A 110,698-nucleotide genomic window follows, 5' to 3' on the forward strand; every position below is an offset into this window, starting at 1 on the left:
ATGAACAGCGCCATCACGCCACCGATGACGAAGAACGCGAACGACGTCACCAGGTACAGCGTGCCGATCGTCTTGTGGTCCGTGGTCGTCAGCCATTTCAGGTGCCTCATGCCCCGCCTGTGTCCCGACCCCGCCCGGGCGTCACACTTCAGGGGCGCGACGAGCGTCACGCGAACCGGGTGTGACGATCGGGAAGGTGCCGGACACGAACGGGACATGAGCAACGACGAGATCTTCGCCGCTGCCTACCGCGAGCACTACTGGGCGGTCAGCCGCTATGTCGCACGGCGACTGGACGGGCGGGCCGGTGAGGTGGAGGAAGTGGTGGCGGAGGTGTTCACGGTCGCCTGGCGCCGCCGGGCCGACCTGCCGGACACCCCCCTGCCCTGGCTGTACGGCGTGGCGCGCAACTGCCTGGCGAATGCGGTACGCGGGCACGGGCGCCGCCGCCGGCTCGTCGACCGGCTCGGCAACGACGACACCGCGCACGGCCGGCACATCGCGGCGGGCCCCGAGGCCGACACCCCCGGCGGCTGGGTGCACGAGGCCCTCGCCCGGCTCTCCCCGGCCGACCAGGAGGTGCTGCGCCTCGCGGCCTGGGAGGAACTCGGCGTGGACGAGATCGCCGTCGCCCTCGGCTGCGGCAGCCGGGCCGCGTCCATGCGGCTGCACCGGGCGCGGCGCCGCCTGAGAGCGGAGATCGACCGTATGCGCCCCGTACCCGCCCTCACCGAGCATCCCCGCGTGACCGTCCCGAAGGAACACGGCCATGGCTGACGAACTCGACCTGCTGCGCAGCGCCGACCCGGTACCCGCCCACGGCCCCCGCTTCCCCGACGGCCCCCTGAACCCACACGCCGAGCACCGACTGGAACGGCTCCTGACCGGAGCCGACGAACGGGCCGCCGGGCGTGAAGGGGAGGAGCGTAAGCGGTGGTCCGGCCGTCCGGTGGTCCCGTCGCTGCTGGGCCCGGGGCGGCTGCGCCTTGCCTGGGGGCTGCTTGCCACAGCCCTCGTCGCCGCACTGACGCTCGGACTGCTGCTGAGCGGCCCGAGTGCTCCGCCCGCGGTCGCCGCGCCCCGCCCCCTGGTGATCGAGACCGGCTCCGCACCCGTGCCCCTGGACCGGCTGGCCGAGCGCGCGGCGGCCCTGGCCGGGGCCCACGGCGCACCCCGGCTGCGCAAGGGCACCCATGTGCGGTCCTGGAGCCTCGGCATGTCGGACGACGCGCCGCCGGTCACCCTGCCCGAGGAGCGCCTGGTGCGCTGGCGGCCCGACGGCAGCCGCACCGAACTCGTCGTGGCGACCGACCCGCGGTACCCCGGCCGCCCGGTCCTCTCCGACGCAGACGGCGTGCCCCGGCTCGTCGGCGACGGCCACGTCCTGCACGACCGCACCTACCCGCCGAGCTGGAGCGGCGCCCCGCCCCAGTCACCCCCGCCCCGCACACCGGACCGGCTGCGCGCCTACCTGACCCAGGCTCAGTACACCGGCACCCCGTTGACCACGCCCCAGCTGCTGGACGCCGTGGCCACGCTGCTGGACCACTGGACGCTCGGCGCCCGGGAGAGCGCGGCGCTCGCCCGGCTCCTGGCCGGCACCGAGGGGCTGCGACCGGCAGGCCGGGTCACCGACCGGCTGGGCCGGCGCGGCCAGGCCTACGTGACCGACGACGCGTACGGTGTCCGCCGCATGCTGATCATGGACCCGGCCACCGGCGCCGTCCTCGGCCTGGAGAGCACCCTCACCGCGCCCGACCCCCGGTACGGCGTCGACAAGGGGGCCGTGATGGCGTACAGCGCCTGGATGCGCTGATCGCGCCCCGGGCGCACCGAGCCGCCGGGGCGCCCTCTACTCGTCCCAGGCCTGCACCAGGGTCTGCTCGGCGATCTTGCCGTCCCGCAGCGACAGCATGGACTCCGACAGCACGCGCACGCCGTCGGAGTACTGACAGCTCTCGCTGTAGGCCGCCTCGTCGCCCTGGATCACACAGCGCTCCAGCTTGTGCGACATGTCGCGGCTGTAGACGTCCTCCAGCATCCGGCCGATCTCGTCCCGGCCGTGCAGCACCTTGGGGTGGCTGGGCTGGGTCGTGTGGTCCACGATCCGCATCTCGGCGTCGTCGGCGTAGAGGGAGAGCAGGATCTCGGGGTTCTCTCCCTCCAGGCCACGGCGGAGTGTCTCTTTGTCGAAGGCGGGGTCTGCGGCGGTTCCCATGGTGACCTCCTTCGCAGGGTCTCTCCTCCTGAGCCTCCTCCCGCCCGGCGGCCCCGGCAAGCGCTGGGGACGCTGGGCCTGACGGGTGAGCGGCGCGGCCCGCCCGTGTCCGCCGGGGGCCCGGGCGCGTTGCCCCATACATGATCTCAACACGACGTATCGTCGCCGCCGTTGGTCTCGCCGCTGGGGTCACCGGCCTCGCCGCGCCGATGGCGCAGGCGGCCGACGCCGAGGCGAAGAGCCCGCTCAGCCCGATGGCCACGCTCGACTCGCTGACCGTGAGCGACATCCCCGCCGAGCACAAGGACGAGATCCCGCGGCCCTCCTCGCAGCTGGCCGGGCTCAACCGCCTCAACGACCTCGACCAGCTGAACCAGGTCGTCGGCCTGGTCTCCCCGGTCTTCGGTTTCCTCCCGAACGTCCGCTGACGGCCGCGTCCGTATGAGGGCCGCCCCGCGCCGGGCGGCCCTCACCCGTGCCCGGGCTCAGTCCGAGGCGGCCAGGAACTGCGTCGCCGCCAGCTCCGCGTAGAGCGGGTCGGCCGTCACCAGCTCGCGGTGCGTGCCCACGGCCCGGACCCGGCCCGCGTCCATCACCACGATCCGGTCGGCCATCGTCACCGTGGACAGCCGGTGCGCCACGACCAGGACCGTCGTCGTCCGGGCCACGTCCGCGACGGTGTCGCGCAGCGCCGCCTCGTTCACCGCGTCCAGCTGCGAGGTCGCCTCGTCGAGCAGCAGCAGCCGGGGCCGCCGCAGCAGGGCCCGGGCGATGGCGACACGCTGCCGCTCACCGCCCGACAGCTTGGTGCCGCGGTGCCCGACGAGTGTGTCGAGGCCGTCCGGCAGCCGGGCGACCAGCCCGTCGAGACGGGTCGTCTTCAGCACCCGGGCGAGGGCGTCCTCGTCCGCGTCCGGCTGCCCCAGCAGCAGGTTGTCCCGCAGGGAACCCGACAGGACCGGCGCGTCCTGCTCCACGTAGCCGATCGCGGCACGCAGCCGGGGCAGCTCCCAGTCGGCGAGGTCCCGGCCGTCGAGCGTGATCATCCCCGAGTCGGGCTCGTAGAACCGCTCGATCAGCGAGAACACGGTGGTCTTGCCCGCGCCGGACGGACCCACGAACGCGGTCATGCCCTGCGCGGGGACGGCGAACGTCACGCCGTGGTGGACGTGGGGCAGGTCGTCGGCGTAGCGGAAGTACACGTCGTCGAAGGCGACGGCCGCGGGCTCGGTGCCGGGGGAGGGCAGCGGCGCCGGCGCGGCGGCGGGCTCGGCCGGCAGGCTCAGCGCCTCCTGGATCCGGGTGAGGGCCGCGGCGCCCGTCTGGTACTGCGTGACGGCCCCTACGACCTGCTGTATCGGCGACATCAGATAGAACACGTACAGCAGGAACGCCACCAGGGTGCCCACGTCGACGGCGCCGGTCGCGACGCGCGCGCCGCCCACCGCGAGCACGGTGATGAAGGCGATCTGCATGGCCAGTCCGGCCGTGTTGCCCGCGGCCGCCGACCACTTGGCGGCGCGCACGCTCTGCCGCCACGACTCCTGCGCCGCCTCGTGCAGCGTGATCTCCTCGCGGTGCTCCGCGCCGGAGGCCTTCACCGTGCGCAGCGCGCCGAGGATCCGCTCCAGCGAGGCACCCATGACGCCCACCGCGTCCTGTGCCTGCCGGCTCGCCTTGTTGATGCGCGGCACGATCACGCCGAGGACCACACCCGCGCACAGGATCACCGCCAGCGTCACGCCCAGCAGCACGGCGTCCACCAGGCCCATCATCACCACCGTCGCGGCGAGGGTCAGCCCGCCCGTGCCCAGGCCGACGAGGGAGTCGGTGGTGACCGCGCGCAGCAGGGTCGTGTCGGAGGTGATGCGGGCCATCAGGTCCCCGGGCTCGCTGCGGTCCACGGCCGGTATCCGCAGCCGCAGCAGATACGACGACAGGGCGCGCCGCGCGCCCAGCACCACCGACTCGGCGGTCCGCTGCAGTACATACGAACCCAGCGCGCCCACCGCCGCGTTGGCCACCACCAGGCCGGACATCGCCAGCAGGGCACCGGTGATGGCCCGGTCGTGCGCCAGGTCGTCGATCAGGCCCCGCGCCACGAGCGGCAGCAGCAGCCCGGTCGCCCCGGTGACGAGGGAGAGCACGGCGCCGACGACCAGCGCCCGGCGGTGCGGCCGTACATAGCCGAGGAGCAGCCGCCACGGGGGTGGGGCGGGGTGGGTCTCTGCGATGCTCACGTCGCTCCTTCGGCGTCCGGCGGAGCGTTCAGGCTACGTCCGTGCCGACCCGTGCGGCCTGCCCTTTTCCCAGGGAGACAGGTGACCGATCCGCGCCCGTTACCGATCGGTCGCGCGTAGGGTCGGAGGGAACGGACCCCGGCCGACGAAGGAGTCAGCGCATGGCGCAGGAAGTACGCGGTGTGATCGCACCCGGCAAGGACGAGCCGGTGCGGATCGAGACCATCGTGGTGCCCGACCCCGGCCCGGGCGAGGCGGTCGTGCGCGTCCAGGCCTGCGGCGTGTGCCACACCGACCTGCACTACAAGCAGGGCGGCATCAACGACGAGTTCCCGTTCCTGCTCGGCCACGAGGCCGCGGGTGTGGTGGAGGCCGTGGGCGACGGCGTGAGCGACGTCGAGCCCGGCGACTTCGTCGTCCTGAACTGGCGCGCGGTGTGCGGCAGGTGCCGGGCCTGTCTGCGCGGGCGGCCCTGGTACTGCTTCGACACGCACAACGCGCGGCAGAAGATGACCCTGACCGACGGTACGGAGCTGTCCCCGGCCCTCGGCATCGGTGCCTTCGCCGAGAAGACGCTGGTCGCCGCCGGGCAGTGCACCAAGGTCGACCCGGCCGTGGCCCCGCAGGTGGCCGGGCTGCTCGGCTGCGGCGTGATGGCCGGCATCGGCGCCGCCCTCAACACCGGCAACGTCGGCCGGGGCGACTCGGTCGCCGTCATCGGCTGCGGTGGTGTCGGCGACGCGGCCATCGCCGGCTCGCACCTGGCCGGAGCGGGCACGATCATCGCCGTCGACATCGACGACCGCAAACTGGAGACCGCCCGCTCCATGGGCGCCACCCACACGGTCAACTCGCGCGAGACCGACCCCGTCGAGGCCATCCGCGAACTGACCGGCGGTTTCGGCGCCGACGTCGTCATCGAGGCGGTCGGCCGCCCGGAGACCTACAAGCAGGCCTTCTACGCCCGTGACCTCGCGGGCACGGTCGTCCTCGTCGGCGTGCCCACCCCCGAGATGAAGCTCGAACTGCCCCTGCTGGACGTCTTCGGCCGCGGCGGGGCCCTGAAGTCCTCCTGGTACGGCGACTGCCTGCCCTCCCGGGACTTCCCCATGCTGATCGACCTGCATCTGCAAGGACGCCTGGACCTCGGCGCGTTCGTCACCGAGACCATCGGGCTGGACGAGGTGGAGAAGGCGTTCGAGCGGATGCACCAGGGCGACGTGCTGCGCTCGGTGGTGGTGCTGTGATGGCCGTCCGCGTCGAACACCTCGTCACCTCCGGCCAGTTCAGCCTCGACGGCGGCACCTGGGACGTCGACAACAACGTGTGGATCGTCGGCGACGACCACGAGGCGGTCGTCATCGACGCCGCCCACGACGCCGACGCCATCGCCGAGGCCGTCGGCGACCGCCGCCTGACGGCGATCGTGTGTACGCACGCCCACAACGACCACATCGACGCCGCCCCCGCGCTCGCCGAGCGCACCGGCGCCACCATCTGGCTGCACCACGACGACCTGCCGCTGTGGAAGCAGACCCACCCCGACCGCGAGCCCGACGCCTGGCTGGTCGACGGCCAGGTCATCGAGGCCGGCGGCGCCGACCTCAGGGTGATCCACACCCCGGGGCACGCGCCGGGCGCGGTGTGCCTGTACGACCCGGGCCTGGGCACCGTCTTCACGGGCGACACCCTCTTCCAGGGCGGCCCCGGCGCCACCGGCCGGTCCTTCTCGCACTTCCCGACGATCATCGACTCGATCCGCGACCGGCTGCTCACCCTGCCGCCCGAGACGATCGTCCGCACCGGCCACGGCGACTCCACGACCATCGGCGCGGAGGCCCCGCACCTCCAGGAGTGGATCGACCGGGGCCACTGATCGCGTGTCGCCGTGAAAAGGCGACAGAAGATGTCCGGCTTACCCGGCACCCTGAGACCGGCACACAGTCGAGGGCACGGGAGGCCGGACATGTCAGCTCCGCTCAAGGGCAAGGTCGCACTGGTCGCTGGGGCGACCCGGGGCGCAGGGCGGGGAATCGCCGTCGAACTCGGCGCGGCCGGCGCCACCGTCTACGTGACCGGCCGCACCACCCGCGAACGCCGCTCGGAGTACGACCGGCCGGAGACCATCGAGGACACCGCCGACCTGGTCACCGAGGCCGGCGGCCGGGGCATCGCGGTCCCCACCGACCATCTCGACCCGGCACAGGTGCGCGCCCTGGTCGACCGCATCGCGGACGAGCAGGGCCGCCTCGACGTCCTCGTCAACGACATCTGGGGCGGCGAGAAGCTCTTCGAGTGGGACTCCGCGCTGTGGGAGCACGACCTGGACAAGGGCCTGCGCCTGCTCCGCCTCGCCGTCGAGACACACGCGATCACCAGCCATCACGCGCTGCCCCTGCTGCTGCGCAACCCCGGCGGCCTGGTCGTCGAGGTCACCGACGGCACCGCCGACTACAACGGCGACCACTACCGCGTGAACTTCTTCTACGACCTCGCCAAGAGCGCCGTCCTGCGCATGGCCTTCGCCCTCGGGCACGAGCTCGGCCCGCGCGGCGCCACCGCCGTCGCCCTCACCCCCGGCTGGCTGCGCTCGGAGCTGATGCTCGACACCTTCGGGGTACGGGAGGACAACTGGCGCGACGCCCTGGAACGCGTCCCGCACTTCGCCATCTCGGAGACCCCGCGCTATGTGGGCCGGGCGGTGACCGCGCTGGCCGCCGACCCGGACGTGGCCCGCTTCAACGGCACCTCCCTCTCCAGCGGCGGCCTGGCCCGGGAGTACGGCTTCACGGACCTCGACGGCAGCCGCCCGGACGCCTGGCGCTACCTGGTCGAGGTCCAGGACGCCGGCAAGCCCGCCGACACCACCGGGTACCGCTGACGGCGGGGCGCGCCGCCGGCCGCCGTCACCGCCGCAGGGCGATGAAGTGGTCGAGCAGGGCGTCCAGTCCGGCGGCCAGGCCCTCCGGCCCGCCCCGCTCGGCCAGGGCCGGGGCGGTCGCCCGGAGCCGGGGCACCTCCCGGAACGACATGCGGTACAGCCCGAGCCGGAACGCCGGGTCGGGCTCGTCGGGGTTGTCCACCATGGCCCGCAGTTCCACCGACACGTATCCGAGGACCCAGGCGGTGAAGGCGCGCAGGACCGGGACGGACCGGGCGTCGTCGAAGCCCGCGTCCGCCAGGGCGTCGAGCACCCGCTCCTGATCCCTGAGCACCGCCGGCGCTCCACGGGCCAGCGGCACCTCGGTCATGCGCGTGATGATCAGTGGCAGGCCCTGGGGGTGGTCGAGACAGACCTGGTAGGTGACGAGGGCGACGCGATGCAGTTCGGCCCGCCACGCGGGCGTCCCGGCCCGGGCGGCCGCTTCAGGGGTGGGGGCGCGGGCGAGACGGTCCTCCAGTTGCAGGAAGAGGGCCTCCACCACTCCGTCGAGCAGGGCGGTCTTGCCGGGCGCGTAGCGGTACAGCGACATGGCCTCCACGCCGAGTTCGGCGCCCACACGACGCATGGTCAGGGCGGACAGGCCCTCGCGGTCGACCAGTTCGAGGGCGGTGGCCAGCACCCGCTCACGGCTGAGCCTGCCGGGGCGGCCGTCGTCGTCGGCGCCCGGCCCCTCGTCGCGCGCCATCACCTGCCCGTCCTCTCCAGCTCTCCCCAGACGACGAACCGGTGGACGTACGAGCCGTCCCAGCCGCGGTCCGTGCAGGTGATCAGCGTGATCCGGGCCTTGTCGGGGCGGGCCCCGGGCCTGCCGGGGACGGGCAGCAGGACACCCACGTCGGAGGGCTCCACGACCTTGCTGTGGGTGACCCGGTAGGTGTAGGTCGTCCGCTTCCACTCGACGTCGATCCTGTCGCCCTTCGTCAGTTCCGGGAGCCGGTGGAAGGGCTCTCCCCACCCCGTCCGGTGCCCCGCCACCGCGAAGTTGCCCATCTCGCCCGGCTGGGCCGTCCCGGGGAAGTGCCCCGGGCCCTTCTCGAGTGCCTTCCGGGACACGCCCTCGACGATCACGGGCGCGTAGTGCGGCCCGAAGCGCGGAACGCGCAGCACGGCGAGGGCCTCTCCCTCGCGAAGCGCTGGGGGCTTCTCCTCCTCGACCGGGACGTCCCGTGGGGCGGCCGACTGCCGCAGTTGGCCGCGCAGGGCCTGCTGGCTGTGGTCGTAGGCGTCCTCGGACTGCCGGTCCTGGAAGACCTTGAAGCCGCCCAGGGCCAGGCCGGCGAGGATCAGGCCGAAGCTCAGGAGGCGGATCACCCTTCTCATGACCGACCTCCCGAGGAGCGGTGGGGCCACTGCCGTGGCCCCGCCTGGGCGACCTTTGTCAGGCGTCGTCCCTGACCTTGCGCGGGATCAGCCGCAGGGCGGCGCAGCCCGCCGCGACCAGAACGAAGACGACGATCCAGAACCAGACACTGCCGGGGCCGCCGGTGACCGGCAGCAGTCCCGCGCCGCCGGCGCCGCCGGCCGTGGTGCCCGCGCCTCCATAGTTCGCCATGACCTTGTCCTTTCCTTGTGCTGACTTCCTGTGCGGATCTCTCTGTGCGGTCTTTCTTCCGTGCGACGTTCGTGTTCACCAGCTGCGGTCCCTTCGCAGGGCCGTGTCCGCCAGGGCGCGCATGTGCACGCCCTGGAGAAACAGGTCGTAGCACCACTCGGGAAGGACCAGCATCGAGGCGACCGATACGCGCCAGCCCCGCGCTTTGACCGTGATCGCGCGCTCGACGGCGTAGAAGGCGGTGAAGGCGATCCAGAACGGAGCGATTCTCATGCCGGAGCCGACGGCGAGGAACCAGATCACGGAACCCACGTAGGCGGCGGAGACGGATGCCCCGAGGAAGGCCAGGATCTGCCGGGCCCAGCCCTCCGCGGTGTAGCGGGTGAGGCCGTAGTCGATCAGATTCTCCAGCGCGCCGCGTTTCCAGCGCAGCCGCTGCTTGGCGAGGGCCCGCCAGGTCTCCATGACCTCGGTGGTCATGGTCGCCCGCGCGGGGGCGACGATGCGGTAGTGGAGGTGCCTGAGGGCCAGGGTGAGTTCGTTGTCCTCCGTGAGCGCTTTCGTGTCGTAGACGCCTTGAGCCGGAGGGAGGCGGCCCGACGCGCGCGCCGCGAGGACGTCCTTCAGGGCGCCGGCCCGGAAGAGGCAGGCCGTACCCGTCAGGCACAGCACCTTGCCCCGTTTGCGGGCCGTGTCCCGTGCGTACCGGGCGTACTCGTTGCGCTGGAACGCGCCGCAGAGCCTGCCGCCGGGCCGGCCGCGGAAGTTGCCGCCGACGGCGCCGTAGCCATGCTCCATCTTCCTGAGGGTGACCTCGATGAAGTGGGGGTCCAGACAGGTGTCGGCGTCCTGGACGAGGATCGCGTCCTGATCGGAGGCCTCCGGCAGCAGCCTGTCCAGGGCGCCGTTGAGGTTGCCGGCCTTCTTGTACCGGTTGCCGGACGAATGCCAGACCTCGGCCCCCGCCTCGTGGGCGATCCGCTGGAGCTCCGCGGTCCGCCCGCTGTCCCGGTGCGGATCGAGCGTCACGACGACGCGGTCCGCCGGACGCGTCTGCCGGTGCAGCGCCGCCAGCACCTGGGGGAGCGAGTCCACCTCCCGGTAGGCCGGCACGAGCACGGTCACCCGAGGCGGTGCTGGGGGTGGAGGCGTCTCGATCATCACTTGCTCCGACGCGCCGGGGGGATTACTGCGTGATGTACGTAAGTTTACCTTGTAAGCCTATGAGTGCAACTTACGCACTATGTGTAGGCCTGTGTACCTTTCTTCTCTTTCGTTCAGGCCCCTGTCGCATGGCGAATGTCACTGTTCCGTCCCGGCGGGGCGGAGGGCACAACCGGAGGCCCCTCACGGCCGTCTAGCTGGCAGACATCGCAGACCACTTCCGTGAAGGGGCATGACCAGCCATGGGGGACGTACGCAGACGGGGTGCCGTCGCACTCGGGCTCACCGCACTGGTGGCACCGCTCACGCTCGCGCTCGGCGCCACGCCGGCCGCCGCGGCGAGCTGCACCACGCAGACCGGCCCGTACCAGAAGCAGGTGGAGAAGTTCCTGGGCCGTCCGGTCGACGGCAAGCAGTCCGCCGCCGACTGCAAGGCCATCAAGGCCTTCCAGACCAAGCACGGCATCTCCCCGAACATCGGCTACGCCGGATCCGTCACCTGGGGCGTGATGGACCTGATGCAGAAGCAGAAGGCCGTCGGCAAGAACCCCAACAAGGACGGCAAGTGCCCGGTGAACAAGGGCCGGATCGCCTGTGTGAACCTGACGCTCCAGCTGAGCTGGATCCAGGACGGCAAGAAGCTCGTCTACGGCCCCGTCCCGGTCCGCACCGGCCGTGACGGCGACGAGACCCGTACCGGCCTGAAGAAGATCTACTGGCGCAACATCGACCACGTCTCGTCCATCTACGACGTGCCGATGCCCTACGCCCAGTTCTTCGACGGCGGCCAGGCCTTCCACCAGGCGAACGTCAGCATGTGGAACCCGCCGGGCTCGCGCGGCTGCGTCAACATGACCAAGACCGACGCAAAGAAGTACTGGTCCATGCTGAAGAAGGGCGACGACGTCTTCGTCTACGGCCGCAAGCCGGGCACCTGATACCGGGCACCCGGCTCGCTCCGGGCCCGCCCTACTGCGGCGCGTCCCCGAAGTCCGGGATCTCCAGCCGGACCCCGCCCTGCCGCGCCGACTCGTGCGCGATGATGCCCGGCAAGGTGTAGCGGGCGGCCACCCACGCGTTCACCGACGGCAGGGTGCGCTCGTTGACGGCGGTCACGAAGTCGTCCACCAGGAAGTGGTGGCTGCCCTCGTGACCGTTGTGGAGGTGGTCGAACTCCCTCGGCAGGCGCGCGCGGTCGTGCACGGGTGCCGACCCGGACGTGAAGGCGGCCCGCAGCTCCGGCGCGATGTGCTGCAGCGAGGGGTCGTCCGGGGCCATCGTGGGCTTGGGCTCCAGCAGTTCGCTGATGTCCTTCACCCCCAGCTTGTCCTGCCACAGGGCGACCGTGGCGAGCTGCTCCATGCTCGCCTCGGTGCCGAAGAACCGGAAACGCGACTCCCGTATGTGCGAGGGGTAGCCGACCCGCCGGAACTCGTTGGTGCGGAACGAGCCGCCGCCCGCCACCTCGAACAGCGCGGTGGCGTTGGAGAAGTCGTTGCCGAACTGGCTGATCTCCTTGTCGAAGACGCCGTCGCCCCGGTCGTCGACGACCCCGATCGCCGAGACGCTGACCGCGTGCGTCCGCCAGGCGCCCAGCACCCCGCCGACCGCGTGCGTCGGGTAGAGCAGCGGGGGATAGCTGGCGGTGGCCTTCCAGTTCTCGCCGCCGCTGTACTGGTAGGCCTCGTAGAACCCGAGATCCATGTCGTGGACGTAGTCGCCCTCGGCGTAGAAGAGCCGGCCGAAGGCGCCCTCGGCGATCTGGTTGCGGGCGTGCACGGTGGCCGGGTTGTACTCGCTCGTCTCGCCCATCATGTAGGTCAGCCCGGTGGCCTTGACCGCGTCGATGATCGCCGCGATCTCCTCCGTGCTGATGGCCATGGGAACCGCCGAGTACACGTGCTTGCCCGCGTTGAGCCCCTGGAGGACCAGCGGCCCGTGCGTCCACCGCTGTGTGAAGATCGCGACCGCGTCGACGTCCTCCGACTCCAGCATGGCCTGGTACGACGGGAAGGTGCCGGCCAGCGACTGCGCGGCGGCGAGCCGTTCGGCCCGCTCGGGCAGCAGGTCGGTGACGTAGACCGCGTTGACGCCGGGATGGGCCTGGAACAGGGTGGCGAACTGGCCCGAGAACTGTCCGGCGCCGACGATGCCGAGGGAGAACGTCATGGAACGCGTGCCCTTCACTGGGAGAGGATGAGGTTGATCTGGTCGTTGGTCTCGTCGAGGCTGCTCACGGGCTTCCCGTTGCCGTAGATGTCCTCCATGGCAGGGGTCATGAGAGCCGTCATGTCCGCCGAGTAGCTGGCGATCGGGTAGGAGAAGGTCCGGAAGTTCTTCTTGTCGGCGACCGGCTCGGTGAACGACGAGACGTCGATCCCCTTCTTCCGGTACGCGGCGACGGCCGCCTCGGTCCCGGCCCTGGTGGCGGGGAAGACGACGCCGTGCCGGCCGACGACCTTCTGGCACTTGTCCGAGGCCAGGTACGCCACCCACTTCTTGGCGCCCGCCTTGTTCTTGGACGCCCTGGTGACGGAGTCGGCGAGGCCGTTCATCATGGTGGCCCGCTTTCCGGTGGGGCCGGCCGGTGTCACGGCCGTCCTGATGTCCCTGCCCTTGAAACCGGCGTACGTGGAGATCATCCAGGCCCCGTCGAAGGCGGTGGCCGCCTTGCCCGCCGCGACCTGCGTGTTGGCCTGGTTGGACTGGACGTTGTAGTCGGACAGCTCAGGCATGTAGCCCTTCTTCGCCAGACCGAAGTACCAGCGGATGACCGACTGGAAGGTCTTGCTGTCGTACTGGTACTTCGTGCCCCAGCGCGGCTTGTCCAGGTAGGACCAGCCGGCGGAGGCGGCGAAGGTGCTCCACTGGGTCTGGCCGTCGCCGAAGCCGCCGCCGTTGGTGGCCAGTCCGTACACCTTGACGTTGTTCCGGTCGAAGCCCGGCTCGTCGCCCCGTCTGCCGTCGCGGTCGATCGTCAGGCGGGCGATGGCCTTCTCGAAGGTGCCGCCGTCCTTCGGGTTCCACGACAGGCTGTTCAGCTGCTCGGCGGTGAGACCGGCGTCCTTCGCCATCTTCGCGTCGTAGAACAGCGCGACGGTGTCCCAGTCCTTGGGGGCGCCGTAGCGGTGCCCGTCCTTGCCGACCCAGTTGGCGGCGAGGCCCGGCTGGTAGTCGGAGTCCTCGATCCCGAGGTCGTCCAACGGTTCGAGGACCCGCAGATCGGCGTACTGGCCGAAGTTCTGGATGTGGTCGGTGAACACGTCCGGCTGGGTGCCCGCGATGAACCCGGCCGTCAGCTTGGTCCAGTAGTCGGACCAGCCCAACTGCGTGATCCTCACCTTCAGTCCGGGGTTCTCCCGCTCGAACCCCTTCGCGCAGGCCTGGTAGGCGGGCAGCTGGTTGGCGTCCCAGAGCCAGTAGGTAACGGTGCCCGGGGAGGATCCGGCGGCGCCCCCTTGCGCGCATCCGCTGACGAGGGAAAGCGCCAGCGCTCCGGTCGCCGCGACGAGCGTACGCAGACGAATTCGCATCACAGTCCCCTTACTTGATCCCGGTGAAGCCGATGGAGCTGACGATGCGCCGGGCGAAGCAGGCGAACAGCACCAGCATCGGCAGCGCGGCGATGAGCGTCGCGGCCATGAGCCCGGACCAGTCGACGCCGGTCGCCGGCGTCTGCGCCCGGAAGATCGCCAGTGCGACGGTCAGCACGCGGGAGCTGTCGCTGTAGGAGACCATCAGCGGCCAGAAGTAGTCGTTCCAGGAGGTGATGTACGTCAGCACGCCCAGCGTCACGAGCGGTGTGGAGGCCATCGGCAGCACCACCCGGAAGAAGATCCTGACCTTCCCGGCGCCGTCGAGCAGCGCGGCCTCCTCCACCTCCCGGGGAATGTTCAGGAAGAACTGGCGCAGGAAGAACACCGCGAACGGGGTCATGAACATCGTCGGCAGGGCGATGCCCAGGAGCGTGTCCACCAGGTGCAGTTGCTTGACGAGGACGAAGTTCGGCAGCAGCGTGAAGATGGCCGGCACCATCATCCCGGCCAGGAACAGCCCGAACACCGCGTCCCGTCCGCGCCAGCGCAGCCGCGCGAAGGCATAGGCGGCCATCGCCGAGAAGAAGATCTGGCAGCCGGTGATCAGGGTCGAGACGAGCACGGAGTTGAGCAGATAGCGCCAGAAGTCCAGCCCGCCGCCCGCGCCGCCCTGCGCGATCGCCTCCTCGGCGGACTGCAGGCCCAGGGCCCGCTCGAACCCGCCGAGGGTGAGACCCACCGGCAGCGGGTCGGTCGGGTCGGCGCCGAGGCCCGCGTTGCTGGAGAGCGCCGTGCGCAGGATCCAGTAGAACGGCAGCAGGGTGACGAGGACGATCAGTCCCATCACGGTCCAGGCGACGGCCCGCCCGAAGGGGAAGGCGCGCCGGGCCGGTCGCACCCGCGCCGGCGTCGTTGTCGTCACGGCGGTCATGGCCGGTGTCTCCCTTCCGTCAGCCGAGGTCGGTCCGGCCGGCCCGGGTGAGCCGGTACTGCAGGACGGTGATCGCGCTCAGCACGGCCAGCAGGGCGACGGACATGGCCGAGGCGTAGCCGAACTGGAAGCGGCCGAACGCCGAGCCGTAGATGTAGTACTGCAGGACGTTGGTGGCGTTCGCCGGACCGCCCGCGGTGGTCACGGCCACGGTGTCGAACACCTGGAACGAGCCGATCACCGTCATGATGAGCACGACCGCGAGGACCGGCCGCAGCAGCGGCATGGTGATCCGCCAGAACATCCGCCACTCGCTCGCGCCGTCCACCCGGGCCGCCTCGTACATGTCGTCCGGGATGGCCTGCAGACCGGCGAAGAGCAGCAGCGCGGTGTACCCGACGTGCCGCCACACGTTGATCAGCGCGATCGTCGGGATCGCCCAGGTCTCGTCGGCGAGGAACGGGACGCGGTCGAGTCCGGCCGCGCCGATGATCTCGTTGCCGATGCCGAGCTGGGTGTCCAGGAGCCACAGCCAGACCAGACCGGCCACGACGTTGGACATCAGATACGGCGTGAGCACGATGCCGCGCAGCACCGCCGACCGCGTCAGCCGCTGGAGCAGCACGGCGATGGCGAGCGCCGCGGCCGTCTGGACGCCGATGTTGATGACGACGTACTCGACGGTGACCCACAGGGAGTTCCAGAAGATCGGGTCGTTGACCATGCGGACGTAGTTGTCCAGGCCCACCCACTGCGCCGGTGTCAGCAGGTTGTAGCGGGTGAAGCTCAGATAGACGCCCCGCAGGGTCGGCCAGAGCAGGAAGACCAGGAAGCCGAGGAGCGCCGGCGCGATGAACAGCGCGGCCAGCCGCCCGTCCCCGCGGTCCTCCCCGGCCCCGCCTGGTGGTGGTCCGGTCCTGCTGCGGACCTCGGCCGCGGCGCCCGTGGGCAGACGCGACGGAGGGCTGCTGGAGGCGATGGTCATCGGGAGACTCCCTCGCTGCGGCGGCTCGTCCTCTGGCGGACTTACTTTTGGTGCGGAACAATTGCTGCGTCAAGAGGGGTGCAAACATCTTTTCGCAGGAACCGACATCGCCTTAGAGTGCTCATGTTAATTTTGGTGCGAAAAAAAGTGAGGGGAGCCGACGTTCATGACCACAGGCGCCGCCAGCTGGCTGCCGCTGAGCCAGGGGGAACGCTCGGTGGCGATCGAGGTGCTCGTGAACGGCCCGTTGTCGCGCAGTGAACTCGCCCGGCGGCTGGGCCTGTCGGCCGGCAGCCTCACCCGCCTGACCAAGCCGCTGATCGAGTCGGGCCTGCTGGTCGAGGTGCCCGAGGCGGGGGCGGCGGAGGTGCGCCAGGGCCGCCCCTCCCAGCCGCTGGACGTCGTCGCCGACTCCGGGTTCTTCCTCGGCTTCAAGATCACCGAGGACATGGTCTACGGCGTGGTCACCACCCTGCGCAGCCATATCGTGGCCCGCCACGACCGCCCGCTGACCACCCACGATCCGGCCGGGGTCGCCGACCTGCTCGCCGCGATGACGGCCGAGCTGGCCGCGGCGCACCCGGGGCCGGCCGGCATCGGCATCGGGGTCGGCGGCTTCGTGCAGGACCGGGCCGTGGTGGGGGAGTCGCCCTTCCTGCTCTGGCGGGACGTGCCGCTCGCCGAACTCGTCGGACAGCGCACGGGACTGCCCGTCGTCGTCGAGAACGACGTCGCGGCGCTGGTCGAGGCCGAGACCTGGTTCGGTGCCGGGCGCGGCCTGGACCGCTTCGTCGTCCTCACCATCGGCGCCGGCCTCGGCTACGGGCTCGTGCTGGGCGGCAAGCGCGTGCCCTTCGCCGAGGAGGACCGCGGCTTCGGCCGCCACTGGATCGTCGACCCCAACGGCCCGCTCACCCCGGACGGCCGGCGGGGCAGCGCCGTCTCGCTGCTGACCATCCCCAACATCCGCTACCAGATCCGGGCCGCCACCGGCCGCGACCGCAGCTACGAGGAGATCCTCGAGCTCGCCGCCGCCGGGGAGCCGATGCCCGCCCGGGTCGTCGAGGAGGCGGCACGCGCCCTGGGCACGCTCGTCGCGCAGATCTCCAACTTCGTGATGCCGCAGAGGATCCTGCTCGCGGGGGAGGGGGTCGGGCTGATGGACGTGGCGGGCAAGACGGTCGAGGAGACCATCCGTGACCACCGTCACCCGCTGGCCGCTCCGGTCGACCTGGAGACGAAGGTGTCCGACTTCCACGACTGGGCGCGCGGCGCCGCCGTGTTGGCCATCCAGGTGCTGGTGCTGGGATCGGCCGAAGCGTGAACAGGCTCACGTTTACCGGGACATGGACGTGATCAGCAACACTGTCCGTAATGCCCCTTTGGCTCGTGATTACTCACATCGTCTTCACCTTCGGAGACGTATGCTTCACAGCATGTCCACCACTGTTGAACCCTCTTCCGAGCGATCGGCTGACGAGGTCAACGAGGAGATCCGGGCCCTGTGGCGCCGATCGGGCGGGACACTGAGCGTCGAGCAGCGCGAGGAGTACCAGCGCCTCGTCCTGGAGTGGGCCGCCGCGGCCCCGCAGTCGGCGCCGGCGGCCTGACCGCCCGGTCCCGCTGACGCTCCGGACCCTCGTCCCGGGGCACCTCTGATCCAATGGGTGCCCTTCTCGCACCGTCCTCGGCCGTCGTCTGCGACAGCGCCGCCGCCATGCGGTTCCTCAGCCGTGGCCTGAGCCGTGGTGCTGGGGGAGAGCGTCGTCGTGCCCGTGAGTGCCGTCACGGGCGTCGCGGTGCAGTACCTCACGCTCGGCCAGGCCGGTGCCGGCAGCGGCCTGTGGCCCGTCGCCGCCGGCGGCCGGGTCGCCGCCGTCCTCGTGCTGCTGCCCGCGCCGTCTCGTGCTGCTGCCCGGCGCCGTGCGGCACGCCCGTACGCTGCGGCTGCCGGCGGTCCGCTGCCTTCAGGCCGTCCCCGTCGGAGCCGGGGCGGCCCTCGGCCTCGTGCTCTGTCTCCTCGCCGCGCAGCGGCAGTTGCCGGCCGTGGCGGTCGTCCTCACCTCGCTCTACCCGGCGCTGCCCGTCGTCCTCGGCCTCGCTCTGCCGGGCGAGCGGGTCACCCCCGCCAGGTGACGGGGCTGCTCGGCGCCGCCGTGGCGACGGTGCTGCTCACCCTGGGATGAGAGGCGACGGGCCCGGCCCGGTCTCATCCCCAAGTCGCCGAGTAGTACTGCCGATACGCCTTGCGGTCCTGCTCCGCCCGGATCCAGCGGGTCGCCACCAGGGCCACCAGGCTGCCCGCGATGACCAGCATGCCCGGGCCCACGTTGCGCGGGTCGGTGAGCCGGCTCAGCAGCGACGACACGTCCGCGCCCGACACCGGCGCCGACGAGCCGGGCGAGGCCGCGGCGGCGCCCTGCGAGGCCGACGGCGCGGGCGCCGCACCCGTACCGCCCCCGGCCTGCTTGGCCACGATCAGCTTGACGCCCAGCTCGGTCAGCGCCTTCGTCACCGGCTGGAAGAACGTCGTGCCGCCCGCCACGCAGTCACCGCTGCCGCCCGACGTCACGCCGAGCGCGACCCCGTCGGCGAACATCGGGCCGCCGCTGTCCCCGGGTTCGGCGCACACATTGGTCTCGATGAGCCCGGTGACCGTGCCCTCGGGGTAGTTGACCGTCGCGTTGAGGGCGGTCACCTCGCCCTGGCGCAGCCCGCTGGTGCTGCCGCTGCGGAAGATCCTCTGCCCGACCTCGGGATCGGCCAGGCCCGTGATCCGCACCCCCTTGCCGCCGCCGACCGACACCACGTCCGCGCCCTGTCCCGCGCGCCCGCCGTCGTACTTCACCAGGGAGTAGTCGTCACCCGGGAAGCTCCCCCGCAGCGAGGTGCCGACCTGCTCGCGGCCCCGGTCGTCGGCGAACCAGAGGGAGCCGTCGGGCCCGCAGTGCCCGGCCGTGAGGATGTAGTCGCTCTTGCCGTCGGTGACGTTGAACCCCGCCGAGCAGCGCCCCGCGGTCGACAGGATCGGCTCCGCCCCGTTGAGCCGCGTCGTGAACGTGCCCTCGGTGCGCTCCATCCGCACGAAGCCGCCGATGCCCTCCGCGACGTCGGTGAGCCGGGACCAGTCGGAGGCCGAGACCGTGCTGTCGCCCCGCACCACGACCTGGTTGCTCTTGTAGTCCAGGGCCCAGGCGGTGCCGGCCACCCGGGGGGCCGAACGCAGCGTCGCCGCGGCCGACTTGAGGTCCTTCATGCTGTGGTCGACCATCTTCGCCCGGGCTCCGGCCCGTTCGACCTCCGCGGCGGCCTTCTCGTCGGTGACCGCGACGACCGGACGCCCGGCCGCGTCCACCCAGCTGCCGGCCGTGCGGGAGGCGCCGAGCCGGGACACCAGGTCGGTGCCCGTGCCGCCGGCCGGCTTCGCCGTGTAGGGGACGCCGATGGACGGGTCGGGAGGCTCGCTCGCCACGGCGCGTGTGACCATCGCTCCTCCGAGGAGGAGTCCGCCGACGGCCGCCAGCCGTGTCACTCGCCGGACGACCCGTCGTCGTGCGTGCCTCATGCATGGCTCCCGAACCCGAACAGCGCGGTGCGAACACCGCGGGGCCCTCCGTCAGTTGAGCACCCTTCCTCCCATACGCGGCCGGGCCGCGCGGCGTTCACCGCGTGCGTGATCAATTCGCCCGGCCGGCCACCGGGGCGGCCAGCAGGGCCCCGCTGCGCGCGTCACCCCACACCGAGCCGGGGTCGACGTAGGGCCGCAGCAGGGCGGTGAGTTCCGGGTCCCCGCGTCCGTTCAGCTCGTCGGAGGCGATCTTGCGGGCGATGCCGGCGAGGAAGTCCGCCACCTGCACCCGGGCGTCGTCCCGTGCCACGACCAGTCGCAGCCCGGCCAGGGCCACCCCGGCCTGGCGGGCCGCCTCCTCGATCCACGCGATGCGGTCCGGGGTGAGCATGTTCTGCCGGTCGTGCACCAGCCGGACCGGCCGCCCGTCCGCGCTCCATAGTTCGGCCGTCCGCACGATCGCCGGGAGCAGCGGATTGAGCACCGGGATCAGCGGCGGACCGTCCAGGAACCCCGCCCGATAGGCCTCCGCGCGGGCCCGGGTCGCGGCGAGCCGGGCGAGGAACCGGGCCGCCTCCGTGCCCGGGTGCGCGCGGCGCAGGGCGTCGACGGTGCCGTAGAAGGCGTCCACCGGGTCGCCGTGGTCGCGGACCCGCAGCAGCCGGTTGGCGGCCTCCAGGAAGGCCCGCCAGCCCTCGCCCCCGAAGGTGGCGCGTCCCGCGCGGAACAAGGCCGGAGCCCCGGCCGCGTCGTCGAGCAGCACGCCGACGGCCCGCTCCACCACGAAGTACGACTTCTCCATGAGGTGCACCCGCGCCCGGTCGTGGACCGGCCCCTGTGGCGCGAGCAGCCACTCCAGCACCGCCCGGTGCTTCTCCCGCAGCAGATGGTTCGCCTTGTACTCCTCCGCGGGGGAGCGGATCCGGTCCCTGATCTCCTCCACGGCCGCCGCGGCCGACGCGACGGACAACGCCACACTGCCGTGCGCGAACACGTCCGTGTTCCCGCCCGTGAGGTTCTCGCCGTCCGACCCGGACTCGTCGCAGGCGATCTCCAGGACGGCGCCCTGCGTCCCGTCCTGCTCCCCGTCCTCACGATTCCCGCTCACCGCGCAGCCCCCTATCGTGTGCCCATGACCAGGATCCCGCACGAGACGTCCGGTGAACGGAATCCGCTGCAGGTCCTCACCCTGGAACAGCTCCGGCGCCGCACGAGCGTCAAGTGGCGCGCCCACTCCGAGGACGTGCTGCCGCTGTGGGTGGCCGAGATGGACGTGCCGCTCGCCGAGCCCGTCGTCCGTGCCGTCACCGGCGCACTGGAGCTCGGCGACACCGGCTATCCCGCCGGCACCGCCTACGCGGAAGCCCTGGCCGGCTTCGCCGCCGAGCGGTGGAACTGGGACGGGATCGCCGTGGAGCGCACCGCGATCGTGCCCGACGTCATGCTGGGCGTGGTCGAGATGCTCAAGCTGGTCACCGGGTACGGGGACGCGGTGGTCGTGAACCCGCCGGTGTACCCGCCGTTCCACGACTTCGTCGCGCACCTGGACCGGCGGGTGGTGGAGGCGCCGCTCGGGGCGGACGGGCGCCTCGACCTCGACGTGCTGGAGGAGACGTTCCGGCGGGCCGTCTCGGACGGGGGGCGGGTCGCCTTCCTGCTGTGCAGCCCGCACAACCCGACCGGCACCGTGCACACGGCCGGGGAGCTGTCCGCCGTCGCCGCACTCGCCGAGCGGTACGGCGTGCGGGTCGTCGTCGACGAGATCCACGCCCCGCTCGTCCTCGGCGGCACGGGCTTCGTCCCCTATCTGAGCGTGCCGGGCGCCGAGCGGGGCCTGTCGCTGATGTCGGCCTCCAAGGCCTGGAACCTGGCCGGGCTGAAGGCAGCCCTCGCGATCGCCGGGCCCGGCGCCGCCGCCGACCTGGCCCGCATGCCGGGGGAGGTCGGGCACGGCCCCAGCCATCTCGGCATCATCGCCCACACGGCCGCCCTGCGCGACGGCGGCACCTGGCTGGACGCGCTGCTGACCGGCCTCGACGCCAACCGGCGGCTGCTCGCGCGGCTGCTGGCCGAGCACCTGCCCGAGATCCGCTACCGGCCGGGCGACGCCACCTTCCTGGCCTGGCTCGACTGCCGCGGGCTCGGCCTCGGCGACGACCCCGCGGACGTCTTCCTGCGCCGTGGCCGCGTCGCCCTCACCTCCGGCCCGCCCTTCGGCACCGGCGGGGCCGGGCACGCCCGGCTCAATCTGGCGGCCTCGCCCGAGGTGCTCACCGAGGCGGTACGCAGAATGGCGCTCGCGCGGGTCCTGAGGCCCGGGCGGCACCCGTAGACTGCCCGCCATGGACGACAGGGCGTTGGACGGACTGGGCGCGGGCAAGTACCTGCTGGTCACCAGCTACCGCAAGAACGGCACGCCGGTCGCCACCCCCGTCTGGGTGGTGCGCGACGGGGACGCGCTCGGCGTCTGGACGGTGGCCGACTCCTGGAAGGTCAAGCGGATCCGCAACCGCGCCGACGTCCTGGTCGGCCCCTGCGACCTGCGCGGCAACCCCACCGGTGCGCAGGTGCCCGCCACGGCGGAGATCTGCGACCCGGACACCACCGCGCGGTACCGGAAGCTCATCGCCCGCAAGTACGGCCTGATGGGCCGCCTCACGCTGCTCGGCAGCCGGCTGCGCCGGGGCGCGGACGGCACGGTCGGCCTGCGGATCGTGCTCGCACCCTGACCCTCACCGCCGAGGACGACCTGTTCCCGAGCCGCGCGCGGCGTGAGGGGACGTCAGCTCCAGGCCCGGTACGGCTCGTCCAGCAGCTGGAAGACCGGCTCGCCGCGGACCGGGTCCTTGGCCGTGGACAGCCGCACACGGTCCCCGCTGTGGATCCCGATGGGCGGGCCCATGACCCGGCCACGCACGACGAACCCCTCGGACATCTCGACCAGGGACACGTTGCGCGCGGCGGGCGTGTTGCGGTGCACCACGGTGGAGTGGCGCACCGTGCCCGTGCCCTCGCTGCGCTCCGTGCGCAGGTCGGAGCCCCGGCAGACCGGACACAGCAGCCGGTGGTACATGGCGGTGCCGCACCAGGTGCAGCGTTGGAAGAGGATGGCGTCGGCGTCCGCGCTCCTGGTTTCGAGCAGACCCGTCGCGGAGCCGGCGGCCTGCTGAGTGACGCTTCCTGAGTGGTGGTACACGCTGGTCAACTCCCTGCACTCGGCCGGAATTGCGCGGGCGCGGTCACCCGCGCACACGCGTGCGCGGTTCGCCGTGCCACCGTGCACGCAGCACAGAGTATGGCACTCAGTGCCACTCGTAAAGGCACTCCGTACCCTCAATGTCGGCCCTCAGGGCCGCCCCATCACCGATTCGATCTCCTGCACCACCCGCCACAGCGGCGCGTCGCGCCGCGAGACGACGACCACCACGTCCTCGGGCTGCTCCACGGCCGGGGGCACCGGTGTGCCGCCGAAGGCGGACTGCACGTACGCCAGCGCGTGGTCCATCGCGGCGTTCGCCTCGCCGCGCCCGTCCGAACGCAGCCAGGAGCGCAGCGCGTTGTTGTGCGCGGCGACCACCGCCGCCGCGATCACGTCGGCCCGCAGGGTGCCGTCCCGCCGCGCCGCGAACCGCCGGCGCAGGTACGCCGCGAGGGCCCGCTCGTAGCGCCACACCACCGACAGTTCGTAGGCGCGCAGCCCCGGAACCTCCTTGGTGAGGCGGTAGCGCTGCACGGAGAACGTCGGGTTCTCGGCGTACATCCGCAGCACGAGCCGGGCCGCGTCGCAGACCCGGCGTACGGGTTCGTCGTCGTCCGCGCTCGCCGCCAGGAAGGCCGTCATGTCGGCCAGGCACCGCTCGTGGTCGGGGAAGACCACGTCCTCCTTGGAGGGGAAGTAGCGGAAGAAGGAGCGCCGTCCGACGCCGGCGAGCGCCACGATGTCGTCGACGGTGGTCTGCTCGTACCCCCGCTCCAGGAACAACCGGAAGGCCGCCGCCACCAGGGCGTCCCGCATGGTCGGCTTTCCGTGGCCCGGACCGGCTTTGTCGGCGCTCATGCCCCGGAACGTAGCACCCGCGAGGTCCGGTATGGCACTCGGTGCACCCTCAGGGAGGTACTGAGTGCTCTCCGGCCCCGGCCGGCCGGCCGTTTGAGCTTCCGGCGGCGCGGCCGCGTATCCAGGGGCAGGACGAACCCCGACGACGGGCACCCCCGAGCCCGGACCGAAGGAGAACAGCGTGTCGACACCGTCCGAGCCCGGGCCGCCGCACGGCGAACCGCCCCTCGAACCCATCCGCGTGCTCCGGCCGCGGCGCACCGACGCGCTCGCGGAACTCATGCGCGAGTACCACGAGGAGACCGGCCGCACGGCGGGCGGCCCCGCGCCCGGCGGCTACGAGTCCATCACCCTGCCCCGCTCACCGGCCGGCCCGGGAGCCCCGTCGCCTGCTCCGGCCCCTTCGGAAGCCCTGACCCAGGAACTCCCGCCCCTGGCCCCGGTCCACGGCGGTGGCCGTGGCGCACCCCCCGGCGCCGGGCTGCGCCGCGCCGCCGTCGCGGTGGCCGTCGCCGCGTCGGCGGTGCTCGGCTTCGGCGGCGCCCTCCTGCTCGTGAAGGGCGGCGGCACCGCGGACGAAGCGGCCCCCGCGCCTCGGCCCACGCGGTCCGCCGCCGCCCCCGCACCCGTGCCCACCCCCACCCCGCCCGCCGCCGCCCCCGCACCCGTGCCCACCCCCACCCCGCCCGCCGCCGACCCCGACGGCCCCGGCACGCTCCGCGAGGGAGCCACCGGCCCCGAGGTGACCGAACTCCAGACACGGCTGCTGAACATCCCGGACGTCTACCGGGACGGCTCCACCAGCGGCCACTACGACCCCACCCTGACTGCGGCGGTCGCCCGCTTCCAGCTCTGGTACGGCATCAGCGGCGACGAGACCGGCGTCTACGGCAACGACACCCGCGCGGCGCTGGAGTCCCGCACCGCACCCGTCACCGGCTGATCCCGGGGACGCCTTCGTCCGACGACACCCCGGGAGGCGTCGGCCGCGCGGCGCGGGCGATGATGCGAACATGGCGGGTATGGACGCCTTCATCGACCGGCTGAACCCCGACATGTACGTGGTCACGGCCGTCGCGGGCGGTGAACGGGCGGGCTGCCTGGTCGGATTCGCCTCGCAGTGCTCGATGAAGCCCGTGCGGTTCGTGGTGTGGCTGTCGGAGCTCAACCACACCTTCCGGGTGGCCCGCGACGCCGACGTCCTCGCTGTGCACCTGCTCACCCGCGAACAGCACGACCTCGCCGAGCTGTTCGGCGGCCGCACCGGCGACGAGACGGACAAGTTCGAAGGCCTGCGGCTGCGCGAGGCGTACGGCGGGGCGCTCGTGCTGGAGGACGCCCCGGCCTGGTTCGTCGGGCGGATCGTGACGCGCGCCGGCGGCGGCGACCACATCGGCTTCGTGCTGGACCCGGTCGAGTGGGGCGGACGGGAGCCCTCCGAGGAGGAGCCCGTGCTGCGTCTCTCCGACGCCCTCACGATCGATCCCGGTCACCCGGTCGACTGACCCGGGCGCCCGCGGTTCGAACGCCGGGCAACGTCTCGGGAAAGCGGCGCGGCGGCGCGGGCCCGCGTGCCCCACCCTGGCCGGGGGCGGCAGGCGAGCCGCCCGGACCGCCGCGAACCGAAGGCCACGCCCATGAACGGCTCCCGCATCCCCGGCCTGGTGCTGCCCACCGTCTTCCTGCTGGCCCTGGTCGTGGGCCTGTGGTGGTACTGGAGGCACCGCGGCGACTCGTGAGCGGGGCCGCGGACCCGGCTCACCCCCAGAGGTGCCCTACCGCCCCTGATCCACCGGAGAGGCCGGAGCGACCGGAGAGACCGGAACCCGGACGTCGACGACGCACACGTCGTCCCGCCGCTCGTCCGGCAGCATCCGCGCCAGCAGCGGTCCGAGCGACGCCGGCCCCTCGGTCCGTGCCGTGGCGACGGCGTCGGCCAGGCGTTCCATGCCCCGGTCGATGCTCGCCGGCGGGTGCTCCACCAGACCGTCGGTGAACAGGATGAGCCGGTCGCCCGGTTCGAGACGGCACTCCGCCTCCTCGAAGACCGGAGTGGCGGTGGCCCCGATCAGCATGCCGCGCGGGCGGTGCAGATACCGCGCCTCGCCGTTGCGCAGCAGCAGCGGTGGCGGATGCCCGGCCTGGGCCCAGACCAGTCGGCGGTCGCGGGGGTTGTAGCGGGCCAGCACCATCGTCGCCGTGGCGTAGGTGTCACGCGAGTGCAGCAGCAGCGTGTTCAGCCGGGCCAGCGCGCCGGTCAGCGACGAGCCCGTGATGACCATGCCCTTGGCGGTGAAGCGGAGTTGGGCCATCGTGGCGACGGCGTCGACGCCGTGCCCGGCGACGTCGCCGACCACCAGCAGCGCGTCGCCCTCGGGCAGTTCGATGGCGCTGAACCAGTCGCCGCCGACGTGCACCCCCGACTGGGCGGGCAGATAGGCGACTTCCACGCGCAGCCCCGCCAGGTGCACCGGCCGGTTGGCCAGCGGCAGCAGCGCGTGCTGGAGCCGGGACGCGAGCGTCCGCTCGGCCTGGAGCACGTCGTGCTGGGTGAGGATCGCCCGCTCGCTCTCGACCAGGGCGAGTTCCGCCCGCCGCCGGGCGGTCATGTCCTGCACGAAGCCGTGCACCTCGACGGGCCGGCCGTGTATGTCGGTCACCGCCTCGGCGGCGAGCCGCAGATGCCGGATGCCGCCGCTGGTCCTGACCCGGAACGGCACGTCGAACGCCCGCCCCTCCGCGACGAGTTCGCCGACGGCACGGGTCAGCACGGGCGTGTCCTCGGGCAGGGCGAGCTCGGGCATCTCGGTCAGGCCGACCGGGCCGCGCGCCGGGTCCCGGCCGAGCAGGGTGAACACCTGGGTCGACCAGGAGGCGTCCCGGCCGGTCAGGTTCCAGCTCGCCCAGCCGAGGTTGCCCAGCCGCTGCAGATCCGCGAGCCGCTGTTCCTGCCGGTCGGAGGAGCCGTGCCGGATCCAGGAGACCACCAGGGTGTCGCCCAGCGGCGCCACCCGCACGGTGTACGTGAACAGCTCGGGGACGCCCGCCACGACCTCCTCGTGCGCGAAGGGCTCGCCCTCGTACTGCTCCCCGGTGGCCAGGACGTGCAGGCAGCCCCGCCACAGGGGCTGGGCCGCCAGCGCCGACCGGAACTCCAGCAGCCGCCGCCCGGCCGCTTTCTCTCCGGGGCGGCCCAGCAGGTCACCCACCTGGTTGGTCGCGGCCTCCACCCGGAAGTCCTCGGTCTCGCCCGTCGCGCCGCGCAGCGGGGTGAGCAGCATGGCCGCGACCGGCAGCGCCTCGAACAGCGCCTGCACCGCGTCCGTGTCGGCGTCGGGCCGCCGCTCCGCAGGGGGGTCGAAGGCCCGCAGCCGTCCGGCGCACAGGCCGGTGAGCCCCCGCAGGTGCGCGCGGTCGCGGGAGGTGAAGGCCCCGGCCCGGCCGCGCAGGACACCGATGCAGACGTCGGCGGAGCCCACGGTCACGACCGGCAGCCAGGCCCGTGAGCGCCACCGCTCGGGAGGGTCGCCGATCAGCAGGTACCGGCGCGCGTCCGAGGCGAGGTCCTCCAGCCAGCGCGGCTCGCGCGCCCGCAGCGCGTCCAGCGCCGCGATTCCGGCCAGCGGCGGCACCCGGCACCACTGGGCGGCCAGGTCGTCGTCGACGCCCGCGTGCCCGATGAGTTCGAGTCCGCCGTCGGGCCTGCGGGCGTAGATCAGGATCGCGTCCGCCCCCATGTCCGGGGCGAGGTGCTCCAGCAGGCAGCGGGCGAGGTCCTGCGGTGTCGTCACCCGAACGAGGGCCTGTCCGAGGCGGCCCAGGGCGGCGGCGACGTCGTCCGGCGCGGACACCTCCGCCAGGGCGGGCTGCTCGATGTCCGGGGTGTCCGGCGCGGCGCTTCCGGCCGCCCTGCCCGGGCCGGGGGGAGTGGGCGCGAGGTTTCCGAGGGTGATCCAGCACTCCTCCAGCAGGGTGTGACGGCCCGCCTTGGCTCGCTGGAGCAGCCGTTCGCCCGCCGCGTCGGCGGAGCAGCCGGTCAGGGCCATCACCGCGCCTTTGGCCCGTTCCACGATGGCCGAGGTCGCCGTCTGGTCGCGCAGCCGGTCCATCTCGGCGCGCTGCCGGGCGACGATCCTGGCCAGTTCGACCAGATCGGGTGCGCCACCGGGGCCAGTCGGCGTCACGGGCTCGCTCACGCGTTGAGCATTGCACATCCGGCCCGATCTGAGAGCGCCTCGTGAGCAGGGAGTGCTCTGGCATCACGCGCCCCGCCCGTCACACGCCTCCCGGCGTCAGCGGCCGTCGCGCGGATACAGCCACAGCCGCAGCAGCCGGCTGAGCCGCGGCATCACCAGGTAGGTCAGCACCGGCAGCAGCACCAGCGGGAACACGGCGGCCCGCAGCGGCAGCGGCCAGCCGGTGGTGTGCGGCGTCACCAGCCACTGGACGAGCAGCGTGAACGGGTAGGCGCCGAGGAAGGTCGTCAGGACCATCTTCCAGCGCGGCGGGGCCTGCACGGTGGTGCCGGGCAGGCTGAACCAGCTCTCCATGCCGGACGTCGACTGGCGTTCGCTGCCGACCTCCGTGGCGATGTCCTCGATCCGCCGGTGCCAGCGCGCACGCTCCTCGGACTCCAGCCAGGCGGCGAGCCGGTGCCGGTCGGACCAGCGCAGCACCGCGTGGTAGCGGTGGCCGTCCTCCACCGTCAGCCAGGAGACGCCCTCGTTGCCGGGGAACCGGCGGGCGCAGCGGCTGATGCCGTGCGTCCACTCCTCGAACTCCCGCTCACGGCCGGGACGCACCCGCCAGGTCAGGACCGTTGTCACCGGCTCGCCGCGCCGGACTTCGGTGGTGCTCATCCCGTTACGCGTGCCACGCGCGGCGCGGGTCATGCCTGTGCGGTCACGCGCGGCGTGGGTCAGGCCTGTGTGGTCACGCGTGGCGGTTGGCCTCCACCAGGGCCTGGGTCACGGCCCGGACGCTGCGCGCGATGTGCTGCAGCTGCATGACCTCGGCCGCGTACAGCTTGATGGTGTGCTCGATGACGCCCTCGTGCAGGCCGAGCCCGGGCAGGTCGGCGCGGGCGGTCTGCAGGGCGGTGCGGGCGATCCGGATCTCGTTCTGGACCTGGATCTGGGCGTGCCGGGCGAGGAGCACCGGTTGGCGGACGAACACGGGGTAGCCGGCGTAGCGCGCGGGGACCAGCTCGCGCAGCCACTTGGCCGCCGAGCGCTCCCAGTCGTAGCTTCCGGGGGTCTTGACCTGGCAGGGCCAGTCCGGGCTGATGCGCGTGGACGTCAGGGGCATGATCATCGCTTCCGGGTGTGCGGCGTCGTGAGGGTGGACGACGGGTCGGGGCGGCCCCGGCCTAGGGGATGACCGGGGCCGCCACGGACACCCGGGACGCCGGAGCGGGTAGGACCCGGCTCCACGGGTGCGGAACGGATCCGGAGCAGCCGGGTCGCGATCCGTGAGCAGTATTTATATATGCCAACCGGTTTGCAAGAAGCATGAAAACATTCATGCGCGCTTTGTTGCGGCTGATGCCCTTCTGCACCGGGCCGCGCCCCTCAGTCGCGCAGGAAGAACTGGTGCTGGTCGGCGACCTGCTCGTACTCCTCCAGCCGGGCCTGCGTCCGCTCCGGGTCCGCGTCCGTCATGGCCTGCAGCAGCGCCGAGCACATCACGCCCGGGGCGGCGTAGGAGTCGAAGACCAGACGTGAGCCGGTGCCGGTGGCGAAGACGACGTCGGCCTCGTCGGCGAGCGGCCCGAGGGCCAGGTCGGTGATGAGGGCGACCTTGAGCCCGGCGCCCCGCGCGACCCGGAGGGCCGTCAGGGTCTCCTGGGCGTGCCGCGGCATGGAGAAGGCCAGCACCCAGGTGCCCCCCGCCTCACGGGACTGCAGCAGGGCGTCGTAGGCGACGCTGCCGCCGCGCGTCACGACCCGGACGTCCGGGTGGACCCGGCGCGCGGCATAGGCGAAGTACTCGGCGAGGGAGACCGAGATGCGCAGGCCGAGGACCGTCAGGGGGGCCGACGACGACAGCTTGCGGCCGATGTCGATGACCAGGTCGGGGTCGGCGAAGTCGCGGCGCAAATTCTCCAGGTTCTCGATCTCGGCGTCGACCGCCGCCTGCAGTTCGTTGCCCCGGTTCTCCTCGGGAGCGCCGCCGGCGAGGGTGCCGAGCGCGATCGACTGGAGCTTCTCCCGCAGCGCCGGGTAACCGCTGAAGCCGACCGCCGAGGCGAACCGCGTCACCGAGGGCTGGCTCACCCCCACCCGGTCCGCGAGGTCCGTGATCGACAGGAAGGCCGCCTCGGTGATGTGCTCGATCAGGTACTGGGCGATGCGCCGCTGCCCCGGGGACAGGCGCGGCCGGTCGAAGAGCGACCTGAGCTGGGCGGACGGGGAGACCTCCGCTTCCGGGGCCGCCTTCCCCGAGGTGATCGCGGATGCCTGTGCGCGTGCCTGCTGCGGCGATGGCACCGGTGCGCCTCCTTCGTCTCCCAGAGACGTTCAACATAGCTCACGCACCGTGGTGACCAGGGCTTCTCGGCTACAGCACATGAGCTGCCCCGGTCGGGGATGTCCGGACGCCGGGCGGGAACCCGCCGACTGCAGCAGATCTTGAGAGGAGTCACCGCCATGACCACCCCCGAGGAGAACCGTCCCAAGACGGACACCACCGACGAGGTCCTGGAGCAGCACGACGATCACGGCTCCCGCCCGCCCGGCGCGACCGGCCGCACGATGCGCGAGGCCCTGGAGGAGGCCGAGGTGCGCCCCGACGACTACGACGAGCGGTAGCCCACGCCGGCCATCGCGACCCGACCGACGACGTTTCCGGCAGGTGAGACCGCATGGGCGCGCTGAGTGCGCTGGAAGAGACTCTGGAGAACCGATGGGAGGCGCTGTGGGCGCGAGTCCTCGACAAGGAACCGGTCGAGGTCGTCGACGCCCTGCGACGCGAGTGCGACGACAACGCGGTGGTGTGCAGTGAGGGCCGGGTCATGGTCCCGAACGCCTACGACGTCGAACTGCCCGACGACGTCCACGAACACCTGACCCGCACCGGCACCGACGTGGGCCAGGCCCTCACCGACAGCCTGTCCCGCCACGCGGACCGCCGCGGCTACGAATGGGCGGGACCCCTGGCGGTCCATGTGGCGAGGTGCCCCGAGGTGCCCAACGGCCGCTACCGGGTGGCCAGCAGGGTGATGCCCCACGTGAGCGCCGACGGGTTCTTCCACGCGGCCCATTGAGACGCGTTCCGTGACCCGCCCCCTGCCTCGTGAGGTGCGGAGCCAGGGGGACGCTCAACGGCGATAGATCGTGATCGAGTGCCCGACACGGTCGACGGGGCGGCTGCCGCCGATCAACTCGGCCAGCCGCCCCGTCGCCTTCGCGGCGGCGGAGTCCGACACCACCACCAGTCCGCGCACGGCGGCCGGCGGCTCCCGGCGCGGATCGGCGCTCTCGATGCCGTAGAACTCCGGCACTCCGCTGCCCTTGTAGACGAGCCACACGCGCTCGCCCGCGTACCGCTCCCGCAGCCGGTCCGCGAGCCGGCCCAGGTCCTGCCCCCAGTCCACGTTCGAGTCGTGCAGCCACTCCCGTGTCCTGCCCGGCCCCCCGAACGCCTCGTTGGAGTACGGCAGATAGAAGGGGTACGCCCGCGCCGAGCTCACCGCCACGGACGCCACGAGCACCGCCACCCCCACCGTGACCCACCGCCGCCGGACCGCGGTCACGCACCCCGCCGCCACGGCGAGGAACAGCGGCACGAAGACGACGTACCGGACTCCCAGGTCGCGCGCCCCCGGCACGGCCGCGGCGAACAGCACGGCCGGAGCGGCCAGCACATAAGGGGCGGCGGGCCGCAGCCGCCGGGACGCGAGCACGGCCACGACACCCCCGGCCCACAGGGCGAGCGCCCCGAGCGGCGTCTTCACCAGCAGCGCGGCCGGCAGGTAGTACCAGAGCGAACCGTCGTACACGCGGCCGAACAGAAAGCCCTGCCACGGCCGGTTCTCCAGCCCGAACTGCAGGCGCACACCGTCCCGGTAGGCCTCGGGGAAGGGAAGGAGCCGGACCAGCAGACCCCGCAGCCCGTGCACCACGGGCACCGGCTGCTCCGGAGCCCAGCGCAGCCGCGGATCGACGGCCAGATACGCCGCCCACACCACGGCGATGGCCGCCAGGGCCACCAGGCCCGTACCGGCCACCGCCCGCACCGCGCGGCGGCCTCCCGCCACCACCGACAGCGCCGCCAGGGCCATCACCACCGGCACGGCGGGCAGCGCGCTCATCCGGGTGGCCAGCGCCGCGCCCAGCGCCACCCCCGCGAGCGGCACGTACCACCCGGGCCGCCGGCGGGCCCGCCAGGCCAGCCACGCCGACGTCAGCACGAACCCGGCGGCCGGCACGTCGAGGGTGGCGAGCGAGCCGTGCGCGACGACGTCGGGCGAGAAGCAGTAGAGCGCCAGCGCGGCCAACCCGGCGGCCCGTCCCGCCAGTTCGCGGGCGAAGGAGAAGACGACCAGCCCGAACAGCAGGGTCAGCGCGATCACCGGGAGGCGGGCCCACAGCATCAGCCGCCAGGGGTCGTTGCCCGACTCGTACAGCAGATGCCGGCCCAGCCGGCCCTGGTCCCCGGCGAAGTCCCGGTCCAGGTGCGGCTCCGCGAGGGCCACCCCGGCGCCGATCAGCAGTTTGCCGAGCGGTGGATGCTCGGGGTTGTGCCGCAGCCGGTGCTCGTACACGTACTCGGCGGCGGCGCCGACGTACACCGGTTCGTCGATCGTCGGTGTCTGCCGGACCGCCGTCGTGACCATCGCACCGGCCATCTGCGCGAGCAGTAGCACCACCAGGAGCCGCACCGGCCACCGTCCGCCGAACCACCGCGCGGCGCGCGGCCGGGGCGCGGCCGGCGCCGGCCGGACGGCGGCGGGGGCGAGCAGGTCCCTCATGGACCCACTGTGCATCAGCCCCCGCCGCGCACCGCGTCACCGCCGCACGAGTCGCACCGACACTCCGTCAGCCGTGTGCACGGGCACGGCCCGCAGCGTGTCCGAGTCCAGCTCGATCCGGTCGAACCGGCCGCGCAGCCCCGGGGCCGACAGCACCGGAACGGTCGTGCCCGCCACCGGTGGCCGCCCGGCGTCGAGCCGCAGCGCCAGCACACCGCCGTCGAGCAGGACCCGCCGGCTCACCGTGAGGGCCGGGCCGTGGTCCCCGCGCAGCGTCAACTCCAGCCGCGACGCGCGCTCCTGCACGTACGAGCCGCGCACCCGCAGGACCCGGTCCGCGCGGAGCGTGCCGCCCGTGACCCGGACGTCCCCCAGGCCCAGTGCCTCGGGGGAGGCGGCCACGAGTGTGCCGGCCTCGACGACCGTCCCGCCCCGGTAGCGGTTGCGGCCGGTCAGGGTGAGCGTGCCCGTGCCGCGCTTGGCCAGACCGCCGTCGCCCTCGATGTCGTTGCGCCAGCCGTCGGCCGCGTGGAAGCCCCCGGCCGCCGCGTCCAGCGTGACGGTCACGTCCCGGTCGAAGGCGCCGTAACCGTCCGCCGCGGTGAACAGATCGAGGCGGCCCCACTGCTCGAAGCCGTCCAGCAGGACGTACCCGGAGGGCAGCCCGGTCGTGCGCAGCACCTCGCGCCGCTGCTCCGCGCTCAGATACGGCAGCCGCGTCTCCAGCAGCACCTCCGCGCCCTTGGGCACGGTCAGCGGGTCCTTGCGGCCGCGGCGGGGCAGCACGTACGTCATCCGGGGCCCGACCGCGCGGGCGTTGGCCCCGCGGTCGGCGTACGGGTCGGCGGCGTCGGAGTGCGCGTAGGCGTACAGCGTGTACGCGGTCGTACCGGTCCGCCGCGTGAGGTAGGAGAGGGCCTGGGCGCGGGCCGCCGTCTTCAGCTCGGCGTTCGCCGGATCAGCCAGGGCTGCCGCGGCCAGGGCGGTGGCCATGATCCGGCCGCCGATGACGTCGACCGTGGAGTGCATGCCCGCCGTGATCCGGGTGTGGCTCAGCTCGAACGCGCGCGTCACGAGCTCCTGGAAGCGCTCCGGCACCGCGTAGGCGAAGGCGAGAGCGGCGAGGTGGAAGGCGTTGGTGTGCCCACTGGGGAAGCCTCCGTCCTCCTGCGCGTTCTCCGAGCGCTGGCGCAGCAGTTGCGGGGCGACGACCACCTCCGAGTCGTACACCGGGTAGCCGAGCGCGTCCCTCCTGCCGGTGTCGACGACCTCGCTGTCCTCGTTCATGCGCCAGGGGCGCGGGTACTGGAAGGCGAACTTGGCCGGGTTGCCCGAGGCGAACGGGCCGCGCACGGTGTCGACCAGCTCGGCGACCCGGCCCAGGTCCGAGTCGTGGGAGCCGGCGCCGAGCGCCGATCCGGCCGGGGCGTCGGCGGGCAGGGTGTCGCTGATCTTCCCGGGGGGCGTGCCGTCCGGGGCGCCGGTGACCGACGTGACCGCCTTGGCGCCCTCCCGGTACGGCCCCGCGAGCGGGCCGAGACCGCCGATCATGGCGTAGCTCTGGTGCTGACGGTCGTAGAGGAAGGCCTCCTTCGCCTGCGCCTCGGTGCGGGACTGCGTGAGACGGGCGCAGTATCGCATGTTGGCGCGCAGCACCTCGCGGTCCAGGACGCTTCCGGTGTCCCAGGCGTCCCCGGTCTTCCACACCTCGGCCATCCCGCCCAGGATCCGGACGACCGCGTTGGTCTCGGGGGTCTGGTTGGCCACGACGTTCGACCGGTAGTCGTCGACGAACGCGGCGGGGCCGGTGGCCGCCTTCGCGTCCGCGGCGCCCAGCCACGTGACGAACGCCGGTGCGGCGACGAGCCCGGCCGAGGCGCCCAGGGAGGTCCTGAGGAATCCGCGCCGGTCGACGGCGGTGGCGGTGGTGTGCCCGGCTGATGACGGCATGGTGCGCCTCTCTCGAGTGCTGCGACGGGAGCTCCGGCCGTGCGGCCGGAGGGGCGGTGCGGTGTGCGGCCACGGGTGCCTTCGGCGACTTCAGCGGCACCCGGTGCGGATGGGTGGCTTCGGTGGCACCCGGCTGCGGACGGGCGGCTCGGTGTCACTCGGCTGCGGATGGGTGACTTCGGTGCCGCCCGGGGCGGCACCGAGCGAAGATCTACGGTCGGGCCGTGACCCCGCGCGGAGGGGCGGGTCACCGGCCGGGGGCGGGACGGTGAACGGCGGCCGCCCGGCTCACAGCAGCGAACGGGCCAGTGCGAGCGCGCCCTGCACCGGCGGCACCCGCAGACGCCGTGCACGGGCGGAGGGCAGGGACTCGGCGAGGGCGGAGGTGAACGCCTCGAACAGCTCCGGCTGGGCGAGCACCGTGCCGCCCGCCACCACGACGTCGTCCACGGCGACGCCGCGCGCGGCGAGCCGGACGACCAGGGCGGCCAGCGCCCGGCCGCCGTCGGCGATCACGGCCCGGGCGAGCGGCGAGCCGGCCTCGGCGGCCGCGAACACGACGGGGCAGTGGCGTCCCCACTCGGCGGAGACGTCCGTGGCGGACTCCAGGGCCGCGCCGAGCGCGGGCACCTCGGCCACGCCGAACGCCGCGACCAGACCGGCCGCCAGCGCGTCGGGCTCCTCGCCGCGGTCGTGCGCGGCCCAGACGGCCCGCGCGGCCTCCCGGACGAGTCCGGCCGCGCCGCCCTCGTCGCCGAGGACCGCGCCCCAGCCGCCGACCTGCACCGGATCGCCGTCGGGGGAACGCCCCACCGCGACCGAACCGGTACCGGCGACCAGGCCGACGCCCCGGTCCAGACCGGCGGCCGGGACGAGCAGCTCGGCGTCGCCCACGACCAGCGCGGGCACCGGCAGCCGCTCCTGGAGCGCGTCCCGGATGCCCGCGCACTGGCGGGGCGTCTCGCAGGCGTGACCGCCCACGGCGACCGCGGCCGGGCGGGCGTGCGCGGGCAGGGCGTCACGGACCAGCGCGGCCAGCCAGTCCGCCGCGGCCGGGGCGTCATGAGGGCGCCAGCCGGCACTGCTGCCGACCCGGTCCACGACGGTCCCGTCGCCCGCGAGGGCGCGCAGCTGTGTCTTGGTGCCGCCCACGTCGATACCGACCGCGTACGGCGTGGAGTCCTGCACGGAGCCTCTCCCGTCATCGCGCGGTCACGGCGGGCGGCAGGCGAACCACCCGTCGGACCACGGCAGTTGAGGAGGTAGGGAAGCCCCGGGACGGGCTTCTGCGGGGCACGGCAGGCGAGTACCGTGAAGTTCGTTAGGAAGTTAACTAACGAAGTAGGGTGCGTCAAGAGGCACGGAATTCCCGCTGCCGCGCCACCCTTGCGGCTGTCCTGCCCGGCCGCAGCACGACCTGGGGAGACCATGCACCTGAGTGAGAGTGCCCGTGTGGTGTTCGACGTACTGGCCGGGACGGGCACGGCCACCCGCCCCCAGCTGGCGACCGGTGCGGGCCTTTCCAAACCGACCGTCTCCGCCGCGGTGGCCGAGCTGGAGGCCCTCGGGCTCGCCGCCCACTCCGGGCGGGCCTCCGGCTCCACCGGCCGCAGCGCCGCCGTCTACCGGCTCGGCCCGGCCGCCGGCGCCGTGCTCGCGGTCGACCTGGGGCCCGCCGAGACCCGGGTGCGGGCCTGCGCCCTGGACGGCACGCTGCTCGCCGAGGGCACCGGGTCCCGCCGGGAGGCGGCCGGCACGGTCCGCGAGGTCCTCGACGCGCTGCCCGCCGGGGGCCCGCTGCGGGCCGTCGTCGTCGCGGTCGGCGACGTCCCCACCCGCGACGGGGAGGGCGCGGGGGAGCGCCCCGCGACCGCCAAGGCCGGTCCCGTCTTCGACGCCATGGCCGTCGCGCTGCCCGAGGGCGTCCCGGTCCACCTGGAGAACAACGTCAACTGCGCCGCCCTCGCCGAACTGCACGAGGGTGCCGCCGTCGGCCGCGACACCTTCGGCTACCTGCGCATCGGCGTCGGCATCGGCCTCGCCGTCGTCATCGGCGGCCGGGTCCTGCGCGGCGCGAACGGCGCCGCCGGTGAGGTGGCCCGGCTGCCCTACCCGTGGGACGACGACCGTGCCCCGCGCCACGAGGGACTGGAACAGCGCATGGGCTCGCGCACCCTGCTGCGCCGGGCCGCGGAGGCCTGGCGGGACGGGGACGGGCCCCGGCCGCGCACCGCGGAGCGGCTGCTCGCCCTCGCCGCGCGGGGGCACGCCACCGCCCGGGCCGTGGTCGACGCGCACGCCGCCGACGTCGGCCGGCTCGCCGCGGCCGTCGCCGCCGTGCTGGACCCGGGGCTGATCGTGCTGGGCGGCGGCACCGGCGCGGACCCGCAGCTCCTGCCCGGTGTGCGGGCCGAGCTGGCCCGGCTGAGCTGGCCCACCGAGGTCGTCAGCAGCGTCGTGGGGGACACCGGCACCGTGGCGGGCGCGAGCAGGCTGGCCGTGGCCCATGGAATTCAAACCGTGACCGGAGCCGTGCGGACGAGGCATTGACGGCTGCGCCATCGGTCTGCCAATGTCCGGACAAGCGCTTTCTAAGTCGGCCGGGACGCCGACTCCGGGTAAGCCTCCCGCTCGTACGCGAAGTACGGCAGCCGCACCAGGGCGTGCTTGTGCGGCGCCGGCCGACATGGCCGGGGACCCCACCCGTGAAGGCGACGCGGCCGGGCGAGGCCGCGCCCCGGGAAGCGACATTCGACATCTCCTGCACAATGCACCCGTGCCGCCTCGGCTGGCGCCGTGCTTCCTCCGCTACGAGAAAAGGGATCGAAGATGATCAGTGTGGGTGTGCGGCGCTCCCGCCGGCTCGGCCGCGGCGGCATACGCCGCCTCGTTCCGCTCGCCGCCGTGGCCACGGCGGGTGCCCTGGTGCTCTCCGCCTGCGGGTCGGGGTCCGGCTCGGGCGGCAGCGAGAAGTCGCTGACGTTCTGGATCTCCACGGTCCCGGGGCAGGACGCGGGCTGGAAGAAGATGGTGGCGCAGTACAAGAAGGAAGCCGGCGTCTCCGTCAAGCTCGTCAACATCCCCTACGACGGATACCCGGCGAAGCTGCACAACGCCGCGCAGGCGAACTCGCTGCCCGACGTGGCGGCCGTGCCGGCCCTGGATCCGATCTGGGCGAACAAGCTGATCGACCTCAGCTCCATCGCCGACAACAAGAGCTACAACATCAACAAGAACTTCATCGCCAAGGACTCGTCCGGGAAGGTGCTGTCCATCCCCTCGGACATCACCGCGTCCGGCCTGTACATCAACAAGTCGCTGTTCGAGAAGGCCGGCGTCGACTACCCGACCTCGCCCGAGAAGACCTGGACCTGGACCGACTTCATCAAGGCCGCCGACAAGGTCCGGGACAAGACCGGCGCCAAGTACTCCCTCACCTTCGACCAGTCGCCCTCCCGGCTGCGCGCCATGGTGTACGAGCTCGGCGGCAGGTACGTCCACGCCGACTCCTCGGGCAAGTTCTCGGTGGACGCCGCGACCCGGAAGGCCGTGAAGCGCTTCGTCGGGCTGAACGACGACAAGACCATGCCGAAGTCGGTGTGGACCAGCGGCGCCGACCCGTCCGCCATGTTCCAGAGCGGTGACGTGGTCGCCTACTGGTCCGGCGTGTGGCAGGTGCCCGCCTTCGCCGAGAGCATCAAGAAGTTCGAGTGGGCGAGCGTCCCGACCCCCGCCGAGCCGGTGCAGGCCAGTGACGTCAACAGCGGCGGCATGATGGTCGGCTTCGACAACAACGAGGCCGCGGCCGGCGCCGCGAAGAAGTTCATGTCCTGGCTGTACGAGCCGGACCACTACCGCGCGCTGTGCGAGGCCTCCGGGTTCCTGCCCGTCGAGAGCGGCCTGAACCCGAAGTACCCCTTCACCTCCGAGGCGGCCCAGGCGGCGTTCAAGCTCTACAACGAGTCGATCCCGCTGTACGAGCCGATCTCGGGCTACTTCAACACCGCGCAGACGAACTGGGTGCTGAAGGGCAAGAGCCTCACCGAGGACCCGACCAAGACGGAGCTCGGCAAGGCGATCAACGGCCAGCAGTCGGTCGACAAGGCCCTGGACAACATCGTGGCCGGTTACAACCAGCAGGTCGGCGGCGGATCCTGAGCCGGGGGCCGGGCGGCGGGCCGAGCCCCGGCCGCCCGGCCCCGAGCGCCACCGCCGCCCGGCTCACGGCGTGAGCCACCGCAACCCTTCCACCAGCACGGAGTCAGGAAGATGACCAAACGCGCCCCGGACGTGTCCGTGAGCCCGCCCAGGAGACGCAGTCGCCACACCCTCGCGCCGCTCGTCCTCATCGCGGCCAACGTCGTGCTCTTCGCGCTGTTCTTCGTCTGGCCCGCGGTGATCGGGCTCGTCTACAGCTTCACGAACTACACGGGCGTGGGGGCGTTCCAGTTCGTCGGACTGGACAACTACGGCAACCTGTTCGGGGACTCCACCTTCTACGACGCGGTGACCCGGACGCTGCTGTACACCGTGCTGTTCGTCCCGCTGAACTTCGTGTTCTCGCTGCTCATCGCCAACCTGCTGGTGAGCAGGAACGCCAAGGGCGTGTCGGTGGCGCGGGTCTTCTTCTTCATCCCGTGGCTGCTGTCGCCGATCGTCGTCGGTGTGCTGTGGCGATGGCTGTTCGGTGAGAACTTCGGACTGGTCAACTACCTCATCGAGAAGGTGGGCGGCAGTGCCGTTCCCTGGCAGTCGAACGCGGACCTGTCGCTGCTGGTGGTGGTCGTGGCGGCGTCCTGGGCCTGGACCGGCTTCTCCATGCTGCTGTTCATCGCGGCGATCAAGAACGTGCCGGTGTCGTACTACGAGGCGGCCGCGCTCGACGGCGCCGGTCCGTGGCGCCAGTTCGTGAGCATCACCCTGCCGAGCATCGCGCCCACGTCCTTCATCGTCATCCTGCTCAACACGATCCACGCGATGAAGGAGTATCCGCTGTTCGCCTCCCTCAACAACGGCGGACCCGGAACGTCGAACAACCTGCTGGTGCAGTACATCTACCAGACCGGCTTCAAGTCGGGGCAGATCGGCTACGCGAGCGCCGCGTCGTTCGTGCTCATGCTCATCCTGATGGCCGTCGCGGTCGTGCAGCTGATCGTCAACCGGCGGGTGGAGAACCGATGACAACCACAGAGATGCCGCGCAAGGCCGACTCCACGCCCGGACGGGCTGTGCCCAGGAAGCGGTCCGGCGGCGCGGCCAGTGGCGGGCTCCGGCGCGCGATCCCCGCGACGACCCTGCTGTGGGTCCTGGCGGCCCTCTACGGCGTGCCGGTGCTGTGGTTCGTGCTCAGCTCCTTCAAGCCGGCGGGAGACCTGTTCTCCCTCCCGCTGACGCTGTTCCCGCACGACCCCACCGTGTCGGGCTACCAGGCGGCGTGGGACAGCGCCAACTTCTCCCAGTACTTCATCAACACGACCGTCGTGTGCGTGATCGCGACGATCCTCACGGTGGGGGTCAGCTGCTGCACGGGCTACGCGCTGGCCAAGTACGACAACAAGTGGCTGAAGGTCTTCTTCATCTGCATCCTGGCCACCACGATGCTGCCGTCCGAGGTCATGCTCGCCCCGCAGTTCCTGGTGGTCCGCGACCTCGGCCTGTACAACTCGCTCGCCGGCATCATCCTCCCGGCCGTGCTCACCGCGACCGGGTGCTTCATGTTCCGCCAGTTCTTCCTGACGGTCCCCGACGAGCTCGTCGAGGCCGCCCGCATCGACGGCGCGCGTGAACTGTCGATCTTCCTGAGGATCATGGTGCCGATCTCCCGGCCCATCATGCTGACGCTCGCCATCCTGTCGTTCCAGTGGCGGTGGAACGACTACATCTGGCCGCTGCTGATGCTCAACGACCCCGAGAAGTTCACCGTGCAGATCGGCATCCAGAGCCTCGTCGGGGCGCAGAACATCAACTGGTCGGTGCTGCTCGGCGGATCGGTGATCTCCATGGTCCCGCTGATCGTCGTCTTCCTGGTGTTCCAGCGTTACGTGATGAACGCCGACATCAACGCCGGACTGAAGGACTGACCGTGCCCGACGAGCTCGACCACGCCTTCGTCCGCGCGGCGGCCCGCGCCGCCGACCGGCTCGCCGTCCCCCTGGCGTCCCGCCCCGACGAGGAACCCGCCGGGGTGACCCACCGCGCCCTTGCGCTGCGGGTGAAGACCCTGATCGCGGCGTACCGTTCCCCGCACTCGGCCCTGCACGGCAGCGGTCAGGCCGTCGCCGCCGCGACGACCCACCTCGGCGCCCTGCGGGCCGCGCAGACCACCACCGGCCTCTTCGCCGGCGGCGACAACGTGCAGTCCCCGCCGGACTCCGCGTTCACCGTCAACGACGTGTGCGACGCGCACGTCCTGGCCGCGGACGCCGGGCCGGACCTGCGCGAGGTGACCGCCGCGCTCGCCGGGATCGCCGGCGCCACCCAGGAGGCACTGCTGACCGGCGGGGTGCACACCCCGAACCACCGCTGGGAGCTGTGCGCGGCACTCGCCCGCCTGCACCGGTCGTTCCCCGACGAGCGGCTGCTCGACCGGGTCCGTGAGTGGCTCGCCGAGGGTGTCGACATCGACGCGGAGGGCCTGTACTCGGAACGCAGCGCCAACTACGCGGCCCATGTCTCCAACCCCTCGCTGCTCCTGCTGGCCGACGTGCTCGGCCGCGCCGACCTGCTGGACGCCGTCGTCCGCAACCTCACCACCACCCTGGACCTCATCGGGCCGGACGGCACGGTGGAGACCGTCCACTCGCGGCGGCAGGACCAGCACGCCCCGTTCCCGCTCGCGCCCTACCTGCCGCACTACCGGCTGCTCGCGATCCGCACCGGCCGGGGCGACTTCAGCCGGGCGGCGCTCCAGGCCGCCGCAGGCGGCGTCGACGACCCCGGCCTGCTCGCCGAGACGCTCCTCACCCCGGACCTGTGCCGCGTCCTGCCGGCACCGGCCGAGCGGGAACTGCCACGCGCGCGGTACCTCACCACGGCGCGCCTGGCCGCCCACACCTCGGCCACCGCGCGCACGGTGGTGTACGGCGGCTCCGACGTGCCCGCGCACCGGCGCATCCGCTCGGGCCTGGCCTGCAACCCCACCTTCCTGCGCCTGTTCGCCGGTGACGCGGTCCTGGACGCGGTCCGCCTCTCACGGGGCTTCTTCGACCTTGGCCCGTTCCGCGCCGCGGACATGCGACGCCTCGCCGAACACCGCCATCTGCTCACCGAGACCCTCTCGGCCGCCTACTACCAGCCGCTCGCGCCGGGCCTGCGCCGCGGCGACGGCGCCTACCGGATGGCGGACGAAGGGCGCTTCTCGGCCGCGATGGCCTTCGCGGACCGGCCCCGGGACGAGGTCTCCCTCACCACCCGCGTCGAGGTGGACCTGCGCGAGGACGGCGCCGACCTGCGCGTCGACATCGCCGGACCGCGGGTGCCCTGGGCTCTCGAACTGACCTTCCGCCCGGGCGGCGAGGTCGAGGACGCCGTGCCGATCGGCGACGGCCGCTGGTGCCTGACGAGCGGCCCGATGACCTACCGGGCCGGTGACGGCGAGATCCGGGTCGAGGCCGCCGTCGAGGCGGGGGAGCCCCTGGCCGGGCCGGACCGCGGTGACGTCCTGCGGTACGACCCGGGGCAGGACTACACCGTGGTGGGCGGCACCGACGCCACGAGCGGGAACCGGGTCTACCTCGGTGGGCAGGGCCCGCACACCCTGACCCTCGCCCTGCGCGCCCGCCGGGCCGCACCCGCACGGCACTGACCCGGGCCGGTCCGGCTCACGCGCCGGGAGCCGGGCCGGACACCTCGGGTGCCCGGGCGGCGAGGGCCTCCAGGGACTCGCCGCTGAGCCGGCACACCTTCCACTCGTCGAGGAACTCCACGCCGAGCGACCGGTAGAAGTCGACCGCGGGCGTGTTCCAGGCCAGGACCACCCACTCGAAGCGGTCGTAGCCGTTGCGCCGGCAGAGCGCGGCCAGCGCGGCGAGGAGGGCCTTGCCCTGGCCCGAGCCGCGTGCCTGCGGCCGGACGTAGAGGTCCTCCAGGTACATGCCCCGGGTGCCCGTCCAGGTCGAGAAGCGCGGGAACCACAGCGCGAAGCCCAGGACCTCCCCGGTGTCGTCGTCCTGGGCGATCAGGGCGTGGGCGGCCGGGTGCGCGCCGAACAGCGCCTCGCGCAACTGCTCGTCGGTGGCCCGGGCCTGCTCCTCGGCCCGTTCGTAGGCGGCGAGTTCACGGATCATCGCGCGGATCTCGGGAATGTCGTGCGGCGTCGCGGACCTGATCATGGGCACATCATGCCCGATCGGCACGGACCACCGGGCCGGTCACGCCCGGTCCGTCCGCACCACCTCATCGGCCCGCCCCACCACGTCCGTCCGCACCACCACATCGGCCCGCCCCCGGGTCGCCGCGACCAGCTCGGCGTTGGGCTGGTCCGAGCGGGCCACCCAGGCCCGCGCCTCCTCGGGGGTCTTGCCGAACCGCTCGTGCCGGGCGACCAGGCGGCGCACCCGCTCCGGCTCGGGCAGTTCGCAGAACCACACCTCGTCCAGCAGGGGCCGGACCCGGGCCCAGGCGCCGGTGTCCAGGAGGAGGTAGTTGCCCTCGGTGACGACCAGCCGGGCCGTCGGCGGGACCGGGATCGCGCCGGCGAGCGGTTGTTCCAGGACGCGTTCGAAGCCGGGGGCGTAGACGACGTCGCCGGCGTGTTCCTCCTCGCGCAGACGCGCCAGCAGGGCCGCGTAGCCGGCCGCGTCGAACGTGGCGGGAGCGCCCTTCCTGTCGCGCAGGCCCAGGCGCTCCAGTTCGGCGTCGGCGAGGTGGAAGCCGTCCATCGGCACATAGGCGACCCACGGTTCGCCGGGTCCGTTCAGTGCGCGGACCAGGCGCTCGGCGAGCGTCGACTTGCCCGCGCCGGGGCTGCCGGCGATGCCCAGGACCGCGCGCCGCCCGCCCTGCGGGAGGGCACGGGCGCGCCGGACGAGATCGTCGAAGGTGTGCGGCACAGGCACGAGTGTGTCACCCGGGTCCGGGCGTCCGTGCGGGCAGGCCCGTGCCCCGCGCGTGTGGCGTGCGCCACTCACTTGGAACATCGCCGGGAGGGGAACCGATCCTGTATGACGCAGCTCGGTCTACCCGACGACATCCACGCCTGCCTCTTCGACCTCGACGGGGTCGTCACCAGGACGGCCGTCGTGCACGCGGCCGCCTGGAAGGAGATGTTCGACGCCTTCCTGCGCGCACGCGACGGCGAGGACTTCCGGCCGTTCGAGGCGGCCGACTACGACGAGTACGTCGACGGCCGGCCACGCGCCGACGGCGTGCGCACCTTCCTGGCCTCCCGCGGCATCGACCTGCCCGACGGCGATCCGGACGACCCACCCGGCGCCGAGACGGTGCACGGCCTCGGCAACCGCAAGAACGACCTGGTCCTGGAGAAGATCCGCACCGAAGGCGTCGAGGCGTACGAGGGCACGCTGCGTTACCTGGAGGCCGTCCGCGCCCACGGCCTGAGCACCGCCATCGTCTCCTCCAGCGCCAACTGCCAGGACGTGCTGCGCTCGATCGACGCCGAGCACTTCTTCGACGTGCGCATCGACGGCGTCGTCGCCGCCGAGCGCAAGCTGCCCGGCAAGCCGCACCCCGACACCTTCCTCGCGGCCGCCGAGGACCTCGGGGTCCGCCCGGCCGAGGCCGCCGTCTTCGAGGACGCGCTGGCCGGCATGGACGCGGGCCGCGCCGGCCGGTTCGGGTACGTCGTCGGCGTCGACCGCGTCGGACAGACCGACGCGCTGTACGCGCACGGTGCCGACATCGTGGTACGCGACCTCGCCGAACTGGGAGGCGCCGAGTGATAACCCAGCGGGCCTACGGCGTCGAACCCTGGGCGGTGCGCGAGACGGAGCTCAACCTGGACCTGCTGGCGCAGAGCGAGTCCGTCTTCGCGCTGTCCAACGGGCACGTCGGCTGGCGCGGCAACCTCGACGAGGGCGAACCCCACGGCCTGCCCGGCTCGTACCTCAACGGCGTCCACGAACTGCACCCGCTGCCGTACGCGGAGGCCGGCTACGGCTACCCCGAGTCGGGACAGACGGCCATCAACGTCACCAACGGCAAGGTGCTGCGCCTGCTCGTCGACGACGAGCCGTTCGACCTGCGCTACGGGCGGCTCGTCGCCCACGAGCGCACCCTCGACCTGCGCCGGGGCGTGCTGGAGCGGGTCTGCGAGTGGACCTCCCCGGCCGGCTCGACCGTGCGGGTGCGCTCCACCCGGCTGGTCTCCCTCACCCAGCGGGCGATCGCCGCCGTGGCGTACGAGGTGGAGCCCGTCGACAGCCGCACCCGCGTGGTCGTCCAGTCGGAACTCGTCGCCAACGAGAGCCTGCCCGAGCCGGACGGCGACCCGCGCGCGGCCCGTGCGCTGAAGTCGCCCCTGGAGCCGGAGGAGGACCTCGCCCAGGGCGGCAGGCTGCGCCTGGTCCACCGCACCCGCCGCAGCGGCCTGCGGGTCGCGGTCGCCGCCGACCACACCGTGACGGGCCCCGAGCGGACCACCACGAGCAGTGAGAGCAACGTCGACGTGGCCCGGCTGACCGTCACCTCCGTCCTGGAGCCGGGGGAGCGGCTGCGGGTGGAGAAGCTGGTCGCGCACGGCTGGTCCGGCGCCCGCTCCCGGCCCGCGATGAGCGACCAGGTCGAGGCGGCCCTGGCGGCGGCCGGACACAGCGGCTGGGAAGGGCTGCTGGCGGAACAGCGGGCGTATCTGGACGACTTCTGGGCGCGTGCCGACGTCGAGGTCGACGGTGACGAGGAGATCCAGCAGGCCGTCCGCTTCGCCCTCTTCCACGTGCTGCAGGCCGGTGCCCGCGCCGAACAGCGTGCCATCCCCGCCAAGGGGCTCACCGGTTCCGGCTACGACGGCCACGCCTTCTGGGACACCGAGGCGTTCGTCCTGCCGCTGCTGACGTACACCGCGCCGCAGGCCGCCGCCGAGGCCCTGCGCTGGCGGCTGGACACCCTGCCCGCCGCCCGCGAGCGCGCGGCCCAACTCGGGCTGCGCGGCGCCGCGTTCCCCTGGCGCACCATCGAGGGCTCGGAGGGCTCCGCCTACTGGCCGGCCGGCACGGCCGCCTTCCACGTCGGCGCCGACATCGCGGACGCCGTGGTGCGTTACGTGGCCGCCACCGGCGACGAGACCTTCGAGCGCGAGGTGGGCGTGGAACTGCTGGTGGAGACGGCCCGGTTGTGGCGCTCCCTCGGCCACCACGACGACCGGGGCGTGTTCCACATCGACGGCGTCACCGGGCCGGACGAGTACAGCGCGATCGCCGACGACAACACGTACACCAACCTCATGGCCCGGGCGAACCTGCTGGCCGCCGCCGACGCCTGCAAGCGCCACCCCGACGAGGCCGCACGGCTCGGCGCCGACGAGGAGGAGATGGCCGCCTGGCGCGACGCCGCCGAGGCGATGCACGTCCCCTACAACGAGGAACTCGGCGTGCACGAACAGCACGCCGGCTTCACCCGCTACCAGCGCTGGGACTTCGCGCGCACCCGGCCCGACCAGTACCCGCTGATGCTCCACTTCCCCTACTTCGACCTCTACCGCAAGCAGGTGATCAAGCAGGCGGACCTGGTGCTGGCGATGTACACCTGCGGCGGCTTCTTCGAGGAGTACTTCGATGAGGAGCAGATCGCCCGCAACTTCGCCTACTACGAGCCGCTGACCGTGCGGGACTCGTCCCTGTCCGCCTGCGTCCAGGCGGTCATGGCCGCCCGGACCGGTCATCTCGACCTCGCCTGCGCCTACACGGCCGAGGCCGCGCTGATGGACCTGGGGGACCTGGAGCACAACACCCGCGACGGGCTGCACATCGCCTCGCTGGCCGGGACCTGGATGGCGCTCGTCGCCGGCTTCGGCGGCATGCGCTGTGCCGACGGCGGCCTGCGGTTCGCCCCGCGCCTGCCCGACCGGTACAGCCGGCTGGCCTTCACCATCCGGTTCCTCGGCCGGTCCCTGCGCGTGGAGCTGACCCCCGGCCGGGCCACCTACACCCTGCGCTCCGGGCCGCCCCTGACCATCCGCCACCACGGCACCGAGCTGACGGTGAGCGAGGACACCCCCGTGACCCGTCCCGTCCCGCCGCCGCCCCGGCGCCCCGCCCCCGGGCAGCCCGCGCACCGGGCCCCGCACACCCGCTGACCGTCCCGGCGCGTCAGGCGCTTGGCCGTATTCCGCCCCGCACCCCCTCGACCGGCGAGTTAGTTTGTCCGTGTTTGCGGACTTCACGGGGTAAGGGGCGGAACATGGCCGACGGCGCGAACGCCATCCTGGTCCGCGGGCGGCGGGAACAGCCGCCCGCGGGCACGGCCGGCAGGAAGCGCGGCGACCGGGCGCTCGCCGCGCTCGCCGCCGTCTTCACCCTCGCGCAGCTCGCCCTCGTCCGGCCCGTGCTGGGCCTCGGCTGGGACGAGATCGTCTACGTCAGCCAGGTCACCACCCACACCCCGGCGGCCTTCTTCAGCGCACCCCGCTCCCGGGGCGTCTCCCTGCTGGTCGCGCCCGTCGCCTCCTGGTCGTCGTCCGTCCCGCTCCTGCGCGTCTACCTCGCCGTGCTCTCCGGACTCGCCCTCTTCCTGGCCCTGCGCGCCTGGCGCGGCCTGTTCCCGACCCGGGTCCTGGTCGTCGGCGGCGCCCTGTTCGCCTCCCTGTGGCCGACCCTCTTCTACGGGCCGCAGGCCATGCCCAACTACTGGGTCGCCATCGGCGCCCTGATCAGCGTGGGCTGCTTCCTGCGCGCCCGGGAGGAACGTTCCGCCCGGGCGGCGCTGTGGGGCGTGGCCGCGGGCGGCGTCCTCATGGCGCTGATGCGTCCCGGTGACGCCCTCTGGGTCGCCCTGCCCCTGCCGGCCCTCGCCCTGGCCCGGCGCCACTGGCGCCTGCTGTTCGCCCTGGCGGCGGGGCTCGCGGCGGGTGCCCTGCCGTGGGTGATCGAGGCGTGGCTCGCTCACGGCGGCCTGGCGCAGCGGCTGTCGGACGCCTCCCGGATCCAGGGCGGGCTCGGCTGGCAGTTCGCCGTGGACGACCAGCTGCGCAGCCTGGGCGGACGGGCCCTGTGCCGGCCGTGCACCGGCTCGGTGCCCCACCCCGTGGTCACCGTCTGGTGGTTCGCCCTGCCCGTACTGGCCGGGCTCGCGGTGGCCGTCGCGGCCCGGGCCCGCCGCCTGGCACGGACCCTGGTCCCGCTGGCCTGCGCCGCCACGGCCGCCGTGCCCTATCTGTTCATGATCGGCTACGCCGCTCCCCGCTTCCTCCAGCCGGCCTACGCCCTGCTGGCGATCCCGGCGGCCGACGCCCTGTGGCACGTGGTGAAGCGGCCGGGCGGGTCCTGGCGGCCGGTCGCCGCCGCGCTGGTCGCGCTCGGCCTGGCCGGGCACCTGGCCGTGCAGCTCGCCGTCCTGCACGGCGCCGTGGCCCGCAACACCGAAAGCCGCGCCGACTGGGACCGCACGGCCGGCGCCCTGCACCGCCTCGGCGTCCGCCCGCCCTGCCTGCTCACCGGGCACGAGGCCATCCCCATCGGCTACTACACCGGCTGCTCCTCGGGCGCGGCCTCCGGGCACAACGAGAACACCACCGTGCCGGAGATCCTGCGCACCGCCCGCCGGCTGCCGGTCGCCCACCTGGCACCCGCCGGCGGCACCGCGCCCGGGTACGCCCGCGCCTGGCCCGTCCACCGCGTCTCGGACCTCGACGTCCGCGTCGCACCGCGCCCCTGACGCCCCACGCGCGTTTCCCGCCCGTCCCGTCCAGGTAGGACTCGTCAGGACGGCCGCGGACGAGGGGGACCGGTATGGCACGGGGTGAGCACGAGGGCGGGCTGGGCGAGGAGTTCTTCACGCCGGGGTCCTCGTCCTTCACGGAGTTCCTGGCGGCGCACCGCCCCGGTCTGCTGAGCACCCGTCGCGTCCTGCCGGACGGCGTCCGCGCCGAGGGCGTCCCGCACGGCACGACGGTGCTGGCCCTCACCTACCGCGAGGGCGTGCTGATCGCGGGGGACCGCCGGGCGACGACGGGCAACCTGATCGCCCAGCGCGACCTGGAGAAGGTGCACCCCGCCGACGACCACACCGCCGTGGCCTTCGCCGGATCCGTCGGACTCGCCCTGGACCTGGTGAAGCTCTATCAGGTCGAGCTGGCGCACTTCGAGAAGATCGAGGGCATCCCCATGACCCTCGCCGCCAAGGCCACCCGGCTGGCCACCATGATCCGCGGCAACCTGGCCCAGGCCATGCAGGGCCTCGCGGTCGTCCCGCTGCTCGCCGGCCACGACCCCGCGGGCCCCGAGGGCGGACGCGGCCGCATCTTCGCCTTCGATCTCGCCGGCGGCCGCTACGAGAAGTCCGGCTTCCACGCCGAGGGGTCCGGCTCCCCGTACGCCCGGGGCGCGTTGAAGAAGCTGTACCGTCCGGGCATGACCCGCCGCGAGGCGGCCCTGGCCGCGCTGCAGGCGCTCTACGACGCCGCCGACGACGACTCCGCCACCGGCGGCCCCGACCTCACCCGCCGCATCTACCCGGTCGTGTCCGTCATCACCGAGGACGGCTTCGAGCGGCTCGCCGAGGCGGAGACGGAGCGGCTCAGCCGCGAGATGGTCGAGCAGCGGCACGCCCGCCCGGACGGGCCGAACGCCGCCGTGTGACCCGAACGCGCCCGGTCACGTCGTCGTCACCCCGCTCCTCCGGCCGGGCAAGTGGGGGATCCGGCCGTTCGCCGAGGTTAGAGCCCGCGTTACGGGAAACGCGGAACGGACAGCCGAGACGAACGAGTCGACGCAGCGCGACAGGGAGGCAGGAGTGATGGGCACGGAACCGATGCGCCCCGAACCGATGGCGGACGACGCGTACCAGCCCACCGGGACCAACGAGGAGCAGGAGGACGCCGCGCCGCTGGACCTGCAGGACGCCGTCGACGAGCGGACGTACGACGACACCCTCGACGAGGGCTACTCCCCGCCGGAGAAGCCCCTCGGCGTCACCAAGCACGGCACCACCGCCGCGGAGCAGCACGAGGGCGAGACGCTCGACCAACGCCTCTCCCAGGAGGTCCCCGACGTGAACGCCGAGCCCCTCGGGGACGGCGTGGGCGACAGCCCCGACAGCGACGGCGAGCCGGTGGACCCCGAGGCCGGCACCGCCCGGGCCGGCCGGCTGGTCGCCCCGGACGAGGGCGCCCACGAGGACACCACCAAGGAGACCGTCGCCACCGATGTCGGCATCGACGGCGGCGCGGCCGGCGCGGAGGAGGCCGCCGTCCACGTGGTGGAGGACGACACCACGCTGCCCGAGGACGACGGCAGGGTGTGATCCCGCACCGCCGCTGACCGCCCCCCCCACGAGCGAGGCCACCGCACCCGGCGCGGAAGACGCGACGGGTGCGGTGGCCTGCTACGCGGCGGCGGGGCGGGCTAGGGCAGCAGCTTCTCGAGCGCGGCCGGTCCCTCCGCCGCCAGCTTGCGCTTGGCCCATTCGAGGTTGTGCGGCGTGAGGTCCTTGCCCGAGGCCAGGACGAGGTCCTCCGGTGACACGTCGGTGCCGGTGCGGGCGTGGAGCAGGCGGTCCGGGGTCGTGCTGTCCTCGGGCGGCCGGGACGCGGGGGGCTGTGACGTCGACATGGTGTCTGCTCCTAGGGTCCGGATCGCTGGTGCGGCCCCGGTGCTGAAAAACGGGTCCGTTATCACCATTCACCGCGGGAGCGCGGCGTGCATCCGGAGAGCGCGGCCCCGGCCCCGTGAGACCCCCCGCACCCCGTTCGGACGCTCATGAATGTCGCACCGCCGGTTTCCGGGTGACGGTGGAGACACGTGTCCCTGCGACTGACAGGAGCTTTTCCATGCGCACACGTGTGACCGCCGCGGCCGGCCTGGCCTGCGCCGCCCTGCTCGCCTTCGCCGGTACGGCGAGCGCCGACGACGGCACCGTCGGTATCACCAACGAGAGCGGCGGCTTCCTCTCGGGCAACGTCATCCAGATCCCGATCGACATCAACGCCAACGTCTGCGGCAACTCGATCAACGTGATCGGGCTGCTGAACCCGGCGTTCGGCAACGAGTGCACGATCAAGGACTGACGCACCGGTCGTAACGCTTGCCGGCGGCGGCCCGCGCGATGGCGCGGGCCGCCGCCGGCCGTCGTCAGGGCCCGGTCGGCGGGCACGGCGCCAGCACCAGCATCGTGACGTCGTCCCGGACGTCCGGGCAGTGCCGCACGACGTCGGACCACACCCGCTCGGCGAGTGCGGCCGGGTCCTCGGCGGCCAGGCCCGGCAGCCGCTCGGTCAGCGGGTAGAAGACCCCGTCCGCGTTCCTGGCCTCCGTGACGCCGTCGGACGCGAGGAAGAGCCGGTCACCGGCGCGCAGCCGCACCGAGACGACCCGGGGCGCGGTGGCCTCGGTGAGCCCCAGCCCGAGCGGTGTGCCGGGCTCGACATCCGGCTCCAGCACCCTTCCGTCCCGCAGCAGCAGCGGGCCGCACTGCCCGCACGCCACGATCCGCACCTCCCGGGCGTCGGCGGAGAAGTCGAGCAGGACCGCCGTGGCGAACAGCTCGGCGTGCGGATCGCCCGCCGAGTCCACCGCCAGCCTCCGGTCGAGCCGGGCCGCCACCGCCTCCGGGTCGGGCTGGTCCAGTACCGCCTCCCGGAAGGCCCCCAGCAGCGAGGCGACCGTGGCGACGGCCGACAGACCGTGCCCCTGGACGTCGCCCATGACCGCCCGGACGCCGTAGGGGCCGGCCCGTACGTCGAAGAAGTCGCCCCCGACCAGGGTTCCGCGCTGTGCGGCCCGGTACAGGCCCGCGCACGCCACCGGCCCGACCCGCCGGGGCAGCGGCGGCACGACCGCTCGCTGCGCGGCCTCGGCCACGGCCCGCTCGGTGACCAGCTGCGCGTCCCGACGGCTGCGCACGTACGACAGCAGCACGCTCAGCACCGACACGAAACACACGGTCAGGACGTCGGTGCTGCCCGGATCGTCGAGGTCGAAAACCGGGACGGTCAGCACGAGCACCGCCAGCGTCCCGAGCACGGCCGTGGCCACCGGCCCGTGGGCCAGTACGGCCAGCGGCGGGATGGCGCCCAGCAGGAACCCGATGTCCAGCGGCTCCGGGCTGATCAGCTCCGCCAGGCACACGCCCACCAGCAGCGCCGTCGGAAGCACCCTGGCCCACCCCGGTGGCGGTGCTCCGCGCAGCCAGCCGGGCCGGTCCCGCTCGGGGGCCGTGCGGGACCGGCCGCGCGTCACGTTCACACCACCACGCTGCAACGCCCGACCGGCCGGCGCACGCCGGGGCCGCGCCGCCGCGGCCGGCCCGGCCCGGTCAGAACGGCGTGAGCGTCAGCCGGAAGCCCGTGGGCGCCGTGTCCTGGATGTAGGAGGCGAAGTCGGCCACGTCGTCGAAGGCGAAGCCGTACGCCTTGCCGTCCTCGGCGGCCGCGTGCATGGCCTTGGCGTAGTGGTTGGTCAGCTCGCCGCGGTAGAAGGACGCCGGGTCGGTCGTCGGCTGGGCGGCGGACCCGATCAGCGTCGAGCGGTTGAACCCGGCGCCCAGGATCGCGGCGACCGGGCCGGTCGTGCCGTCGTTGGGGGCGGCGAGGGCGCCGTCGCAGAACAGCACGTCCCGCGTGGAGGGCTTGCCGAAGGAGACCTCGGCGGGCCCGGTGAAGGTGAGCCGCTCGCCGCGCACCCGGCCGGTGAACGTGCCGGCGTTGGTGGTCACCTTCAGGTCCCGGCCGGTGTACGTGCTCCACACCTCGTCGATGGCGGGCGCGAAGTAGTCCTTGGCGAACAGCCCGGCGTCCAGGCCGTGGCCGGGGGCGATGATCCGCGTGTCGTCGACCACCAGCCGGGCGAACTCCGGCACCTGCCGCACGGCGGCGAAGGCGGCCGCCCGGCCCCCGTCGCGCAGCGTGCCCGTCGTCTGGTCCTTGGCGCCGGTCAGCCGGATGCTCATCGGCACGCTGAACATGTCGACCATGGTGGTGTTGCAGAACATGCCCGCGGAGTTGTACGTGAACTCGGCACAGTCGTGCAGCACCCCGTAGTTGGGGTCCGAGGACACCCAGCCGGCCGGGTACTGCAGCGCCGGGTTGCCGGCGCCGTCGGCGACGACCTTGAACTTGAGCTTCGCGCCCAGCGACACGTAGATCCGGCCCGACATGTACGGCAGGGACAGCCGGGTCTCGCCGCTGCCGGCCAGCGGGATCGCGTAGTCGGTGAAGCCGTCGGGGCCGTTGTCCGACAGGGCCACCGGGGCGAGGGTGCCGTCGGGCCGCAGCCGCACCTGACGGCCGTCGGCGTTGCCCACGACGTAGACGTGGACGCTTCCGTTGCCGAACGAGCCGCTGTTGTTGACGAGCGTCACGGGCAGGGCGGCGGCCGCCTTCGGCGTGCTCGGGGTGGTCTCCGCGAGGGCGTGGGGGGCCAGCGCGGCGACCGCGGGGGCGGCGACCACGGCACCGCCGAGACCGGCGAGGAGCGTACGGCGGGAGACGGGGCGGTGGTGACGAGGAGTCATGTGGGGGGCCTCCTGTTGTGCGGGTGGGGAGACCGTCTGAGAGCGCTCTCAGAACGGGTCGCCACGGATGCTACGGACGAGCGGCGTCCCAGCCAACCCGTCCGTCCCGAACAAATCCCCCGTACCACCGCCCACTTGAGCTCCTTAGGGCTCGCTTAACCCGCTCTTAAGGGCCGGTTGAGCCCGGCGGAAAACCCGTGGACGGACCCGCCGGTGATCCCGTAACGTGTGGCCCGCCACGCCCCGAACCGATGGAAGGAGGGCAGAGCCGTGCAGTTCACACCGTTCCCGCGCTCCCTCCCCGTCGACCCGGCGTGTCGCCACTGACCCACCGGGAGCGCTCCTCGCAGCATCCGTCCCGGAGGACATCCCATGACCGAACCGGTCATCCGCGCGCTCGACGCGAGCGACGCCGCACTCTTCGACACCCTGCCCGACCCGCTGGACGCCCGTGAGGGCCACCGGCTGACCCGGTACCGCCCCGACTGGAAGCGCGTGGCGCTGCGCGACGGCCGCGTCGTCGCCCGGGGCGCCTGGTGGGGCGGCCCCGACGACGACGAGCCCGTCAACGTCAACTGGTTCGACGTGGCGGAAGGAGAGGAGGAGGCGGGCGCCGAACTGCTGCGCTCCGCCCCCTGGCAGGTCGAACTGGAACTCAACGCGCCGGCCGGCTGGCGCGACGACCCGGCCCTGCGCGACGCCGCCGAGGCCCGCATCACCGCGGCCCGCAAGGCCGGTTACGACCTCCTCGTCGAACGGCTGCTGTACCGCTGGACCCCCGGCCTGGGCCTGCCGCAGCGGCCGGGGCGCCTGGAGTTCCGCGCCGAACCGGACGACGCCGTCTTCTTCGACGCGCTGCGCCGCATCCACTCCGCCACCCTCGACGCCCACGCGCTTCTGGCGATCGAGGAGGGCGGACTCGACCAAGCGGCACAGCAGGAACTCGACTTCTTCCACTGGTGCCCGTCCCCGCGCGACTGGTGGCAGGTGGCGTACACCCCCGAGGGCGAGACGGCCGGCATCCACATCCCGGCCCACAACCCCTCCGGCCCGTGCGTCGGCTTCATCGGAGTCATGCCGGACCAGCGGGGCCGGGGCTACGCCTACGACCTGCTGGCCGAGTGCACCCACTTCCTCGTCGAGCGGGGAGCGGAGTTCGTCACCGCCGCCACGGACCGGGGCAACGTCCCGATGGCCGCGAACTTCGCCAAGGCCGGCTTCCCGGTGGTCCGCGAGCGCCTCAACTTCCAGCCGCCGCGGGAGGCCCGTACTCCCTGAGGCGGCTAGCGCCCGCCACCGTCCAGCAGGTCCTGGGCCGCCGTGAGGATCTCCGTCACGCGGAGTCCGAACGCCGCGTCGCAGGGGTGCGGGCGGCCCGTCCGGACGGTGGCGAGCAGGGCGTCCGCGGCCCGCATCAGGGCCGGGACGGCGCCGTCGCTCCCCTCCGGCAGCACCGCGACCCCGGCCTCTCCCCGGAGTTCGACGGTGGCGCCGGCCGCGGCGGGCGGCGCCGTCAGGCTCAGGGTGAGGGTGCTGGACGCGCCACCGGCGTGATCGAGGACCACGTACACCGTGTCCCCGGGCCCGTACGCCGCCGCCGTCACGTGCCGCACGTCGCCGAGCACCGGCAGCAGCACGGACAGGGCGTGCGGGCCGACGTCCCACAGGGCGCCCTTCTCCCGCCGCCATGGCGTCGCGAACGGGCTCTCGCTGGTGAACACCGCCCCGAGCCACTGCGCCCGGGCGGTGAACCAGCCCGGCACCGCCGCCTGTTCGGCGATCCACGTCTGCGGCCCGGGCTGGAAACGGGTCGTGAAGAACACGACCGAGGCCACACCGGCCGCGTCGGCGGCCGCCACGACGGCCCGCCCCTGCTCCACCGTCGGCGCCAGGGGCTTGTCGAGCAGCAGATGACACCCGGCGCGCGCCGCCCGCACGGCGAGATCGGCCTGCACCTGCGGAGGCAGCGCCACGGCGACCGCGTCCACGTCGGCCAGGAGCGCGTCCACATCGTCGTACGCCCGCACCCCGTGCCGCTCGGCCAGCTCCTTGGCGGCCTCGGGGCGACGCCCCCACACCCCCGCGAAGTCCAGCTCGTCGTGTCCGCTCAGGGCGGGTGCGTGGGCGATCTGCGCCCAGGGTCCGGTGCCGAGCAGTCCTATGCGCATGCCGCCGCCTCTCCACGCTGCCTGAGGGAAGAGCGTGACACACGCGCCCGACCGGCCGCCGAGAGGGTGCGCGGAAACGGAAAAGGCAAGGAGTCGTCTCCTTGCCACTCTCAACGTATAGCGCACGGGGGGTCTTGCGGCAAGGCCCCCCGGCTCCCGCACACTGTCCGGCCTGACCCCACGACCTGCGGAAACGGGAGCCTGACGTGACCCCTGCGACCACGAGCGCGTTCGACCTTCCCGACCGCCTCGCCCACAAGACCGCACCGGAACTGATCGGCGGGGACGAGCGGCACTTCGCCGCCGTCGCCCGGTGCCTGGAGGAGACGATCGCCGACCTCACCGACCGCCTCGACGCCCAGCGCCGCTCGCCCGGCGGCAAGGGACGGCAGGCCATGGACCGGGACGCCGAGATCCACCGGCTGACCGCGCGGCTGCGCGCCCTGCGGCGCTTCGGGCTCGACCTGTGCCTCGGGCACATGGCCGGCGCGGACGGCTCGCCGCCCGTCTACGTCGGACGGCTCGGGCTGACCGACCGCGAGGGCCGCCGGCTGCTGGTCGACTGGCGTTCCCCGGCGGCCGAGCCGTTCTTCGGCGCCACCCACGCCGACCCGATGGGCCTGGCGGCCCGCCGCAGGTACCGCTGGACCGACGGCCGCGTCAGCGACTACTGGGACGAGGTGTTCACCCCCGGCGCCCTGACCGGGCACGCCGCGCTCGACGACCAGTCGGCCTTCATCGCCAGTCTCGGCGCCGACCGCTCGCCCCGGATGCGGGACGTACTCGGCACCATCCAGGCCGACCAGGACGCCGTCATCCGCGCCGGTTCGCGCGGCGCCCTCGTGGTCGACGGCGGCCCGGGCACCGGCAAGACCGTCGTCGCCCTGCACCGCTCCGCCTACCTTCTCTACTCCGACCCCCGCCTAGGACAGCACCGCCGGGGCGGCGTGCTGTTCGTCGGCCCGCACCGGCCCTACCTGTCGTACGTTGCCGACGTCCTGCCCGGCCTGGGCGAGGAGGGCGTGCAGACCTGCGTCCTGCGCGACCTCGTCGAGGAGGGAGCCACCGCCCGGGCGGAGACCGACCCGGAGGTGGCCCGGCTGAAGTCGTCCGCCGCCATGGTGGAGGCGATCGAGAAGGCCGTCGCCTTCTACGAGGAACCGCCCGCCGAGGCCATGACGGTCACCACCCACTGGTCCGACATCCACCTCAGTCCGGCCGACTGGGCGGCGGCGTTCGCCGCGGTGGAACCGGGCACTCCGCACAACGAGGCCCGTGACCAGGTCCGCGAGGAGCTGCTGACGATCCTCGTCGCCCGGCACGAGGGCGACGTCCCCGACGAGCTGGTGCGGGCGTCCCTGGCGCGGGACCGGGAGCTGATGGCCGCCGTCGACCGGGCCTGGCCGGTGCTGGAGGCGGCCGACCTCGTCGCGGACCTCTGGTCGGTGCCGGCCTATCTGCGGAGGTGCGCGCCGTGGCTGGACCGGGACGAGGTACGCGCGCTGCAACGCGCGCGACCCCGGGAGTGGACCGTGTCCGACCTGCCGCTGCTGGACGCGGCGCGGCAGCGGCTCGGCGACCCGGAGGCGTCCCGGCGCGCGCACCGCCGGCGGGCCGCGCTCGCCGCCCAGCGCGAGCGCATGGCGGACGTCATCGACGACCTGCTCGAAGCGCACAGCTACGACGACGGCGAAGGCGTGCTGATCATGCTGCACGGCCAGGACATGCGGAACTCCCTGGTCGACGAGTCAGCCCTGCCCGCGGCCGACCCGGACCGGCTCGCCGGGCCGTTCGTGCACATCGTCGTGGACGAGGCGCAGGAACTGACCGACGCGGAATGGCAGATGCTGCTGCGGCGCTGCCCCTCGCGCAGCTTCACCGTCGTCGGGGACCGCGCCCAGGCCCGGCACGGGTTCACCGAGTCGTGGCGGGAGCGGCTGGAGCGGGTCGGGTTCGACCGGATCGAGACGGCCTCGCTCGGCATCAACTACCGGACGCCCCGGGAGATCATGGCGGAGGCCGAGCCGGTCATCCGGGCCGTGCTGCCCGACGCCAACGTGCCGGTGTCGATCCGCGCCACCGGCATCCCCGTCCGCCGCGCCGCCGCCACCGAACTGCACGCGATCGTGGACACCTGGCTGGCCGAACACCCCGACGGGATCGCCTGTGTCATCGGCGATCCCGCGTACCGGCCGCCCTCGCCCCGGGTGCGGTCGCTGACACCGGAGCTGTCCAAGGGGCTGGAGTTCGACCTGGTCGTACTGGTCGACCCGGAGGACTTCGGCACCGGCGTCGAGGGCGCGGTCGACCACTACGTGGCGATGACCCGGGCGACCAGGGAGCTCGTCGTCCTCACCGGCTCCTGACCCCCGCCCGGGGCCCACCGCCCACTGGGCCCCGGAACCGTCGCCCTACGGGCTGTCCCGCAACCGCGGTGCCGGGACAGCCGTCAAGGGCCAGGAGTCCTCCGCAGATGTCGCAAGTCCAGGGTCCAGCCTCGAGCATGACGCGGCGGGACCTGCCGGGGAAGCCGCCGCGGGCGCGGTTCAGCTCTCCGGGCTGCTGATGTTGACCATCCACGGGACGCCGAAACGGTCCGTGCACATACCGAACTCGTCGCCCCACATCTGCTTCTCCAGCGGCACCGACACCGAGCCGTCCGCGGACAGCTTCTCCCAGTAGCCGCGCAGCTCGGCGTCGTCGTCACCGCTGAGGCTCACCGAGAAGGGGCTGCCCTGCGGGGCCTCCATGCCGGGCGGGTTGTCCGCGCCCATCAGGGTGAGGCCGCCGGGGGTCTCCAGCATGCCGTGCATGATCTGGTCGGCGTGCGGGGTGTCCCCCTGGCCGAAGTCTCCGTAGGAGTTGAGGGTCAGGGTGCCGCCGAAGACCTCCTGGTAGAACTCCAACGCCTGCCGTGCGTCGCCGTTGAAGGTGAGGTAGGGGTTGAGGCGCGTGGCCATGAGAACCTCCCAAAAGGGGGCAAGGGCATGTGCGCGCAGCGTAACGCCGGGCACTGACAACGGCTCGCCGAGCGCACCCCGCCGGGGGTGGGGCGGGGTCCTCCCGGACCCGGGGGTTTCCCCCAACCGCCCTGCTAGCGTGCCCTGTTGGGCCCAGGGGGAGGACACCGCTCATGACATCGACGTTCCGCATCGGCGGGGACCTGGACGTGCACCGGCTGGGTTTCGGGGCCATGCACCTGCCGACCGGGCCCGGCCCGGACCGGGACCACGCCCTCGCCGTGGCCCGGCGGGCCGTGGAGCTGGGCGTGAACCTGATCGACACGGCACACCTGTACGGCGGGGGAGCCAACGAGGAGCTCCTGGCCGAGGCCCTGCACCCCTACCCGGACGGGCTGCTGATCACCACCAAGGTCGGGGTCGCGCGCACCGGCCCCGGCGGCGACTGGAAGCTGGACGGACGGCCCGCGATCCTGCGCGACCAGGTCCGGCAGGCCCTGCGCCGGCTGCGCGTGGAGCGGATCGAACTGCTCCAGCTGCACCGCGTCGACCCCGGCACGCCGCTCGCCGACCAGCTCGGCACCCTGCGGGAGCTGCAGACCGAGGGCCTCGTAGGGCGGATCGGGCTGTCCGAGGTGTCCGTCGCCGAGCTGGCGCGCGCCCGGGAGATCGTCGACGTCGTGAGCGTGCAGAACCGGTACAGCCTGCTCGACCGCGAGCACGAGCCGGTGCTCGACGCCTGTGCGGCGGCCGGCATCGCCTTCCTGCCGTGGCGGCCCGTCGCCTGGGGCAGGGCCGGGGCCGAGGCCGGGATCGCCGCCGTGGCGGCCGAGCTGGGGGCCACGCCCACCCAGGTCGCGCTCGCCTGGCTCCTGGACCGCTCGCCGGTCGTCCTGCCGATCCCGGGCACGGCCCGGATCGAGCACCTGGAGGAGAACGTCGCGGCGGCCACACTGGAACTGACGCCCGCCCACCGGGCCCGGCTCGACGCACTGGCCGAGGCGGCACGCACCGGGCCCGGCTGAAGGGCCGGGGAGGGCGCACGCCGGTTCACGCCTCCTCGGGCGCCCCGCTGTTCCAGTCGTACGGGCCGCCGCCCCGCCACTCGATCAGCTCGGTGTCGTCGACCGCCGTGTCGGCCGTGGGCAGGCCTTCGCGGTGCACCAGATCGAGCACGTCGAACAGGCTGTAGGCGACGCCCTTGTCCTCGCCGCGGATGGTCACCAGCCGTCCGCCGTCCGACGCGGGCGGCTGCACGACCACAGGGGGTTGACCGTCCATAGCCCCACCATGCGCCCGAAACGGCTGCTCCGCAGCTCGATCGCGTCCACACTCGGTAACGGGCCCGCCCGGAGCCGGCGTGCTTGCCGGAGCCGAAGACCGGTGACAGGGGCTGCTCCGGCACCCTCTGAGGGTCCGTCCGCCACCGCCCGGCCTCCGCGCGCGGGCGGATGGTCACGGGGGCGATGTTCGTGCGCCCGGGTCACCCAACTCCGCCACCTGCCACTGCGGTCCACCCGGGGCGGAGAGGGATTCAGTTGCGTGGCTGCTGAATGCGTTCTCCTTCTTCTATTGGACGTCCGGGGCGCGAGGCGTCCAGGCTGGAGTCGACCATCGCCCGAACAGCCGAACCGACAGCCGGAAGAGGTCACGAGCCCATGCACACCCGCCGCATCGGTGACGTCGAGGTCAGCGCGATCGGCCTGGGCGCGATGCCCATGTCCATCGAGGGGCGCCCGGACGAGGAACGCTCCCTCGCCACCCTGCACGCCGCGCTGGACGCGGGCGTGACGCTGATCGACACCGCGGACGCCTACCACCTGCACGCCGACGAGGTCGGCCACAACGAGACCCTGATCGCCAAGGCCCTGGCCTCCCACGAGCGCGGTGGCGAGGTGCTGGTCGCCACCAAGGGCGGTCATCTGCGCCCCGGTGACGGCAGCTGGACCCTGGACGGCAGTCCCCGCCACCTCAAGGAGGCGTGCGAGGCCTCCCTGCGCCGCCTCGGCGTGGAGGCCATCGGGCTCTACCAGTTCCACCGCCCCGACCCGAAGGTGGACTACGCCGAGTCCGTGGGCGCCGTGCGGGACCTGCTCGACGAGGGCAAGATCCGCATGGCCGGCATCTCGAACGCGAACCCCGAGCAGATCCGGCAGGCCCAGGACATCCTCGGCGGCCGTCTGGTCGCGGTGCAGAACCAGTTCTCCCCGGCCTTCCGCTCCAGCGAGCCGGAGCTGCGCCTGTGCGACGAGCTCGGCATCGCGTTCCTGCCCTGGAGCCCGCTCGGCGGGATCTCGAAGGCCGGCGAGCTGGGCTCGGCCCACGGGGCGTTCGCCCGCATCGCCGAGGCGCGCGGCGTGAGCCCGCAGCGGGTGTGCCTGGCGTGGATGCTCGCCAAGTCACCCGTGGTGGTGCCGATCCCGGGCGCGAGCCGGCCCGAGACCATCCGTGACTCGGCCGCCGCGACCGATCTCGTTCTGACCGCCGACGAAGTGGCGGAACTGGACGCCGCCTGAGCCGACCGCGGGACCCGGGACGGACACGGTCCGCCCCGGGTCCCGCGCTGCGGACACCCCGTGACGTCACCACCCCGGCCCCGGTGTACTCCGGAACCGCACGGGAAGAAAGCGCTTGCCACACTCACGGCAACCGGGGAGGACCACCACCGATGGCGTCGTCGTCAGACAGACCCCTCGACCACCGCTACCGGGGCGAGCACCCGATCCGCACGCTCGCCTACCTGTTCCGCGCCGACCGCCGGCGGCTCTCGCTGGCCGTCGTCGTCTTCACCGTCAAGCACAGTCCCATCTGGCTGCTGCCGCTGGTCACCGCGTCCCTCATCGACACGGTCGTCCAGCACCAGCCGCTGAGCCGCCTGTGGACCAGCACCGGGCTCATCCTGTTCATCCTGCTGATCAACTACCCGCTGCACGTGCTGTACGTCCGCCTGCTGTACGGCAGCGTCCGCCGCATGGGCACCGCCCTGCGCTCCGCCCTGTGCACCCGCATGCAGCAGCTCTCCATCGGCTACCACTCCCGCGTCAGCGCCAGCGTCCTCCAGGCCAAGGTCGTCCGGGACGTGGAGACCGTCGAGCAGATGGTCCAGCAGACCGCCGAGATCGGACTCGGCGCCACCACCGTGCTCACCGGCGGGCTCGTCATCATCGCCGTCCGCACCCCCGAGTTCCTGCCCGTCTTCCTCGTCGTCGTGCCCGCCGCCGCGCTCCTGGTGGCCCGGCTGAGGGCGAGACTGCGCACCCACAACGAGCATTTCCGTCACGAGGTGGAGACCCTGTCGTCCCGCGTCACGGAGATGACCCGGCTCATCCCCGTGACCCGCGCCCACGGCCTGGAGGGCAAGGCGCTGCGCCGCATGGACGGCACCCTCGACCGGCTGCTCACCTCCGGCCTGCGGCTCGACCTGGTCAACGGCCGGTTCGGCTCCCTCGCCTGGGTCGTCGTCAACGTGGTCGGCGTGCTGGTCCTGGCCGGGGCGGCACTCATCTCGTACCACGGCGTCTGGGGCGTCACCCCCGGCGACGTCGTCATGCTCAGCGCGTTCCTGACCACCCTCACCAACTCCACGACCACACTGGCGGGTCTCGCGCCGGTCATTACCAAGGGCCTGGAGTCGGTCCGCTCCGTGGGGGAGGTGCTGCAGGCCCCGGAACTGGAGGACAACCAGGGCAAGGCGGAGCTCACCGCGCTGCGCGGAGCCGTCACCTTCGAGCACGTCGGCTACGCCTACGAGACCGACGGGCGCGCCGCCGTACGGGACTTCACGCTGGACGTGCGGCCGGGCGAGACCGTCGCCCTGGTCGGCGCGTCCGGCGCCGGCAAGTCCACCGTGCTCAACCTCGTCATCGGCTTCATCCGCCCCACCGCGGGGCGGCTGCTGCTCGACGGCACCGACATGAACACCCTCGACCTGCGCACCTACCGCCGCTTCCTGTCGGTCGTGCCGCAGGAGTCGGTCCTCTTCGACGGCACCGTCCGGGAGAACGTCGCCTACGGCATGGACGACGCCGACGAGGAGACGGTGCGGGCGGCCCTGCGCGACGCCAACGCGCTGGAGTTCGTCGACCGGCTCCCCGGGGGCCTCGACACCCTGGTCGGCGAGCACGGCGCCCGGCTCTCCGGCGGGCAGCGCCAGCGGCTGGCCATCGCCCGGGCCCTGATCCGCGACCCCAAGGTGCTGGTCCTGGACGAGGCCACGTCGGCGCTCGACACCCGCTCGGAGGCGCTCGTCCAGCAGGCCCTGGCCCGGCTGCTGCGCGGGCGCACCACGTTCGTCGTCGCGCACCGGCTGTCCACCGTCCAGGGCGCCGACCGGATCGTGGTGATGGGCGACGGCCGGATCGAGGAGATCGGCACACACGAGGAACTGCTGCGCCGGGGTGGGGCGTACACGGCCCTGCACAGCGGCCAGCTCGCCTGAAGGTGATCAGCGGGCGGTCAATTCTCGTCACTTCCGCCTCTGCTGAGGAAAAGGTGTGAATGTTTCCGCGTGGTTCGGGCATACGCAGCGCAAACCACAGAGAGGGGCGCTTCGTGCTCGTACCGGACCGGAAGGCCGTCAGGGAGTTGCTGACGCGGTACGCGTCGCTGAGGATCGCTCAGGCGGAGAGGCACACGCCGGCGACGGCACGCGAGCTGGACGACGTCAGTTACACGCTGTGCGTGATGATGGGGACGTCCGACATCAGCGATGCCATCGCCAAGGCGGACGTGCTGCTGCTCACCAAGGAGCGGTCCACTGCCGCGGACACGGACGGGGAGAACGGCCTGACGCTGGTCGGCTGAGATCAGGAACCCGGGCCCGGACCCGGAGCTGCCCCGGCGGTCCGAGCCCGGACCGCCGGGGCAGCGGTCTTTCCGTGGAACGCCGCGCGGTACGCGTACGGCGTGGTGCCGGCCACCTTGCGGAACCGCTCCCGGAACGCCGTCGGGGAGCCGAAGCCGGCCTGCCGGGCGATCCGCTCGACCGGGTGGTCGGTGTTCTCCAGCAGGTACTGGGCGCGCCGCACCCGTGCCCGCAGCAGCCACTGCAACGGCGTGGTGCCGGTCTGTTCGCGGAAGCGACGGCTGAACGTCCGCTCGCTCATCCCGGCGCGCGCCGCCAGTGTGGCCAGGGTCACCTCGTGCGCCAGGTGGTCCTCGATCCACTCCAGCACCGGCTCCAGCTCCGACCCCCGGGGCACGGGCGGGTGCTCGTGCACGATGAACTGGGCCTGCCCGCCCTCCCGTTCCAGGGGCATCACCGACATCCGGGCGATGTTCGCGGCCACCGCCGAGCCCAGGTCCCGGCGGATCATGTGCAGACACAGATCGAGCGCGGCGGCCGCACCGGCCGAGGTGAGGATCTGCCCGTTGTCCACGTACAGCACGTCCGGCTCCACCTCGACCCGGGGGAAGCGGCGGGCCAGTTCGCCCGCGGCCACCCAGTGCGTGGTCGCGCGCAGACCGTCCAGCAGCCCCGCCTCCGCCAGGACGAAGGCGCCCACGCACACGGACGCGATCCGGGTGCCGGCCTCGGCCGCCTGCCGCAGGGCCGCCAGCACCCGGGCGGACGGCGGCGGCGCACCGGGGGAGCAGCCGGGCACGATGATCGTGTCGGCGTCCGCCAGCGCCTCCAGACCGCGCTCCACGCGCAGCGTGAAACCGCCGTCCGCGCGCACCTCCGGCGTCTCGGCGCAGAGCCGGACCCGGTAGGCGGGCCGCCCGTCCGGCAGGTGCGTCCAGGCGAACGTCTGCTGAGGGGCCGCCATGTCGAACGGCACCACGTGATCGAGGACGAGGATCGCCACAGAGTGCATGAACGCCACCCTAGGCGCATTCCCGCCAGGCCCGGGATCCGGGGACCACCCCGGGGCGAGGCACAACCGGCCAGGTCGGCGCGTTGGCGGGAATCCGTCGGAAGCTGTCGTTCCAGCCCATGGGCGAGCGGGCCGGGGCTCCTTAACGTGAGCGCCGTCGATCGTCTTCGTGGAAAGAGCCCCGGTGACCGAGTTCCTGCTGTCCCTCCATGTCCTCGCCGCCATCGTCGCCGTCGGTCCGGTGACCGTCGCGGCCAGCATGTTCCCGCCGGCGGCCCGGCGCACGGCCCCGGCGGACGGCGGCGCCCCCGACCCCGCCGCGGTCGGCACGGTGGCGCTGCTCCACCGCATCTGCCGCGTCTACGCCGGTGTCGGAGTGAGCGTCCCCGTCCTCGGTCTCGCCACCGGGGCCGTGATGGGCGTCCTGGGCAGCGGGTGGCTCGTGACCTCCATCGCCCTGACCGCCGCGGCCGCGGGAGTCCTGGCCGCCTTCGTCCTGCCCCGCCAGGAGGAACTCCTCGGCCAACTCAGGGGCGAGCAGGCCGTCGACCGCCGGGACACCGTGCAACTCGCCATGTTCACCGGCATCTTCAACCTCCTGTGGGCCACCGTCACCGTCCTGATGATCGTCCGGCCCGGCTCCACGACGGGAGCCTGAAGGCTCGCGCGCGCCTGTCACAGATGTCCGGTCTGCGTCAAGTCATCCCAAGGAATTCACACTCCGGGACTCCGTGCCGCCTACACTCGCAGTCTCGCCCCCGCTCGGGGCCGACGAGCAGAAAGGCACGTTGACGGGTGTTCCAGGATTCCCCCATCTACGACCGACTCATCGCCGAGCGCGGCGACGTACCCGCACAGGTGCGCCGCGAGGCCGAACGGGTGAGCAGGGAACTGGAGCTGGTCATGCGGCCCTCACAGTCCCTGGGCTACGACCGTCCGCACTCCCCGGGCTACGACCGTCCGCACTCCCCGGGCACGGGCTGGCAGCGCACGGCCATGCTGCCCGGCCCGCGGCCGCAGTGACCCGCTGAACCGGACCCGGGCCCGGTGCGGATGCCGGACCCGGCGCTCAACGGACCGTGGAGTCGAGGCCGTTGAGGTGCGACGGCTGCTCCGGAACGGGCCGGGCCAGCCACTCGGCGATGGCCCGGGCGATCGGCTGCCCCGTCTCCACCTCGACGAACCCGAACTGTCCCGACTGGTTGCACTCCAGGAACCACCAGGTCCCGTCCACGTCCTCCACGAAGTCGAAGGCCCCGTAGGCCAGTTCGGCCTCGACCAGGTAGGAACGGGCGGCCGACGCGATGCGCGGCGGCACCTCGACCGGCTGCCAGGGCGAGCCGGGTGCGGCGAATCGCACGTCGACCTCCTCGGGATCGGCGTCCACGGCGGCCGCCTTGCGGGCGGCCAGCATCCGCTCGCCCACGACGGTCAGCCGGATGTCCGCCCGCTTGGCGATCCGCCGCTGCAGCAGCGTCGGCCCGAAGGCCACGGCGGAGAAGTCGGTGTCCGGTGCGACCCGGCTGGTCGGCACGGCCCGCGGCGGATCCTGCGGATGCGCGCCCGACACCGGCTTGACCACCAGGTCCGGATAGCGCTCGGCGAACTCGCGGGCGGCGCGCGGAAACGTCGTAATGAGCGTCGCCGGCACGGGCAGGCCGCACCGCTGGGCGAGCCGCAGCTGCCACGGCTTGTGCCGGGCCCGCCGGGCCGCGTCGGGATGGTTCATCCACCGCGCGTCCGAGCCGCGCAGCGTCCCGTAGAGCGCCTGCGCGGCCTCCTCGGTCAGCCAGGCGGACGGCTGCGCCGCTCGCGCCGCCGGCACACCGGGCCGGCGCACCCAGACCGACCGGAGCCCCCCGATGCTCACCAGCCGCCCCCCGGCGGACAGATGGCCGCGGAACCGGCCGTGCACGTACTCCCCGGACAGCGCGACGCCCGCGGTCAGATCGGCGGGGTCGACGCGGACCACCGGGACCCCCGTCGCGTTCAGGTGCACGACCACCATGTCCGCCGTCACGTCCTCCTCGCAGGTGAGGATCAGTACGGTCATCTTCGGCGGCCCGTGGTCAGTCGTCGAAGTGCGTCTTGGAACCGGCGGTGGACGTCGTGGTGCCGAACTCTCTGAGCAGGGCGAAGTCACAGGCCGCGACCCGTCCGTCGCGGAGTACGTTCAACTGCAGTCCGGCGTCGTACACGTACGGAATGGCAGCGTCCAACTCCACTGCCGGGCGCGCGTAGTTGAGCGCGAACGGTTGCATCGTCTCTCCCTCGTCGGTACTGCGCCGACCGAGTGGGGTCCAGGGGCGTGGCCGTCCGGTCCGCCGGCTCGTTTCGGCTTCCAGAGACTTATACGAATCGAACGGGTGGTTGGTTTCCTTACTTTCCGTAGTCATCGCGCCGGTTGCCGGTCCGGCGGGGGTGCCGGCTTGCGCTCCCGTACGCCGAGGGAGCCGCGGACGGTGCGCAGAGCGAGCAGCAGGACGCCGATGTCGTCCAGGTACACCGGGTCGGGCAGAAGGTCGACGGGCAGCACGAAATAGAGCACCGCGCCCCAGAAGACCCAGCGCGGCCCCGTGGGCAGTCCCGCGCGCCGCAGATCGCGGCGGGTCCGCACGAGCCGTACGAGGATGCCGACGGCGCAGACGAGGACGATCGCCGCGAGCACGGCGGCCACCGTGATCACCGTTGTGGTCGTATCCACGGGTTGCCCCCTCCTGGCGTGCCGCGACCCGGGGTGTCACCTTCTGGATTCCCGTTTCCGGCGGCTGTATTGCGCTCGGGGCCCGACATGTCGTCGTGTCGGCGGATTTTCCCGTGCGGGCGGTCATCCCGGTGGCTCACCCGAGTGGCACGGTGTGTCGGGGGCGCCTAGTAATGGTCACCGTAACGTCGCTCGTCACACGACGGGGGGCGCAGGAGCGGCCGCACTCTTCCCTTGGAGGCGAGTATGACCACCTGCTCTTCATCACCCCGCTCGAACGAACCTGCCATATCCCGGGAGCCGAACGGGTCCGCCCAGCCGTCCGCCGAGACCACCGCCGCCACCGGTACGCACCCGGTGGAGCAGACGAGCGCGCAGCCCCCCGCCGGCTTGTACCCGGCGTACGGCCCGTCCCAGGCCGCGCCGGCGGGCCCCGGCCCCGCCGCCCCCGGATCCCACCCGGCGGCCGTGGCGGGCCCGCAGCCCCTCGCCGTGCCGGAGCGGCCGGCCCACGCCCCTTCCGCGGCCCCCGACCCGTACCGCCCGCCCGTGCGGCCCGCTCCGGGCGACGGGGCCTGGACGGATCCCGCGGAGGCCCCGCCGGCCGCTCCCGGCCGGGAACGGCCGCACCCCGGCGAGGCCCCGCCCGTCACTCCCGGTCAGGACTGGACGGACCCGGCGGAGGCCCGGCCCACCGCACCGCCCGGCCCCGGCCCGGACGCCACCTCCGCGTCCGGCCCGGACTTGCCCGCGGCCACCTCCGCGTCCGGCCCGGACCTGCCCGCGGCCGCTTCCGCGTCCGGTCCGGAGGAGCATGCGGCCGCTTCCGCCTCCGGCCCGGACGAGCCCGAGGCGGCCCGGCCCTTCGTCATCCGCTCCCTGGACGACAACCCGGTCGAACTCCGGCCCGGCACCGGCACCGTCGCGGCACCCTACGGCGACGCCGTCAGCGACCTCGTGCACGCCGCCGTGGCCGACCGGCCGCTGGAGGAGGTCGTGGACCTCATCACCTCGCTGGAGGAGTCGACGGACCACGACCAGGCCCGGGTCGACGCGCTCCGCACGGCCGGGGTGGCCCGGCCCGTGGAGGACGTGTCCCGGCTGATCGCCCTGCTGACGAAGCCCCCGCGCGACGCCGACTGCGCGGACGAGGCGATCCGGGCCGCGGCCGCCCACCGCCCCGTCGAGGAGGTGACCCGGCTGGTGACCCTGCTGCACAAGGAGCCGCAGGAGCCCCACGTCCGGGAGGAGGCCCTCCGGGCGGCGGCCACCGGCCGGTCGGTCGGGGAGCTGGTCGAACTGATCGACCGCCTCGGCCTGGAACGCCTGGACCGCAACGGCCGCCCGGCGCACGGCACTTCTCGCCCCGAGGCCGGCGGCGACGGATCCGGGCAGCCGGCCCGCGCGGGCAAGGGCCGCCCGGCACGCGCCGGTTCGGGCGGCACGCACCGGACACTCGACGCCGCCCCGCCCGGCGAGGAGGACCGCGCGAGCGACCGGCTCGCCCGGTCCGTGTCCTGGTCGGGCTGGCTGGCCGCCCTGGCGCTGGCCGTGTGCGCGGTGGCGCACTTCCCGCTGGAGCGCGGGGAGGCGTCCCTGCGCCTGCACGCGTTCGCGCTCGGCCTGTCGGTGCTGTGCACGGTGCTGGCACTGCTGCTGGCCCTGCGGCCCGTCGCCGTGGTGCTGGCCGGGGCGGTGCTGGTGCCCACGGTGCTGGCCGGCGCCCAGGCGTACGGGAGTTCCTTCCCTTCGGCGTCCCTGTCCCGGGCCGTGGATCTCGCGCTCGCCCCACCGTGGCTCGCCGCCGCGACCGCGGTGTGCGCGGCCCTGCTGGCCCTCGTCGCGCTGGTCTTCCGTGTACTGGCGCCGATCGCCGGCCGGGAGTGGGCGGCCGTCCCCGCGCCCGAGGCACCCCGCCCGGCGGAGTGACCCGCATGGGCCTCGTACCGGACCGGATCCGCTCGCCGCGGCCCCGGTCCGGCCCGTGCGCTACGACGTGCCGCGGGCCGGCAGTCCGGCCAGCACCCGGTCGGGTGTGAGGGGCAGTTCGCGGAAGCGGACGCCCGTGGCGTGGTGCACCGCGTTGCCGATCGCCGCGGCCGTCCCCACGATGCCGATCTCCCCGATCCCCTTGCTGCCCATCGGATTGAGCCGGGAGTCGTCCTCGTCGAGCCAGTGCGCCTCGATCTCCGCGACGTCCGCGTGCACCGGCACGTGGTACGACGCCAGGTCCGACTCCACGAAGTCACCGAACGCGGCGTCCATCGTGCTGCCCTCGGTCAGCGCCATGCCCAGCCCCATCGTCATGCCGCCGACGAACTGGGAGCGCGCGGTACGGGCGTTGAGGATCCGCCCGGCGGCGTACACCCCCAGCAGACGGGCCACCCGGACCTCGCCGCTGGCCGTGTCCACGGCGACCTCGGCGAAGTGCGCCCCGAAGGCGTGCCGCGCATATGCGCTCTCGGCGTCCGCCGTCCCCGTGGTGTCCGCGTGGGCGTCGATGCCCTGCAGGGGCAGCGGGCCGGTGTGCCCGGCGAGCCGGTGCGTCAGCCGGGCGCAGGCCTCGTGGACCGCCCAGCCCCAGGAGGCGGTGCCGGACGAGCCGCCGGCCAGCGGAGCCGACGGCAGTTCGGTGCTGCCGACCTCGATCCGCACCCGTTCCAGCGGCACCTCCAGCGCGTCGGCCGCCACCTGCGCCAGCACGGTCCGGGCGCCCGTGCCGATGTCGGTGGCGTCGGTCCGCACCGCGAACGTGCCGTCGGACAGCGCACGCGCCTCGGCCGTGGAGGGCCCAACCAGCACCGGATACGTCGCCGCCGCCACGCCCGTCCCCAGCAGCAGCGGCCCGTCCCGGCGCGAGCGGGGGCGCGGATCCCGCCGGTCCCACCCGAACCGCCGGGCGCCCTCGCGCAGGCACTCGGCCAGGTGCCGGCTGCTGAACGGCCTGCCGCTGTCCGGTTCGACGTCCGGCTCGTTGCGCACGCGCAGCTCGATCGGGTCCATGCCCAGCTCGCCCGCCAGCTCGTCCACGGCGGACTCCAGCGCGTACATCCCCGGTGCCTCGCCCGGCGCCCGCATCCACGACGGCGAGGGCACGTCCAGCGCCGCGACCCGGTGCAGGGTCCGGCGGTGCGGCGCGGCGTACATGATGCGGGCGGGCACCGCCGCGTGCTCGACGAACTCCTTGACGCGCGAGGTGTGCGTGGTGACCTCGTGGGTGAGGCAGGAGAGCCGTCCGTCGGCGTCGGCCCCGAGGCGCAGCCGGTGCAGGGTCGGGGCGCGGTGCCCGACGACGGCCGGCAGGTAGCGGCGGGGGAAGGCCACCGTGACCGGCCTGCCGGTGTGCCGCGCCGCCATCGCGGCGAGCACCACGTCGGGCCGCGGTGTGCCCTTGGAACCGAAGCCGCCGCCGACGTGTTCGGCCGTGACGACGATCCGCTCCTCGGGCAGGCCGAACAGCCCCGCGAGCACGGCCCGTACGGTGTGGGCGCCCTGGCTGGAGGTGTGCACCAGGAGCCGGCCGTCCTCCCAGCGGGCGGTGCTGGCGTGCGGCTCCATGGGGTGGTTGTGCAGCGGCGGCACCCGGTAGGCGACGTCGACGCGGACGGCCGAGTTCTCGAACGCGCCGTCGGGATCGCCCTGTTCGCGTACGCCCGGCTGCCCCGCGCTGGCCTCCTCGGGCACGTACAGGCCCGGGTGTGACGGGGTGAGGACGACGTCGTGCTTCCCGGCCTCGTAGCCGACGCGGACCGCGGCGGCGCCCGCCCGGGCCGCCTCCAGGGTCTCGGCCACCACCAGGGCCACGAACCAGCCGCGGTGCGGGACCCGGGGATCCTGCAGCACGGCGAGCGTGGCGTCGTCCGGCTCCGCGAGCCGCGGCGCGTTCTCGTGGGTGAGGACGTCGAGCACACCGGGCACGGCCAGGGCGGCCGCCGTGTCGATGCCGGTCACGCGCCCCCGGGCCACGGCCGCGGGCACGGGCCAGGCCTGGACCCGGCCGGGGAGCGGGAACTCGGCGGCGTAGCGGGCGGTGCCGCCGACCTTCTCGCGGCCCTCCCGGCGTTCGGCCGGAGCGCCCGTGGTGCCGGTCATGAGGCCCTCCTGCCCAGCGCGGTGTCCGTGAGCCGGGACAGCACGTCCACGGCGAGGTTCCGGGCGAGCGGCACCTTGTAGCCGTTGTCCCGCAGCGGCCGCGCGGCGGACAGCTCCAGGTCGACGGCGTGCTCGAACGCGGCGGCGGTCGGAGCGGCCCCGGTGAGCGCCTCCTCCGCGCGCCGGGCCCGCCAGGGCCGGTGTGCCAGCGCCCCGAAGGCGATCGCGACCCGGTCGGTCACGCCGTCCCGGAGCCGCAGCACGACCGCGACGGACGCGAGCGCGAAGGCGTACGAGGCCCGGTCACGTGCCTTGCGGTACGCCGAGGGCAGCCCGGCCGTCGCGGCCGGCAGCACCACGCCGGTGATCAGCTCGCCCGGGCGGATCTCGGTGTCCCGCTCGGGCCGGTCCCCGGGCAGCCGGTGGAAGTCGGCCGCGGCGACGCTCCGGGCGCCGTCGGGCCCGGACAGCTCGACCCGCCCGTCGAGAGCGGCCAGCGCCACCGCCATGTCGGAGGGGTGGGTGGCGATGCAGTGCGCCGAGTGCCCGAGCACGGCGTGATCGCGGTGGACGCCGTCGCGCGCGCCGCAGCCGCTGCCCGGCTCGCGCTTGTTGCACGGCTTCGACAGGTCCTGGAAGTAGGGGCACCGGGTGCGCTGGAGCAGGTTCCCGCCGGTCGTGGCGGCGTTGCGCAGCTGCCCGGAGGCGCCCGCGAGGACCGCCTGGGACAGCGCCGGGTACCGGTCGCGGACCAGGGGGTGGGCCGCGAGGTCGCTGTTGCGGACCGTCGCCCCGATCCGCAGGCCCCCGTCCGGCAGTTCCTCCACCGCGTCCAGCGGCAGGCGGGTGACGTCGACGAGGGCGGCGGGCGTCTCGACGCCGAGCTTCATCAGATCGACCAGGTTGGTGCCGCCCGCGAGGTAGCGGGCACCGGGGTGCGAGGCGTACGCGGTGGTCGCCTCCTCGACGCTCCCGGCGCGGACGTAGGCGAACTCCTTCATTCGATCACGTCCTCGACGGCCTCGGCGATCCTCGGATAGGCGCCGCAGCGGCACAGATTGCCGCTCAGCCGTTCCCGGATCTCCATGCGGTCCAGGGTTACCGGCGTGCCCGGGGGCGTGGCCGGGTCGGTGACGTGCGACGGGTGGCCGGCCGCGGCCTCGGCGAGCATGCCGGCCGCGGAGCAGATCTGGCCCGGCGTGCAGTAGCCGCACTGGAAGGCGTCGCGCTCCAGGAAGGCCCGTTGCAGCGGGTGCGGTTCCTCCGCGTCACCGGTCAGGCCCTCCACGGTGGTGACCTCGCAGCCGTCCAGGGCGACCGCGAACAGCAGGCAGCTGTTGACGCGCCGCCCGTCCACCAGCACCGTGCAGGCACCGCACTGGCCGTGGTCGCAGCCCTTCTTGGCGCCGGTCAGGTCCAGGTCCTCGCGCAGGAGGTCCAGCAGGACCCGCCGGTGGTCGACGGTGAGCGTGTGGGGTTTGCCGTTGACGCGGAGCGTCGTCTCCGAACGGTGCTGGTCGTTGCCCATGCGTGGTGGACCTTCCCGGGCGGGCCGTACTGCCGTGGGCACCGCGTATCCACGACAGCACGCCTGACACGCGCGCCCGGCGAGGGAGGCGCTAACGCTCGGATCTCACCTGCTGGGCCTCGGCGCTCTCGCCGTCCCGGGACGGGGCCGCGGGCAGGATCGCCTTGAAGCGTTCGAACGTGCGTGTGATCTGCTGGAGCGGGGACGCGGCGGGCGCGTCGGGCGACTGCTCGCGCGGGGGAGCGGCCGCCGCCGTCTCCTGGTAGGCCGCCAGCGCCTCGTGGGCGCGTTCGGCCGCCTCCCGGTACAGGTCACGCGACTTCGTCATGGCCTCCAGCGCCTCGGCGTACATGGCCACCAGGCCGCGCTGGCGGTCCAGCTCCTCCTGGAGCGTCAGCAGGTGCCAGTCCTCGCGCAGCGCCCTGAGGGGCTCCTCGGCGCCGACGGGCAGGGGCCTGGGCAGCGCGGCGAACCGCCGGACCGTGTCCACCAGGTCGGCCGGCTCCGAACCGTCGAGGAAGACCGCCCGCACGGAGAAGTCCCGGGCGTCGTAGCCCTCGGGTGCCGGGGTGCCGGGCAGCACCACGGCACCGCCGCGCGGCACCTCCACGCCCGCGTCCCGCAGCGCCCAGTTCAGCCCGCGCAACTGCTGCGGCGCGGCGCGGTGCTCCACCACGCGGTGCCGCAGCCCCGGCGGCAGCCAGCGCGCCAGCGGCACCCGGCCGCGGTCGTCGGTGGTCATCGCCTCGTGGACGACCACATGGATGTGCCACCCGCCCCGCACCGCACCGCGCAGCAGGCGCCGGACCTCCTTGTCGTCCCGGGGCAGGGGGTTGATCTCGCCGAGGGACAGCTGCGCGGTGGCGTCCTGGTCCCAGGCGGTGTCCGGCTCCTGCGGCCAGAACAGCGCGGCGGGGGACGGCCAGTGGTCGCACCACGGCTCCTCGGCCTCGGCGGCCAGCAGCCACTCCTGGCGGTCGTCCGCCCCGGCCGCGACGCTCAGCCGGGCGCGCACGGTCACACCGTCGCCGGCCCGCCAGCGGGCCTCGAAGACCCGCTCGGCCGGACCGGTCTCGGCCTCGGGCAGCTCCAGGAAGTCGTCGATGTCCCGGTCGTCCTTGCGCCGCTGCAGCGAGCGCCGGAGGACGTCTTCCGCGGCGCCTGAGGCATGGCGGCCGCGCGCCAGCCACACCGTGGCGGGGGTCAGGGGGCGGGCGGTGTCGGATGTCGGCATGGGTCCATCTGTAAGCGGGAGTACGTGCGCCTGCCAGTATCGTCACCGCAGGCAGGTGGGTGTGACCCGGGGTCACGCAGTCCCTACCCCGGCTGCGCCGCGGCATGTGTCCCGGGCGCGGCGCGGTGCGGCATCCGGCGGCGCCCGGCGGTGGAGCGAGGGGCGCGGCAGCTGCGCCGCGCGCACGGGGTGTGCGCGCCGCGCGCACATCGGTGGATCTCACTCGTGGCCCCGCCGGCGCGCGGTCCCGACAATGGTGCGCACGAGCAGGGCCCGCCCTCCATCCGCATCGGGACGGGCCCTGCTCGCCGCGCGTCCGCACGGGGCGAGCACCTCCCACTGGCGGGGGCGCCCGCCCACCCCGCTCGCCGGCCGCGGAGACGACGCAGCGCGCAGAAGCGTCTCGTTCTCCTTCAGCAGACGTCTTGCTCCTCTTATCGGAAGAAGCGCCGTCCTGCCCCGTCCGACCCGCACGCCCGGTGTACACGCCTGGTCCGGTCCGCCGGCCGCCCTGTAGACCGGTGGTCGTGGCTGCGCGTCCCGGCCCGGAGAGCGAAGCGTCTCCGTCCGGCCCGAGATGCTCCCGCGCACGCCGCGATCCCCCGCACGTCGTACGGCCTGCAGTTCCGAACGCCGCGTCACCACAGGGCACACACGGCTGAAGGAGAGTTGAGACAAGTGGGCAAGGACAGCGCGACCAACCCCGTCGGCCGGGCCTACCTCGGCGACGTGTTCATGCGGCACCCGCTCACCACGAGGAACCAGGAAGAGCTCGACATCGCGGCCAAGGCCGATTCCATCCTGGAACGGAACCTGAAGTCGCTGAAGAGAACCCCCGAGGGCGGAGGGGAGCCGATCACTCCGGTGGGCTTCTCCCTCAACGGCGTGCGGTACGGCCGGTTTCCCGAGGAGGAGAACACGGCGCTGGAGCGCGGATGGCGGGCCTACATGAATCTGGGCGTGCCGCTGATCGAGGAGCAGAGCGACATCCTCCAGCCGCCCCCCGACATGCTGTCCAAGCAAACCTACGTGAACGCCACCGACCCCATCGAGATCACCGCGACGGACACGGTCGAGTTCTCGGTCTCGAACACGATCAGCTGGTCCCTCCAGGGCACGGTGCAGCTCACGTTCGGCGCCAAGGCCACCGCGTCGGTGCAGGCCCAGTTGCAGAAGGCCATGGCGCTGAACCAGTCCCAGAAGACGACCGTGAAGAACAGCAAGGACAACGTCGGCGTCGACAACGAGTCACAGGTCCAGGCGACGGGGACGACGACGGCGTCGAGCACCGTCACGGGGACCGGAGAGTTGTCGGCCCAGCTGATGCTCGGGATCACCGCATCGGTCAGCGGTTCGCTGACCACCGCGTGGAAGCACACCTCGTCGCTGAGCCTGAAGGTGCCCAGCCGGGTCGACGTCATGGCCACCACACGACGGCAGATCAGGCGTTTCGACTACGCGATCCCGGTCACCTTCGGCGGGTGGGTCGCCCTGTACTACCCGGAGCCGGTGCCCGTGCAGTGGACGCCTCCGCAGGCGGCGACCCCGCGCCATGCGCAGGTCATCGCCTGGCCGCTCAGTGAGATCGCCCATGCCAGCAACTACTTCGACATGGCGGACGAGAACAGGCGCTTCCTGCAGAAGGGCGTGGCCGAGGTCGTCGCCGTCAGGGTCGGCGAGCACCGGGTGTTCCAGCCCGAGAAGATCGACTACGAGAGCCAGAAGCAGCCGCTCTGACCGCCTTCGGTGTCACCGTCCGTCGAGGAGATCGGGAGACAAGGCCGTGTCCTTCAAGAACGTGTTCGATGCCGGTGGGAGCGAAGCCGGTTCCGCCAGGAAAGCCGCCGACGACCTCAACCGCGACACCCCCGGCGCCGACGGCGTCTCGGGCGATGTGCGCGATCTGGAGAACGAGCGCGATCCGGGGGTGATGCGCCAGACGGCTCACGGGGCCTTCGCCGTGATGGGGTTCCTCGGCCCTCTCCTGCAGAAGTTCCAGGACGTCTCCGCTGCTCAGCGCCAGGTCGCCGAGGACCCCGGTGCGACGTCCGGGATGGCCGCGTCGGCCGTGAAGGCGGCCGGGCCGCCGAAGGTGGACCTCAGCCCCGAGGACCTGCCGAAGCCGGAGGACCTGGCGAAGATGATCGGCAGCCGGACGAGCTTCGCCCGGATCGCCACGGGCCTGGGAGCGTCCGAGGGCCTCGCAGTGGACCCGGCCCGGAACACGGCCTATGTGGCCGACCGGGCCGGCCGGAAACTGTCCGCGGTGAAGCTCGACACCGGCGCCCACCACGTGGTCGCGAGCGGCCTCGGCGACCTGGGCGACGTGGCGGTGGACGGCGAGGGCACGGCCTACACCACGGACTACGCCGGCGCCCGTCTGCTCGCGGTGGACCTCTCCAGCGGCACGTCCCGCAAGGTCGCCGACGTCCCGGGCGCGTACGGCGTCGCCCTGGACGGCGTGGGCACGGCGTACGTCGCCAACTGGGCCGACGGGCACCTGGTCGCGGTCGACCTGGGCAGCGGCGGGAAACGGACGGTCACCGAGGCCCTGCCGGGCGGCATCGCAGGGGTGGCGCTGGACGGGCAGGGCAAGGCGTACGTCGGCCGGCGGGAGGGCGGCGGCGACCTGTTCGAGGTCGACCTGGCGGACGGCACCCACCGCCTGGTGACCAGCCTGGACGGGGCGAGCACCGTACGCGTGGTGCTCGACGGGACCGGTCGGGCCTACACCTGTGACCACAGGGGCGGGCGCCTGTACGAGATCACCCTGGCCGATGGCGCCCAGCGCGTCGTGGCGACCGGTCTGGGCGTCTGCGAGGGCCTCGCCCTGGACGGTGCCGGTGACCGGATCCTCGTCAGCAACCACGCGGGAGAGCTGTGGCAGATCTCCCTGCGCGCGGCCCGGGGCCTGGGCGGCGTCGGCATGGTGGTGGTGCCGCCGGAGCGCAGGGCCTGACGGATCGGCACCGGCGGGCGCCGCGCTCCGGCGGCGCCCTTCCGGCCGGTGCCGAAGGCCGTCCGCCGCCGGTTGCCAGGTCGTGCCGAGGCCGCACAGCGTCGTGTCCCGGTCGTTGCCGGCGCACGCGCGCGCGTCACCGTCTCGAAGGGTGACGGGCGATCCCGGTTTCCGCGGCCGGTGTGCGAGGCTGGAGCCGCGTGGATCGACGCAGAGAGAAAGGGGACGCGCCATGAGCGACGTCGAGGAGAGGGCGCTGCTCGCGGGTGGCTGCTTCTGGGGGATGCAGGAACTGATCCGGTCGCTGCCCGGGGTCGTGCGCACCCGGGTGGGCTACAGCGGTGACGACGGCAAGCCCCACCCCACCTACCGGGACCACGGGCGGCACGCGGAGTCGATCGAGATCGTCTTCGACCCCACGGCCACCGACTACCGCGCGATCCTGGAGTACTTCTTCCAGATCCACGACCCGACCACCCGCAACCGGCAGGGCAACGACGTGGGGCTCAGCTACCGCTCCGCCATCTTCTACCTGGACGACGAGCAGCGGCGCATCGCGCAGGACACCATCGCCGACGTCGAGGCGTCCGGGCTGTGGCCGGGCCCGGTGGTGACCGAGGTCGTACCGGCCGGTCCCTTCTGGGAGGCCGAGCCGGAGCACCAGGACTACCTCCAGCGCTACCCCGACGGCTACACCTGCCACTTCCCGCGCCCGAACTGGCGGTTGCCCAAGCGCGCGGAGTCCTGAACCGCGCGCCCCACGAGCGCGGCCGGGAAGGTCCTCCCTCCCCGGCCGCGCTTGTTTTCTGCTCCTGCCTGGCGCTCGAGCCGGGCCTGTGACGCGGTGAGCCCTCGGCAGGTCACCTTCTCGACCGGTGACGAGCTGCCCGCGCGGCGTCACCGCCTCAGCCGCTCTGCCGGAGCGTCCTCCTGCGGGCGCGGTACGCCGCCGCCTTGATCCTGTTGCCGCAGGACTCCATGCCGCACCACTGCCGCCGCATGCCGCGGGACCGGTCGAGGTAGACCCGGGTGCACTCGGCGTCCCCGCACTCCTTCATCAGGGGCACGTCCGGGCCGCTGAGCAGCTCCACCGCCTGCCGGGCGACCGTGGCCAGCGCCTGCTCCGGAGTGGCGTCGGTGTGCCGGCCCGTCAGCGTGAGCTGCGGCGTCACCGGGGCCTTGCGCGCGGCGGCGTTGAGCACCGCGAGCGCCTCCCGGTCGAACTCCTCGCCGAGGCGGCGGTTGGTGACGAGCCGGTGGACCGCCTCGCGCACGGCGACGGCCGCACGGACGTCGTCCTGCTCCGCGGGAGTGATCGTGTCCACGAGCCCGGACTCCAGATACCAGGCGTTCAGTCTGTCCGGCGTCGTGAACATCTCGCACCGCGTCGAGCGCCGGGCGCGCAGCGTCGCGGCGAAGTCCAGCGCCGGGTGCCCGCAGACGAAGACATGATCACCACGATTCACCTCACCATCCTGACGGGTGACGGTTCGGCCGGGCAACGACACGTCACCGTGCAGGCCGGTGACCGCCCCTACGGGCATGGCCGCTGTCGGTCGTCGCCGCCATCCGTGCCCAGACGGAGCTCACGGCCCTGCCACCGTCCCCGCAGCCGGCGGTCGTGGCTCGCGACCACGATCGCACCCGGCGCGGTGCCCAGCGCCTCCTCCAGTTCGTCGCACAGCCGGGGGGAGAGGTGGTTGGTGGGTTCGTCGAGCAGGAGCAGTTGCGGCGGGCGGGCCACCGGCAGCGCCAGGTCCAGGCGCCGGCGCTGCCCGACGGACAACTGCCCGACGGGCTGGTCCAGGGCCGCCTCGGGCAGCAGACCGAGCAAGGCAAGCGGCACCCGCTCGGCCCGCTCCGGGCCCAGCGACAGCCGATAGGTGTCCCGGACCGTGCGGTCGGGCCGCTCGAACACGGAATCCTGGGCGAGCAGCCCCACCGTCACCCCCTCCCGCCTGCGCACCTCGCCCTCGGCCCGCAGCCGCCCGGCGAGCACGGCGAGCAGCGTCGACTTGCCCGTCCCGTTGCCGCCGGTGACCAGCAGCCGGTCCGCCGCCGGCACGTCCAGGGCGCCCAGGGCGAGCCGCCCCGGCACCCGCACGTCACGCAGCGACACCAGAGGCCGCGGGTCCTCCTCCGCGGGGGCGGCGAGTTCGACGGCCGCGAACCGCAGCGGCCGGGGCGGCTCGGCGACCCGGGTGCGCTCCAGCTCCGCCAGCCGCCGCCCGGCGTTGCGCACCCGGCGGGAGATCTGGCTCTGCACCCGGCCGCCTCGGTGGCCGTAGCCCATCTTCTCGTTGTCGCGCGGCCCCCGGTCCGGAGCCACCCGGCGCGCGGTCACCCCCGTCGAGTGACGCAGCGCCTCCCACTCCTGCCGCTCCTCCTCGTACCGCCGCTCCCAGCGCTCCCGCTCGGCGCGCTTCTCACCCAGATAGGCGCTGTAGTTGCCGCCGTAGCGCACCGGTCCGTGCACCGCCGGATCGAGGTCTACGACATCGGTGCAGACCGCGTCGAGGAACGCCCGGTCGTGGCCGGCGCACACCACGGCCCCGGGCAGGGCGCGGAGCTGCTCCTCCACAAAGGCGGCGGCATCGTCGTCGAGGTGGTTGGTGGGCTCGTCCAGCAGCAGCGCGGACGGGCGCCGCACCAGCAGGGCCGCCAGGGCCAGCCGGCCGCGCTGCCCGCCGGAGAGCGAACCGAGGGTGCGGTCGTGCCGCAGCGCGCCGAGTCCCAGCCCTTCCAGCACCAGGGCCGCGCGGCGGTCGGCGTCCCAGGACTCCCGGTCCTGAGCCTGTTCGAGCCGTCTGCCGTAGGCGTCCAGGAGCCGCTGGTGACCGGGGTCGTCCCGGGGCACCCGGGCGAGTTCCTCCCCGAGCCGTTCGAGCTCCGAGAGGTCCTCGCGGGCCTCGCGCAGGGCCTCGTCCAGCACCGTGGCGAGGGTGGCGCCGGCGTCGAAGGGCATCTCCTGGTGGAGGAAGCCCAGGTCGGCGGGGCGCGAGACGCTTCCTCCGTCGGGTTCGTCCACGCCGGCGAGCACGCGCAGGAGCGTCGACTTGCCGACGCCGTTCTCCCCGATCAGGCCGATGCGCCGGCCGGGGGAGGCGGTCAGGCAGACGCCGTCGAGGACGCGGCGCCCGCCCAGGACGCGGACGAGGTCGTGGGCGATCAGAGAGGGCTGGGTCACAGGTATCCGTCCCTGGGGTGATCGAGCGGGTCGGCCCGCCGGGCGCACGGCCGCGGACGCGGGCCACTGCCGGTCCGGCGGATCACACCGCGGACACCCCTGCCTCCGTGAGCCTGCCGTCCTCCAGCCGCAGCAGGCGGCCGACGCCGATCTCGGCGAGGAACCGCTCGTCGTGGCTGATCACCACGAAGGCGCCCCGGTAGGAGTCGAGGGCGCTCTCCAGCTGGCCGGCGCCGACCAGGTCGAGGTTGTTGGTCGGTTCGTCGAGCAGCAGCAGGTGCGGAGCGGGTTCGGCGTACAGCACGCAGGCGAGCGTGGCGCGCAGTCGTTCGCCGCCGGAGAGCACCCGGACGGGGAGATGGGCCCGGGCGCCCCGGAAGAGGAAGCGGGCTAGCAGGTTCATGCGCTCCGCCTCGGGCCGCCGCGGGGCGTAGGCGGCGAAGTTCTCCGCGACCGTGCGGTCCTCGTCCAGCAGGTCCAGGCGCTGCGAGAGGTACGCGATCCGGCCGTCGTTGCGCCTGATCTCCCCGCCGTCCGGGGTGAGATCGCCGGTGACCAGACGCAACAGGGTCGTCTTCCCTACGCCGTTGGGCCCGGTCAGCGCGATCCGCTCGGGGCCCCGGATCGTCAGGTCGACACCGCCCTCCGCGAACACCGGTCGGCCGCCGAGGCGGACCTGCATCCCCTCGCCGAGGAAGAGGGGCCGCCCGGCGGGCACTTGCGTGTCGGGCAGGTCGAGGGCGAGGCGCTGCTCGTCGCGCAGCGCACGCCCGGCCTCGTCGAGCCGGGCCCTGGCCTCCCCGACGCGGGCTTCGTGCGTCTGGCCCGCCCGGCCCGCCGACTCCTGCGCGCCCCGCTTCATGGTGCCCGCGAAGATCCTCGGCAGGCCTGCGTTCTTGAGGTTCTTCGCCGCGTTGCTCGCCCGGCGCTCGGCGCGCTCCCGGGCCTGCTGCATCTCCCGCTTGTCCCGCTTCAGTTCCTGCTCGGCGGTGCGGACGTTCTTCTCGGCGACCTCCTGCTCCGCGCGCACGGCCTCCTCGTAGGCCGTGAAGTCACCGCCGTAGAGGCGGAGTTCGTCGCTGCCGAGTTCGGCGATGCGGTCCATGCGGTCGAGGAGCGCGCGGTCGTGACTGACCAGCAGCAGACAGCCGCCGAAGTCCGACAGCACGTCGTAGAGCTTGTGCCGGGCCTGCGCGTCGAGGTTGTTGGTCGGCTCGTCCAGGAGGAGGACGTCCGGGCGCTTGAGCAGTTGGGCGGCGAGCCCGAGGGAGACGACCTGGCCGCCGCTGAGCGTGCCGAGGCGGCGGTCAAGGGCGAGGCCGGCCAGGCCGAGACGGTCGAGCTGGGCGCGGGTGCGCTCCTCGATGTCCCAGTCGTCGCCGATGGTGACGAAGTGCTCCTCGCTCACGTCACCGGACTCGACGGCGTCCAGGGCGCGGATCACCGCGGCGACCCCGAGCACCTCGGCGACGGTGAGGTCGCCGGTCAGAGGGAGGGTCTGGGGGAGGTGGCCGAGGGTGCCGTTCACCGACAACGAGCCGATGGCGGGCGGGAGTTCCCCGGCGATCAGCTTCAGCAGCGTGCTCTTGCCGGAGCCGTTGGGGGCGACCAGGCCGGTACGGCCGGCCGTGACGGTGAAGGACAGGTCCTGGAAGACGGGGGTGTCGTCCGGCCAGGCGAAGGACACGTGGGAGCAGACGACGGCGGCGTCGGACATGGGGAGCGACCTCGGAAAGGGCGCGGGCAGAGAGAGCTCCGCCCTGGGCAGACGTGGGACAAGGGGGTATGACGAACCGGCCACTTCGGCTGCGCTCCTCGGCGCGTCCGGCGGCCGTCAGATCCGGATCTCACCCGGAGATGTCGTCGTCACCCACCACGTCTGTGAACCCCTCGTTGCACGGTCAAGGCCACTTACAGCGTAACAGCCGGCCCCGCGAAACCGTGGGCTGCGACGAGCCGCCGAGCGTCGTATCCTGCCCGCTTCCGCTCATGCGCGGTCACGCCTCGCCCGCTTCCCTGCACATTCCTTTGGAAAATGCCAAAGCGTTCACCTGGGCCGTGCACCCACCGTAGTGTCGTGCTCACGTTCGCGGGAACGGCCGTGCAGGGGGAGGGGATTCGGCGTGCCCGGAATCGACGAAAGTCTTCTGGAAGCCATGCGGCTGCCCGGTGCCCGGGGGGCGGCGGTGGTCGACTGGATCAGCGGTCTCGCCCTGGGCGCCGTGGGTGAGGCTCCGGGCGGCGACCCGGAGGCGACGGCGGCGGAGACCGCCGAGCTCGCCCGGCTCGCCACGGAGAGCGGCGTACTCGCCCCGGCGGACGCCGGCCTGGGCAAGGAGCCACCCGTGCAGGACCTGATCCTGACCAACACGGACTCGTACCACCTGCTGAGGTTCGTCACCACGACCTTCGACAGCACGGTGTTCCTGCACTTATGGCTCGACCGCACGGACGGCAACCTGGCGCTGGCCCGCATACGGCTGGCCGAGATGGCGGACAGACTGGTGCTCGGATGATCACGCAGATCCTCACCTCACGCACCGACGAACCGGCCTCGGCCCAGCTCGCCACTCTGGCCGAGCGCAGCGCGAGCGGTGCCCTGTCCACCGAGGCGGGGATCGTCTACCTGGCCGCCGGACACGTCGTCCATGTCGAGTCCGCCCACGCACCCGCCCTCGGCGACCTGCTCACGCACAGCGGAGCGCTCGCCCCGGACGGCTGGTGGGAGGCGATCGACCGGGCCGGCCGCCGCTGCCGCGTGGGGCGGCAGCTCGTGGACAGCGGCCATCTCGCCGCCGGAGCACTGGAGTTGTGCCACCTCGGCGCCCTCTTCGACGCGGCGTACTTCGTCCTCGCCCACGACGGACCCGCCCTGCGCTTCCGGCCCGGAGTCGCGCACTGGCTCGGCGCCGTCCGCTCCGTACCGGTGGACACCGTCCTGCGCGAGTCCAGACGTCGCCGCGAGCTGCTGCACCGCATATGGCCCGAACCGGCCGTCGACCGGGCACCGCTCGCGCGCATAGAAGACGCCGGGTCCGCGGACCTGCCCGCCCGCCGCAGCCGGATACTCGCCCAGGTCGACGGCGTCCGCACCGCCGCCCAGATCGCCACAACCCTCGCCTGCCGCACCTTCCACACCCTGGTCGAACTCCGCCGTCTGGCCGCCGCCGGGATGGTCGCCCCGGCGGACCCGGTGGCTCCCGCAGCCGGCCCGGCGGACTCCGTGGCTCCCGCAGCCCCCTCGGCTCCCGCAGCCTCCGTGGTGCCCGGGGCGCCGCCGGCACCAGGCGCGCCGGTGATGTCCCCGGCCCCCGCCGCCGGGTCCCCCGTGCCGGTGCCCGTGTTCCCGGACGAGCCCGAGACCGCTCTGCTGCGACGGCTCCTGCACGCCTTGGAGGCACTGTGATCCGCGCGCGACGACAGCGTGCCGAAAGGAGACTGCTCATGGCCGTCGAGACCGACGTCCTGGACGAACTGCGCGGGCTGCGCACCCGCATACCCCGGCTGACCGGCGCGCTCGCGGCCACCGTCGACGGACTCGTTCTCGCGCACGACGTGCCCGACACCGAGCCGGAGGGACTCGCGGCCCTCACCGCCGCCGCCCTCGGCGTCGCCTACCGCATGACCGACGCCGCCGCCCGCGGCGACTTCCGCGAACTGCTCGTGCGCGGCTCGGGAGGGTACGTCGCGACCTACGCGGCCGGCGCCACCGCCGTCCTCACCCTGCTCGCCGAGGACCGGGTCAACGTCGGCCGCCTCCACCTGGAGGGCCGGCGCAGCGGGGCCCGGATCGCCGACCTGGTCGCCACGCGCGTCGGCCCGGGCACCGGCCGCCACGCCGACCGGCCGGCCACCGCGCCGACGCCGGAGCCGGGCTCCGCGGCCGGGCCCGACACCGAGGAACACCTCACCGCCGCACCCCCGGCCACCGCCACCCGGCCCATCGGGACCCTGCCGGTACGCACCCCGCAGCGCCCCGCCCACCCGTCGCGCCCCCAGGCCGGCACCTGAACCGCCCGGCGCCCGAACCGCCCGGCCCTCGACTGCCCGGCCTTCGCGCCGCCCGGCCCCGGGACGGCCCGCGCCTGAACCGCGGCGCCGCTCCGAACCCCCCGAACGACCACCCGACCAACCGACCGAGGAAACACCCAAGGAAAGGAACCCACCCATGGCCAACACCGAGACCGCGCTGAAGGAATGCCTGGCCTCCATCGACGGAGCCACGGCCGTCGCCCTCGTGGACTACACGAGCGGCATGGCGCTCGGCACCCTCGGCGGCGGCAAGGACTTCAACCTCGAAGTCGCCGCCGCCGGCAACACCGACGTCGTACGGTCCAAGCTGCGCACCATGGAACACCTGGGCCTGAAGGAGGAGATCGAGGACATCCTCATCACGCTGAACAGCCAGTACCACCTCATCCGGCTGCTCAAGGGACGCGGCGGCAGCGGGCTGTTCCTCTACCTGGTGCTCGACGGGAGCCGCGCCAACCTCGCGATGGCCCGCCACCAGCTCCGCAAGATCGAGGCCGACCTGGAGGTCTGAACCGGCACCACGGGACGGGCCCTCCGCCACGGACACGCCGCGGAGGGCCCCGGCACGCCGGACCGCCGCGTCTACGGTGAGTGCATGACGGCACCCCTGGACGTGCTGGTCGTGGGCGCGGGCCCGACCGGACTCGCCCTCGCGACCCAACTGCGCGCGTACGACACCCCGTTCCGGATCGTCGACCGCTCCCTGGACCGCGCGCGGGAGTCACGCGCCCCGGCCATCCTGGGCTACGTGGCGGGCGGCACCGACCTCACGGGCCTGCGCGCCTACCTCGCGCGCTGGCTGCCGAGCGCCTAGTCCGGCAGACCGGCGAGCCACTCCACCAGCAGGCGGCTGGTCTCGTCCGGGCGTTCCTGCTGCACGAAGTGACCGCAGTCGTCCAGGAGGTGATGGGCCGTCAGGCCGGGGAGGGTGACCGGGAACGCCTCGACGGCGTCGGCCAGCCAGGCCAGCGACGCGTCCAGGCGGCCGGCGAGGAACAGCGACGGCTGGGTGACGGGGGCACCGGCGAATCCCGTCAGGTCCTCCCAGTCCCGGTCCATGCTGCGGTACCGGTTCAGGGCACCGGTCATCCCCGTCCGCTCGAACTCCCCGGCGAAGACGTCGAGATCGGCCTCGCCCAGCCACTCGGGCAGACGCCCCTGGGGGAACCGGTCACGCATCCTCCCGCCACGCGCCACGAAGTACGGCCCGGGCCCGTCGGGCCGGCCGGCCGAGGCGGACAGGGCCGTGTAGAACCCGGCGAGCCAGCCGCGCACATCGGGCTCGATCTCCGCCTCGGCGCGGCCGGGCTCCTGGAAGTAGGAGACGTAGAACTCCTCGTCGCCGCCCATGCCCGCGAAGACGTCGCTGGGCCTCGGACCGCCGGGCGGGGTGTAAGGCACGCTCAGCAGCCCCACCGCTCGGAACACATCGGGCCGTACCAGCGCGCAGATCGCGGCGATGCTCGCGCCCCAGTCGTGTCCGACGACCACGGCCGACTCTTCCCCCAGCGCCTCCACCACGGCGACGGCGTCCTCCACCAGGGCGAGCATCCGGTAGTCCGCCACGGCCGCGGGCCGGGACGAGCGCCCGTAGCCGCGCAGGTCGACGGCCACCGCCCGGTACCCGGCCCCGGCCAGCGCCGGCAGTTGGTGACGCCAGGCGTACCAGGACTCCGGGAACCCGTGCAGCAACAGCACGAGCGGCCCGTCCCCCTGTTCGACGAGGTGGACACGGCCGGCCGGTGACGGCACCAGGCGGTGTGTGCGGTCGGCGGCGGACGTCTGCGGCATGGATCCTCCCGCGGTCGGAAAGGGGCGCTCTGCCACCGATCATCCGGCGCCCGTCCGGCCGGACCCGAACGGCGTTGCCGGTTCGGCAAACCCGGCCGGCCCGGCTCAGGCGCCGCAGCAACCGCCGTCCGGCGCCGGGCCGAGCTGGACCAGGCGCGGCGCCGGTGCGCAGCAGCCGTCCTCGTTCCGGTCGGTCTCCGGGGCGTCGAACAGGCCGGATCCGCCGCAGACTCCCGTGGCGGGAAGGGTGAGTTCGACGCGGTCGGCGGACTCCAGGTCGCCGGCGAGCGCGGCGACGACGGAGCGGACCTGCTCGTAGCCGGTCATCGCCAGGAACGTCGGGGCGCGGCCGTAGGACTTCATGCCGACCAGGTGGATGCCCTGCTCGGGGTGGGCGAGTTCGCGATGGCCGTGGGGGTACACGGTGCCGCACGAGTGCTGGTTCGGGTCGATCAGCGGGGCGAGCGCGACCGGTGCCTGGAGACGCTCGTCCAGGCCGAGGCGGATCTCCGACAGGAACGACAGGTCCGGGCGGAAACCGGTCAGCACGATCACCTCGTCGATCCCGGTGAGACGGCGGCCGTCCTCGGCGACCAGGACCAGCGGACCGTCGCCGTCCCGCTCGATCGCCTCGGTGCGGAAACCGGTGACGGCCTCCGCGTGACCCTCGTCGACGGCGGCCTTCGCGGCGAGCCCGAGTGCTCCGCGGGCCGGGAGCCGGTCGGCCTCCCCGCCGCCGAAGGTGGCGCCGGAGACGGGGCGGCGCAGGATCCACACCGCCTTGGTGCCCGACCCGCCGTCCGCCCTGGCCAGGTCGGCGAGGCCGGCCAGGGCGGTGAAGGCGGAGGCCCCGGAGCCGATGACGGCGGTGCGCCTGCCCGCGTACCGGGCGCGCACGGCCGGGTCCCGGAGATCGGGCACGCGGTAGGTGATCCGGCCGGCCGCGGCGCCCTCGCCGAGAGCGGGCAGGCCGCTGCCCCCGGCGGGGCCCGGGGTGGCCCAGGTCCCCGAGGCGTCGATGACCGCTCGGGCGAACAGCCGCTCCTGGCGGCCGTCGGCGTGGCTGACGTGCACCACGAACGGCTGCGCCTCACGGTCGGCGTCGACGACCCGGTCCCGTCCGGCCCGGGAGACGCCGGTGACGCGGGCGCCGGTACGCACCGTGTCGCCGAGGGCGTCGGCGAGCGGCTGCAGATACCGCTCCGCCCAGTCGCCACCGGTCGGGTACGTCGCGGGGTCGGGCCTGGTCCAGCCGGCCGGGGCGAGGAGCTTCTCGGCCGCCGGGTCGGTGAGCTCGCCCCAGGTGGAGAACAGCCGGACGTGCGCCCACTCGCGCACCGCCGCACCCGCGGCCGGCCCGGCCTCCAGGACGATCACGGGGAGGCCGCGGCCGGTGAGATGTGCGGCGGCGGCCAGACCGATGGGACCGGCTCCGATCACGACGACGGGCAGCTCGCTGCTGGACGGGTTCACGACGACTCCCTGCGTATTTCGACATTCGTCGATGTGCTGTGGTCGCCAGCATGGCACTTGATTCGAAGGCCGTCAACATAGACACTCATCGAATCAAGGGCCGCTCTTGATTCGACGTGTGTCAACATAGACGCATGTCGAACGCCAAGCCGCTACCGCTGCTCGACTCCACCGCCGACGGTGTGGTGCCCTGCTGCCCGCCGTTGAACGAGCGCCCGATCACCGCCGAGGAGGCCGAGACGGCCGCGCGGATGTTCAAGGCGCTGGGAGATCCCGTCCGGCTGCGGCTGTTCTCGGCCGTGGCCGCGCACGAGGGCGGCGAGGCGTGCGTGTGCGACATCTCCGACGTGGGGGTCTCGCAGCCGACCGTCTCCCACCACCTGAAGAAGCTCAAGGAGGCCGGACTGCTCACCTCCGAGCGGCGCGGCACCTGGGTGTACTACCGGGTCGAGCCGTCCGTACTGGCCGCGATGGGCCGGCTGCTGACGACGACGGCGCCCACGGCCCGAGCCGCCGCCGTCTGAGCGGCGACCGGGCCGGCGGACGGGGCGGGGCGCACCCGGTCCCTGCGCTTCGCGTCAGGCGCTCTCGTCCCGGCCGGGCATGAAGATGACCGCCACCAGCGCGAGCCCGACCGCGGCGCCGATCAGCTGCATGCCGATGAACCCCGCGACGGAGCCGGGCGCGATGCCCGCGAAGGTGTCGGTGAAGGCGCGGCCGATGGTCACCGCCGGATTGGCGAACGACGTGGACGAGGTGAACCAGTAGGCGGCCCCGATGTACGAGGCGACGGCCACGGGGGCGAACCGCAGCCGGTCGGTGCGGGCCAGGCCGAAGATCAGCAGGATCAGTCCGGCCGTCGCCACGACCTCGCCCAGCAGCAGATGCCCCGCCGAACGGTCGTGGGTGGACCACCGCACCAGCGGCTCACCGAACATGGCGTCCGCCAGGATCGCCCCCGCGATCGCACCGGCCACCTGAGCCGGTACGTACACGGCCACCTCGCGCGCGCCGACCCCGGCGCCGCCGCGGCGGGCCGTCCACCACTCGGCCACGGTGACGGCCGGATTGAAGTGCGCACCGGAGACCGGGCCCAGCAGCGTGATGAGCACCCCCAGGCCGAAGACGGTGGCCAGGGAGTTGGCCAGCAACTGCAGACCGACGTCGCCGGTGAGCTCGGTGGCCTGGATGCCGGAGCCCACCACCACCGCGACGAGGGCCGCCGTACCGACGAGTTCCGCCGCGGCCCGGGCCGTCAGCGGGGGTGTCCGGGGCGGGTTCGACCCCGGGGCGGGGCGCGGCTCGGCGCCCGGGGCGCCGACGGCTGCGGCTGCGGCTGTGGCGGACTCTCCGCCTCGGTCGGGCCCGGTCACCCCGGTGGCCTCGGTCGCGGACAACAGAACTCCTCGGTACGGGGGCGGCGACAGTGCGACGGACGCCGCGTCAGGGGCAGGACCGCTTGACGTCGTTCTCGACGGTGGCGCGCGCGGTCGCGGCGAGCTCGGCGAACCGGCCCGCCAGCGAGGAGAGGATCTCGGGCTTCAGCCGGTAGTAGGTGAACCGGCCGCAGGGTTCCGTCTCCACGACACCGGCCTCACGCAGCACCTTCAGATGGTTGGAGAGGTTGGTCTGCCGGGCCCCCGTCTCCTCGATCAGATGCGTGCTGCAGAGCGTCTCCTCGGCCAGCAGCGTGACGATCCGAAAGCGCAGCGGATCCGCGAGAACCCGCATCAGATCAGCGTCGACTGACATCAGCATGGACTGATACTGTCACATCACTCCGAGCCGGCATCACCCCGGCCGGCCCCTCGGGATCCGCGTACGAAGGAAGAACCGATGTCCTCCGACCCGCTCGCCTCCGTGCTGTTCGTCTGCGTCCACAACGCCGGCCGTTCGCAGATGGCCGCCGGATTCCTCACCCACCTCGCGGGCGACCGGATCGAGGTCCGCTCCGCCGGCTCCGTCCCGGGGGACCGGGTGAACCCGGCCGCGGCCGAGGCCATGAGGGAAGTGGGCATCGACCTCTCCGGCGCCACGCCCAAGCTCCTCACCACCGAGGCCGTGCAGGCGTCCGACTACGTCATCACCATGGGCTGCGGCGACGCCTGCCCGGTGTTCCCCGGCAAGAAGTACCTCGACTGGGCCCTGGAGGACCCGGCCGGCAAGGGCGTCGAGGCCGTCCGCCCGATCCGCGACGAGATCCGGGTCCGAGTGGAGGCCCTGATCGCCGAGATCGACGCGGAGCGGACCGCATAACGGCAGCGGGGCCCCACGCGTGCGGCGGCCTCGGCAGGGCCCCGCTCGTGCGGCGACCTCAGTGGGCCCCGCTTGGTCGGCGACCTCACGGGACCCCACGTGCGCGGCGGCCTCAGCGGGGCCCCACGTGTGCGGTGAGCGCCTTGTCGATCGCTGCCGGGTCCGCCGCGTCCGCCGCCCACGCCACGTATCCGTCGGGGCGGACCAGGACGGTCGAGCCCCGGCCGCTGCGCCAGTGCTGCACGGTCAGCCGGTCCTCGCGCCCGCCGCCGCCCCGGTACGCCTGCGGAGCGATCAGCACGAACCGGCCGCCGCGCAGGGCCTCGTAGAGACGGCCGCCCTCCAGGGCCACGTCCGGGACACGCGTGCCGGTGAGGCGGTGGGTTCCGCGGGGCGCCGGGTAGCGGTAGCCGATGCCGGTGATCTCGCCGACGGCCCTGCGCCGCGCCGGGCCGACCGCGTTCAGGAAGCCGGTCAGTGCGGCCCGCAGCGCCAGCGTCCAGGGGGACTTGGCCATGGCGAGCCGGACGATCCCGCCGCTGCTGCGCAGCACGGCCCTGCCGACCGGGTGACGTTCGGTCTGGTAGCTGTCGAGGAGAGCCGGGTCCGCGTGGCCCCGGACCACCGCGGCCAGTTTCCAGCCGAGGTTGGCGGCGTCCTGGAGGCCGGTGTTCATGCCCTGGCCACCGGCCGGGGTGTGGACGTGCGCGGCGTCCCCGGCGAGGAAGACCCGGCCCACGCGGTAGGCGGGCACCTGGCGTTCGTCGCTGTGGAAGCGGGACATCCACCGCGCGTCGTGCATGCCGTAGTCACGGCCGAGGGCGAGCCGGGTGACCTCCCTGACCTCGTCGAGGCCGAGCGGTTCGCTGTCGGGCACGTCGCGGGCGCGGTTCCAGGCGATGACGCGGTGGTAGCCGTCCCCGAACGGCGCGAGGAAGGCGAAGGCGTCCCCGACGGCGTTGACCGTCAGCAGATTCTCCGGCTCCTCCGCGAGCCGGACGTCCGCGAGCACGACGGAACGGATGGCGGAGCGCCCCGGGAAGGGCAGCCCGATCGCCTCCCGCACTGCGCTGCGCATCCCGTCGGTACCGACCGCGTGGGCGGCCCGCAGGCTCTCCGTCCGCCCGTCGGCCGTGCGCACCCGCACCGTCACGCCGTCCATGTCCTGGGTCAGCCCGGTCAGTTCGGTCTCGTGGCGGAAGTCCACCCCGGCTTCGACGGCACGCCGCCGCAGGACCTTCTCGACCTCGTACTGCGGGAGGACGAGCAGGTGGTTGAAGCGGGAGGGGAGGGTGCTCAGGTCGATGCTGAGCCGGCCGAAGAGGCGGAGGCTGCTCAAGGGGCGCCCGGCGGACTCCAGTTCGTCTGCGAGGCCCCGGGCGTCGAGCTGCTCCAGAGTGCGGGCGTGCAGCACGAAGGCGCGGGAGAGGTTGCTGATCCGGTGCGGGCGCTTCTCGAGGAGCGTGACGGGGACCCCGGCGGCGGCGAGGTCGCCGGCCAGGAGAAGACCGGCGGGGCCGGCGCCGACGACGATCACGGAAGGCTGGGTCTGCATGGCATGACCTCCGGTTGCCAACACTCGTTGGCCAACGTCCGTTGACCAACACCTGTTGACCAAAGTAGGGCGCGCCACCCCCTCGCGTCAACAGTTGTTGGCAAACACGTGTTGGCCTACGCTTGTCGGCATGAACGTCAGCCACAGCAGGAGCGCCGAACCGGCCTCCGGCGGCGCCCGCCGCCGCTCCGAGGACACCCGCAGCGCCATCCTCGCGGTCGCCCGCGAGCGCTTCGCCACCGACGGCTACGACCGGGCCACCATCCGCGCGATCGCCAAGGACGCGCGGATCGATCCCTCCATGGTCATGCGCTACTACGGCAACAAGGAGGGTCTGTTCGCCGCTGCGGTCTCCGTCGACCTGTCGATGCCGGATCTCGCCGCACTGCCCCGCGCGGACGCGGGGCAGGCGCTCGTGACGCACTTCCTCGGCATGTGGGAGGAGAACGAGGTGCTGACGGCGCTGCTCCGGGTGGGAGTGACCAACAGCGCAGGGGCCGAACGGATGCAGTCCGTCTTCCGTGACCAACTGGTCCCGGTGGCCCGCGCGGTCTGCCCCGATCCCGAGCAGGCGGCCGCGCGGGCCGGACTCTGCGCCGCGCAGCTGCTCGGACTGGCGCTCACGCGCTACGTGTTGCGGTTCCCGCCCGCCGTGGGGCTGGCCCGCGAGGAGATCGTGGCGTGGCTGGCCCCGACGCTGCAGCGCTATCTCACGGCGCCGAGCCCCTGAGGGGACCCGGGCCGGACGGACTCAGCCGTGGTACGTGATGTACCCGTTGCCGTCCTTGTCCGAGCCGCTCTTGGTGTACGAGTGCACGTCGGCGGGGGCGCCGGACGGCTTGTACACGTAGATCGTGTCCTTGTCGTTGTTCCACATGAAGTTGCAGTTGTCGCGGTAGACGACGTTGCCGGCGTCGGAGTCGGTCCCGTTGCCGCCGCGCAGCTTCACGTAGTCGCCCGGCTGGAGCGAGTGACTCGCGGTGAAGGTGAACCTGTTCCCCGCCGCGTCCTTCACGACGTACCCCTTGAGGTTGACCGTCGTGGACTTCGAGTAGTTCTTGATGGTCAGGTACTCCTCCTTGGTGTTCCCTCCCGAACACCGGTTGGAGTCGCTCCCGGGAGCGTCGTACTGGATGCCTCGGACCTTCAGCGCGGAGTTGTACTCGGCGGCCTGGGCCGGGACCGCGCTCAGGGCGGTCAGGGCTCCGGCCGCGACGGCCGCGGCGGCGGTGGTGGTGACAAGGCGTATGCGCATGGACGTTCGTCCCCCCTGCATGGCCTTCGAGTGAAGGCGATGTGATGGTTCGGTGAAACACCGGGATCGTACATGGTTCAAGTACGCGAAAGGGCGGGTCCGATGACATTGCCACCGGACCCGCCCCGCGGGTGTAAGGAGGTCAGGCGCCGCTGGCGCGCAGCATGTCCTCACGCTCGACGATCTTCACGCGCTCGCGGCCCTCGGGCTCGCCCAGCGCCTTCTCCGCCGCGTCCAGCCGGTACCAGCCGTCCCAGGTGGTGAAGCGGACGTTCCGCTCGGCGAGGAACGCGTCCACCGCCTCGGGGGCGGGGGTGGCGGGCGTCAGCAGCCGGCCGTTGGCATAGTCGTCCAGGAGGTTGGCCACGGTCTCGTTCGCGTCGCCCTTGGTGTGCCCGATCAGGCCCACGGGGCCGCGCCGGATCCAGCCGGTGACGTACGTCGACTGCAGGTGCTCGCCGGACTCCTGGAGGACCCGGCCGCCCTGGTCCGGGACGGTCCCGGAGTCGATGTCCCAGGGCAGCTTGGGGAGTTTGTCGGACAGGTAGCCGACGGCCCGGTAGACGGCGGTGACGTCCCAGGTCTTGAAGGTGCTCGTGCCCTTGACGTTGCCCGTGCCGTCCAGCTCCGTGCGCTCGGTGCGCAGCCCCACGACCCTGCCGTCCTCGCCGAGGATCTCCACCGGCGACTCGAAGAAGTGCAGGAAGAGCTTGTGGGGACGGTCGCCGACGTCGCGGATCGCCCAGTTCTCCAGCGTCTTGGCGACCATGTCGGCCTGCTTGTTGCCGCGCCGGGTGGCGATCGAGCCCTCGTCGTAGTCGATGTCCTCGGGGTCGACGATGACCTCGATGTTGGGGGAGTGGTCCAGCTCCCGCAGCTCCATCGGGCTGAACTTCGCCTGCGCCGGGCCCCGGCGGCCGAACACGTGGATCTCCTTGGCCCGGTTGGCCTTCAGACCCTCGTAGACGTTCGGCGGGATCTCGGTGGGCAGCAGTTCGTCCGCCGTCTTGGCCAGGACGCGGGCGATGTCGAGCGCCACGTTGCCGACGCCGAGCACGGCGACCTTCTCGGCCTCCAGCGGCCAGGTGCGCGGCACGTCCGGGTGGCCGTCGTACCAGGAGACGAAGTCGGCGGCGCCGTAGGAGCCGTCGAGGTCGATGCCGGGGATCGACATCGACCGGTCGGCCATCGCGCCGGTGGCGAAGATGACGCCGTCGTAGAACGCCCGCAGGTCGTCCAGGCTGATGTCGGAGCCGTAGTCCACATTGCCGAACAGCCGGATCTGGGGCTTGTCGAGCACCTGGTGCAGGGCCGTGATGATGCCCTTGATCCGCGGGTGATCGGGGGCGACGCCGTAGCGGATCAGTCCGAACGGCGCCGGCATGCGCTCGAAGATGTCGATGGACACGCCCGGTTCGGCGGCCACTTCGGACTTGAGCAGGGCGTCGGCGGCGTAGATCCCGGCGGGGCCGGATCCGACGATGGCTACCCGCAGGGGGCGGGGCATGGTCAGGTTCCCTTCGAGCGGCGACAAGCGATCTCGACGGGAAGCCTAAACTAAGGCAAGCCTTACTTGGTACGCGGGTCCGGTCTATGGGCTCATAAGGCTACTTTATGAGCAGTCCACAGTATGACTTATGGCAGGGGCTGCTCGGCCCAGATGACCTTACCGTCGGGCAGATAGCGCGTCCCCCAGCGCTCGGCGAGCTGGGCCACGAGGAACAGACCCCGTCCGCCCTCGTCCGTCATGGTCGCGTAGCGCAGGTGCGGCGAGGTGCTGCTGCTGTCGAACACCTCGCAGATCAGGTTGCGGTCGCGCAGCACCCGGACCCGCATCGGGCCGCCGCCGTACCGCAGCGCGTTGGTGACGAGCTCGCTCAGGATGAGCTCGGTGGTGAACGTCAGTTCCTCCAGGCCCCATGCGGCCAGCTGCCGGCTCACCGCCGCCCGCACCTCGCCCACGGCCGCCGGGTCGGCCGGCACCGGCCACTCGGCGATCTGGTCGGCGGCGAGCGCCCGCGTCCGGGCGACGATCAGGGCGATGTCGTCGCTGGAACGCGCCGTGAGCTGCGAGTCGAGCACGACCCGGCAGGTGTCCTCCGGCGACTTCCCGGCCCGCCCCAGAGCGTCGCGCAGCATCTCCAGGCCGACGTCGATGTCCCGCTCCCGGTCCTCCACCAGCCCGTCGGTGTACAGCACGAGCCGGCTGCCCTCGGCCAGCTCCAGCTCCGCCGTCTCGAACGGCAGCCCGCCGAGCCCGAGCGGGGGACCGGCCGGCACGTCCGGGAACTCGACGGTGCCGTCCGGGTGGATGAGGGCCGGCGGCGGATGCCCGGCCCGTGCGACGGTGCACCGCCGGGAGACCGGGTCGTACACGGCGTACACGCAGGTCGCGCCGGTGACCGGTGCGCTGCCCTCCTCCTCGGCCTCGTCCTGGTCGATCCGGCCGACCAACTCGTCCAGCAGGGCGATGAGTTCGTCCGGCGGCAGATCGAGGGAGGAGAAGTTGTGCACGGCGGTGCGCAGCCGTCCCATGGTGGCCGCGGCGTGCAGGCCGTGCCCGACCACGTCCCCGACCACGAGCGCGACCCGGGCACCGGACAGCGGCAGCACGTCGAACCAGTCACCGCCCACCCCGGCCTGGGCGGGCAGATAGCGGTAGGCGATCTCCAGCGCGCCCTGCTCGGGCAGGTTGCGCGGCAGCAGGCTGCGCTGCAGCGTCACGGCCATGCTGTGCTCACGCGTGTAGCGGCGCGCGTTGTCGATGGAGACGGCGGCCCGCGCGACCAGCTCCTCGGCCAGCGCCAGCTCGTCCTCGTCGAACGGCTCCGGCTTCTCGGAGCGCCAGAAGCCGACCACGCCCAGCACCAGCGTCCCGGCCCGCAACGGCACGGTGATCAGCGAGTGGATGCCGTACTCCACGATCTGTGCCGAACGCTCCAGGTCCTGGGCCTGCCAGCCGGGCGCCTCGCCCAGCCGGGGTTCCAGGACGGGCCGCCCGGTGCCGAGGCTGCGGCCCTGCGGGGAGGAGTCCACGAACCGGATCCGCTCGCCGACCGGATAGAGGGGAGCGTCCTTGCGGATGCCGCTGAGCGCCGTGCGGCTGAGCGAGGCCGCGGCGTCCGGCTGCCCGCCCCCCAGGACCGCGTCGAACAGGTCCACGGTGGCGAAGTCGGCGAACCGGGGCACGGCCAGCTCGGCCAGCTCCTCGGCCGTCCGGCTCACGTCCAGGCTGGTGCCGATGCCCACCCCGGCGTCGTACAGCATGTTGAGCCGTTCCCGCGCCGTCTCCGCCCGGCCGGACAGGGCCCGCAGCTCGGTGGAGTCGCGCAGGGTGGCGACGCTGCCCGGTGGGACGCCGGCCCGGTCCGTGGTCCGCTGGTTGACGGCGAGGAGCCGTTCACCGACCAGGTGCACCTCGTCCGTGGCGACGCGGCCCGAGGCGAGCAGGTCGGCGGTGCCCGGGTCGAGGCCCAGAGCGAGCACGGGCCGGCCCTCGGCGTCGTCGGGCAGCCCGAGCAGCCGGTGTGCCTCGTCGTTGGCGAGGACCAGGGTGCCCTTGTCGTCGACGATGAGCACGCCCTCCCGGACGGCGTGCAGCACGGCGTCGTGGTGTTCGTACATCCGGGTCATCTCGTGCGGTCCCAGCCCGTGGGTCTGGCGCAGCAGCCGCCTGCTCACCAGGGCGGCGCCCGCGGTCGCCAGCGCGAGCGCCGCCGCGGCCGCCGACAGCACGAGCGGCAGCTGGCGGTCGGCGGTCCCGCCCACGTTCTTCGTCGTGATGCCGGCGGAGACCAGCCCCACGACCCGGCCGTCCGGGTCCTTCACCGGCACGACGGCCTGGACGAGGGGCCCGATGGTGCCCTCGATCTCCTCGGTCACCGCCTGCCCGGCCAGGGCCGGCGCGATCGTGCCGACGAACTGCTTGCCGATGCGGTCCGGCTTGGGGTGGGTGTAGCGGATCCCGTCGGTGTTCATGACGACGATGAAGTCGACCTTCGACCGCTCCCGGGCGGCCTCGGCGCGTGGCTGGAGCACGGCGGTGGGATCGGGGCTTGCCAGTGCCTCGGCCGTGCCCGGTGCGTTGGCGAAGGTCTCCGCGACGGCGAGCGAGCGGTTGCGCGCCTCCTGTGTCGTGTCGTGCCGCACTTGCAGCACCAGGGCCACCACGGCCGCCACGACCAGCAGCAGCACGATCACCACGACGAGCAGGAACACCTGTCCGGCGACGCTGCGCCCGCCCAGCACCGACCGCAGCCCCGCCAGCGGATGCCACCGTGCCGGACCCGTCTCCTCCGGCTGCCGTGCGGACGGCGTGGAGCCGGGCCGCAGGGGCGATCGAGTCCCGGATCGACCCAAGAGTCGGACCATGTGCCATGTCTACACTGCCCGGCCCCGGGAGGCGAGGGGCGTCACCCGTGGTGGCAGGGGGCCCTCACCGTTTCATCACGTCTTCGGAACACCGCGGGGTTCCGGCCACCGGCCGCGTACGGCCGCCTCAGGCCGCGCCCAGCGAGCGGGCCAGCTCGGTCGTGGCTCTCGCGATCTCGGTGTCCTCGTCCGCCATGAGCCGGTCCAGTTCGCCGCTGCGGGCCCGCACCGCCTGGCGCGCCGCCCGCTCCCACGCCACCGGGTTCTCCCGGTGGTTCAGCAGTTTGGGGTAGACGGCGGCCGTGCTCTCCCACTGCCGGGCGTCGGCGATGCTCTTGAGCAGCTGGATGATCTGGGCGCGCACGGTCACCTGGGGGTGGTTCGCCAGTTCCCACAGGAACGGCACCGTGGCGGCGGTCGCCTGCTCCACGACGAAACCGAACTGGCAGATCCGTTTCCGCAGGTCGTTCAGGGCGGAGCGGGCGGTGTCGGCGTCGCCGCAGGCGATGCCGCCGAGCAGGACGGGAATGGCCGCCGCCGAACCGGTGGAGTCCTGGATGTCGCCCCACGGCACGCGGTCCAGTGCCGTGAGAGGTGTCTTCCGGGCCAGTCCGGCCGGGGCGTCGGGGCGCTGTGGGCGCTCGCTACCCGGGTGTTCCGTCGAAGCGCTGCGCATGGCGAGGGGCCTTTCCGCGGCAGTCGTGTCAGATGGGTGGACAGGTCGACAACCTCGCCCACACCGTCTTGCCCGCCGGGGGAGTCGGGGTCCAGCCCCACTCCTCGGACAGGGCGTCGACGATGCACAGGCCCCGGCCGTGTTCCTCCAGGGCGGAGCCGGTGCCGGGCGCGTACACGGGCGGGTGGTCGTCGGGGTCGGAGACGGTCACCAGCAGATGGGCCGGATCCAGGCGGAATCCCAGCCGGATCTCCGGCGCACCGGGTGCCGCCTGCGCCGCGTGCGTCGCGGCGTTGGCGGTGAGCTCCGTGATGACGAGCGTGGTGTCGTCGCAACGGTGGTCGAGCGACCACAGGTGCAGGGTGTGGCGGGTGAAGGACCGGGCTCGGGCGAAGCCCTCCCGGCTGCACTCGACGCGCAGCGCGACCGAGGGGGCGAGGGAGCCGAAGTCCGGCTCCGTCCCCGGCGGGGCCGGCGGCGTCGACGTCACCCCCGGCGTCCCGCAGGGCGGCACTCCGCGCTGACCGGCCGGAAAGCCGTCGAGCGCCTCGGATGCGCCTGCGTACGCCGCGGCCTCACTCGGCGGCCGGAGTACGTGCTGCGCAGGTGATGACACGGCATCTCCCCGATGCGACGTCAGGACGGGGCGCCAGCACGGGGGTTGACGCCGCGGCTATTATCCACGCTGACGGCGCTTCCGTGCAATTGCACGAGAAATTGCGTGAGTTTCAAGCCGTCGCGGGTACGCGGGCCGGGACCACTTCGGCCGGAGAGCAAGGAGACTGCGGTGCCACCAGTGCGCAACGGAGTGCAGGCAAGTTCACTGGACGCCTGCTGGATCAAGAGCCGGCACAGCAACGCCGAGGGCAACTGCGTCGAAGTAGCCCCTCTCGTGGACGGGGCCATCGCGATGCGCAACTCCCGTGACCCCGACGGGCCGGCGCTCGTCTACACGGCCGCGGAGGTCGCCGCGTTCCTGGCCGGCGCGAAGGACGGCGAGTTCGACCACCTCGTGTGAGACCGCCGGAGACCGCCGTGCGCCGGAAGGCACGCGTGGGAGCGGAGCGAAGCCGGTGAAGGAACCGTGAAGCGGAGCCCAACTCCCCATTTTCCACGGCTCTTCCGGGCGGATGCGCACAGGCCCGGCCGGGTGCGATAGTGTAAATCGCCCTTGTGCCGGTCTGCTGGGAGTCAGGATGTCCGCCGCGTCGCATCGTATCTCCCGTCTGGAACCCTACCTGGACAGGTCCGAGCCGGCGCCGACCCTGCTGAAGATGCTGGTCGGTGTGCAGCTGGCAGGCTTCCGTGAGGACGCCGGGCTGGCCCAGGACCAGGCGGCGCGCGCTGTCGGGTTCAGTGCCGCGAAACTGTCCCGCATCGAGTCCGGCAAGGGCCGCCGCCCGCCGACCGAGAACGACGTCCGCGCGTTGCTGCAGTTGTACGGCACCGACGACTACGAGGCCTCGGTGCTGCTCAAGCTGTTGCAGCGCGCCGGCGAGCCGGGTTGGTGGCAGCGCTACGACAAGCGGCTGATGCCCGAGTGGTTCGACCGGCTGGTCGGACTCCAGGAGGCCGCGGCCACCATCCGTACCTTCGAGATCCAGTACGTGCCCGGGCTGTTGCAGACGCCCGCCTACACCAGGGCCGTCGTCGAGCGGGGCCTGCCGAACGCCCCGGCCGGCGAGGTGGAGCGGCGCGTCGAACTGCGCATGCACCGGGCACGGCTGCTGACGCGAGCCGAGGCCCCGCAGCTGTGGGCGATCATCGACGAGTCCGTGCTGCTGCGGGTCCTGGGCAGCACGGACATCATGCGGGAACAGCTCGCGCACCTGGTGAAGATGGCCGAGCGTTCCAACGTGACGCTCCAGATCGTGCCGCTCAGCGTCACGAACGCCTCGGCCCCCGCCATCCCGGTGACCTATCTGCGCTTCGGCGGCCTCGACCTGCCCGACGTGGTCTACCTGGAGCACATCAGGAGCGCCAACTTCCTTGAGGACCGCGACGAGACGGAGGAGTACCGGATCGCGCTGGACCGGCTCGCGGACGAGGCCCTCAAGCCGCGTGAGTCCGTGGAGCTGCTGCGGCAGACGATGGCGCAGCGCTACCCGTGACGCCCGGATGCCGCGGGCGGGACGTTCACCGTCCCGCCCGCGGCACCCGTCGGGTCACTGCCCGTCGGGTCACTTCTCCAGGGGAAGACGCCCGACGCCGCCGAACTCGATCCACTCGTGGGTGAGCTGACGCGGCGCCACCTCCGTGTCCGGGCGCCAGGTGGACACCTCCACCAGTCCCGGCTCCAGGATCTCCAGGCCCTCGAAGTACGTCTCGACGTCCTTCGGCTCGCGCACCCGGCCCCAGTGGCCCTGCGTCGCCTGATCCATGAAGTTCGTGACGAACTCGCGGACCTCGGCGTCCTCGCTGACCAGCTGGCACATCACCATGAAGCTGCCGGGCGCGAGCCGCTCGCGGACGCGCCGGGCCACCGCCAGCGGTCCGTCGGTGTCGCTGTCCGGGATGCAGTGGAAGACCGAGTTGAACAGCACGCACACCGGCTCGGAGAAGTCGATCAGCCGCTTGGTGTCGGGGTGGTCGAAGATCAGGTCCGTCTCGCGCATGTCCGCGTGGATGACGGTGGTGCGCTCGTCCTGCTCCAGCAGGGCGCGGCCGTGCACCAGCACCATCGGGTCGTTGTCGACGTACACGACGTGGGTGGTGGGGTCGATGCGCTGGGCGACCTGATGCACGTTTTCCTGCGTCGGCAGGCCTGAGCCGTGGTCCAGGTACTGGCGGATCCCGTACTCCTCGGAGAGGGTCCTCACCACGCGCTGGAGGAAGCGGCGGTTGTTCAGGGCCAGGCGGCGTGTGCTGGGGACGACCTTGTCGAGCTCCTCGCACGCGGCGCGGTCGGCCGCGTAGTTGTCCTTGCCGCCCAGGTAATGGTCGTACATGCGCGCTGCCGTCGGCACGGTCGCGTCGATCTCGGTGGACAGCTGCTTCTCGGAGTGCATCGTTCCCCCTGCAAGGGCCGCGCCAAGGGACTGGCTGGACAGGAAGTACATCCTAGGGAGCGGGAGTTGAGCGGTGCCAGCCCGTCGGCGAAGCTGCCCACGATCGAACGACAAGATGATCGGCGCGGAGCGGACGGCGGGGACGTTACGTAACGCTATGCCCGCTCTGTGTCACCGACCGGTGCCGCATCTCCTGGTCGGCGCCTGGCCGAGGGCGGCACGGCATCGACGTGCGGCCCGCCCGGCCCGATCCGAACCGCTAATCTGGAAAAACGACAATTCGCCGCAAGTAGGGAGAGTCCGCAGCCGCTATTCTCACGGCTCCGGCCGCTTTTCCAGGAGAGTCCCATGGGCGACTATTACGACCTCGGCACCCACACCCGTCCCGTCACCACCACGTCCGCCGAGGCTCAACTCTGGTTCGACCGCGGCCTGGTGTGGACGTACGCCTTCCACCACGAGGAGGCCGTCGGCTGCTTCGAAAAGGCGGCCGAGGCCGATCCCGAGTGCGCGATGGCCTACTGGGGCATCGCCTACGCGCTCGGTCCGAACTACAACAAGCCCTGGGAATTCTTCGACGGCGAGGAACTCGTGCGGACGGTGGAGCGCACGCACGCCGCCGTGGAACGGGCGCATGAGAAGGCCGCCGGTGCCACCCGGGTCGAGCAGGCCCTGATCGAAGCCCTGCGGGCTCGCTACCCGCAGGCGGAGGCGGTGGAGGACTGCTCGGTGTGGAACGAGCCGTACGCGGACGCCATGCGCGCCGTGTACGAACTGGCGCCCGGCGACCCGGACATCGCCACCCTCCACGCCGACGCCGCGATGAACCTCACCCCCTGGCAGCTGTGGGACCTCAAGACCGGACAGCCGGCCGAGGGCGCCCGCACCCCCGAGGCCCGGGACGTGCTGGAAGGCGCCCTCGCCACCGAGGCCGGGGCACGGCACCCCGGCGTGCTCCACCTCTACATCCACCTCATGGAGATGTCCCCGACCCCGGAGCAGGCCCTCACCGTCGCCGACCGGCTGCGCGGCATCGTGCCCGACGCGGGCCACCTGCTCCACATGCCCTCGCACCTGGACGTCCTGTGCGGCGACTACCGCCAGGTCGTCGCGGCCAACACCGCGGCGATCGCCGCCGACGAGAAGTACCACCGCCGGGCCGGCGCCATGAACTTCTACACCCTCTACCGGGCGCACAACTACCACTTCAAGATCTACGGGGCCATGTTCCTCGGCCAGGCGCAGGTCGCCCTGGACACCGCCGCCCGACTGGAGGCCGCCGTCCCCGAGGACCTGCTGCGGGTCGAGAGCCCTCCGATGGCCGACTGGCTGGAGGCGTTCCTGGCCATGCGCGTCCACGTCCTGATCCGCTTCGGCCGCTGGGCCGACATCCTCGAACTGCCCGCCCCCACCGACCCGGAGCTGTACGCGGTGACCACCGCGATGCGCCACTACGCCCGGGGCGTCGCCCTCTCGGCCACCGGCGAGATCGACCGGGCGGACGCCGAACGCGCCCTGTTCCACGAGGCGGTGAGCCGCGTGCCGGAGACCCGCATGCTGTTCAACAACACCTGCCACGACATCCTCGCCATCGCCGCGGCCATGCTGGACGGCGAACTCGAGTACCGCAGGGGCCATCACGACCTGGCCTTCGCCGCCCTGGAACGCTCCATCGAGCTCGACGACAACCTCCCCTACGACGAGCCCTGGGGCTGGATGCAGCCCACCCGCCACGCCTACGGCGCCCTGCTGCTGGAGCAGGGCCGGGTGGCGGAGGCCGAGGCCGTCTACCGCGCCGACCTCGGCCTGGACGACACCCTGCCCCGCCCGTTGCAGCACCCGAACAACGTCTGGGCGCTGCACGGCTTCCACGAGTGCCTGCTGCGCACGGGCAAGACCGGCGAGGCGGCCCTCGTGGCCCACCAGCTCAAGACGGCGACCGCCCTGGCCGACGTGCCGATCCGGGCGTCCTGCTTCTGCCGCCTGGACGAGCCGCCCGCCGCCGACGCCTGCTGCCACTGACCCCACGGCTCACGGCCGGTTCGGGCCCGCGTGCTCCAGCGCCCTGGTCATGGCCGGCCGGTCCCGCTGCCGCGCGGCCGGATCCCGGGTGAGGGACATCAGCAGCTCGGGCGTCGGACGGTGGTTGCGGGTGTGCGGGGCGGAGCCGGTCAGCGGCGGCCCCGGTGGCTGTCCGCCGAGGTCAGGCGCACGAGGAACGGCTGCGCTCCGGACAGCCGGAGCCGCTGGGTGTGCGCGGGCGTGAAGCCGTGCCGGATCGCTGCGGCCAGGTCGTCGCGGCCGGGCAGCAGCAGGACGGCGGCGCCGTCGGGGGCCAGGACGCGCCGGACTTCCGTCCACCAGCGGTCGGGGGCGCCGGCGAGCAGACCGCCGGCGGTCACCTGGGCGCCCCACGGCGGGTTGCACAGCACCCGGTCGGCGGCCCCGTCGGGCAGCGGCAGCCGGCCGGCGTCGCCGCGGCGGACGGACACCGGCAGCCCGCCGGCGTTGGCGCGGGCCGCCCCGACCGCCTCCGACGACAGGTCGAACCCCTGGAAGCGGGCGTCGGGCCGGGCGAGCGCCCCCTCGATCAGCAGGGTCCCGGCGCCGCAGCACGGGTCGAGGACGGACTGCCCCGGGCCGATGTCGGCGAGCGCGGCCATGGCGGCGGCGAGCGGCGGGTGGAGGGTGCCCGGGAGGGTGTGCCGCTTGTAGGGGCGGCGGTGCAGCGGCCGGTCGTCGACGCGCAGCATGAGGGTCGCCCGCGTGCCGTCCAGGGTCAGCCGCCAGCCGCAGGAGCCGGGCGGGGGAGCGGCACCCGTGCGGCGCGAGTGGTAGGGGACGCCGAGCCGCTCGGCGAGGGCCTCGCCCACGGCGTCCTCGGCGTCGTAGCGGGTGAAGGCGCGCCGGCCGAGGAACGAGGCCGAGACGTCGACCGCGGTGGGCGCCGTCGCCGTGTGCCGCAGGGGCAGCAGGCCGTCGAGGTCGGTGAGGGCGGCGAGCGCGGTGAGCTCCCGCGGGGCCTGCCGGGCGGCTCCGGCGTCGGGGCGCCGGGCGGCGAGCAGGAACACGTCGTCGGCGGTGCGCAGCGGGGGCGCGGACCGGGGCGCTCGGAAGTGGACTTCGCGGTGCCGCAGATCGGTGACCGCGCCGAGGCCGGACCGGACGACCTCGGCGGCGACCAGGGACTCCAGGCCGCGCAGACAGCGCGCCACGAGGGGCGTGTGCATGGGGTGTTCTTCTTCCACGTCGGCACTCGGGGCAGCGCTCCGCTGCCCCGCGTCGTCGGCGACGGGGGGTCCTCGCTTCGCCGACGGTGCCTAGCGGAGGTGGAAGAAGTACGTCATGGGCGGGAGTGTAATCGGCCCGGTGGGTTTGGACCTCCCCTTTCAAGGTCACCCGGACAGTGACCCCGACGTCGGACACGACTGGGAGTGAACGAAGAGTGGCTGGAGAACAGAAGGCCAAGGCGAAGGCCGAGCAGGCCAAGGGCAAGGCCAAGGAGACGATCGGCCGGGCCGTCGGCAACGAGCGCATGGAGGCCGAGGGCCGCGCGCAGCAGTCGAAGGGCGACGCCCGTCAGGCCAAGGAGAAGACCAAGGACGTCTTCAAGCACTGAGCACGCGGTGAGCACGTACCGCACATGGTGAGCACGTGCCGCGGTGCGCACGTACCGCTCGTGCTGAGGCCATGAGGAAGGCGCGGGGCCCGCACGCCCCGCGCCTTCCGTGTGCTCTCCGCGATCGGACCGCGGGGGATCAGACCGCGGGAGCCGGGAACGTCGGGTACTCCACGCCCGACACGTGCTGCACGACCCGGATCACCTGGCACGAGTAGCCGAACTCGTTGTCGTACCAGAGGTAGAGGATCGCGTTGTCGCCCTCGACCTTGGTGGCGCCGGCGTCGACGATCGACGCGTGGCGCGAACCGATGAAGTCGCTGGAGACCGCGTCCGGGGCGCTGATGAAGTCGATCTGGCGCTTCAGCGGCGAGGTCAGCGAGACCTCGCGCAGGTAGTCGAGGACCTCCTGGCGGGTGGTCTCCCGGGCGAGCTGCAGGTTGAGGATCGCGATGGACACGTCCGGCACCGGCACCCGGATGGAGCTGCCGGTGATCTTCGCCTTGAGGTCGGGCAGCGCCTTGGCGACGGCGGAGGCGGCACCGGTCTCCGTGATGACCATGTTGAGCGGCGCGGACCGGCCCCGGCGCTCGGACTTGTGGTAGTTGTCCAGCAGGTTCTGGTCGTTGGTGAACGAGTGGACGGTCTCCACGTGGCCGCGCTGCACGCCGAACTCGTCGTCCATCGCCTTCAGCGGCGGCACGATCGCGTTCGTGGTGCAGGACGCGCACGACAGGATCTGCTCGTCCGGCTTGATGGTGTCGTGGTTGACGCCGTGGACGATGTTCGGGACGTCGCCCTTGCCGGGCGCGGTCAGCACGACCTTGTCGATACCGGGGCGCAGGTGCTGCGACAGGCCCTCGCGGTCGCGCCACTTGCCGGTGTTGTCGATGAGGATGGCGTCCTTGATGCCGTACGCCGTGTAGTCCAGCTCGGACGGGTCGTTCGCGTAGATCACCTTGATGGCGTTGCCGTTGGCGACGATCGTGCTGGTCGCCTCGTCGACGGTGATCGTGCCCTGGAACTGGCCGTGGATGGAGTCCCGGCGCAGCAGCGAGGCGCGCTTGACGATGTCCTGCTCACCGCCTCCGCGCACGACGATGGCCCGCAGGCGCAGTCCGTTGCCCGAACCGGCCTTCTCGATCAGCAGCCGGGCGACCAGCCGGCCGATGCGGCCGAAGCCGTACAGGACGACGTCCCGGCCCTCACGGCGCTCGATCTTGTTGGCGCCGGTGGCACCGGCGACGGCCTCCGCCGTGAACTCGGCGACCGACAGTCCGCGGTCGTCCTCGCGGTACGTCGCGGCGAGCATGCCGATGTCGATCTGGGACGGGCCGAGGTCGAGCTCGGCGAGCGTCTTGAGGAAGGGCAGCGTCTCGGTGACGGAGAGCTCCGCGCCCGCGATCTGGCGGGCGAACCGGTGGGTCTTGAGGATGCTGACCACCGACTTGTTCACCAGGGAGCGGCTGTGCAGCAGGACCGTCACGTCCCGCTCCCGGTGCAGCTTCCCGATGATCGGGATCATCGACTCCGCGATCTCCTCGCGGTTCTTCCAGTTGGTGAACGAGTCGTCGTTGACAGTCACGAGTCCATCTTTCGAGCTAGGCGGCGCTCATATGTTAAACCGTCGATATTCCGGCCGAGGAAGGGGGTGCCCGCGAGACCCCGGCTGCGGCTTTCCGCGCGCCTCGCACGGCCCGGCCTGAGACGATCGACTCGGAGCTTCGGAGCCGCCGTGCGAAAGGGACGCGCATGGACCTGGATGCCGTGGCCGACGAGCTGTACGCCCTGCGGCCGGAGGAGTTCACCGCCGCCCGGGCCTCGGCCGTGGCCGCCGCCCGCACCGCGGGGGACCGGGAACTCGCCGCGCGGATCGGTGCGTTGCGCAAGCCCAGCCTCGCCGCCTGGGTCAGCAACCACCTGGTCCGCAGCCGCCCGGGCGAGGTGGAGCCCCTGCTCCGGCTGGGCGAGGGGCTGCGCCGGGCGCACCAGGACCTGGACGGTGCCCAGCTGCGGGAGCTGAGCCGGCGGCAGCACGCGCTGATCCGCGCCCTGTCCCTGCAGGCCAGGCAGCTCGCCGCGCAGGCCGGTCATCCGATCAGCGAGAGCGTGCAGCGCGAGGTCGAGAACACCCTGCACGCCGTGCTCGCCGACCCCGAGGCCGCCGAGGCCTGGGCGACCGGCCGGCTCGCCAAGCCGCTCAGCGCGGCCGTCGGCTTCCCGGCCGTCGCCGGGGCCGTCCCCGCCCGGGCCGGTGCGACCGCGCCGGGCCGAAGCAAACCCGCTGGTAAGGGCAGGGCGGTCAAGGACGGCAAGGCGGACGAGCAGCGCCGGCGGCGTCTGGCCGAGGCGAGGCAGGCCGCCGAGGCCGCCGACCGTGAGCTGCGCACGCTGCGGGACGGGGCCGAGTCCGCCGGCCGGGCGGCTCAGGAGGCGAAGCAGCAGGTCGAGCGCCACCAGCAGCGCGTCGACGAGCTCGCCGAGGAGCTGGAACGGGCCAGGGGCGCACACCAGCAGGCCCGCTTCGCCGAGCGGACCGCCCGGGAAGAGGCGCGCGCGGCGGACCGCCGGGTCCGGGAGGCCGCGCGCAAGGCCGCGGCGGCCGCCGAGCGGCTCGAACGCCTGACCTCCTCCGAACCCTGACGGGCCGCTGCCGGGGCCGCTGCCGCGCGGCCGGGTGTTCGGGCCTCATCATGGGGACGTGACGGAGCTCACATCCCGGTGACGCAGCGGTACCCCAAGGGCTCACATCCGCGACACCAAAATTGAACCGTTCGTTTTCTTGAATCGTTCGTGTTTGTGTGGCTAGGTTGTGGGCATGACCGCATCCCGGACCCCGACCACCGCCGAGGAGCTGCGCGGTGCCGGCCTGCGGGTGACGGCAGCCCGCATCGCGCTTCTCGAGACCGTGCGGGACGGGGACCACCTGGGCGCCGAGGCGATCGCCTCCGAGGTGCGCGGACGGGTGGGCCACATCTCCGTCCAGGCCGTCTACGAGGGGCTCCACGCGCTCACCGCGGCAGGACTCATACGCCGCCTCGATCCACCCGGCAGCCCCGCCCTCTACGAGGGGCGGGTCGGCGACAACCACCACCACCTCGTGTGCCGGTCCTGCGGAGCCGTCGCCGACGTCGACTGCGCGGTCGGCCACGCCCCCTGCCTGACCGCCTCCGACGACCGCGGCTTCGCCGTCGACGAGGCCGAGGTCATCTACTGGGGCCTGTGCCCCGACTGTTCCACCGCCGGCAGTTCCTGAGCACGTGATCCACCCGAGCACCGTGATCCACCCCGTCCGGAAGGATTTCCATGACTGAGAACCACGACGCGATCGTCACCGACCCGAAGTCGGAGGAGGCAGGAGGCGGCTGCCCGGTGGCCCACGACCGGGCGCTGCACCCGACCCAGGGCGGCGGCAACCGCCAGTGGTGGCCCGAGCGGCTGAACCTGAAGATCCTCGCCAAGAACCCCGAGGTGGCCAATCCCCTCGGTGAGGACTTCGACTACGCCGCGGCCTTCCAGGCCCTCGACCTGGACGCCGTCAAACGCGACATCGCCGAGGTGCTCACCACCTCGCAGGACTGGTGGCCGGCCGACTTCGGCAACTACGGCCCGCTGATGATCCGCATGGCCTGGCACAGCGCCGGCACCTACCGCATCAGCGACGGCCGCGGCGGCGCCGGTGCCGGCCAGCAGCGGTTCGCGCCGCTCAACAGCTGGCCGGACAACGGCAACCTCGACAAGGCCCGCCGGCTGCTGTGGCCGGTCAAGAAGAAGTACGGCCAGAACATCTCCTGGGCCGACCTCATGATCCTCACCGGCAACGTCGCCCTGGAGCAGATGGGCTTCGAGACCTTCGGCTTCGCCGGCGGCCGCAAGGACGTCTGGGAGCCCGAGGAGGACGTCTACTGGGGTCCCGAGACCACCTGGCTCGACGACAAGCGCTACTCGGGCGACCGCGAGCTGGAGAACCCGCTCGGCGCGGTCCAGATGGGCCTCATCTACGTCAACCCCGAGGGCCCGAACGGCAACCCGGACCCGCTCGCCGCGGCCCGCGACATCCGTGAGACGTTCCGCCGCATGGCGATGAACGACGAGGAGACCGTCGCCCTGATCGCCGGCGGCCACACCTTCGGCAAGACCCACGGCGCCGGCCCGGCCGACCACGTGGGCGCCGACCCCGAGGCCGCCTCCATGGAGGAGCAGGGCCTGGGCTGGCGGAGCACCTACGGCACGGGCAAGGGCGGCGACGCCATCACCTCCGGCCTCGAGGTCACCTGGACCAGCACGCCCACCCAGTGGAGCAACGGCTTCTTCAAGAACCTCTTCGAGTTCGAGTACGAGCTGGAGCAGAGCCCGGCCGGCGCCCACCAGTGGGTGGCCAAGGACGCCCCGGAGATCGTGCCGGACGCGCACGACGCCACGAAGAAGCACCGCCCGAAGATGCTCACCACCGACCTGGCGCTGCGCTTCGACCCGATCTACGAGCCGATCTCCCGCCGGTTCTACGAGAACCCCGACCAGTTCGCGGACGCCTTCGCCCGCGCCTGGTTCAAGCTGACCCACCGTGACATGGGCCCGAAGTCGCTGTACCTCGGCCCGGAGGTCCCCGAGGAGACGCTGATCTGGCAGGACCCGCTGCCGGAGCCCGAGGGCGAGCTCATCGACGCCGAGGACGTCAAGACCCTCAAGACCAAGCTCCTGGAGTCGGGTCTGAGCGTCGCCCAGCTGGTCACCACCGCCTGGGCCTCGGCCTCCACCTTCCGCGGCAGCGACAAGCGCGGCGGCGCCAACGGCGCCCGCATCCGCCTGGAGCCGCAGCGCGGCTGGGAGGTCAACGAGCCCGACGAGCTGGCCCAGGTCCTGCGCGTCCTGGAGGGCATCCAGCAGGAGTTCAACTCCGGCGCCGGTGCCAAGAAGGTCTCCCTGGCCGACCTGATCGTGCTCGGTGGCTCCGCCGCCGTCGAGAAGGCCGCCAAGGAAGCCGGCTTCCAGGTGGAGGTCCCCTTCGCCGCGGGCCGTGTGGACGCGACGGAGGAGCACACCGACGCCGAGTCCTTCGAGGCGCTGGAGCCGACCGCCGACGGGTTCCGCAACTACCTCGGCAAGGGCAACCGCCTGCCGGCCGAGTACCTGCTGCTGGACCGGGCGAACCTGCTCACGCTGAGCGCCCCCGAGATGACCGTCCTGGTCGGCGGCCTGCGCGTGCTGGGCGCCACCTACCGGCAGTCCCAGCTCGGCGTGCTGACCAAGACGCCCGGCTCGCTGACCAACGACTTCTTCGTCAACCTGCTCGACCTGGGCATCACGTGGAAGTCGACGTCCGAGGACCAGACGACCTTCGAGGGCCGCGACGCCGCCACCGGCGAGGTCAAGTGGGCCGGCTCCCGCGCCGACCTGGTCTTCGGCTCGAACTCCGAGCTGCGCGCCCTGGCCGAGGTCTACGCGAGCGACGACGCCAAGGAGAAGTTCGTCAACGACTTCGTCGCGGCGTGGGTCAAGGTCATGAACCTGGACCGGTTCGACCTGGTCTGATCACCCGCTGATCACCCCGCACGACAGGACGCCCCGGGCCGGCCGGCCCGGGGCGTTCCCGCGTCGCCCGAGGGCTCGTCACGTTGCCTGAGGGACCGTCAAAAATGGTTCAAGGCAAGGGCATCACTCACCCAAGTCAGACCATGAAACGGCAAGGAGCGCGCCCGCGCCCGGACTCGGGCGTACGTTCTGGTCGTGAACAACGATTCGACTGCCCACAGAGGCGCCGGCCGTGCACCGCACCCCCTCACCGATGCGCTGCCGACCACCGGCGGCCCCGTCCGCCGCACCCTCCTGCGCACCGCGCTGACCGGTGCCGCCGCGCTCGGCACGGGCCTCGCCACCGCCCGCACCGCCACCGCCGCCGCCCCCGCCCGGGGCACGCACCCGCGGCCCGGCACCCCGGGTGAGGCCTGGCGGGAACTGGCCGAGGGCAACCGCCGCTGGCGCACCTACCGGGAACGTCACCCGCACGAGACGCCCGCCGTACGGCAGAGCCTGACCGCCGGTCAGCACCCCTTCGCCGTCGTCCTCGGCTGCATCGACTCGCGGGTGCCCCCGGAGCTGGTCTTCGACCAGGGTCTGGGCGACCTGATGACCGTCCGCACCGCGGGCGAGGTCCTCGACGAGGCCGTGCTCGGCAGCGTCGCCTACGGCGTGCTGGAGCTCGGCATACCCCTCGTGGTCGTGCTCGGACACCAGTCCTGCGGCGCCGTACGGGCCGCCGTCGAGGCCGAGGAGTCGGGGGGCGGGCTGCCCGCGCACATCCAGTACCTGGCCGACCAGATCAGCCCCGCCATAGACCACACCAAGGAGGGTGACGCGCGCATCGACGCGACCGTCGACGCCAACGTCCGCCTGGTCCGCTCCAAGCTGGTGGCGGAGCCCGACCTCGCCGCCCGGATCACCACCGGCCAACTCGCGATCGTCGGCGCCCGCTACGAACTGACCGACCAGCGGGTGCACCGCCTCGCCTGACACCGCGCCCGGTCCGCCGCACGCGACGGCGGGCCGGGCCGTGCCGTCACGCCCGCAGCGGGTTGTACCGCGCCGCCGCCATCACGTACCAGGCGGTCGCCCCCGTGTGCCGGTACGGGTAGTAACCGAAGCCGAATCCCGTGTCCAGCGGACTGCTCGCGGACACCACCCCGGCGCGCTCGGGCAGCGCCCGGCCGCCGACGGTCTGACCGTCGCCCAGCAACTCCTGGGCCCGCTCCAGCGAGGCGAGCAGCCGCCGGGCCCGGGCCTCGTCACCGCGGGCGCCGCGGTCCCGCAGGGCGAGCGCGAGATGGGCCGTCCCCTCGAACCACACCCCGTTGCGGTCCGGCTTGGGCTGCCCCGCGGCGATCGGCGCGTCCTCGTTCGCCACCAGGCTCGCCGAGCTGAAGGTGACCCCCTCGTAGGTCTGGCCGGCCGGGACCGTGCTGTTCGGGCGTCCCGCGTGGTCGACGACGGCCAGCTCGGCCGCGGCCCAGTCCAGCGAACGGGCGTAGCGGCGGGTGCTCGACGAGAAGGCGAGATGCGTCCAGGTCTGGGTGTCCTCCGGGATGGGCGACGTGTTCACCGTGACCCCGTCGTTCGTGCCGGTGTAGAAGAAGCCCCCGTCCGGCTCCCACATCCGCCGTACGAACGCCTCGGCCCGGGCCCGCCGTTCCCGCCAGACCCGGTCCCCGGTGAGGCGGTCGAGCCGGCCGAAGAGGCAGATGAGGTCCGTGTTGTGCTCGGTCGAGGTGAACGGCAGCCGC

The 110,698-nt window shown here is 72.9% G+C and carries 109 protein-coding genes (1 of these 109 cut by a window edge); 55 read left to right on the forward strand and 54 right to left on the reverse strand.

Going from position 1 to position 110,698, the window contains the following annotated elements; translation table 11 throughout:
- Window positions 1-216: 216 nt before the first annotated feature.
- Window positions 217-777 carry an RNA polymerase sigma factor gene (locus CHR28_RS00005; protein WP_094051285.1) on the forward strand — a complete coding sequence of 187 codons (561 nt, stop codon included), beginning with the start codon at window positions 217-219 and terminating at the stop codon, window positions 775-777.
- Entirely contained in the window at window positions 770-1,816 is a 1,047-nt protein-coding gene (locus CHR28_RS00010) for a CU044_5270 family protein (protein ID WP_094051286.1), read from the forward strand. The genes CHR28_RS00005 and CHR28_RS00010 overlap by 8 nt, the downstream gene beginning before the upstream one ends.
- 36 nt (window positions 1,817-1,852) lie before the next feature.
- On the opposite strand, the gene CHR28_RS00015 is transcribed toward CHR28_RS00010, so the two are convergent.
- Window positions 1,853-2,218 carry a nuclear transport factor 2 family protein gene (locus tag CHR28_RS00015; protein ID WP_094051287.1) on the reverse strand — a complete coding sequence of 122 codons (366 nt, stop codon included), beginning with the start codon at window positions 2,216-2,218 and terminating at the stop codon, window positions 1,853-1,855.
- Window positions 2,219-2,358: 140 nt separating this feature from the next.
- On the opposite strand from CHR28_RS00015, the gene CHR28_RS00020 reads away from it, so the two are divergent.
- Window positions 2,359-2,646, forward strand: a complete 288-nt coding sequence (locus tag CHR28_RS00020; RefSeq protein ID WP_094051288.1) for a hypothetical protein — start codon at window positions 2,359-2,361, stop codon at window positions 2,644-2,646.
- 57 nt (window positions 2,647-2,703) lie between these two features.
- Here the strand turns inward: CHR28_RS00020 and CHR28_RS00025 are convergent, their stop codons facing one another.
- Complete coding sequence (locus CHR28_RS00025; RefSeq protein ID WP_094051289.1) at window positions 2,704-4,458, reverse strand: ABC transporter ATP-binding protein; 1,755 nt, start codon at window positions 4,456-4,458, stop codon at window positions 2,704-2,706.
- A 161-nt stretch (window positions 4,459-4,619) separates the two neighbouring features.
- On the opposite strand from CHR28_RS00025, the gene CHR28_RS00030 reads away from it, so the two are divergent.
- The 3 genes from CHR28_RS00030 to CHR28_RS00040 all read left to right on the forward strand — a co-directional run bounded on the left by CHR28_RS00030 (window position 4,620) and on the right by CHR28_RS00040 (window position 7,339).
- Window positions 4,620-5,705 carry an S-(hydroxymethyl)mycothiol dehydrogenase gene (locus CHR28_RS00030; RefSeq protein ID WP_094051290.1) on the forward strand — a complete coding sequence of 362 codons (1,086 nt, stop codon included), beginning with the start codon at window positions 4,620-4,622 and terminating at the stop codon, window positions 5,703-5,705.
- Entirely contained in the window at window positions 5,705-6,334 is a 630-nt protein-coding gene (locus CHR28_RS00035) for an MBL fold metallo-hydrolase (RefSeq protein WP_094051291.1), read from the forward strand. The genes CHR28_RS00030 and CHR28_RS00035 overlap by 1 nt, the downstream gene beginning before the upstream one ends.
- A gap of 90 nt (window positions 6,335-6,424) precedes the next feature.
- Window positions 6,425-7,339, forward strand: a complete 915-nt coding sequence (locus CHR28_RS00040; RefSeq protein ID WP_094051292.1) for an SDR family oxidoreductase — start codon at window positions 6,425-6,427, stop codon at window positions 7,337-7,339.
- Window positions 7,340-7,364: 25 nt separating this feature from the next.
- Here CHR28_RS00040 and CHR28_RS00045 read toward each other — a convergent pair whose 3' ends face one another.
- From CHR28_RS00045 to CHR28_RS00055, 4 genes are all read right to left on the reverse strand, one after another.
- Window positions 7,365-8,087, reverse strand: coding sequence for a TetR/AcrR family transcriptional regulator (locus CHR28_RS00045; RefSeq protein WP_094051293.1), 723 nt, complete (start codon window positions 8,085-8,087; stop codon window positions 7,365-7,367).
- The gene (locus CHR28_RS00050) at window positions 8,087-8,722 is read right to left on the reverse strand and encodes a class E sortase (protein ID WP_094051294.1); all 636 of its coding nucleotides are present in this window, start codon (window positions 8,720-8,722) and stop codon (window positions 8,087-8,089) included. Before CHR28_RS00050 ends, CHR28_RS00045 begins: the two co-directional genes overlap by 1 nt.
- A 58-nt stretch (window positions 8,723-8,780) precedes the next feature.
- Complete coding sequence (locus CHR28_RS37620; RefSeq protein ID WP_179272261.1) at window positions 8,781-8,954, reverse strand: hypothetical protein; 174 nt, start codon at window positions 8,952-8,954, stop codon at window positions 8,781-8,783.
- Between the two features lie 75 nt (window positions 8,955-9,029).
- On the reverse strand, window positions 9,030-10,079 hold the full coding sequence (locus CHR28_RS00055) for a glycosyltransferase (RefSeq protein WP_218829453.1): 1,050 nt from the start codon (window positions 10,077-10,079) through the stop codon (window positions 9,030-9,032).
- A 281-nt stretch (window positions 10,080-10,360) separates the two neighbouring features.
- Here CHR28_RS00055 and CHR28_RS00060 point away from each other — a divergent pair, with 281 nt between their 5' ends.
- Complete coding sequence (locus CHR28_RS00060) at window positions 10,361-11,056, forward strand: L,D-transpeptidase family protein (protein ID WP_094051296.1); 696 nt, start codon at window positions 10,361-10,363, stop codon at window positions 11,054-11,056.
- Between the two features lie 31 nt (window positions 11,057-11,087).
- On the opposite strand, the gene CHR28_RS00065 is transcribed toward CHR28_RS00060, so the two are convergent.
- The 4 genes from CHR28_RS00065 to CHR28_RS00080 are packed head-to-tail and all read right to left on the reverse strand — an operon-like array spanning window position 11,088 to window position 15,570.
- The gene (locus tag CHR28_RS00065) at window positions 11,088-12,287 is read right to left on the reverse strand and encodes a Gfo/Idh/MocA family protein (protein ID WP_094051731.1); all 1,200 of its coding nucleotides are present in this window, start codon (window positions 12,285-12,287) and stop codon (window positions 11,088-11,090) included.
- Between the two features lie 14 nt (window positions 12,288-12,301).
- Window positions 12,302-13,651 carry an ABC transporter substrate-binding protein gene (locus CHR28_RS00070; RefSeq protein ID WP_094051297.1) on the reverse strand — a complete coding sequence of 450 codons (1,350 nt, stop codon included), beginning with the start codon at window positions 13,649-13,651 and terminating at the stop codon, window positions 12,302-12,304.
- Window positions 13,652-13,661: 10 nt separating this feature from the next.
- Window positions 13,662-14,585, reverse strand: coding sequence for a carbohydrate ABC transporter permease (locus CHR28_RS00075; RefSeq protein WP_094051298.1), 924 nt, complete (start codon window positions 14,583-14,585; stop codon window positions 13,662-13,664).
- A 19-nt stretch (window positions 14,586-14,604) separates the two neighbouring features.
- Window positions 14,605-15,570, reverse strand: a complete 966-nt coding sequence (locus CHR28_RS00080) for a carbohydrate ABC transporter permease (RefSeq protein WP_094051299.1) — start codon at window positions 15,568-15,570, stop codon at window positions 14,605-14,607.
- 166 nt (window positions 15,571-15,736) lie between these two features.
- On the opposite strand from CHR28_RS00080, the gene CHR28_RS00085 reads away from it, so the two are divergent.
- From CHR28_RS00085 to CHR28_RS38040, 3 genes are all read left to right on the forward strand, one after another.
- A complete protein-coding gene (locus CHR28_RS00085) occupies window positions 15,737-16,894 on the forward strand; it encodes an ROK family transcriptional regulator (RefSeq protein ID WP_094051300.1) in 1,158 nt (385 codons plus the stop codon).
- Between the two features lie 100 nt (window positions 16,895-16,994).
- A complete protein-coding gene (locus CHR28_RS00090; protein ID WP_094051301.1) occupies window positions 16,995-17,180 on the forward strand; it encodes a hypothetical protein in 186 nt (61 codons plus the stop codon).
- A 295-nt stretch (window positions 17,181-17,475) separates the two neighbouring features.
- Window positions 17,476-17,706 (forward strand): hypothetical protein, encoded by a 231-nt coding sequence (locus tag CHR28_RS38040; RefSeq protein ID WP_256984043.1) that lies wholly within the window; start codon window positions 17,476-17,478, stop codon window positions 17,704-17,706.
- A gap of 73 nt (window positions 17,707-17,779) precedes the next feature.
- On the opposite strand, the gene CHR28_RS00100 is transcribed toward CHR28_RS38040, so the two are convergent.
- Entirely contained in the window at window positions 17,780-19,135 is a 1,356-nt protein-coding gene (locus tag CHR28_RS00100; RefSeq protein WP_094051302.1) for a S1 family peptidase, read from the reverse strand.
- Between the two features lie 112 nt (window positions 19,136-19,247).
- Complete coding sequence (locus tag CHR28_RS00105) at window positions 19,248-20,246, reverse strand: hypothetical protein (protein WP_094051303.1); 999 nt, start codon at window positions 20,244-20,246, stop codon at window positions 19,248-19,250.
- Between the two features lie 24 nt (window positions 20,247-20,270).
- Between CHR28_RS00105 and CHR28_RS00110 the strand changes: the two genes are divergently transcribed.
- Entirely contained in the window at window positions 20,271-21,470 is a 1,200-nt protein-coding gene (locus CHR28_RS00110; RefSeq protein WP_094051304.1) for a MalY/PatB family protein, read from the forward strand.
- A 10-nt stretch (window positions 21,471-21,480) separates the two neighbouring features.
- Window positions 21,481-21,867, forward strand: coding sequence for a PPOX class F420-dependent oxidoreductase (locus CHR28_RS00115; protein ID WP_094051305.1), 387 nt, complete (start codon window positions 21,481-21,483; stop codon window positions 21,865-21,867).
- A 53-nt stretch (window positions 21,868-21,920) separates the two neighbouring features.
- Here the strand turns inward: CHR28_RS00115 and CHR28_RS00120 are convergent, their stop codons facing one another.
- Window positions 21,921-22,334: a Zn-ribbon domain-containing OB-fold protein gene (locus tag CHR28_RS00120; protein ID WP_094051306.1), complete on the reverse strand. Its 414-nt coding sequence runs from the start codon at window positions 22,332-22,334 to the stop codon at window positions 21,921-21,923.
- A 150-nt stretch (window positions 22,335-22,484) separates the two neighbouring features.
- A complete protein-coding gene (locus tag CHR28_RS00125; RefSeq protein WP_094051307.1) occupies window positions 22,485-23,195 on the reverse strand; it encodes a TetR family transcriptional regulator in 711 nt (236 codons plus the stop codon).
- A 181-nt stretch (window positions 23,196-23,376) separates the two neighbouring features.
- Between CHR28_RS00125 and CHR28_RS00130 the strand changes: the two genes are divergently transcribed.
- Together CHR28_RS00130 and CHR28_RS00135 are read left to right on the forward strand one after the other, a co-directional pair.
- Entirely contained in the window at window positions 23,377-24,138 is a 762-nt protein-coding gene (locus CHR28_RS00130) for a peptidoglycan-binding domain-containing protein (RefSeq protein WP_179272262.1), read from the forward strand.
- 70 nt (window positions 24,139-24,208) lie between these two features.
- A complete protein-coding gene (locus CHR28_RS00135) occupies window positions 24,209-24,700 on the forward strand; it encodes a flavin reductase family protein (protein ID WP_094051308.1) in 492 nt (163 codons plus the stop codon).
- A gap of 270 nt (window positions 24,701-24,970) precedes the next feature.
- On the opposite strand, the gene CHR28_RS00140 is transcribed toward CHR28_RS00135, so the two are convergent.
- From CHR28_RS00140 to CHR28_RS00155, 4 genes are all read right to left on the reverse strand, one after another.
- Window positions 24,971-27,409, reverse strand: a complete 2,439-nt coding sequence (locus CHR28_RS00140; protein WP_094051309.1) for a SpoIIE family protein phosphatase — start codon at window positions 27,407-27,409, stop codon at window positions 24,971-24,973.
- A 78-nt stretch (window positions 27,410-27,487) separates the two neighbouring features.
- Window positions 27,488-28,054 carry an antibiotic biosynthesis monooxygenase gene (locus tag CHR28_RS00145; RefSeq protein ID WP_094051310.1) on the reverse strand — a complete coding sequence of 189 codons (567 nt, stop codon included), beginning with the start codon at window positions 28,052-28,054 and terminating at the stop codon, window positions 27,488-27,490.
- A 73-nt stretch (window positions 28,055-28,127) separates the two neighbouring features.
- Window positions 28,128-28,508, reverse strand: a complete 381-nt coding sequence (locus CHR28_RS00150) for a hypothetical protein (RefSeq protein WP_179272263.1) — start codon at window positions 28,506-28,508, stop codon at window positions 28,128-28,130.
- Window positions 28,509-28,765: 257 nt separating this feature from the next.
- Window positions 28,766-29,707: a MurR/RpiR family transcriptional regulator gene (locus CHR28_RS00155; RefSeq protein WP_094051311.1), complete on the reverse strand. Its 942-nt coding sequence runs from the start codon at window positions 29,705-29,707 to the stop codon at window positions 28,766-28,768.
- A 135-nt stretch (window positions 29,708-29,842) separates the two neighbouring features.
- On the opposite strand from CHR28_RS00155, the gene CHR28_RS37625 reads away from it, so the two are divergent.
- Together CHR28_RS37625 and CHR28_RS00160 are read left to right on the forward strand one after the other, a co-directional pair.
- The gene (locus CHR28_RS37625) at window positions 29,843-30,004 is read left to right on the forward strand and encodes a hypothetical protein (RefSeq protein ID WP_179272264.1); all 162 of its coding nucleotides are present in this window, start codon (window positions 29,843-29,845) and stop codon (window positions 30,002-30,004) included.
- A 53-nt stretch (window positions 30,005-30,057) separates the two neighbouring features.
- Window positions 30,058-30,459: a DUF3662 domain-containing protein gene (locus CHR28_RS00160; protein WP_094051312.1), complete on the forward strand. Its 402-nt coding sequence runs from the start codon at window positions 30,058-30,060 to the stop codon at window positions 30,457-30,459.
- 54 nt (window positions 30,460-30,513) lie between these two features.
- On the opposite strand, the gene CHR28_RS00165 is transcribed toward CHR28_RS00160, so the two are convergent.
- The 3 genes from CHR28_RS00165 to CHR28_RS00175 all read right to left on the reverse strand — a co-directional run bounded on the left by CHR28_RS00165 (window position 30,514) and on the right by CHR28_RS00175 (window position 35,304).
- Window positions 30,514-32,181 carry a phospholipid carrier-dependent glycosyltransferase gene (locus tag CHR28_RS00165; RefSeq protein WP_094051313.1) on the reverse strand — a complete coding sequence of 556 codons (1,668 nt, stop codon included), beginning with the start codon at window positions 32,179-32,181 and terminating at the stop codon, window positions 30,514-30,516.
- 21 nt (window positions 32,182-32,202) lie between these two features.
- Window positions 32,203-34,116 (reverse strand): phosphatase PAP2 family protein, encoded by a 1,914-nt coding sequence (locus CHR28_RS00170; protein ID WP_094051314.1) that lies wholly within the window; start codon window positions 34,114-34,116, stop codon window positions 32,203-32,205.
- 288 nt (window positions 34,117-34,404) lie between these two features.
- Window positions 34,405-35,304, reverse strand: a complete 900-nt coding sequence (locus CHR28_RS00175) for a BadF/BadG/BcrA/BcrD ATPase family protein (RefSeq protein ID WP_094051315.1) — start codon at window positions 35,302-35,304, stop codon at window positions 34,405-34,407.
- Window positions 35,305-35,544: 240 nt separating this feature from the next.
- Between CHR28_RS00175 and CHR28_RS00180 the strand changes: the two genes are divergently transcribed.
- The 5 genes from CHR28_RS00180 (at window position 35,545) to CHR28_RS00200 (ending at window position 41,920) form a co-directional block, all read left to right on the forward strand.
- Complete coding sequence (locus tag CHR28_RS00180) at window positions 35,545-36,666, forward strand: ROK family protein (RefSeq protein WP_094051316.1); 1,122 nt, start codon at window positions 35,545-35,547, stop codon at window positions 36,664-36,666.
- 279 nt (window positions 36,667-36,945) lie between these two features.
- The gene (locus tag CHR28_RS00185) at window positions 36,946-38,274 is read left to right on the forward strand and encodes an ABC transporter substrate-binding protein (protein ID WP_094051317.1); all 1,329 of its coding nucleotides are present in this window, start codon (window positions 36,946-36,948) and stop codon (window positions 38,272-38,274) included.
- 111 nt (window positions 38,275-38,385) lie between these two features.
- Window positions 38,386-39,297: a carbohydrate ABC transporter permease gene (locus CHR28_RS00190; protein WP_094051318.1), complete on the forward strand. Its 912-nt coding sequence runs from the start codon at window positions 38,386-38,388 to the stop codon at window positions 39,295-39,297.
- Window positions 39,294-40,196 (forward strand): carbohydrate ABC transporter permease, encoded by a 903-nt coding sequence (locus tag CHR28_RS00195; protein WP_094051319.1) that lies wholly within the window; start codon window positions 39,294-39,296, stop codon window positions 40,194-40,196. Before CHR28_RS00190 ends, CHR28_RS00195 begins: the two co-directional genes overlap by 4 nt.
- A 2-nt stretch (window positions 40,197-40,198) precedes the next feature.
- Window positions 40,199-41,920 (forward strand): hypothetical protein, encoded by a 1,722-nt coding sequence (locus CHR28_RS00200; RefSeq protein ID WP_094051320.1) that lies wholly within the window; start codon window positions 40,199-40,201, stop codon window positions 41,918-41,920.
- Window positions 41,921-41,936: 16 nt separating this feature from the next.
- On the opposite strand, the gene CHR28_RS00205 is transcribed toward CHR28_RS00200, so the two are convergent.
- Window positions 41,937-42,446, reverse strand: a complete 510-nt coding sequence (locus CHR28_RS00205) for a GNAT family N-acetyltransferase (protein ID WP_094051321.1) — start codon at window positions 42,444-42,446, stop codon at window positions 41,937-41,939.
- A 39-nt stretch (window positions 42,447-42,485) separates the two neighbouring features.
- Entirely contained in the window at window positions 42,486-43,166 is a 681-nt protein-coding gene (locus tag CHR28_RS00210) for a nucleoside/nucleotide kinase family protein (RefSeq protein WP_094051322.1), read from the reverse strand.
- 111 nt (window positions 43,167-43,277) lie between these two features.
- Between CHR28_RS00210 and CHR28_RS00215 the strand changes: the two genes are divergently transcribed.
- From CHR28_RS00215 to CHR28_RS00235, 5 genes are all read left to right on the forward strand, one after another.
- Complete coding sequence (locus CHR28_RS00215; protein ID WP_094051323.1) at window positions 43,278-44,015, forward strand: HAD family hydrolase; 738 nt, start codon at window positions 43,278-43,280, stop codon at window positions 44,013-44,015.
- Window positions 44,012-46,366 carry a glycoside hydrolase family 65 protein gene (locus CHR28_RS00220; protein ID WP_094051324.1) on the forward strand — a complete coding sequence of 785 codons (2,355 nt, stop codon included), beginning with the start codon at window positions 44,012-44,014 and terminating at the stop codon, window positions 46,364-46,366. The genes CHR28_RS00215 and CHR28_RS00220 overlap by 4 nt, the downstream gene beginning before the upstream one ends.
- 104 nt (window positions 46,367-46,470) lie before the next feature.
- A complete protein-coding gene (locus CHR28_RS00225; RefSeq protein WP_094051325.1) occupies window positions 46,471-47,943 on the forward strand; it encodes a hypothetical protein in 1,473 nt (490 codons plus the stop codon).
- Between the two features lie 74 nt (window positions 47,944-48,017).
- Window positions 48,018-48,866 carry a proteasome subunit beta gene (gene prcB / locus CHR28_RS00230; RefSeq protein WP_094051326.1) on the forward strand — a complete coding sequence of 283 codons (849 nt, stop codon included), beginning with the start codon at window positions 48,018-48,020 and terminating at the stop codon, window positions 48,864-48,866.
- A 172-nt stretch (window positions 48,867-49,038) separates the two neighbouring features.
- Window positions 49,039-49,530, forward strand: coding sequence for a DUF5709 domain-containing protein (locus CHR28_RS00235; RefSeq protein WP_094051734.1), 492 nt, complete (start codon window positions 49,039-49,041; stop codon window positions 49,528-49,530).
- 101 nt (window positions 49,531-49,631) lie between these two features.
- On the opposite strand, the gene CHR28_RS00240 is transcribed toward CHR28_RS00235, so the two are convergent.
- Window positions 49,632-49,838: a hypothetical protein gene (locus CHR28_RS00240; protein WP_094051327.1), complete on the reverse strand. Its 207-nt coding sequence runs from the start codon at window positions 49,836-49,838 to the stop codon at window positions 49,632-49,634.
- 218 nt (window positions 49,839-50,056) lie between these two features.
- Between CHR28_RS00240 and CHR28_RS00245 the strand changes: the two genes are divergently transcribed.
- Window positions 50,057-50,293, forward strand: coding sequence for a chaplin (locus tag CHR28_RS00245; protein ID WP_094051328.1), 237 nt, complete (start codon window positions 50,057-50,059; stop codon window positions 50,291-50,293).
- 64 nt (window positions 50,294-50,357) lie between these two features.
- Here CHR28_RS00245 and CHR28_RS00250 read toward each other — a convergent pair whose 3' ends face one another.
- Together CHR28_RS00250 and CHR28_RS00255 are read right to left on the reverse strand one after the other, a co-directional pair.
- The gene (locus tag CHR28_RS00250) at window positions 50,358-51,470 is read right to left on the reverse strand and encodes a PP2C family protein-serine/threonine phosphatase (RefSeq protein WP_256984044.1); all 1,113 of its coding nucleotides are present in this window, start codon (window positions 51,468-51,470) and stop codon (window positions 50,358-50,360) included.
- Window positions 51,471-51,540: 70 nt separating this feature from the next.
- Window positions 51,541-52,737 (reverse strand): glycoside hydrolase family 64 protein, encoded by a 1,197-nt coding sequence (locus CHR28_RS00255; RefSeq protein WP_094051329.1) that lies wholly within the window; start codon window positions 52,735-52,737, stop codon window positions 51,541-51,543.
- A gap of 372 nt (window positions 52,738-53,109) precedes the next feature.
- On the opposite strand from CHR28_RS00255, the gene CHR28_RS00260 reads away from it, so the two are divergent.
- On the forward strand, window positions 53,110-54,015 hold the full coding sequence (locus CHR28_RS00260) for a GNAT family N-acetyltransferase (protein ID WP_094051330.1): 906 nt from the start codon (window positions 53,110-53,112) through the stop codon (window positions 54,013-54,015).
- A 5-nt stretch (window positions 54,016-54,020) separates the two neighbouring features.
- Here the strand turns inward: CHR28_RS00260 and CHR28_RS00265 are convergent, their stop codons facing one another.
- Window positions 54,021-54,905 carry a Gfo/Idh/MocA family protein gene (locus CHR28_RS00265; RefSeq protein WP_094051331.1) on the reverse strand — a complete coding sequence of 295 codons (885 nt, stop codon included), beginning with the start codon at window positions 54,903-54,905 and terminating at the stop codon, window positions 54,021-54,023.
- A gap of 206 nt (window positions 54,906-55,111) precedes the next feature.
- Here CHR28_RS00265 and helR point away from each other — a divergent pair, with 206 nt between their 5' ends.
- On the forward strand, window positions 55,112-57,271 hold the full coding sequence (helR, locus tag CHR28_RS00270; protein ID WP_094051332.1) for an RNA polymerase recycling motor ATPase HelR: 2,160 nt from the start codon (window positions 55,112-55,114) through the stop codon (window positions 57,269-57,271).
- Window positions 57,272-57,451: 180 nt separating this feature from the next.
- Here the strand turns inward: helR and CHR28_RS00275 are convergent, their stop codons facing one another.
- The gene (locus CHR28_RS00275) at window positions 57,452-57,865 is read right to left on the reverse strand and encodes a VOC family protein (RefSeq protein WP_094051333.1); all 414 of its coding nucleotides are present in this window, start codon (window positions 57,863-57,865) and stop codon (window positions 57,452-57,454) included.
- Between the two features lie 173 nt (window positions 57,866-58,038).
- Between CHR28_RS00275 and CHR28_RS00280 the strand changes: the two genes are divergently transcribed.
- The gene (locus CHR28_RS00280; protein ID WP_094051334.1) at window positions 58,039-58,890 is read left to right on the forward strand and encodes an aldo/keto reductase; all 852 of its coding nucleotides are present in this window, start codon (window positions 58,039-58,041) and stop codon (window positions 58,888-58,890) included.
- Window positions 58,891-58,915: 25 nt separating this feature from the next.
- Here CHR28_RS00280 and CHR28_RS00285 read toward each other — a convergent pair whose 3' ends face one another.
- Entirely contained in the window at window positions 58,916-59,146 is a 231-nt protein-coding gene (locus CHR28_RS00285) for a hypothetical protein (protein ID WP_094051335.1), read from the reverse strand.
- A 377-nt stretch (window positions 59,147-59,523) separates the two neighbouring features.
- On the opposite strand from CHR28_RS00285, the gene CHR28_RS00290 reads away from it, so the two are divergent.
- The 3 genes from CHR28_RS00290 (at window position 59,524) to CHR28_RS00300 (ending at window position 62,668) form a co-directional block, all read left to right on the forward strand.
- The gene (locus CHR28_RS00290) at window positions 59,524-60,381 is read left to right on the forward strand and encodes an aldo/keto reductase (RefSeq protein ID WP_094051336.1); all 858 of its coding nucleotides are present in this window, start codon (window positions 59,524-59,526) and stop codon (window positions 60,379-60,381) included.
- Between the two features lie 152 nt (window positions 60,382-60,533).
- Window positions 60,534-62,303, forward strand: coding sequence for an ABC transporter ATP-binding protein (locus tag CHR28_RS00295; RefSeq protein WP_094051337.1), 1,770 nt, complete (start codon window positions 60,534-60,536; stop codon window positions 62,301-62,303).
- Window positions 62,304-62,416: 113 nt separating this feature from the next.
- Window positions 62,417-62,668, forward strand: coding sequence for a DUF5133 domain-containing protein (locus CHR28_RS00300; protein WP_094051736.1), 252 nt, complete (start codon window positions 62,417-62,419; stop codon window positions 62,666-62,668).
- Window positions 62,669-62,670: 2 nt separating this feature from the next.
- On the opposite strand, the gene CHR28_RS00305 is transcribed toward CHR28_RS00300, so the two are convergent.
- Window positions 62,671-63,681 (reverse strand): GlxA family transcriptional regulator, encoded by a 1,011-nt coding sequence (locus CHR28_RS00305; protein WP_094051737.1) that lies wholly within the window; start codon window positions 63,679-63,681, stop codon window positions 62,671-62,673.
- Between the two features lie 184 nt (window positions 63,682-63,865).
- Here CHR28_RS00305 and CHR28_RS00310 point away from each other — a divergent pair, with 184 nt between their 5' ends.
- Together CHR28_RS00310 and CHR28_RS00315 are read left to right on the forward strand one after the other, a co-directional pair.
- Window positions 63,866-64,339, forward strand: a complete 474-nt coding sequence (locus CHR28_RS00310) for a hypothetical protein (protein ID WP_094051338.1) — start codon at window positions 63,866-63,868, stop codon at window positions 64,337-64,339.
- A gap of 137 nt (window positions 64,340-64,476) precedes the next feature.
- Window positions 64,477-64,704 carry a hypothetical protein gene (locus CHR28_RS00315; protein WP_094051339.1) on the forward strand — a complete coding sequence of 76 codons (228 nt, stop codon included), beginning with the start codon at window positions 64,477-64,479 and terminating at the stop codon, window positions 64,702-64,704.
- 46 nt (window positions 64,705-64,750) lie between these two features.
- On the opposite strand, the gene tgmB is transcribed toward CHR28_RS00315, so the two are convergent.
- The 3 genes from tgmB to CHR28_RS00330 form a co-directional block, all read right to left on the reverse strand.
- Window positions 64,751-65,734, reverse strand: a complete 984-nt coding sequence (gene tgmB, locus CHR28_RS00320) for an ATP-grasp ribosomal peptide maturase (RefSeq protein ID WP_094051340.1) — start codon at window positions 65,732-65,734, stop codon at window positions 64,751-64,753.
- A 16-nt stretch (window positions 65,735-65,750) separates the two neighbouring features.
- Window positions 65,751-65,942, reverse strand: coding sequence for a putative ATP-grasp-modified RiPP (gene tgmA / locus CHR28_RS00325; RefSeq protein WP_094051341.1), 192 nt, complete (start codon window positions 65,940-65,942; stop codon window positions 65,751-65,753).
- 131 nt (window positions 65,943-66,073) lie between these two features.
- The gene (locus CHR28_RS00330) at window positions 66,074-66,385 is read right to left on the reverse strand and encodes a YkvA family protein (RefSeq protein WP_094051342.1); all 312 of its coding nucleotides are present in this window, start codon (window positions 66,383-66,385) and stop codon (window positions 66,074-66,076) included.
- A gap of 246 nt (window positions 66,386-66,631) precedes the next feature.
- Here CHR28_RS00330 and CHR28_RS00335 point away from each other — a divergent pair, with 246 nt between their 5' ends.
- Window positions 66,632-68,314: a hypothetical protein gene (locus CHR28_RS00335; protein ID WP_143655753.1), complete on the forward strand. Its 1,683-nt coding sequence runs from the start codon at window positions 66,632-66,634 to the stop codon at window positions 68,312-68,314.
- A gap of 60 nt (window positions 68,315-68,374) precedes the next feature.
- On the opposite strand, the gene CHR28_RS00340 is transcribed toward CHR28_RS00335, so the two are convergent.
- From CHR28_RS00340 to CHR28_RS00355, 4 genes are all read right to left on the reverse strand, one after another.
- Window positions 68,375-70,477, reverse strand: coding sequence for a xanthine dehydrogenase family protein molybdopterin-binding subunit (locus CHR28_RS00340; RefSeq protein ID WP_094051344.1), 2,103 nt, complete (start codon window positions 70,475-70,477; stop codon window positions 68,375-68,377).
- Window positions 70,474-71,478 (reverse strand): FAD binding domain-containing protein, encoded by a 1,005-nt coding sequence (locus CHR28_RS00345; protein ID WP_094051345.1) that lies wholly within the window; start codon window positions 71,476-71,478, stop codon window positions 70,474-70,476. The genes CHR28_RS00340 and CHR28_RS00345 overlap by 4 nt, the downstream gene beginning before the upstream one ends.
- Complete coding sequence (locus CHR28_RS00350) at window positions 71,475-72,005, reverse strand: 2Fe-2S iron-sulfur cluster-binding protein (RefSeq protein ID WP_094051346.1); 531 nt, start codon at window positions 72,003-72,005, stop codon at window positions 71,475-71,477. Before CHR28_RS00350 ends, CHR28_RS00345 begins: the two co-directional genes overlap by 4 nt.
- 91 nt (window positions 72,006-72,096) lie before the next feature.
- Complete coding sequence (locus CHR28_RS00355; RefSeq protein ID WP_094051347.1) at window positions 72,097-73,239, reverse strand: hypothetical protein; 1,143 nt, start codon at window positions 73,237-73,239, stop codon at window positions 72,097-72,099.
- Between the two features lie 678 nt (window positions 73,240-73,917).
- Between CHR28_RS00355 and CHR28_RS00360 the strand changes: the two genes are divergently transcribed.
- The 3 genes from CHR28_RS00360 to msrA all read left to right on the forward strand — a co-directional run bounded on the left by CHR28_RS00360 (window position 73,918) and on the right by msrA (window position 76,946).
- Window positions 73,918-74,976: a gluconolaconase gene (locus CHR28_RS00360; RefSeq protein WP_094051348.1), complete on the forward strand. Its 1,059-nt coding sequence runs from the start codon at window positions 73,918-73,920 to the stop codon at window positions 74,974-74,976.
- A 46-nt stretch (window positions 74,977-75,022) separates the two neighbouring features.
- Window positions 75,023-76,198 carry a hypothetical protein gene (locus CHR28_RS00365; RefSeq protein WP_094051349.1) on the forward strand — a complete coding sequence of 392 codons (1,176 nt, stop codon included), beginning with the start codon at window positions 75,023-75,025 and terminating at the stop codon, window positions 76,196-76,198.
- A gap of 232 nt (window positions 76,199-76,430) precedes the next feature.
- A complete protein-coding gene (gene msrA, locus CHR28_RS00370; protein ID WP_094051350.1) occupies window positions 76,431-76,946 on the forward strand; it encodes a peptide-methionine (S)-S-oxide reductase MsrA in 516 nt (171 codons plus the stop codon).
- A gap of 157 nt (window positions 76,947-77,103) precedes the next feature.
- Here the strand turns inward: msrA and CHR28_RS00375 are convergent, their stop codons facing one another.
- The 3 genes from CHR28_RS00375 to CHR28_RS00385 all read right to left on the reverse strand — a co-directional run bounded on the left by CHR28_RS00375 (window position 77,104) and on the right by CHR28_RS00385 (window position 81,102).
- On the reverse strand, window positions 77,104-77,742 hold the full coding sequence (locus tag CHR28_RS00375; protein ID WP_094051351.1) for a CGNR zinc finger domain-containing protein: 639 nt from the start codon (window positions 77,740-77,742) through the stop codon (window positions 77,104-77,106).
- On the reverse strand, window positions 77,733-79,385 hold the full coding sequence (locus CHR28_RS00380; RefSeq protein WP_094051352.1) for an ABC-F family ATP-binding cassette domain-containing protein: 1,653 nt from the start codon (window positions 79,383-79,385) through the stop codon (window positions 77,733-77,735). The genes CHR28_RS00375 and CHR28_RS00380 overlap by 10 nt, the downstream gene beginning before the upstream one ends.
- 82 nt (window positions 79,386-79,467) lie before the next feature.
- Window positions 79,468-81,102 carry an ABC-F family ATP-binding cassette domain-containing protein gene (locus CHR28_RS00385; protein WP_094051353.1) on the reverse strand — a complete coding sequence of 545 codons (1,635 nt, stop codon included), beginning with the start codon at window positions 81,100-81,102 and terminating at the stop codon, window positions 79,468-79,470.
- A gap of 406 nt (window positions 81,103-81,508) precedes the next feature.
- Between CHR28_RS00385 and CHR28_RS00390 the strand changes: the two genes are divergently transcribed.
- The 5 genes from CHR28_RS00390 (at window position 81,509) to CHR28_RS00410 (ending at window position 84,231) form a co-directional block, all read left to right on the forward strand.
- Window positions 81,509-81,901: a hypothetical protein gene (locus tag CHR28_RS00390; protein ID WP_094051354.1), complete on the forward strand. Its 393-nt coding sequence runs from the start codon at window positions 81,509-81,511 to the stop codon at window positions 81,899-81,901.
- A complete protein-coding gene (locus CHR28_RS00395; RefSeq protein WP_094051355.1) occupies window positions 81,898-82,791 on the forward strand; it encodes a hypothetical protein in 894 nt (297 codons plus the stop codon). The genes CHR28_RS00390 and CHR28_RS00395 overlap by 4 nt, the downstream gene beginning before the upstream one ends.
- Window positions 82,792-82,829: 38 nt before the next feature.
- On the forward strand, window positions 82,830-83,396 hold the full coding sequence (locus CHR28_RS00400) for a roadblock/LC7 domain-containing protein (RefSeq protein WP_094051356.1): 567 nt from the start codon (window positions 82,830-82,832) through the stop codon (window positions 83,394-83,396).
- A gap of 157 nt (window positions 83,397-83,553) precedes the next feature.
- The gene (locus tag CHR28_RS00405) at window positions 83,554-83,928 is read left to right on the forward strand and encodes a hypothetical protein (protein ID WP_094051357.1); all 375 of its coding nucleotides are present in this window, start codon (window positions 83,554-83,556) and stop codon (window positions 83,926-83,928) included.
- A gap of 84 nt (window positions 83,929-84,012) precedes the next feature.
- On the forward strand, window positions 84,013-84,231 hold the full coding sequence (locus CHR28_RS00410; protein ID WP_094051358.1) for an FAD-dependent monooxygenase: 219 nt from the start codon (window positions 84,013-84,015) through the stop codon (window positions 84,229-84,231).
- Here the strand turns inward: CHR28_RS00410 and CHR28_RS00415 are convergent.
- On the reverse strand, window positions 84,228-85,208 hold the full coding sequence (locus CHR28_RS00415) for an alpha/beta fold hydrolase (RefSeq protein WP_094051359.1): 981 nt from the start codon (window positions 85,206-85,208) through the stop codon (window positions 84,228-84,230). The genes CHR28_RS00410 and CHR28_RS00415 overlap by 4 nt on opposite strands.
- A gap of 105 nt (window positions 85,209-85,313) precedes the next feature.
- Window positions 85,314-86,681: an FAD-dependent oxidoreductase gene (locus tag CHR28_RS00420; RefSeq protein WP_179272265.1), complete on the reverse strand. Its 1,368-nt coding sequence runs from the start codon at window positions 86,679-86,681 to the stop codon at window positions 85,314-85,316.
- A 134-nt stretch (window positions 86,682-86,815) separates the two neighbouring features.
- Here CHR28_RS00420 and CHR28_RS00425 point away from each other — a divergent pair, with 134 nt between their 5' ends.
- Entirely contained in the window at window positions 86,816-87,205 is a 390-nt protein-coding gene (locus CHR28_RS00425; protein ID WP_094051360.1) for an ArsR/SmtB family transcription factor, read from the forward strand.
- A 54-nt stretch (window positions 87,206-87,259) separates the two neighbouring features.
- Here the strand turns inward: CHR28_RS00425 and CHR28_RS00430 are convergent, their stop codons facing one another.
- Window positions 87,260-88,078, reverse strand: coding sequence for an aquaporin (locus CHR28_RS00430; RefSeq protein ID WP_256984045.1), 819 nt, complete (start codon window positions 88,076-88,078; stop codon window positions 87,260-87,262).
- A 46-nt stretch (window positions 88,079-88,124) separates the two neighbouring features.
- Window positions 88,125-88,439, reverse strand: a complete 315-nt coding sequence (locus CHR28_RS00435) for an ArsR/SmtB family transcription factor (RefSeq protein ID WP_094051361.1) — start codon at window positions 88,437-88,439, stop codon at window positions 88,125-88,127.
- A gap of 78 nt (window positions 88,440-88,517) precedes the next feature.
- Here CHR28_RS00435 and CHR28_RS00440 point away from each other — a divergent pair, with 78 nt between their 5' ends.
- A complete protein-coding gene (locus CHR28_RS00440) occupies window positions 88,518-88,937 on the forward strand; it encodes an arsenate reductase ArsC (protein ID WP_094051362.1) in 420 nt (139 codons plus the stop codon).
- A gap of 112 nt (window positions 88,938-89,049) precedes the next feature.
- Here CHR28_RS00440 and CHR28_RS00445 read toward each other — a convergent pair whose 3' ends face one another.
- Window positions 89,050-90,492: an FAD-dependent monooxygenase gene (locus CHR28_RS00445; RefSeq protein WP_094051363.1), complete on the reverse strand. Its 1,443-nt coding sequence runs from the start codon at window positions 90,490-90,492 to the stop codon at window positions 89,050-89,052.
- Between the two features lie 130 nt (window positions 90,493-90,622).
- Here CHR28_RS00445 and CHR28_RS00450 point away from each other — a divergent pair, with 130 nt between their 5' ends.
- Window positions 90,623-91,222 carry a TetR/AcrR family transcriptional regulator gene (locus CHR28_RS00450; RefSeq protein WP_094051364.1) on the forward strand — a complete coding sequence of 200 codons (600 nt, stop codon included), beginning with the start codon at window positions 90,623-90,625 and terminating at the stop codon, window positions 91,220-91,222.
- A gap of 21 nt (window positions 91,223-91,243) precedes the next feature.
- Here the strand turns inward: CHR28_RS00450 and CHR28_RS00455 are convergent, their stop codons facing one another.
- The 5 genes from CHR28_RS00455 to CHR28_RS00475 all read right to left on the reverse strand — a co-directional run bounded on the left by CHR28_RS00455 (window position 91,244) and on the right by CHR28_RS00475 (window position 97,284).
- Entirely contained in the window at window positions 91,244-91,747 is a 504-nt protein-coding gene (locus CHR28_RS00455) for a lamin tail domain-containing protein (RefSeq protein WP_094051365.1), read from the reverse strand.
- 142 nt (window positions 91,748-91,889) lie between these two features.
- A complete protein-coding gene (locus CHR28_RS00460; protein ID WP_094051366.1) occupies window positions 91,890-93,254 on the reverse strand; it encodes an FAD-dependent oxidoreductase in 1,365 nt (454 codons plus the stop codon).
- A gap of 128 nt (window positions 93,255-93,382) precedes the next feature.
- Window positions 93,383-96,118, reverse strand: a complete 2,736-nt coding sequence (locus CHR28_RS00465; RefSeq protein ID WP_179272266.1) for a SpoIIE family protein phosphatase/ATP-binding protein — start codon at window positions 96,116-96,118, stop codon at window positions 93,383-93,385.
- 127 nt (window positions 96,119-96,245) lie between these two features.
- The gene (locus CHR28_RS00470; protein WP_094051368.1) at window positions 96,246-96,794 is read right to left on the reverse strand and encodes a hypothetical protein; all 549 of its coding nucleotides are present in this window, start codon (window positions 96,792-96,794) and stop codon (window positions 96,246-96,248) included.
- Window positions 96,795-96,822: 28 nt separating this feature from the next.
- Window positions 96,823-97,284 carry an ATP-binding protein gene (locus CHR28_RS00475; protein ID WP_256984046.1) on the reverse strand — a complete coding sequence of 154 codons (462 nt, stop codon included), beginning with the start codon at window positions 97,282-97,284 and terminating at the stop codon, window positions 96,823-96,825.
- Window positions 97,285-97,581: 297 nt separating this feature from the next.
- Here CHR28_RS00475 and CHR28_RS00480 point away from each other — a divergent pair, with 297 nt between their 5' ends.
- The gene (locus CHR28_RS00480) at window positions 97,582-97,812 is read left to right on the forward strand and encodes a DUF397 domain-containing protein (protein WP_094051370.1); all 231 of its coding nucleotides are present in this window, start codon (window positions 97,582-97,584) and stop codon (window positions 97,810-97,812) included.
- A 178-nt stretch (window positions 97,813-97,990) separates the two neighbouring features.
- On the forward strand, window positions 97,991-98,905 hold the full coding sequence (locus tag CHR28_RS00485) for a helix-turn-helix domain-containing protein (RefSeq protein WP_094051371.1): 915 nt from the start codon (window positions 97,991-97,993) through the stop codon (window positions 98,903-98,905).
- Window positions 98,906-98,974: 69 nt separating this feature from the next.
- Here the strand turns inward: CHR28_RS00485 and CHR28_RS00490 are convergent, their stop codons facing one another.
- Entirely contained in the window at window positions 98,975-99,802 is an 828-nt protein-coding gene (locus tag CHR28_RS00490; protein WP_094051372.1) for an SAM-dependent methyltransferase, read from the reverse strand.
- A gap of 348 nt (window positions 99,803-100,150) precedes the next feature.
- On the opposite strand from CHR28_RS00490, the gene CHR28_RS00495 reads away from it, so the two are divergent.
- The gene (locus CHR28_RS00495) at window positions 100,151-101,824 is read left to right on the forward strand and encodes a hypothetical protein (RefSeq protein ID WP_094051373.1); all 1,674 of its coding nucleotides are present in this window, start codon (window positions 100,151-100,153) and stop codon (window positions 101,822-101,824) included.
- A 149-nt stretch (window positions 101,825-101,973) separates the two neighbouring features.
- Here the strand turns inward: CHR28_RS00495 and CHR28_RS00500 are convergent, their stop codons facing one another.
- Window positions 101,974-103,032, reverse strand: coding sequence for a methyltransferase domain-containing protein (locus tag CHR28_RS00500; protein WP_094051374.1), 1,059 nt, complete (start codon window positions 103,030-103,032; stop codon window positions 101,974-101,976).
- A 215-nt stretch (window positions 103,033-103,247) separates the two neighbouring features.
- Between CHR28_RS00500 and CHR28_RS00505 the strand changes: the two genes are divergently transcribed.
- Window positions 103,248-103,421, forward strand: a complete 174-nt coding sequence (locus CHR28_RS00505) for a CsbD family protein (RefSeq protein ID WP_094051375.1) — start codon at window positions 103,248-103,250, stop codon at window positions 103,419-103,421.
- Window positions 103,422-103,560: 139 nt separating this feature from the next.
- On the opposite strand, the gene CHR28_RS00510 is transcribed toward CHR28_RS00505, so the two are convergent.
- Entirely contained in the window at window positions 103,561-105,006 is a 1,446-nt protein-coding gene (locus tag CHR28_RS00510; protein WP_094051376.1) for a glyceraldehyde-3-phosphate dehydrogenase, read from the reverse strand.
- Between the two features lie 167 nt (window positions 105,007-105,173).
- Between CHR28_RS00510 and CHR28_RS00515 the strand changes: the two genes are divergently transcribed.
- The 4 genes from CHR28_RS00515 to CHR28_RS00530 all read left to right on the forward strand — a co-directional run bounded on the left by CHR28_RS00515 (window position 105,174) and on the right by CHR28_RS00530 (window position 109,931).
- A complete protein-coding gene (locus CHR28_RS00515) occupies window positions 105,174-106,064 on the forward strand; it encodes a hypothetical protein (protein WP_094051377.1) in 891 nt (296 codons plus the stop codon).
- 175 nt (window positions 106,065-106,239) lie between these two features.
- Complete coding sequence (locus CHR28_RS00520; RefSeq protein WP_094051378.1) at window positions 106,240-106,677, forward strand: Fur family transcriptional regulator; 438 nt, start codon at window positions 106,240-106,242, stop codon at window positions 106,675-106,677.
- Between the two features lie 50 nt (window positions 106,678-106,727).
- Window positions 106,728-108,953, forward strand: coding sequence for a catalase/peroxidase HPI (gene katG / locus CHR28_RS00525; RefSeq protein ID WP_094051379.1), 2,226 nt, complete (start codon window positions 106,728-106,730; stop codon window positions 108,951-108,953).
- Between the two features lie 195 nt (window positions 108,954-109,148).
- Complete coding sequence (locus CHR28_RS00530) at window positions 109,149-109,931, forward strand: carbonic anhydrase (RefSeq protein WP_179272267.1); 783 nt, start codon at window positions 109,149-109,151, stop codon at window positions 109,929-109,931.
- 46 nt (window positions 109,932-109,977) lie between these two features.
- On the opposite strand, the gene CHR28_RS00535 is transcribed toward CHR28_RS00530, so the two are convergent.
- Window positions 109,978-110,698, reverse strand: partial view of a Tat pathway signal sequence domain protein gene (locus tag CHR28_RS00535; RefSeq protein ID WP_179272268.1) — the 3' portion only. 671 nt of this gene lie beyond the right edge of the window; 721 of the gene's 1,392 nt are visible here — the last part of the coding sequence; its start codon lies beyond the right edge, outside the window; its stop codon occupies window positions 109,978-109,980.

The organism is Streptomyces sp. XY006 (assembly GCF_002237655.1).
GTDB classification, from domain to species: domain Bacteria; phylum Actinomycetota; class Actinomycetes; order Streptomycetales; family Streptomycetaceae; genus Streptomyces; species Streptomyces levis.

Bases quoted from the DNA above. Each gene is read 5' to 3' on its own strand.
- CHR28_RS00005 (WP_094051285.1), top strand. From the start codon at position 217: ATGAGCAACGACGAGATCTTCGCCGCTGCCTACCGCGAGCACTACTGG.
- CHR28_RS00010 (WP_094051286.1), top strand. From the start codon at position 770: ATGGCTGACGAACTCGACCTGCTGCGCAGCGCCGACCCGGTACCCGCC.
- CHR28_RS00015 (WP_094051287.1), bottom strand. From the start codon at position 2,218: ATGGGAACCGCCGCAGACCCCGCCTTCGACAAAGAGACACTCCGCCGT.
- CHR28_RS00020 (WP_094051288.1), top strand. From the start codon at position 2,359: ATGATCTCAACACGACGTATCGTCGCCGCCGTTGGTCTCGCCGCTGGG.
- CHR28_RS00030 (WP_094051290.1), top strand. From the start codon at position 4,620: ATGGCGCAGGAAGTACGCGGTGTGATCGCACCCGGCAAGGACGAGCCG.
- CHR28_RS00035 (WP_094051291.1), top strand. From the start codon at position 5,705: ATGGCCGTCCGCGTCGAACACCTCGTCACCTCCGGCCAGTTCAGCCTC.
- CHR28_RS00040 (WP_094051292.1), top strand. From the start codon at position 6,425: ATGTCAGCTCCGCTCAAGGGCAAGGTCGCACTGGTCGCTGGGGCGACC.
- CHR28_RS00045 (WP_094051293.1), bottom strand. From the start codon at position 8,087: ATGGCGCGCGACGAGGGGCCGGGCGCCGACGACGACGGCCGCCCCGGC.
- CHR28_RS00050 (WP_094051294.1), bottom strand. From the start codon at position 8,722: ATGAGAAGGGTGATCCGCCTCCTGAGCTTCGGCCTGATCCTCGCCGGC.
- CHR28_RS37620 (WP_179272261.1), bottom strand. From the start codon at position 8,954: ATGGCGAACTATGGAGGCGCGGGCACCACGGCCGGCGGCGCCGGCGGC.
- CHR28_RS00060 (WP_094051296.1), top strand. From the start codon at position 10,361: ATGGGGGACGTACGCAGACGGGGTGCCGTCGCACTCGGGCTCACCGCA.
- CHR28_RS00065 (WP_094051731.1), bottom strand. From the start codon at position 12,287: ATGACGTTCTCCCTCGGCATCGTCGGCGCCGGACAGTTCTCGGGCCAG.
- CHR28_RS00070 (WP_094051297.1), bottom strand. From the start codon at position 13,651: ATGCGAATTCGTCTGCGTACGCTCGTCGCGGCGACCGGAGCGCTGGCG.
- CHR28_RS00075 (WP_094051298.1), bottom strand. From the start codon at position 14,585: ATGACCGCCGTGACGACAACGACGCCGGCGCGGGTGCGACCGGCCCGG.
- CHR28_RS00080 (WP_094051299.1), bottom strand. From the start codon at position 15,570: ATGACCATCGCCTCCAGCAGCCCTCCGTCGCGTCTGCCCACGGGCGCC.
- CHR28_RS00085 (WP_094051300.1), top strand. From the start codon at position 15,737: ATGACCACAGGCGCCGCCAGCTGGCTGCCGCTGAGCCAGGGGGAACGC.
- CHR28_RS00090 (WP_094051301.1), top strand. From the start codon at position 16,995: ATGCTTCACAGCATGTCCACCACTGTTGAACCCTCTTCCGAGCGATCG.
- CHR28_RS00100 (WP_094051302.1), bottom strand. From the start codon at position 19,135: ATGAGGCACGCACGACGACGGGTCGTCCGGCGAGTGACACGGCTGGCG.
- CHR28_RS00110 (WP_094051304.1), top strand. From the start codon at position 20,271: ATGACCAGGATCCCGCACGAGACGTCCGGTGAACGGAATCCGCTGCAG.
- CHR28_RS00115 (WP_094051305.1), top strand. From the start codon at position 21,481: ATGGACGACAGGGCGTTGGACGGACTGGGCGCGGGCAAGTACCTGCTG.
- CHR28_RS00125 (WP_094051307.1), bottom strand. From the start codon at position 23,195: ATGAGCGCCGACAAAGCCGGTCCGGGCCACGGAAAGCCGACCATGCGG.
- CHR28_RS00135 (WP_094051308.1), top strand. From the start codon at position 24,209: ATGGCGGGTATGGACGCCTTCATCGACCGGCTGAACCCCGACATGTAC.
- CHR28_RS00140 (WP_094051309.1), bottom strand. From the start codon at position 27,409: ATGTGCAATGCTCAACGCGTGAGCGAGCCCGTGACGCCGACTGGCCCC.
- CHR28_RS00145 (WP_094051310.1), bottom strand. From the start codon at position 28,054: ATGAGCACCACCGAAGTCCGGCGCGGCGAGCCGGTGACAACGGTCCTG.
- CHR28_RS00150 (WP_179272263.1), bottom strand. From the start codon at position 28,508: ATGATCATGCCCCTGACGTCCACGCGCATCAGCCCGGACTGGCCCTGC.
- CHR28_RS37625 (WP_179272264.1), top strand. From the start codon at position 29,843: ATGACCACCCCCGAGGAGAACCGTCCCAAGACGGACACCACCGACGAG.
- CHR28_RS00160 (WP_094051312.1), top strand. From the start codon at position 30,058: ATGGGCGCGCTGAGTGCGCTGGAAGAGACTCTGGAGAACCGATGGGAG.
- CHR28_RS00165 (WP_094051313.1), bottom strand. From the start codon at position 32,181: ATGCACAGTGGGTCCATGAGGGACCTGCTCGCCCCCGCCGCCGTCCGG.
- CHR28_RS00170 (WP_094051314.1), bottom strand. From the start codon at position 34,116: ATGCCGTCATCAGCCGGGCACACCACCGCCACCGCCGTCGACCGGCGC.
- CHR28_RS00180 (WP_094051316.1), top strand. From the start codon at position 35,545: ATGCACCTGAGTGAGAGTGCCCGTGTGGTGTTCGACGTACTGGCCGGG.
- CHR28_RS00185 (WP_094051317.1), top strand. From the start codon at position 36,946: ATGATCAGTGTGGGTGTGCGGCGCTCCCGCCGGCTCGGCCGCGGCGGC.
- CHR28_RS00190 (WP_094051318.1), top strand. From the start codon at position 38,386: ATGACCAAACGCGCCCCGGACGTGTCCGTGAGCCCGCCCAGGAGACGC.
- CHR28_RS00195 (WP_094051319.1), top strand. From the start codon at position 39,294: ATGACAACCACAGAGATGCCGCGCAAGGCCGACTCCACGCCCGGACGG.
- CHR28_RS00205 (WP_094051321.1), bottom strand. From the start codon at position 42,446: ATGATCAGGTCCGCGACGCCGCACGACATTCCCGAGATCCGCGCGATG.
- CHR28_RS00215 (WP_094051323.1), top strand. From the start codon at position 43,278: ATGACGCAGCTCGGTCTACCCGACGACATCCACGCCTGCCTCTTCGAC.
- CHR28_RS00225 (WP_094051325.1), top strand. From the start codon at position 46,471: ATGGCCGACGGCGCGAACGCCATCCTGGTCCGCGGGCGGCGGGAACAG.
- prcB (WP_094051326.1), top strand. From the start codon at position 48,018: ATGGCACGGGGTGAGCACGAGGGCGGGCTGGGCGAGGAGTTCTTCACG.
- CHR28_RS00235 (WP_094051734.1), top strand. From the start codon at position 49,039: ATGCGCCCCGAACCGATGGCGGACGACGCGTACCAGCCCACCGGGACC.
- CHR28_RS00240 (WP_094051327.1), bottom strand. From the start codon at position 49,838: ATGTCGACGTCACAGCCCCCCGCGTCCCGGCCGCCCGAGGACAGCACG.
- CHR28_RS00245 (WP_094051328.1), top strand. From the start codon at position 50,057: ATGCGCACACGTGTGACCGCCGCGGCCGGCCTGGCCTGCGCCGCCCTG.
- CHR28_RS00255 (WP_094051329.1), bottom strand. From the start codon at position 52,737: ATGACTCCTCGTCACCACCGCCCCGTCTCCCGCCGTACGCTCCTCGCC.
- CHR28_RS00260 (WP_094051330.1), top strand. From the start codon at position 53,110: ATGACCGAACCGGTCATCCGCGCGCTCGACGCGAGCGACGCCGCACTC.
- CHR28_RS00265 (WP_094051331.1), bottom strand. From the start codon at position 54,905: ATGCGCATAGGACTGCTCGGCACCGGACCCTGGGCGCAGATCGCCCAC.
- CHR28_RS00275 (WP_094051333.1), bottom strand. From the start codon at position 57,865: ATGGCCACGCGCCTCAACCCCTACCTCACCTTCAACGGCGACGCACGG.
- CHR28_RS00280 (WP_094051334.1), top strand. From the start codon at position 58,039: ATGACATCGACGTTCCGCATCGGCGGGGACCTGGACGTGCACCGGCTG.
- CHR28_RS00285 (WP_094051335.1), bottom strand. From the start codon at position 59,146: ATGGACGGTCAACCCCCTGTGGTCGTGCAGCCGCCCGCGTCGGACGGC.
- CHR28_RS00290 (WP_094051336.1), top strand. From the start codon at position 59,524: ATGCACACCCGCCGCATCGGTGACGTCGAGGTCAGCGCGATCGGCCTG.
- CHR28_RS00295 (WP_094051337.1), top strand. From the start codon at position 60,534: ATGGCGTCGTCGTCAGACAGACCCCTCGACCACCGCTACCGGGGCGAG.
- CHR28_RS00305 (WP_094051737.1), bottom strand. From the start codon at position 63,681: ATGCACTCTGTGGCGATCCTCGTCCTCGATCACGTGGTGCCGTTCGAC.
- tgmB (WP_094051340.1), bottom strand. From the start codon at position 65,734: ATGACCGTACTGATCCTCACCTGCGAGGAGGACGTGACGGCGGACATG.
- tgmA (WP_094051341.1), bottom strand. From the start codon at position 65,942: ATGCAACCGTTCGCGCTCAACTACGCGCGCCCGGCAGTGGAGTTGGAC.
- CHR28_RS00335 (WP_143655753.1), top strand. From the start codon at position 66,632: ATGACCACCTGCTCTTCATCACCCCGCTCGAACGAACCTGCCATATCC.
- CHR28_RS00340 (WP_094051344.1), bottom strand. From the start codon at position 70,477: ATGACCGGCACCACGGGCGCTCCGGCCGAACGCCGGGAGGGCCGCGAG.
- CHR28_RS00345 (WP_094051345.1), bottom strand. From the start codon at position 71,478: ATGAAGGAGTTCGCCTACGTCCGCGCCGGGAGCGTCGAGGAGGCGACC.
- CHR28_RS00350 (WP_094051346.1), bottom strand. From the start codon at position 72,005: ATGGGCAACGACCAGCACCGTTCGGAGACGACGCTCCGCGTCAACGGC.
- CHR28_RS00355 (WP_094051347.1), bottom strand. From the start codon at position 73,239: ATGCCGACATCCGACACCGCCCGCCCCCTGACCCCCGCCACGGTGTGG.
- msrA (WP_094051350.1), top strand. From the start codon at position 76,431: ATGAGCGACGTCGAGGAGAGGGCGCTGCTCGCGGGTGGCTGCTTCTGG.
- CHR28_RS00375 (WP_094051351.1), bottom strand. From the start codon at position 77,742: ATGCCCGTAGGGGCGGTCACCGGCCTGCACGGTGACGTGTCGTTGCCC.
- CHR28_RS00385 (WP_094051353.1), bottom strand. From the start codon at position 81,102: ATGTCCGACGCCGCCGTCGTCTGCTCCCACGTGTCCTTCGCCTGGCCG.
- CHR28_RS00395 (WP_094051355.1), top strand. From the start codon at position 81,898: ATGATCACGCAGATCCTCACCTCACGCACCGACGAACCGGCCTCGGCC.
- CHR28_RS00400 (WP_094051356.1), top strand. From the start codon at position 82,830: ATGGCCGTCGAGACCGACGTCCTGGACGAACTGCGCGGGCTGCGCACC.
- CHR28_RS00405 (WP_094051357.1), top strand. From the start codon at position 83,554: ATGGCCAACACCGAGACCGCGCTGAAGGAATGCCTGGCCTCCATCGAC.
- CHR28_RS00410 (WP_094051358.1), top strand. From the start codon at position 84,013: ATGACGGCACCCCTGGACGTGCTGGTCGTGGGCGCGGGCCCGACCGGA.
- CHR28_RS00415 (WP_094051359.1), bottom strand. From the start codon at position 85,208: ATGCCGCAGACGTCCGCCGCCGACCGCACACACCGCCTGGTGCCGTCA.
- CHR28_RS00425 (WP_094051360.1), top strand. From the start codon at position 86,816: ATGTCGAACGCCAAGCCGCTACCGCTGCTCGACTCCACCGCCGACGGT.
- CHR28_RS00435 (WP_094051361.1), bottom strand. From the start codon at position 88,439: ATGCTGATGTCAGTCGACGCTGATCTGATGCGGGTTCTCGCGGATCCG.
- CHR28_RS00440 (WP_094051362.1), top strand. From the start codon at position 88,518: ATGTCCTCCGACCCGCTCGCCTCCGTGCTGTTCGTCTGCGTCCACAAC.
- CHR28_RS00445 (WP_094051363.1), bottom strand. From the start codon at position 90,492: ATGCAGACCCAGCCTTCCGTGATCGTCGTCGGCGCCGGCCCCGCCGGT.
- CHR28_RS00450 (WP_094051364.1), top strand. From the start codon at position 90,623: ATGAACGTCAGCCACAGCAGGAGCGCCGAACCGGCCTCCGGCGGCGCC.
- CHR28_RS00455 (WP_094051365.1), bottom strand. From the start codon at position 91,747: ATGCGCATACGCCTTGTCACCACCACCGCCGCCGCGGCCGTCGCGGCC.
- CHR28_RS00460 (WP_094051366.1), bottom strand. From the start codon at position 93,254: ATGCCCCGCCCCCTGCGGGTAGCCATCGTCGGATCCGGCCCCGCCGGG.
- CHR28_RS00465 (WP_179272266.1), bottom strand. From the start codon at position 96,118: ATGGTCCGACTCTTGGGTCGATCCGGGACTCGATCGCCCCTGCGGCCC.
- CHR28_RS00470 (WP_094051368.1), bottom strand. From the start codon at position 96,794: ATGCGCAGCGCTTCGACGGAACACCCGGGTAGCGAGCGCCCACAGCGC.
- CHR28_RS00485 (WP_094051371.1), top strand. From the start codon at position 97,991: ATGTCCGCCGCGTCGCATCGTATCTCCCGTCTGGAACCCTACCTGGAC.
- CHR28_RS00490 (WP_094051372.1), bottom strand. From the start codon at position 99,802: ATGCACTCCGAGAAGCAGCTGTCCACCGAGATCGACGCGACCGTGCCG.
- CHR28_RS00495 (WP_094051373.1), top strand. From the start codon at position 100,151: ATGGGCGACTATTACGACCTCGGCACCCACACCCGTCCCGTCACCACC.
- CHR28_RS00500 (WP_094051374.1), bottom strand. From the start codon at position 103,032: ATGCACACGCCCCTCGTGGCGCGCTGTCTGCGCGGCCTGGAGTCCCTG.
- CHR28_RS00515 (WP_094051377.1), top strand. From the start codon at position 105,174: ATGGACCTGGATGCCGTGGCCGACGAGCTGTACGCCCTGCGGCCGGAG.
- CHR28_RS00520 (WP_094051378.1), top strand. From the start codon at position 106,240: ATGACCGCATCCCGGACCCCGACCACCGCCGAGGAGCTGCGCGGTGCC.
- katG (WP_094051379.1), top strand. From the start codon at position 106,728: ATGACTGAGAACCACGACGCGATCGTCACCGACCCGAAGTCGGAGGAG.